Here is a 115,343-nt window from a genome sequence, read left to right as displayed (position 1 = left end):
CAAGCGAGGCGGTTGAACGTTTGTTTGAATTCAGTGCCGCAGAACTGTGCGCGGACGTCAATATTCTGTTCAGAAAAGTGCATCCGGCAGATTTATCTGCATTCATGCTCAGCGTCCGCACGGCGGCCGAACATCTGCACGTCTGGACGCATGAATTCCGCATCGTTCTCAAGAATGGCGAAGAGCGCTGGATGGCGGGCGAGGCCAGCCCGGAACTGCAGGCCGACGGCAGTCTGCTGTGGCATGGCTGCTTTATGGATCAGACCCGCAGCAAACAGACCGAGCGCAGCTTAATCACGGCGGAACAACAGCGGCGACTGGTCATGCAGGCCTCGAATCAGGGTTTGTACGACATCAACCTGAACACCGGCGCGGCCACCTTCAGTCCCGAATACAGCAACATGATCGAACACTCAATCGAAGAGTTTGCCGATCCATTTGCATTCTGGGATTACTTCTGGAAGCACAGCATCCATCCGGATGATGTGGCCGGAATAAAAGAAGCCTATCGCATCCATTTTGCCTCGAAAGGCAAAACCGATTATCACGCCGAGTTCCGACAGAAAAATCGTGCAGGCGAATGGCGCTGGATTATGTCACTCGGGGCCGCTGTCGAATGGGATGAAAATCAGCGTGCCGTGCGTATCGTCGGCACCCACATCGACATTACGGAACGCAAACGCACAGAAGAACAATTGCAGCTGAATCAGGAATTGCTGCGCTCAAATAATGTCCGTTATAAAGAATTGGCACGCGAGCTGGAAATTCTGATCGCCAACGCGCCGGTGGGCATTATGTTCGTCAGCAACGGCGTCATCATCCGCGCCAATGAGGCTCTCGCCGATTTGTGCCGCTTCCCTGATACGAAATCAATGATAGGGGTAAAAACCACTTTTCTGTACCACAACGATGAAGACTACCGCGCCTTCGGCCAGGCAGTGATACCGAATCTGGAAGCCGATGAACTGGTAGAGCTTGAATGGTATCTGCGGCGCGCCAATGGCGAGTCGTTCATGGCGCGCGTCGCTGGTCGCGCCCTGCCCGCAGAAACCTACGAAAAAGGGGCGGTCTGGATGATAGAAGATATCACCGGACAAAGAAAAACTCTGGATGCGCTGCGCGAAAGCGAAAGCCGCTTGCAGCGCATCATGAATTCCAGCCTGATCGGCATTTTGTATGGCAGTGACGGCTCCCGTCTGACGGACGTGAACCGCATGTTTTGTCAGTTGTCCGGATACTCGCGTGAAAGTCTGCTGGCAGAGCAGTTTCTGTGGCGAGTCGTGTTGTCAGAGCAGGATCAGTATCTGGTACATCAGGCATATACAGAAATGCTCAGCACCGGTACCACGGCGCCGTTCGAAGTCATGCTGCGACGTGCCGATGGTTCGGCAATACCGGTGCTGGTGGGTCTGGGTTATCTGGAAAATTCGCCGCGCGAGTGGGTCGTCTTTGTCATGGACATCAGCGAGCGCCTGCGTATCAATCAGCTCAAGACGGAATTCGTCTCGATGGTCAGCCACGAACTGCGCACGCCGCTGACCTCAATACGCGGCTCACTTGGTTTGCTGGAATCCGGCGTCGGCGGCACCTTACCTGACGCGGCCCGGCAATTGATACGGATCGCGCACAATAACAGCAAGCGCCTGGTGAATCTGGTCAACGATATTCTCGACATCGATAAACTGAACAACGGCAAAATGAATATCCGTTCAGAGCCTGTCGATCTGATCGAGATGCTGCACAATGCGATGGAAGCGAACGAAGCCTACACCAGCTCGTTACGCGTCGGGCTGATCATGGAACAACAAGTGATGCAGGCCTGGAGTCTGGGTGACCACGACAGGCTGATGCAGGTGATGGCGAATCTGATCTCCAACGCGGCCAAATTCTCACCCGAAGGTGAAAGCGTGACCGTCAGGATTTATCAGGAACAGAGCCATTATCATATCGCCGTCAGTGATCGCGGCCCCGGCATTCCACTCGATTTTCAGACGCAATTATTTGAACCGTTTACGCAGGCCGACGGCACCAATACCCGTCGCCAGGGAGGAACCGGTTTGGGGCTCGCCATCACCAAAGCCCTGGTCGAAAAAATGCATGGCGAAATCTTTTTCCTGAGTTGCCCCGGTGAAGGTTCGACATTCTGGTTCAGCTTACCGGCGTGCGTACCGCCAGCGTCTGCCATCACCTGAAATCTGGCATTCAACGCAGCTGCATCTGCGCCTGACTCTGACGAAATTCAGCCGGAGTCTGCATCGTCCAACGTCTGAACGCACGCCGGAAACTGCGACTGTCGGAATAGCCGAGTTCTTCTGCAATGCGTTCCAGACTCAGGCCGGTTTGCAGTAATTGCCGCGCCCGTCCGATGCGGATAGTTTCGGCAATCTGGAAATACGAGGTTCCTTCGCGCGCCAGCAAACGATGCAAAGAACGTTCGCTGGTACCCAGGACAGATGCCGTCTGTGCCACGCTGTGCAATTCACACTGAAGCGCGGTCAGGGTGCGCAGCAGGCTTTGCCGTCCAAGCACACCAACCGCCGCCAGTTCCGCCTGACAGGCATCGTGCGAAGTATGTGCCAGCAGCGCATCCGGTTGCGGCAACGCCATCTGCAACACCTGGTTGTCGATCACAATACGACTGACATCAGCACCTGCGATCACAGTACAAGCAAAGAATTTTTCGTACGCTGTCAGACTTGCGCCGGGCTGCAAACGCAGTTCCACCCTTACCAGCTGAAAGCGGCGGCCACACAGTTGGCGCGCCGCATTGATGGCGGTGACCAGATGATCGACTTCCAGAAAATCCTGTAATTCCACATCGTCGAATAAAGGCAAGGCAAGCAGTGCCGATTGTTGCGGCCCCGCTTCCAATTGCAGATGCACCATAGAGCCGGCGATCAGTTGATAGTCGAGACCGAATTGCATAGCCTGCGCCAGCGTTTCCTGCGCACGCATACCGGTGGCCATCTGACCTAGTTGCGGCAAGGCTTTGCGCGTACCGGATCGCAGCCCCAGATCAGCGCCACCACGGTGTCTCGCCTGTAACAGGCCTTCGCGTGCCTGGGCATAACTGATGCGGTTATCGTGATGATCGGCAAATGCGGGAAACATATCCTGCCAACGCCAATTCTGCTCACGCGCGATCGCCAGCACACCGCTGAACGGATGAGCAGGAAATACCGCATCTTGTACCGACAAGAGTGCTGATATGGTGGGCGCAGGCTGGTTCATCTGTGATGGTCTGACAACGTGGCAGTAAATGTCCTTACTTTAACCGAAACGGCATACTAATATCGTCGTACCGTACACCGGAAAATAAAACAACAGGCCTGACGCTGGCGATGCCATCGCGTACAGCCTCATCCAAAGAGAGAGACACATGAATAATATCAGCGACTATATTGTTGTCGGCGGTGGTTCCGGCGGTTGTGCCGTGGCCGGACGCCTGACTGAAGACCCGGATCTCAGCGTAACCGTGCTGGAAGCGGGCGGCGGAGGCGACAGTATGGTGGTGAATACGCCCGCTGGTGTGGTTGCCATGCTGCCAGGCAAACTGAATAACTGGGCGTTTGAAACCGTGCCACAACCCGGCCTGAATGGACGCCGTGGCTATCAGCCGCGCGGCAAAATGCTGGGTGGGTCTTCCGGTCTGAATGCAATGATTTACGTGCGTGGACACCGGCAGGATTACGATCACTGGGCAGCGCTGGGCAACACCGGCTGGTCGTATGACGAGGTTTTACCGTATTTCAAACGTTCAGAAAATAATGAAACCCATCATGACGCATACCACGGCAATGCCGGGCCGCTGCATGTCAGCGAGTTGCGCACAGATAACCCGTATCAGCAATTGCTGATCGAAGCGGGCAAACAAGCGGGCTTTCGCATCAATACCGATTTCAACGGTGCCGAGCAGGAAGGCATAGGCTTGTATCAGCTGACCCAGCACAATGGCGAACGCTGGAGTGCATCGCGCGCGTATCTGCGGCCGCACATGGGCAAGCGGCCAAACCTGCGCGTCGAAACCGGCTGCTATGTGACCAGAATTCTGTTTGAAGGCAAGCGTGCCGTCGGCATAGAAATGCTGCAAAACGGTCAGAAAAAAACTCTGCATGCACGACATGAAGTATTACTTGCAGGCGGTGCTTTGCAGACCCCGCAATTGCTGATGCTGTCCGGCGTCGGCAATGCGAATGCGCTGCAAAGCATGGGAATTCCTGTGGTACACGACCTGCCCGGCGTTGGTCAGAATTTGCAGGATCATCCGGATTTCGTGTTCAAATATCGCGCGAAAAGCCTTGATCTGCTTGGCGTTTCTGCTGCTGGCAGCCTGCGTCTGCTGCGCGAACTGATGCGCTATCGCTCGCAACGGCGCGGCATGCTGACCTCGAACGGCGCCGAAGGTGGTGGCTTTCTGAAAACGGATCCGTCTTTGTCTGCGCCAGATATTCAATTGCATTTCGTCATGGCGATGCTAGACGACCACGCGCGCAAATTGCATCTCGGTCATGGCTACTCGTGCCACGTCTGCCTGTTACGCCCGAAAAGCATAGGCGAAGTCACGTTAGCCAGCCCCGATCCTATGGCGACGCCGCTGATCAACCCGCGCTTTCTGGAACACCCCGACGACATGGAAGTCATGCTGAAAGGCTTTAAGCTGACCCGCAAACTGATGGATGCACCCGCAATGGCGAATGCCCGCAGCAGCGATTACCAGACCGCTAATGTGCATACCGATGATGACATCCGCGCCGTCATCCGTCAGACCGCCGACACCGTCTATCACCCTATCGGCACCTGCAAAATGGGCACCGACAACATGGCGGTGGTTGATCCGGAGTTAAAAGTCATCGGCCTGCACGGTCTGCGCATCGTCGACGCGTCGGTTATGCCCACTCTGCTGGGCGGCAATACCAATGCGCCAACCATGATGATCGGTGAGAAAGCAGCGGACATAATTAAGGACGGACTGCGCGCCTGACCATCACCAGAAACCACTTAACAACGCATAGCGGTAACCCAGCATGTTTGCGCTGCCCCGCTCACTTCCCTGTCGTGCTGGATGGAACCCGCTGGCACGACAGCGGCCAAATTGCGCAGCCCCGCTACGACAGGCATGCGGCACGATTGACCAGCCAGCGCAGTGCGATATTCAAATAAAGCTGAATCGCATGTTTATGAAAATCAATGCCAATGGTCACGATGGTATTCGTGGTGGGTTCTGGTGATGCATTAATGATATGCTTGTGCATGACTTCTCCCTATTGATTGGATCATGATGTTGACTGGAATTTCCATCTTTGCACTACTTTGCCAAACAGTAAAGGTGACGCCATTTTCTTGGGACGGGGAAGTCCCTTTCTTTCGTCAGGCTTATTTTCGGGAGATGCTGTGAATTATTGTCGATCAATTGCAATCCTTCTTGCCAGCGCATCGCTATGGGCACTCGCCAGTGACGCTGCTAGCGTCAACATGAATAGATGCAAGCTGTCTGACGGGCGGATTGAATTTACTGATCAGCCATGTCCATCAGATGCGTCCTCTGCATCTATCGAAAGCAATGCATCCCCTCACCCAACACAGCAGAAGCACTTGAAGGCAAAGAATGGAATAGCACTCAGCGGATTACCTCCCGAAGATCGAATGACGTCCTGTGAACCAAGCATCGCGATTGCCGCAGCAGAAGAAATTGTCAGCAATCCTTCTAACCTGAAAGAACCTTTGCAATTATTTCCCCCTGCTTTCGCCTTTTTCCAGAATGGAAAGAAAGACGATGGGGTGTTTTGGTTTTATGCGGCACAGCTGCGTGTTCGTCAGCAGATGATTTTAGAAAATGGCGATCGGGGTCAACTCTTAGCAATCACGCAAATGACCATGGGAGGCCCCATCAATAACTATGCCCTCCAGAACACTTCAAACCTCAATCAGATTTTGGACAGGGTATTGAAATGGGACAAAGACACCCCGAATCCATTTCGTGAAAAAGCTAGGACACAAAAGCTAGATAAACAAATGGACCAGGTTTATGCTGGACTGGACGAACTTAAATCCAAACTTATTAATGAAAAAAACTCTTTGGAAGCTGCGGCACGACAGGCTGCATCTGGAGTTGAGCAAATGAATGCCCAAATGATTAGCCAGCGTTGTCGCAAAGGACAACCTGATCCCGCCTACGATAATCAAACAAAGAAAACAGAAGAACAACTTGCTTTGGATTACATAACACATAATGAACAGGTGATTAAATTAGCAGGGGGAGCAGTGAAGACATATCCTGCTGCATCTACAACCTATAGCAATGACAGGAACAAGGGTAGATATGATTTTTCTATCTCAGGCTCAAAAAGCTTTTATGCCATTGTTGACGTTAATCGAAGTTCTGGGAAACCAGAGTTCAGACTTGCCTGTGTGACGACACTATCCATGGGGTATCGTGAGGCGGGTAAAGATGCTTGCTCACAATCCACAATAGCGTTGCCAAAATGACGCAGCCTAACACTGCAATCGAGAGGGACAGCCAACAAGCTGCGCTCCCACGTTAGGCGTCATAAGCATCACTCTTTTCGGACGCTTGGGCTAGGAAGTACCCGATCACCACCGCAGTGCAAGTGCGTGGTGCGCTCAGTGTCAGGTTCTCGTATTGGTAAGGTTTAGGTGTTCGTATTGTGGCTGGAGAAGTAGTGCTGAGCGTCAGCGGAGGTAGCGAGCTCGCCTCCTAAAAATCCGAAGCGCAATGGCCCCAAGAATGCCGGGATGATTATGTTGTCGAGAGCATCGCTGATGCCATGCACCAGCTCACAGGCGCGCCAGTAGCATTTGTGATGACGCTCAAGCGCGTCGGCTGGCACGAAGTTAATTCATGTGGCGGTGGTTTCTGCTTTGCCGCACGTGAAGCCATGTTCTCAACACGGCGAATTCTTCAGGTTCCGGGGGCTAAGCCTTGACCGCGCAACAATTCCGTCGAGAGGGACCGCCCACAAGTGATGCTTGTGGACGGCATAGCTGCATGCCAGGAGATGTCATCTAAATTTCCCAAAAATTCAGAGTTAAGTGAATTTCGACACACAGTCAGCCACAAAATAATTTTGCTTGCGGACATCATTCCGCCGATTATTATTGCTATTTATTGTTATTATTATCATTTAATCAGGATACTCCCCCTCTGATTAAATAAAATCGCCTTATTGTCAGCATATTTAAAGGACGTGTGAAACATACTCCACCCAGTATATTTCACACCTATTTTGTTGTTTCCGCTATCAGGATCACTATGTCATCTCGTTCTGCTGCATTTCCGTTTTCACTCACGCCGGTGTTGCGCGCGCTGGTTCTGGGCGGCGCCATTCTGTTCACCACGCCCGCCGTACTCGCCGATGCGCTGCCAAAAGGCGTGAGCCAGATCACCAGCGTTGAAGGTCTGACCGAATATCGTTTACCGAATGGCTTGCGGGTATTGCTGATGCCGGATGCGACCAAGCCCACCGTCACCGTTAACATGACTTATCTGGTTGGCTCGCGTCATGAAAATTATGGCGAAACCGGGATGGCGCATTTGCTCGAACATCTGTTATTCAAAGGCACACCGACGAATCCGAAAATCGATGACGAGTTCAACAAGCGCGGCATGCGCCCGAACGGCACGACCTCGCTCGACCGCACCAATTATTTTGAATTGTTCAAAGCCGACGATGACAATCTGAAATGGGCGCTGACGATGGAAGCCGACCGCATGGTCAATTCCTTTATCGCGAAAAAAGATCTCGATACCGAAATGAGCGTCGTGCGCAACGAATTTGAACGCGGCGAAAATTCACCCGGCAATGTCTTGCAAAAGCGGATGCAAAGCGTTGCCTATGACTGGCACAACTACGGCAATTCCACGATAGGCAATCGCAGCGATATCGAAAACGTCAAGATTGAAAACCTGCAGGCGTTTTATCGCATGTACTACCAGCCGGATAATGCCGTGCTGCTGGTGGCAGGTAAATTTGATACCGATAAAGTGTTGCAATGGATCAGCGCTGCGTTCGGCAAAATCGCTAAGCCAACGCGTACACTGCCGCAATTCTGGACTACCGAACCGACGCAGGATGGCGAACGCAGCTTCGTCGTGCGCCGCAGCGGTGATATTCAGATCGTCTTGCTCGGCTATAAAGTCCCAGCCAGTCTGCACAGCGACCGCAACGACATTAGTTTTGCGGGTAGTATTCTGACCAGCGCCCCGCATGGCCGTCTGCATAAACAACTGGTGGAAACCGGCAAAGTGGTGCAGGTATTTTCCGGCGGTTCCGGGGCGGTAGCGCCAGGCCTGATGACGATAGGTGCGATTGTCAAAAAAGGCGAATCCGTCGATGCCGCCAAAGAGGCTCTGCTGGCAGGAATCGAGGATTTTAAAAATAATCCGCCGACCAAAGAAGAAATCGACAGGATCAAACGCGATACGGCCAATGCGTTTGAAAAAATGCTGAACAACCACGAAGCCATCGGTATCAGTATGTCGGAATTCGTCGCCATAGGCGACTGGCGCTATCTGTTCAAAGTGCGTGATTCGGTTGATGCGATCACAGCCGAGCGCGTCGCTGCTGCCGCAAAACGTTATCTGGTGCGCGATAACCGCACCATAGGCATGTTCATTCCGGAAGACAAACCACAACGCGCCGAGATTCCGGTAGCGCCGGACATGGCCGAGGTCATGAAAGACTTCAAACCCAAACCGTCCACGCTGAGTGGAGAAGCGTTTGATTCTTCTCCGGCGAATATTGATCAGCGCACGCAAGTTGGCAAAGCCGGTAATCTGCAAATCGCTCTGCTGCCCAAGAAAACCCGTGGCGAAACCGTGAATGTCGCGCTGAACCTGCATTGGGGCGATGAAACCAGCCTGCGTGGCAAAGCCATCGTCAGCGGCATCACCGCTGGCTTGTTAGGCACTGGCACCAGCAAATACAGCCGCGCCCAGCTCTCTGATGAAATGTCCAAACTCAAAATGAGCGGCGGCATCTTTTCATTCCAGACCACCAAAGCCAATCTGCCTGGGGCACTGGCGCTGGTAGCGCATGTGCTGCGTGAAGCCAGTTTCCCGGAAAACGAATTTACTCAGGCCAAAGAACGTGGGCTGGTGGGTCTGGAAGCTTCGCGCAAAGAGCCTGGCAGCATACTCTCGCGTGAGATGTCGCAGTATTTCAATCCGTATCCGAAAGGCGATTATCGCGAAGCAAAAACACTCGATGAGGCCATCGCTGATTTCAAGGCAGTGAAACTCGATGATGTGAAAGCCTATTACAAAGAATTCTACGGCGCGTCCAAAGGCGAGTTGTCCGTGGTCGGTGATTTCGATGCCGACAGTACCAAAGCTGTGATCGCACAGATGTTTGATGGCTGGGTCAGCAAAGCACCGTACACCCGCATGGTCAGCAAACGTCTGGATCCACCGGCGATACGTAAAGTGTTCAACACACCGGACAAAGAAAATGCGGTTTACAGCAGCAAAATGACGCTGGCTTTGCGCGAGGATGATGCTGATTATCCAGCGCTGAGTATCGCCAACTATATCTTCGGCGGTGCCGGTCTGAATTCACGTCTGATGGAGCGCATACGCCAGAAAGATGGTCTGTCGTATGGCGGCGGTTCCAGCCTGAGTGCAGGTGATATTGATCCGGTCGGCAGTTTCGGCATCAGCGCGACAGCAGCGCCGCAAAATATGGAAAAACTGGAAAAGGCGATACAGGAAGAACTTAGCAAAGCACTGAAAGACGGTTTCACTGCGGAAGAACTCGCTAAAGCAAAATCCGGCATACTGCAAAAGCGTCAGCAAAGTCGCACCAGCGACGCTGGTATTGCCGGTGGCTGGAATCACTATCTGTATCGCCAGCGTAACTGGTCTTACTCGCAGGCGATGGATGACAAAATCCAGGCGCTGACGCTGGAACAAGTGAACGCGGCATTCCGTCGCTATATCGATCCGTCAAAAATCAGCACGTTTATTGCGCTGGACGAGGTCAAGGCAAAAGCACCTGCGAAGTAAGTTGCAACAATAAAAAATCCCGGTACAGACCACCATTGTCTGTACCGGGATTTTTTTTAAACTGTGACGATGGCATTCAGGCAGCCAGACGCTATCGTTGTCGCTATCTTTGTCGCTATCAGCCTTGTTTCAGCCTTTCCAGCTGCGCTGCAAACCGGTGTCGGTATGGATCCAGCCACCGTTTGCCGTTGCACGATAATAAAAGCCGACGCCGCCCTGACGGAAGCTGCTGATCAGACCGCCCAGTACTTCTTCATGCAACTGCGAAATGCGAATGTCGGCCGCCTTGCCATCCATGTGCAAGGATTTACGTGCAGCCGGCACACCCTGTTCTATCAGGCGCTTATTCGATTCCGGTGTGCGGTAGCCGGACAAAATTTCCAGCGGCCTGGTCATACCGAAACGCGCGATATAGGCTTGTGTCGCCCACAAGGTTTCAAGTAATTTCGGGTCCATCGGTGCTGATTTTTTGCCGTTCACATCGCGCAATAAGTGACACAATTCCTGATACGCGGAATCAATCATCTCGCCGTCTTTCCAGTACAGTAATTTGCTGCGTTCGCCGGATTGTGGCCGCACCAGATCGAGCGTACGCGGCTTGACCCAGAAGTCCAGATCGAGTGCCTGTGAATCGAATAAATCCGGCGGCGGTGCTAATTGCGTCGATTTTCCGGCGTTGCTGTCATTGCCATGAGCGAAGGCCGTTTCGCGAAATAAACCAAGTGTGGTCAGAACTAAACTACTTTTGAGTATGTGGCGGCGGGTTGTCATGAGCCTGATAAATCCGTTGGTGAAGTTCTTATACAGATAGTGTACTTCTCTGGCTGGCAGATGTGAATCTATCTGTAAAATTTACCGTTGATAATCCTGATTCTGCATTCTGTCGCAAACAGCTGATGCGCTCCGGAGTTTTCAGATTACACTTCATCCTGTTGCAAAATTGATCCGACTAAATAGGCGACGAAAGCAGCACCGGAAACGCCGGTGCGCAGCGTCAAGCCGTCACGCCAGCGGATAGTTTTGCGTATGTCCTGTGTACGACCTATTATTGATCACATTCATATCATGCTCAAATCTATCACCTGGACCAGCCTGTTCATCCTGATGCTCGCCGGATGCGACATCCAGATTGACGGCAAACATATCAGCAACGGCAAAACCATCAACGGCGGTAAAGCCGTCACCGAAAAACGAACGCTGACCGCCTTTACCAGTATAGAAAACCGCAGTTTTCTCGATCTCGTGATTACATCCGGACAACCGGAACTGGAAATCACCGCCGATGAAAAATTGCTGCCGGACATAGAAACCGTGGTCGAAAACCAGCGCCTGATCATCCGTAAAAAAAATGTGACTGTCACGATAGGCGGCAGCCCGCAAGGGAATATCCGCATCAGCGCCAATCAGCTGCAACAATTGCTGCAATCTGGCAGCGGCGATATCGAGCTGAACAATATCCAGGCAGAGAAATTTGAACTGACGCAAACTTCATCCGGCGACATCAAAGTCAGCGGGCAAATCAAACAACTCGATCTCAGCGTCAGCGGCAGCGGCGACATCGATCTGCGGCAATTACAGTTAGGCAGCGCCAACGTCAATATGCGCAGTTCCGGCGATGTCAGAATGCATCAGTTGACCGGCGCCCTCGTTGCCGAAGTGCATGGTAACGGCAGCCTGAAAGTCGATGCGATGCAAAATGCCTCCGCCAACATTCACCGCAACAGTTCCGGCGACATCAGTCTGCACGGTGATATGCAACAGTTGCAGGTCGATGCGTCCGGCTCCGGTGATCTCGATATCGACAGCTCGCAATTACCACTGGCAAATATCCAGCTCAATGGCTCCGGCGATCTGGCCTTGCATGGCCATATTGCAGTGCTCAATCTTAATCTGCGTGGTTCCGGCGAGGTCAAAGCCAACCAGCTCAATGCCGATGATGTACGCATCGAAAGCCATGGCAGCGGCGACCTGCGCATACACAGCATACGCCAAAGTCTGAAGGCAGACCTGTCAGGCTCCGGCAATCTGCATACCTCGCTAGAGAATGCGACGCTGGCTGAGCTGATTATGTCGCGCAGCGGTGATGTCACTATTGATGGCACGGCAAAAAAACTGACCGCCAGACTCAGCGGTACAGGTGATCTGCGCGCGCAGGACTTATTACTCGATACCGCCAGCGTCAAAGTCACCGGCAATTGTGAAGCTCAGGTGAATGTCAAAAAAGCGGGCGGCTCACGCGTAGTGAAGGTAGATCGCAACGGCGTTGTCAGCTGATTTTTATAACGAAGATACTGACGCAGAAATAAAAAAGCCTGATCGTGTCAGATCAGGCTTTTTTTACGCCATATTACAAGCTCAACGTACAAGCTCAACGCTTCACAATCCGGTATTCATGTTGCACCACCAGACGGCTGGTGGCAATCAGACTATTCAAGCCCAGTATCAATTGCATCAGCACCTGCCCCGGCACCAGCCAGATCTGCCCACGCGGGGGCGACACTTGTGTCACGGCAGTCAGTACCGGCGTCACCCACGCTGCATCCGGCGTGACATCGAGCAAAATATCGCCATCGCTATTGGTGTGCAGATACACTTCGCCACCATGCAATAAGGTAAAACACACGCCATAACCAGCCTGTGGATTTTTACCCGCGAGTTGCTGCAATTCGCGATCATACAAATCCAGCCATGCCTCAACATCATTGACCGATTCCAGTGAGACCCACGGCAGATCAGGATAATTTTTTTCTGTGGATAATGCCTTCAATGTCATGTCTTACTTTTTTTGTGCGGTTGCTGAAACTGCGGTGGACGCGGTGGCGGTTGTGGCTGTCGTTGCGGATGAAACGTTCAGCGCACCGGTTTCCGGCTTCATCTGACGTACCTGCAAACCACGCTGTCTGAGCAAATCCGTAATACTGTTTTTACCGGTAATGTGCCCGGCGCCGACCACGATCATCACTTTTTTTCCCGCGCTCATCAAGGCCACGATCTGATCTGCCATCGCTGGATTGCGGTCATCGAGCAACAGCTTCATGATCTTGCGCGACCCGGCATCTTTATTCGCCGTTTCTTCCAGTATCGTCGCCAACGCCTCGGCATCACCGGCTTTCCATGCCTGCACCATCAGCGCGGTATCACGCACGGCATCGCCATTGCTGAGGCTGAGTAAAGTCTGCGACAGCATCGCATCGCCATCTTCATCACTCAGACCACCCAGCATACGCGCCTGAAATTCCAGACTTTCTAATTCCACCAGTTGCTTGCCGTCTTTCTTTGCTCTTTTGATGAAGTGCAGGTCGATGCCCTGTGCCGGATCATAGCCTTGCTGCGCCACCACGCCTATCATCAGGCCAGTCGCCACCATCGCCGGTTTGAGGCTCTGAAACTGCGTGGCAGAAGCCCCCAACAACTTCTGCATACTTTCCCAGGTCGCTTTCTGCAGATGATTTTCCAGCTTGTCCGGCGCGGCATAAGACAGCAAAGGAATCAACTTACGACTGAATTGCGGGTCGCTGGCGTCCACTTCTACTGCCAGCGTATCGGCTTGTTGATACGCATTTTGTACTGCGGCAGGCAAAGGATAAAAGCTGGCTTTGGCGAGGTGAAATGAACCAAATAAATACGCGGTATTCGTCGCCGATTTCACTTCCCACATAATGCCATTAGCGGGCGTGTCATCTGCAGCCAGGGCGAGACCATGGGTGGCAATCAGCGCGGTAACGACCACCGATGCAACCCGCTTCAATCCCTGATTCAACAATAAAAAATTCATCATCATTTTTCCATTAAAAAATGTCGGTAAAGTGCACCTCAACTGACGCACCTGCTATCTCTTTTCCTGTCGCGGGCAGAATGTGCCACTAAGGAAACAACAACTCAGCACATAAACACGATGCATTGAACAATACATGGTACGCGATTGCGCTGCGCAAACCTTGTCGCAATCGCAGATAGCCAAGCAATGCACCACCAAATAGTTGTGAGCTCAAGGCAAAGACCAGCCAATAATCACGACCATTTGTAGAATATAAATTGGAAATGTGCGCCAGGCCAAAACTGATGGCGTACATCCAGAAAACACAGGGATAACGTCGGATAAATGCTCGGCTACGCGCAAAACGAATGCTGTCAGCAGATGCGGCGTACCGCAAACGTATCGCATCCGCTGCGGCAATGCTTAGCCATATGCCAGCCATGATCAGGACAAACATTTTGTCTGCGTGCAGCATTGCTATCAGCACAGGGGCAACAAATAAACTGTACTTTACCTGCCGTAAGCCAGCCCTGAAAACTAATTCTTCGAGCAAAGGTCCGATCAAGGCAACAGTTCCCCATTCAGAGATTTTTGTTGCGTCGCTCTTTACGGACTCATCAAGACCAGCCCAATGATAAAGCGCGGCATTGATTGGTAAAGTCACGATAACGATAAAGCAGAAATTCAGCGCCAGCATCAATGCGATGCGCCGCCATCCTTGTCTGAGTGTCAGTACCGTTGCATGTCCGCGCACGGGCTTACGCAAAAAAGCGACCAGTTCACGCAGTTCGCGACGCCAGTCAAAATCGGCAGAACTTATTGCCTGCTCATTGGTATGCGCTATTGTTTGCTTCACCGCCTGACCAGGTAGGCCAACGCTGCCATTACTGGCGACAATCATTTCTTGAGCCTGATGATCGCCAGAACCGGCGGGGCTTGTATTTTCAGTTAACACTTGCGACATAGCGCCCTTTAAAAAATGCTGCGCACATCATTGCGCTGAAGCATTCTCTTTTTTTGTTTTATTTTAGTCAACAAAATTCAAGGCATTTGTCCGGCATTTTTCTGCATCAGCAACGCACGATATCGCACCGAAATACCAACTACTCTGATTTAGGCTGACTCAATAAAGCTTTCAGGTTTGCCAGCCGTTCTTTCGGTGTCAGGGCTTCTGCTTCTGTGGGGACGGCGTCGCCTTCGTCGAGTTTCATTTCTTTAATAAAGCGTGATGGATCGCAATGTACGGGCACACCTGCGCGTTTGCGCTTCTTGCACCAGGTGATGTGCAGGCTGCGCTGCGCGCGCGTGATGCCGACATACATCAGGCGACGCTCTTCTTCTATGCGTGCCGCCAGAATTTCTATCGGCGTATCGGGGTCGCCTTTATGCGGCAAAATGCCTTCTTCGACGCCGACCAGAAACACGTGCGGATATTCCAGCCCTTTCGACGCGTGCAAGGTGGACATGCGCACCGCATCAGGCTCTTCGTCCTTGCCTTCCATCATCGACATCAACGCCACCATCTGCGTCAGATCGAGCAGGCTGCGGTGATCGTCAGTGCCGTCTTTACCGCCGCTGCCTTTGGTTTTCAGCCACTGCGTAAAATCGAGCACGTTCTGCCATTTGTTTTGCGCGGCGCGGTCATCGAAGCTGTCGTACAAATAGCCTTCGTAATTGATTTCCTTCATCAGATCATCCAGCAATTCGCTGGCATGACCTTCGCGGTGGGCATGCGCTTCAACCTGATTGATGAAGGTGCAGAATTCGCGCAGCGGGCGCAACTGGCGATCAGTCAGTTTCGCTTCGATGCCGCCTTTAAACACGGCGGCGAACAGCGAACATTGCCACTGCCCGGCGAATGCGCCCAGCACTTCCAGCGTCGCCTGACCGACGCCGCGTTTCGGCGTGGTGATCGCACGGATGAACGCCGGATCATCATCTTCATTCGCAATCAGGCGCAGATACGAAATGATGTCTTTGATTTCAGCACGATCAAAAAAACTCTGGCCGCCGGAAATGGTGTACGGAATCCGTTCGCGCCGCAGCGCCTGCTCAATCACACGCGATTGATGATTGCCGCGATACAGTATCGCGTAATCGGAATAGTTGGCACGCCGCTCAAAGCGATGTGCCGAGATCATGATCGCGACTTGCTCCGCTTCTTGCTCATCGTCCTGCATGCCCAGCACTTTAACCGGATCGCCGAGGCCATGTTCTGACCACAGCGATTTTTCAAACAGTTTGGGGTTATTGCCGATCACGGCATTCGCCGCTTGCAATATGCGGGTGCTGGAACGGTAATTTTGTTCGAGCTTGATAATTTCCAGATCCGGAAAATCGACTTGCAGCGTTTTCAGATTTTCTATGGTCGCACCGCGCCACGCGTAAATCGCCTGATCGTCGTCGCCCACGGCAGTAAACATCGGCTTTTTGCCGATGCCGGTGACCAGCAATTTCACCAGTTCATATTGACAGGTATTGGTGTCCTGATATTCATCGACCAGCAGATAACGCAGACGGCGCTGCCATTTGTCGCGCACCTGTTCATTGCTGCGGAACAGCTCAACCGGCAACCGGATCAGATCATCGAAATCCACCGCCTGATACGCCGACAGCGTGGCGACATAGCTTGCATAAATGCGCGCCGCCGTGGCTTCGTCATCATCTTTGGCCTGCTTCAAGGCCAGCTCAGGCGTGATCAGCGCGTTTTTCCACAGCGACATCGCGGTCTGAATCCGGCGGATTAATTGCTTGTCGGTGGTAATCGCCAGATCCTGCACCAGCGAAAAACAATCGTCGCTGTCCATAATCGAAAAGCGGTCTTTCAGCCCCAGCGCCTGCGCTTCCTGGCGCAAAATTTTCACGCCCAGCGAGTGAAACGTCGAGACCGTCAGTTGCTTGGCCTGACGCGGTTCGGCCAGCAGTTTGGCGATACGCTCCTGCATTTCATGCGCGGCTTTATTGGTAAAAGTCAGCGCCGCGATATGCTTGGGCTCGTAGCCATGCAACTCGATGAGATTGACGATTTTCTGCGTGATCACGCGCGTTTTGCCCGAGCCCGCCCCGGCCAGCACCAGACAAGGGCCGTCCATGTAGTTCACTGCATTGCGTTGGGGAGTATTCAGGCCGTGGGACATCGTAGTCATCGAAAAAACTGGGTTATATCCGGATTATCTCCATGAATTTTCATGGAGATATTATTGTGTACGCTCAGGCTCAGATACAAATCATGATATTTTCGAAAACCAGATGACATCAGTGCTGCGGAGCGATTGTCAGATAGTCCAGCTCGGCAACTTATTTGTTTGCTTCAGCCACGGATAATCAAAACAATAGCCACCGTTTTCTACTACTGCACCGCTTCCGTTTTTCGCAGATGGATGCTTGTGTTCCGGTGGATATGCGTCAAGCGAGGTAAAGTGCGTCACATAGGATCTGCGAGTTAATTCCTCATTCAGAATCTTGCTTCCTTCATGCGATAAATTACCGTGCCATATAAATACATCGCCCTTCTTAGGACAGAATACTTCTGGTTCGATACCGGCGTTCTTCATTCGCTCAGCCAGGTAAACTGATAATTCGTGGGGCTGACGCTTACTGTCTGATTCAAATAAAATACTACCGTCACCCCAATCAAAAAAGTCGCTTATCTCTGTTTTGTGTGAACCCGGGTAATAGACCAATGGGCCGGCTTCCGGTTGAATATCTTCCAGAGGAATCCAGCTCGCTGCCAATTTCGCTAATTGCGTCTGGCATCGTACGTACGGATAGTCTACATGTATCGACTGCTGGCTTCCCTTGTAGAAAGTAAGTGACTGCAAAGCGCAAGCGGGTGATTGAAATACATGTCCTAAAAAAGAAGACACTTCTTTTACCAGACTGAGCCGCGCAGCAGCCAAAGATACCGTCTGTATACTATTGAATTTCACCCCATCCAAACCCAGCTCTTCTTCGGAAAATTCCCCAATTGGTTTGATCACACCTCTGAGTTCTGCGTAAAGCTCGAAATCACGATAATGTTTACGCAAATACTCGATATCGCCAGCCAAGGCATCAATTAAATCGTGCGGAACGACTTGTTCAAACGCGACATATCCTTTTTCCCGCCAGAACGTTAATTTTTCATGTAAGTCAAAATCAACGCTATCGCCATGACGCTTAACGTATTCATCAATATTGGCGTTTTCCTGATCAATCCATGCAGCGGAATTGATCCAGTCTTTTGGTAAAAATTTTTTCATCATCAATCCTAAACATTCAACTCTTTATGGTGCGCGAAAATTTGAAGGCATTATACGGGAGACAATTTCGTCTTAATTAAATTTTTATGTCTCAGGTTTGAAAGCCCGGTAATTCAATAAGACTTACGAAACTGAGAAGAAGAGTAAACTAGCGCGCATTCCACATTGAGACATTGCCATGAAATTCGAACATTTAATCGAGATTAACGACATCCTGAATCCTTTAGCCGAAGTCATCACCCGCGAACAATTGTGGCGCGGGCTGGTGCTGCGTGCCGAGTCACCGAAGCTGTTTGTGTCTTACCTTGACGATGCGCTGATCGAAGACCGCACCGAAGCCAGCATGACGCGCACCCTGAAATATGGCGAACTGAGCGTCACCGACGCCGTGCGTTTTGTGCATCTGGAACATGTGCATTACGACATCGCCGCGCAAGGCGAGATACGCCAGTCATCGTTGCGTATGACGATAGAAGAGCCACAGCCAGACTCGCTGTTTGTGCGCTTTCAATACGACGATGGCGCGACCGAAGAGCAGGACAAAGAAAACGAGATGTACAACGACTATCGCCGTTCCGCCTATCAGGCTGCCGACATCGACACGATACGGCAGATACGCGAATTCGCCGAAGCCGGACGCCTGAACTCCTTGCCGAGTTAAGCGCCGCCCGCAATCTCGCCGACCTGCATTGGCCTGAACTAGCCTGCGCTGACCCGCACCAAACCCAAATACGCGGCTGGGAGGCCAAATAATACTGGGGGGAGTATATTTTAAAGCCCAATGTTTATAAGGACATGAATGGGTAAAATGGCAGATACTCCCCCTTTTTTTCATTTTTGCTGGGTATAAACAGGCAAAACAGGCCGCTATCAACAACGTCGCCAGCACCATCATCAGCAGCACCAGGCAGGGATAAAGCAACGCTAAAACCGCGTAACGCAGCGACTCCGCATTAACGTCGCAAGCGCGCAGCGGCGACCAAATTCGCATCCTCTTTGTTGCCCCACCTGCGCGCATCAGCGCGGGATTTCTTCGTCTGCCCGCCGGATTCTGGGATAATGGCGCCAATTTCTGTTTCCACCCTCACCTTCTAAGGTTCATCATGATTAAACGTGCCGCCAAATCTGCCGCCCAACCTGTTGCTGAGATTCCGGCAGCACCCGAACCATTTCAGGCCAAAACGCTCAAACGCAAGCAGTTTTCCAGCACCGGCGATGTGCATATTCTGGGTGACGTCACCATCACGACCCAGCTGATCGTCGGGGGTGATCTGCTGATTGACGGCGACCTGATTGCCGAAGAAGTGTTTTGCCTCGGCAAACTGACCGTCACCGGCGACATTCAGGTGCAATCGCTGTACATCGGCCAGACGCTCGATGCGGGCGGTAATATCGATGTCGAATTCCTCGTCAAAACCGGCTGCAATGCCGAATGGATGGCGCGCGTGCTCGAACTCGATCAGCGCAAACTCAAAGAAGGTGAGAACTTTATCGATCTGCTGGTGCATCCGGCGATACTCGACCGCCAGCAGCACAACGATGTGTTCGGCGGCTTTGGCGATATTCAGGGGCTGGGTTATTTGTCCTGCGCCGATCTCGATTGTCAGGGCAATCTGCAACTCGATGACGACCTCGAAGCCAGCGAAGTGCAATTCGTCGGCGGCCATCTGGCTGCCAGCGCGATCCACGTTGCCGGTGATTGCAATTGCCAGGGCGAAGTCTTCAGCGAAACCAATATCGAAGTCGAAGGCAGCTTGTTTGCCGGTGAAATCGTCTGTCAGGGCAATGTCGCTGCGGGTGCAATCGGCTGTCAGGGCGACATCAGCGCGTGGGGCAGCATCCGCGCCAAAGGCGAACTCAGCAGCCTGTTTGGTGAAATCCACGCCGGTCGCTGGATAGCAACCGCCGCCACTTTATACGCGGCGAAATACATCAAGGCCGGTGAATCGGTGATCGGTGAAAAAGGCATACACTGCGGCAAAGACTACGGCATCTTCGCTGGCTCCACCCTGCCACGCTCGGCATGGGCAACGCAAGGCCTGATCTCTGCCGACAGCAAACCACGCCTGATTTTGTCGGGTGAATTTGTCGAAGGCAAAAAACTGCGCCACATCGACGCGCTGGAAAAAAAGCGCGATAAAGAGCTCGACTGGGAAATCGCCCGCCGCGTGAAACGCGAAATGCTGGCGGAGTAAAACCAGAACTCACTTTGTCAACAGAGATGAATTCCGATAAAGCGTGGGCATTTGATGTCCACGCTTTTTATATTGTGGTCGCTCATTGGATGGTGCGCTCGGCGCACCCTACGCTTGCTGAAACAAACTTGTGTGCTCAACAACCAAGCGCCTGGTCAATATTGTGTACGCGCCAACATGGTGGATCACTAACGCAAAACAAAGAGTCAAATTTATATAATAAAATCGATTCACCAGGAACAAAAAAGCGCGTTGAGGACGGTGAGCTTCCGCCCCTGCCTCCAAAAAAGAAGGACGAAAAATGATTGAAATCATTAGAGGTGCAAAAGGTTATCAATTTATTGTTGTGTCTATAGATAATATTGACGAATGTCTCTCGTATATATCTGAAGATTCGTCTATGCGAAGTCTTTATTTAAGCCGTAAAAATTACAGTGAAGATTTGATTGAGGCTATAACCACACATCCTGATCGAATAAAGATTCGGTATTTGCATCTCATGTGCCATATTGAAAATATTCAACTATTTGAATCGTTTGAATGGTTGGAAAAAATTAATTTTGGCGTGGAGAACACGAAGTTTAATTTTTCCAAAATGAGAAATTTAAAGGAAATCGGCGGAGTGTGGTCGAAATTCTGGACTAATTTGGAAAATTGCTCGTTGCTAGATACATTTGGATGTTCAAAATTTTCCAAACCTATCCGATCATTACCTAACTTGGCAAAGCTAAAGAATATTATGCTTATTCAACCTGGTTTTAGTTCTTTGGATGGTCTTGAGATTGCGAGCTGTCTAGTCGACCTGAGATTAACGATGGCTCGGAAACTGGAGAAGATCGATGCCTTGATTCATTGCGCCCAAACTCTTGCTAAGCTAGAGATTGACGGTTGTAGAAAAATTGGATCATATGATGCGATAGAAAAGCTTGTGAACCTTTCATATTTAATCATTTCAAACAGTTCGGATTTGAAGTCGATTTCATTTATTACGAAAATGCCGAAGCTTGTCACACTCAGTATTTTTGAAACAAAGTTGTTAGACAATGATTTGAGTCATTGTGTTTCACATCCGAGTTTAATTGATTTTAGAAGTGGAAATAAGCGGACTTATATACCCCCCGTGCCGGAAGTGGAGGCGAAGTTGGCTTCTAAAGAAAGCAAGAGAAGCCAAGTAGGGCTGGTGAACCCCGCGCTATAGTTGGGCAGCGACGACAAGTGATCGAGTGGTTATGCCACTTAAATCTCCAGTCTTTCCAGATGTTCGCGGCTCTGACGATTATCACGACCTGAATGGAGAGTGGAAAAGTTGAACCAAAGGGGGCAGTGGAGTAGGGTGCGCCATGCGCACCAATGGTGAAAAACAAACAGCTAAACAAATCAACACAGGCATTCAAGCGCTGTGCGTCGCTCAACTACGCTTGCTGGCGGAGTAAAACCAGAACGCATCTCCTCCGTAGGAGGAGTTCTGAAAAAGCGGGCGCATCTGAGGCGCCCGCTTTTTTACATCCTGACCGCTATGCCATTACGCAGGCCGACCACCATCATCTTTGATCGCCACAGATGTGATCTTAGAAAAATCAATCGCCAAAAAAAGCTTGACGCCGTTTTGCCTCACTTCATACGACTTGAGCGCAGACGGTGGTTGCTTTCCAGTTGACAGGTAGGTCAGAAAATCATTCTGGAAATTCTTCAGCGCCGTCCTGATTTCAATCTCATAACTCGCAGCGGTGCCGTTATTGAATTGAAGGAAGAGATTTTCGTTGCTCATTTTTGTTACTCCTTTTTCTGATGTGGCACGAAGGCCACGGACATCAACGGGGGAAAACAAATGACAAAACAGCAGAGACAATAAACCGGCACAACTGACAAACACGACGCGTACCCGTACCAACAGCGCTACCAGACGGTATACAAAATGATAAAACCGGTGGCGACCATACCGGTTAATGCGACCAAAAATATGACGTCGCCGATTAACTCTAATTTTGTGGCCAGCGAGGGATTTCTGGTGCGCAAAGAAAAGAAAAATAAATAGGTCGCCAGCAAAAAACACAATGACACTGCAGCCAGGATATCGTCGGCAATCGTCACCGCGAATTTATCTGCGCCTTGTTTTTTGAAGATGGTTAACGCCGTGATGCTCAGACCCGCCAACGTGGCAGACAGCGTAAGTAATTGCAGAATTTCATGCCTGTCCCATTTCCTTTGCATTGCAATGCCTTTCATTCAGACTCAATACAGAAGAATGGACTATCAGGCAAAAATTTAGTTCGTGTATTTATATTGCGTTACAAAATACAGCGCAGATAGCAGATAACGCGCAGACGAGAAATACATGGCATTTACTGCGCATTTGAGATGGAAACGTCGTCACGGGTGGCTTATTTATCCTGACGAAAAGCGCGACTGGAAATACACACAGAATTGTTATCCGGGTCTTTCACATTCGAGAAAGAATAGCCGTTCGCAATATGCGTACTTCCAAACTGCAGACCCAATTCCAGCGATTTTTTCTTGAAGGCTTCGACGTGCTCAACGTCGAACATGAGCTTCACGCCCGCTTGTCCCAGCTTGATGCTTTTTGCCGCCTGATGGATCAAGATACTTGCGCCACCGTGCTGTGCGGTCAACTCTATCAGGCCATCGACGACCTTTCCTGTTGAAACGAAATCAAAATACTTCTGATAAAACTCAGCCGTTTTTTGCATCTCTTTCGCATAAATAATGATGACGCTAAGTGCTGGAGTCATGATAGGTCCGATGTGTATTCAGGCGACCCCATGTCGCCCAAGAACTGGTTTTGTCACATTGCATTATTCATAAAACTGTTCAAAAGGCGATAGTGTTGGCATAGCCTTTTCGCAACGTACCTTTACACTTGCACGTTGACGGAAATGAACGGATAGCCGCGTCGTAAGGCGTAGGCTGGAACGTATTGTTCAGCCTGTTCTATCGTTTCAAATAACTGCCCCTCTGAACCCGACCAATACAAAACCTGATGCTCCAGTGTCGAAAAGCGCTTGAACAAAGCGCCAAGCTGATTGATCTGAGCGGGTTCCGCCCGGATGCACATATCGACGATTTCGCGATCCGGCAAATCCTGATTATTGTTAAAGCGAATTTGCAATGCGCTATGACCCCAGGCATCGGTCGTGAACAATTGCATACGCAGGTAATAAGCAAACCTGTCTTCGGGGCGTTCAGAACCTGCCTCCCAAAGATAAACGCTTTGCGCGTGCCTTGGAAACTTCTCGTATGCAAAAGCCCAGGCGATCAGCGTATCCGCACCGATGTAAAACTCAAGCACGCCGGAAGCCGATCCATTCGACATCGACATCACCAGATTTAAGTGATACGGCTCTTCGTAAGGATATCTTATGATGCAAATGTAGGAAGTCATTGTTATGTCTATGTTGAAAAGGATCAGGTGAAATGGTGCGTGCAACGCACCCTGCGTTGGCATCAAATGATCTTGCAACGGATGATGGCATCCTCATCAAATCCATAGATCGCGCAAAGCCTGTGGTAGCCATCGGCGATAATCACTTTGCCGTTGCTTTCATCTCTGATCAGCAGCAGCGGCGACAGGGCAACGCCGTTCGCGATTTTCTTTCTGTCTTTCTCTACGTGGGAATTACTGATGCCGAGCAAGGATAATTGCGATGCTCTGAAAATATCTTTGGATTTAAACTCGACGATAGCCGCCTTTCTGAGGCTGGCGACCATGTCAGCAACTTTCTTATCGTTGTAGATAATTCTCAGATAAGAATCGGCTGCCGGATAGTCATGCTCCTCAACATCGGAGAGCCATAATATTTTTTCAGATGCCAGGTGCTTAGCCATTGTTCACCTCAGAAGAGAATGCAGAGTTTCGCAAGCGCACTATCTGGCGGTCTTGCGTTCGTGCCAGTACCGCTTGTGCGACAACTGCCCCGATAAGTGCGAACAGCATGTCGGATTGTGTATCCCAGGGATCACCCTGAGTACCAAGAAATTCGTCAGCGCCCTGCCCGAGCGAGATGGCAGCGGCCCACTCGATGAGTTCATACGATGCGCTGATGGCGAGCACAACACAGGTCACCAGAAAGCTCAGCATTTTTCCCGCACGGACATATCCACCGCGAAGCAGAATTTCCCGCGCCGCCAGCGCCGGAACAAATCCCTGGGCAAAGTGGCCGATCTTGTCGTATGGATTGCGATGCAGACCTAGCGCCTCGGCGATTTGGAAACCAAAAGGTACTCTGGCATAGGTATACGCGCCGCCGACCAGCAAAATAACGGCATGCACGAAAATACAAATGTAAAGCAAGTGCGTCAGCGGAAAACGCGTGTAGCTTGCGATCAACACAGGCACGACGATGAATATCGGCAGCACCTCCATCAGCCACGTCGCGCGGTCATAAGGATGCCAGCCAGACCAAGCCAACAGGCAGAGCAGAACGACGAGAGCGACGAGGAGGGTTTGGGTGCGGGACATGGTTGATTGTGTGGTTTAATGTTTGAGGTGGGAGGCTGCGGCTACTCAGAGCTGTCGCTCCTGCAGCGGATGCTTACAGTCAATCACCGCGCTGCCCACGAACATTGAACTGCGGTTGATAGTTCTTGTAGATCACCTCCTCAACCTCTTTTCGGCCAAGAACAATTGGAGTAACAACAACCGTCAACTCTGACTCCATGTATTTCGTAAGGTCATCTTCTAGCTCCGAGGGGAACTTCTTACTAGAGGATGCCTCCACGAAGTTAGACCTCTGCGCATACAAATACGTACCAAGGGATCTCCGGAATGAGTGGTTAACCGTCCGAAAAAGATCTTTCATACGCGCAGGAAGATCACCGCTCTCTCCGACATATATTGGAGTTCCATCACGAAATATGCAGTACACACCTGCCCCTTTCGGATATTCTTTGCTCTTCTTAAGCGGCATAGGCGCATTGCTCTCTGCAATGTCCTTCGCAATCGTTTCAACATACTGCCGCAGTGCGTCATTTTTGCTTGTATCTAGTAAGTCAGTCTGAATGTTCATAAGTAACTCTCACGCCAAAGTTCACCGACGCCGTAGCCGAAGTTGAGTAGGGTGCAATATTCGCTTGTTGGTTATAATTGATTAGCGAGGCGGAAGCCATTCAAGGTAGCGAAAAAATCGATCACTTATCGCAGACGAAGCAGGTCGTTTGATCTCTAGCCCCGTCAATTTTTCCTCCACAAGCGCAAATATTGACGCAATTGTAGATGGGTTTAACCGCCCCTCGCCCCAATGAATAGTCGCTCGACCAATTTCAGTACGCAATAACTCAACAGCGACATCCTTCATATCTTTCGAGAATTCCGAAGTCGAAAATGGAAGCCTCCCGAACATATTTTCAAACTCCTCCGCACCTCTGACTGTCCAATACATATCGTAGAACGGCAGACAGCTGGCACGAAGCCAGATCCACATTAAGCGAGAGTCTGAGACGTTAGGCGCCTCACGATGGCAGCGACCACAAAGCAAAACTAGATTTTCCACACTAGCAGGGCCGCCACGTGAGGCTGGAATTATGTGGCAACGCTGAAGCTTTGCTTTGTAGGCGCATCGCCAACAACGTACATGCGCCTCACTCCAGTCGATAGCGAGACCTGACTCATCTTCTTGGTGCGACCAGTAGGCGACGATCTCCTTAATCGCGATACTTTCAGTAATCACTATCTCTCCTGCCAATTTTTATTTAATTTACAAAAATTAAGCTTAACTCTGGGCATAAAAAAAGACAATTTTTTACATACATATCCATCACTGCAATCCATCTGCCTGACCAACACCACATCGCATAAATGTAAATAATTTTTCTTATTTTTCTTTACGGTCGTAAAGATATCTGTCAAATTTCATTCTTTACCGGAACTTTTCCTGCAGCGGCGGGTCTGGTTCTGGAGTCGCAATTCGATAATAATGAGCGGAGTACGGCGTAGTTCTGATGTGATGTGTGCTGCTGCATGTGTGCATCTGGGTGTTTTCCAGACACTGTTTTCGCATCGCAACTGACACTTTTTTGGCGCTAATCACCCGCCCCCACCTGCAACGCGCTGGCTGCACACTGTGCCGGCGCTTTTGACCATAGACGGAGAGTAAGTTGAAACAATCGTATGCATGGAGTCTGGCACTGGCCGGGCTGAGTCTGGCCAGCAGCCCGCTGAGCTATGCCGATGAAGGCCAATGGCAGCCGCATCAGTTGCCGCAATTAAAAGCAGAGCTGAAACGCATAGGCATCACGATTCCGGCAGAAAAGCTGGCGGATTTATCCAAGCACCCGATGAGTGCGATGGTGTCGCTGGGCGGTTGCTCGGCCTCGTTTGTGTCTGACAGCGGGCTGGTGGTGACGAATCATCACTGTGCTTACGGCGCGGTGCAACGGAATTCGACAGCAGAAAAAAATTACATCAGCAATGGCTTTCTGGCGAAAACCCGCGCTGAAGAATTACCTGCCGGGCCGGATTCGCGTATGTATATCACCGATAAAGTGGAAAACGTGACGGAGCAGGTGTTGAGCGGTATCACGCCAGCGATGTCGGGCAAGCAGCGCCATGAGCATGTGCAGAACCGCATCAAAGCGCTGATCGCGGATTGTGAGCAGGATAAAGCGTATCGTTGCTCGGTGCCGAGTTTTCATCGCGGGCTGGAATATTACCGGATACGCCAGATGATGATCCGCGATGTGCGACTGGTATATGCGCCATCGGACAAGATCGGTAATTATGGCGGCGATGTGGATAACTTTGAATGGCCGCGTCATACCGGCGATTTTTCTTTCCTGCGCGCGTATGTCGGTAAAGATGGCCGCCCGGCTGATCCTTCGGCGAATAACGTGCCGTATCACTCTAAAGATTTTCTGGTGGTGTCGGCACAGGGTTTGAAAAATGGCGACCCGATTTTGCTGGCGGGTTATCCAGGCACGACCAGCCGTTATAAATTACCGGAAGAAATCCGCTTTGCGCGGGATGCCAGCTATCCGGCGCGCGTGGCGGAATACAAATCCGATCTGTCGGTGATCGCAGCGGCAACGCAGGGTAATGCCAATGCCGAAGTGCGGTATGCGAGCGTGGCGAAAAGCATCAACAATCGTTTGAAAAAAACCGAAGGTTTGCTGGCCGGGTTTGCGCGTAAAGATATCGCCGCGATTAAAGACGCGCAGGATGCCGAATTCCGCAGCTGGTTCAGTCAGCACAGCGCTGACCAGAGTTTGCTGAAAGAGCTGGATGCGGTGATCGCCAGCGATATGGCATTGAATGAAGAAGAGTTTGCCTGGAGCGTCGCGACCAACAGCGATTTGCTGAAAAATGCGCGCACCTTGTATCGCCTCGCGCTGGAAAGCAGCAAGCCAGATGCCGAGCGCAAAGCGGGTTATCAGCAACGTGATGTGTCGTTTATCTCGGCGCGCCTCGCACGTCTGGAACAATCGTATGTGAGCAATGTGGATCAGGCACGTTATACGGCGGCGCTGCAACGGTATAACAAACTCGATAGCAAATTCCGTCCACAAGGTTTAGATATTTTGCTGCCGACACCGGAATCGGTCGCGGCGATGTACCGTCAGTCTGAACTCGGCAATACAGCGACGCGTCTGGCGTGGCTGAAAAAAGATGTGGCGGCATTCCAGCAATCAGACGACGCGTTTATCCGTCTGGCAGTGAAGCTGCACGATATCGGCCTGTCACTCGAAGAACGCCGCAAAGAAGTTGATGGCAATCTGGAACGCGTAATTCCGCAATATATGCAGGCAGTGATTGCATGGAAAAAATCGCAGGGCAAACCTGTGTATCCGGATGCTAACTCCACGCTGCGCGTGACTTACGGCACTGTTGCCCCTTACAGCCCTCGTGACGGCATCAGCAAAGGCCCATTCACAACGGTAGAAGGCATCGTTGAAAAACATACCGGTAAAGCGCCATTCGATGCGCCGGAAAGCTTGCTGGCCGCTGTCAAAGAAAAACGTTACGGTGTTTTCAAAGACACTGCGTTGGGCACAGTACCGGTGAATTTCTTATCCAGTGCGGATACCACTGGTGGTAATTCTGGCTCGGCTGTCATGAATAAAAACAGCGAGCTGGTCGGTCTGAATTTTGATTCGACTTACGAATCAATCACCAAAGACTGGTACTTCGACAGCGCCATCACGCGCGCGATTCATGTCGATATTCGTTACATGCTGTGGGTGATGAAAGAAGTCGATCATGCAGATAATCTGCTGAAAGAAATGACGATACGCTACCCGGCAAAATAAGCAGCGTAGGCAGCATAGATAGCTAACGCAATAAAAAACGGCGCACATCTGAAATGATGAGCGCCGTTTTTTTATGCCATCTGCATCAGCTTGTATGTAAATGGGTTCATTCGATTTGGTGGAATGCGTAGCGTCAGGCTTGTTGCAACCACTGCTCAGGCTGCACATAATTTTCTGCCCACTTCTCTACGCGCGACGCAGGCATGGGGCGGGAAACGCCGTAGCCCTGTGCAAAATTGCAGCCCAGCCGCATCAGCGCAACGCCATGTTCTATGGTTTCCACGCCTTCGGCAATCACTTCGCGCTTAAACGCATTTGCCAGACCGACGATCGCGCTGATCAGCGCCAGATCATCTGAGTCTTCCAGCATATCGCGCACGAAGCTCTGATCGATTTTGAGTATATTGGCTGGCAGACGTTTCAGATACGATAAAGAGGAATAGCCGGTGCCGAAATCATCGAGGGCAAAACGCACGCCAAGCTGCTGACAGGCGCTCATCACTTCGCGCACTTGCTGCACGTCTTGCAAGGCGGCTGATTCGAGAATTTCTATTTCCAGATATTCGGGCGGTACGTCGGGGAACTGGGCAAGATAACTGCGCAGATTTTCTAAAAAATCGGCATGTTGAAAATGGCGCGCAGCGATGTTCACACTGACCACCCAGGTATAGCCATTGGCGATCCAGTTACTCATCTGCTGCAGGGTCTGATGTATCACCCAGTTGCCGATGTCAATGATGATGTTGGTGTTTTCCACCAGCGGTAAGAATTCCATGGGACCGACGATGCCGCGCTGCGGATGATTCCAGCGTATCAGCGCTTCCATGCCGGTGATACGGCCATGCCGCATATCGACTTTGGGTTGGAAGTACAGCTCAAACTCGTCCTTCAGCAGCGCTTCGCGAATCCGTGCGCGCTGATTGTGGCGGGTGCGGACTTCTTCGTCTTTTTGCAGGTCAAACAAATGATACTGATTACGTCCGCTGAGTTTGGCCTGATACATCGCCTGATCGGCATAACGTAATAACACATCGGGGCTGAGCTCGTCATTCGGATACATCGCAACGCCGATGCTGGCGCGCATGGTCATTTTTTTATGCTCGAATTCATAAGGTTGTGCCAGTTGGCCCAACAGCAAAGCGATGTTTAACTCTACTTCGTTCAGATCGCTCTGATTCTGCAACAGCACCACAAATTCATCGCCGCCAAGACGGGCAACCGGATTATTTTTACCAACGCAACTTTCTAATCGGCGCGCCACTTGCTGTAATAACTTGTCGGCTACTTCATTACCGTGTTTGTCATTAACTTCCTGAAAATGATCGAGATCGAGCAGGCACACCGCCAGCAATTTGTGATGTTCACGCGCATAGGCTATGGCTTGTGAAAAATGGGCTGATAGAGACTGGCGATTCGCTAATCCTGTCAGTAAATCATGCCCGGCCTGCCATGCGATTTGCCGCATCAGATAATGCGTTTCACTGAGATCGCGGAACACCAATACGCTGCCGGTGACGGTGCCATCCGGCTGACGGATTGGCGCCGCACTGAGATCCACTTCCAGTTGCCTGCCGGCGCGGGACAACAGCGCCAGATTGTGTTCCTGAAACGTCGCACCGGTGCTGACAACATTCGTCAGATAGGTGTGCAATGCAGTTTGTTGTCTGCTGTCGCCTAAGGTAAAGACGGTGGCAAGCTCTTGCGACAAGGCTTCCTCTAGCCGCCAGCCGGTCAGCTTTTGTGCGGAGCGGTTCAGGGTCAGGATGCGGCCATCAATGTCAGCGCTGATGACGGCATCATCAATCGAATCCAGCGTCGTTTCCACACGTTCTTTTTGTTCTTCCAGCGCAGCCTGAATTTTTTTGCGCTCGCTGACATCGACCAGCGCGCCTATGATGCCGGAGGCTTTGCCATCAACACTGGTATACGTCGCCTGATAATACAGCGCAGAAATATGTTCGCCATTAACCTGGCGGGGTATATCAGGAATGGTTTTGTGAGAACAGATGGCTAAGCCGGCGGAAGAAATATGACGCGTATCGAGTGTCGCTAAGAAAGGCAGTAACTTATGCATGGGCTGACCGACAGCGTCTTTCTGATGTATGCCAAACATCTTGCACCAGGCTGGGTTCACCCCCCGACAGATGCCCTGACTATCCTGAAAGAATGTCGATACCGGCAGCGCATTGAGCAGTTGTAATGTGAAGTGCATCTGCTCGCTTTGTTCGCGCTGACTTTTCTGCAGCGTCAACAAAATGCTTTCGATTTCTTCGGCCATGCCATTGAAGGTAGTGGCCAACAAACGCTCTTCATGACTGCCGCGAACGTCCATTCTGACGCCATGGTCCCCGGTCTTGAATCGGTTCGTTGCCAGCGCCAGCCGCTTCCAGCTGCGCTCATTGACGCGCAATATCAGCCCCAGCAAAAAATAGATAAAAAAGATCGCCATGGCAGAAATCTGCAACTGCACCACCACTTTCTGCCAGATGCGGTTGACGGCACTGTTCGTACTGATTTCTACGGTGACTCTGGCGGCATTTTTATCTGCGGTCGTGATGGTCTTACTCAGCGTCGCCGGCATCTGCAAGATCGCCTGAAACCATTGCGGTGCAAGCATGGGCACGGTGAACGTACCTGTCATGTCAACGTTGCTTTGTGGGTAGCTCCAGGTCAGACGGGTCAGATCAGGATCATTTGCCAGTTGCCGTCGTAAGGTGTTGGTGATCTCTGTCTGATCCTGAGATTTGCTCAATTTCAGCAGAGTCGGCCCCAACAGGTGCTCCATATTTTCGGCATGCGTGAGAATCTGCTGTTTTGCCCCGGCGACTTCCGCATGAATCAACAGGTCGTAACGCAGCCCGCTGACCACGAATATCAACAATGTAATAGGGACAAATAATCGCGTGTAAGCTCCCAGAGCTAACCACGCTTGGATAAGAGATTCAAAAGGGCGCACAGATTCTCATAGCGAAGAGGAGAAGTTCAGGAGATGAATTCCTTGTGGCTGTGATCAATTCATCATGAAAAATGAAACAAATTTTAACCTATCGCAACATTTTTCAGTATTATTTTGTTGCTTTATGGAAATTTTGTGGAAACCACGTAGCACTGAAACCAGCCCCAATCCGGAGCCGCAACGCAACAGTGGCACAGACAAATGAGTGCGGCAACAACTGAGCATAACGCCATCGTCTATATTTGTGTCATCAGATCAAAAATTGTAAGCATGCGACAAACAGGCGGTCGCCCGGCTTATCGCCTACAATAGCGACATTCCTTCACGCGCCTGCGGTGTATGGGCCGGCAGATAGCTTGGCACACGGGTGATACTGCCAGTAGATGGCGATTACGCATCAACCCGATCAGGCCGTGAACCTGCACCCACGCTGGCATCGCGCCTGTTTTTTGTCATCGCTTCGCCCCTGTTTTTACCTGTTCCAAGAAAAAATTCCCATGTCCGACGCTACTGCTTTCAATTCGCTTCCTTTATCTGCCGCCATGCTCGCCAATCTGGAGAGCCTCGGTTACACCACCATGACGGCAATTCAGGCGGAGAGCCTGCCGGTGGTGTTGCAGCAACGTGACCTGATCGCGCAGGCAAAAACCGGCAGCGGCAAAACCGCCGCGTTCGGGCTGGGCATACTGGCAAAACTGAATCCCACGTATTTTGCAGTACAAGGCTTGGTGATATGCCCGACGCGTGAACTGGCGGATCAGGTTGCGAATGAATTACGCCGTCTGGCGCGCGCAATTGAGAACGTGAAAATCCTGACCTTATGCGGCGGCACCGCGATGCGCCCGCAGATTGCTTCACTCGAACACGGCGCGCATATCGTCGTCGGCACACCGGGGCGACTGATCGATCATATCAGCCGTGGCACCATCAATCTCAATACCGTGCAGACACTGGTGTTGGATGAAGCCGATCGCATGGTGGACATGGGCTTTTACGATGATATTTACACCATCGTTGCAGCCTGCTCACCGCGCCGTCAGACCTTGTTATTCTCCGCGACCTACCCTGACAATATCCGCAAAGCCAGCGAACAATTGCTGCGCGACCCGGTGGAAATCAAGGTCGAATCGCAACATGCGGCCAACCATATCGAACAATTGTTTTATCTGGTGACACCGGAAGAACGCAACGAAGCCGTGGCGCGTTTGCTACATCATTACCAGCCGGTATCAACGATCGCGTTTTGCAATACAAAAATTCACTGTCGTGAACTGACCGAAGAATTGCAGGCGCAGGGCATCAGCGCGCTGGCCTTGCACGGCGATCTGGAACAACGCGAGCGCGATGAAGTGCTGATCCGTTTTGCGAATCAAAGTTGCTCGGTGCTGGTCGCAACCGACGTTGCGGCGCGCGGGCTCGATATCCAGACGCTGGGCGCGGTGATTAATGTCGATGTCTCGAAAGATACGGAAGTGCATATCCACCGCATCGGTCGTACCGGTCGCGCTGGTGAAAAAGGTCTGGCGCTGAGTCTGGCGACGCCGAATGAGAAAAAATGGGTGAAGCTGATCGCGGAATATCAGGGTGAAGCTGTCACCTGGGCCGACATCAATGAACTCGAAGCAGCGCCGGAACAAACACTGGCCGCGCCGATGATGACGGTCTGCATCATGGGCGGCAAAAAAGACAAACTGCGTCCCGGTGATTTACTCGGTGCGCTGACAGCAGATATCGGCCTGAAAAAAGAACAGGTAGGCAAAATCAATGTGTCCGAGTTTGTGACCTACGTTGCGCTCGACCGCCACATCGCTGCCAAAACGGTAGAGAAACTCAGCTTCACGAATATCAAAGGCCGCCAGTTCAAAATGCGCCTGATCAACAGCGTGTGATGCGACGTGGTGTGGTGTGACGTGACGCGGTGTAATCCCTTAACCTGAGCTTGTCACTGAACGCCACCACCAGCTGCCATGAGATCACCATGCCGCCGCGATTGAACCCTGAAATTTGCTGTTATTTGCTGTTTTAGGGGGAGTATCTGGCGTTTTGGCCTTTATGTCCGCATAAACAAAGGGGCTGTAAATATACTCCGGGGAGTATATTTACAGCCAAAAATGCCTGAAAAACACCTGTAGTGATGATTTCCGTGCAGCGCAAGCAGCAAAACGCGTTGTGAATTCAGGCCGCAGGCACCGCACCGTTCAGCACTGCTTAGTCCGTTTCGGCGGGACGCCGCATCAGCAGATAAACGCCTTTATCTTCCACTTCCACAAAGCCCAGCCGCTGATACAGGCGTAACGCGGGATTAAATTTTTCCACATGAATCTGCACCGCTTTGTGCGCTGCCCGCGCCTGGGCGAATACCGCTTGCAACAGATCGGTGCCTATGCCCTGGCCGCGCGTGTCGGCTATCAGCGAAATATCGACGATTGATATCGCCTCAGGCTGGTGTTGCAGATACAGACGGCCAATGTCTTGCTGCCCGCGCTGAACAATAAAATACTCAGTATCGGAATAAGCCGCATACGCACGGTGTTGCGCCTGAAACTGCATCGCCAGAAAAGCGGCTTTCTGTTCTTCAGGCCAGCCCGTCGGGCGCAACTCTTCCTCGCGCACAGATGCATACAAGCGTTGCAAAAACGCCTGATCGGCGTCGCTGACAGCACGCAAGGCTAGTTGCGGATGCCGGAAAATCATCGCCGATGGCACTGCTTATTTCTCCACACTGAACGTCGCGGAATAAGAAACGCCACGTTCTGTTTTCGAAAACGGCACCAGAAAAATTTCCTGCGTCGCTAAGCTGGCATGCTGCAAGGCGTAGATTCCCTGTGGCAAAGCCGTGCTGGCATTGCTGGAAAAATTCAGAGAAAAAAAATGATACGGGGAAGATGCTGTCGTGCTGTCTTTGACATCATCCAGTGTCAGGGTCAGGCTCAGACCATCGCCAAACGGAATAGAAAACTGAGAACCAACATGCGGTAAAAATTGTGCAGCAGTAAAAGTCATATCGTGAAATGTTCAGACAAAAAAATGCCAGAGCAAGCTCTGGCCAAAATTTAAGGACGCTGCGGAAACACGCCGTACAAAGAAATACAGAAATTCAGCACGCTGAAAGGCTGACGATTTTCATGCGCAGTACCCTGACCGACAACACTGATGCCCTGTGGTGACAGCATTGTCAGCGTCGGTGCAGACGTATCGGTCGTGGCAGCATACAAATTGCCGCTTGCCAGCTTGGAAACTAAATGACCGCCCGGGCCTGCCGATGCGGATTGGCTTGCATTGACAACCATATCATGCGTATGCGCCGTCATTTCGCTCAAGGTCAAACTCACTGCATTCTCGCCTTGCTGCTCACCTACCAGATTATTTTGCGCGCCAATCACGGCCTGCCCCATTAAATTTGGCAAGCCAAAAGTTGTTGTGCCATTCCCGCCATAATTGACGCCAAGAATCGAGAACAAGGTTGAATTTTGCTGGATAGGTACCAGCGCGCCGTCACAGAATGCCCATTGATAAGGGGCAAAGTTGAAACCAAACGCGCGGATTTCTCCGATAAATGGATCTGCCATTCTGTTCTCCTTAAGCTTGCTGCGGGTAAACGCCGACCGTTGCGATGATGTAATTCAGTGCCGTTGTGGGCATCAGATTGCTATGCGGGAGACTACCGCCAACAACAGGGATCGATTGTGGACTGAGCTTGCGTTCCAGCGTGGGATTTGGCACGCCTGAGTCATACAAAGTACCGCTGGCCAGCGTTGCCAACACCGTCGTCGGTCCGGGAACACCAATAGTGGCATTATCCGCACTGCCTTGTATCGTGTGGCTATGCGCAGGGAGTTGCGCCTGTGTCAGTGACACACTTGCCACCCCAAATGTCTGCCCCATGGTGCGTGGCGACAGAGCCGGACCGGTACCCTGCCCGACGGGCAGGCGATTGCGCAGATCGGGCAAAGCAAATGTGCGGACGCCGTCGCCGCCGTAGGTGGTGCCCAATAATGTAAACAGGATCTCGTTCTCTGAAATCTGAATCTGACTACCATCACACGCTAGCCAGCCCTGTGGCGCGTAGGTGCCTGCAAACAAACGAATTTCGCCAACAAAAGGATCTGCCATTCTGTTCTCCTTAATTTCTGGATGGGAAAATGCCGGAAGTGGCAATGATGTAATTGATGACGAGTGATGGCTGCATGTTTTCATGCGCAGCGCCGGAACCTATTGTCGAGGTCATGCCAGCTTCCATTGCGACCAGATTAGTGGGGGTACCGTAGATGTTGGTCGCCGTTGCCGCCAATACATTCAGCGCTGCACTACCGACACGCGGGGTAGTCGCAGGCGAACTGGCCACCACCACATTATGATTGTGCGGCGGTAAATTCGCGGCCTGCAGAGCAACCGTTTCCTGACCACCGGTTTGACCTTGAATAAAGGTATTGCCATCTCTGTGGACGGCGACGCGCCCGCGTAAATCCGGTAGTCCAAAAGTATTTTTTCCATCGCCACCGTATTGCACGCCCAGCAATGCAAACAAGGCATTGTTCTGTTGCACGCTCATTAAGGCACCATTACAGAGTGCCCAGCCTTTCGGCGCAAATGGAAAAGCGCAAATCTTAATCTCACCTAAAAACGGCTCCACAGTTTTCTCCTTAAAGAGGTGCTGACGGTTAAAAAAGTGCTGACACTGACCACTATTGGCAATTTTTATTTTTTTGCAACAACCATAATTCGCTCAAAATAAATTTTCGTCAATCATCTATTCAGACTAAGGAGGCGAAAAGAACACACTTATAGGCAATTCATTTTTTAATTTGCCTTTTTTTTGTGCAATGTGGCTAAAATATTACCGTCGCTGATAATTGCCTAATGAATCACTTTTTGTCAAGGAAAAGTTTATTTTGGGCAACTATCAGCAATCCGATTCTCTGCTTCAGCATATTTCAATCCCAATCGGCATCACCTATTACCAGTCAATCAACACGGAACATCCCCGAGGAAAAAATGACGATATATCCCAGCCATGATCTCGCCAGCCAGGCAGAAAGAATGCGCTATCCCGCATGGTGCAGCCTGCTTTTATTCACCTTACAAAAACAGATGCTGCGCAGCTTAGTCCAACTGATGCTGCTGATTTTTTCCTTGCTGGCCTATGGGCAAGCGTCTGCCGCTTGTAATATCAGTTTTACCGCTGCGGCTGGGGGACAGGTCACTTTTGAGGCTGCAAACAGTCAATACGCCGGACAGCCTGCAAGGTACAAGTACTCATTTTCGGCAGCAGATAGCACCAATTGCGGCAATGCCGACGTATTTGGTCTGTCGAACGCCGACGGCTCCAGTAATAGTAATAACACCGGCGTCACAACCAGCGCGGGGATCATGCTTCAATCCAGCGCCAAAGGGTCGAACAATATGTTTGTTCACTCGACAAACAATGGTGGCCCCAACGATTTCAGCGCTTTTTATTATTCCATTCCCGCTGGCTTATCGAATACCACTGATACCTTCCAGTTTTATGATGGCAATGTGGTTTTGCAAACTGCAACTGTCACCATTCCGGCTGCAACTCCCGGCGCACCAACAGGTGTTACCGCTACAGCAGGAAATGCGCAGGCGTCGGTTGCCTTTACGGCCCCCGCCTCCGATGGTGGTAGTGCCATTCTTGACTATACCGTCACATCAAGTCCCGGCGGCTTTACTGCTACCGGCGCGGCCAGTCCGCTGAACGTCACTGGTCTGACCAATGGGCAGGCTTACACTTTCACGGTCACGGCAAGAAATGCCAATGGCTCTGGTACTGCGTCTTCCGCATCCACGGCGGTCACGCCTAAGGCAACGCAAACCATTACCTTTAACCCTCCCGGCGCACAGACTTTTGGCACGACACCGACCTTGACGGCTACGGCTTCTTCTGGTCTGACGCCGACATTCACATCAACGACAACCGGCGTCTGTACGATCACTTCCGGTGGTGCGTTGACGTTTGTCACGGCAGGCTCTTGCACGATTAACGCCGATCAGGCTGGTAATGCTGCCTTTTCAGCAGCAGCAACGGTTCCGCAAACCTTTACTGTCAACGCCATTGCTCCGGGAGCACCAACGGCAGCGGCCGGCACCGCCGGGGACACTCAGGTCTCCGTCGCCTTCACCGCACCAGCTTCCAATGGCGGCAGTGCTATTCTTGACTATACGGTCACGGCCAGCCCCGGCGGAGCCACGGCTACCGGTGCAGCCAGTCCGCTGAACGTCACTGGTCTGTTAAACGGAACTGCTTATACTTTTACTGTGACCGCCAGAAACTCGGCTGGCTCCGGTTCGGCATCCACGGCGTCCTCTGCAGTCACGCCTAAGGCACCGCAAACCATTACCTTTAACCCTCCCGGGGCACAGACTTTTGGCACGACACCGACCTTGACGGCTACGGCTTCTTCTGGTCTGACACCGACATTCACATCAACGACAACCGGCGTCTGTACGATCACTTCCGGTGGCGCGTTGACGTTTGTTACAGCAGGCTCTTGTACGATTAATGCCGATCAGGCTGGTAATGCTGCCTTTTCAGCAGCAGCAACGGTTCCACAAACTTTTACTGTCAACGCCATTGTTCCGGGAGCACCAACGGCTGCGGTGGGTACACCAGGAGACACTCAGGTCTCCGTCGCCTTCACCGCACCAGCTTCCAATGGCGGCAGCGCTATTCTTGACTATACAGTCACTGCCAGCCCCGGCGGAGCCACGGCTACCGGTGCAGCCAGTCCGCTGAACGTCACTGGTCTGTTAAACGGAACTGCTTATACTTTTACTGTGACCGCCAGAAACTCGGCTGGCTCCGGTTCGGCATCCACGGCGTCCACTGCAGTCACACCCAAGGCTGCACAAACCATTACCTTTAACCCTCCCGGTGCACAGACTTTTGGCACGACACCGACCTTGACGGCAACCGCCAGTTCCACCTTAGCTGTGACTTTCACCTCTACAACAACCGGGGTCTGTACGGTCACTTCCGGTGGTGCGTTGACGTTTGTTACGGCAGGCTCTTGTACGATTAACGCCGATCAGGCGGGTAACGGCACATACCTGGCAGCGACTACCGTCGGCAGAACATTTGCGGTTAATGCGACTGTTCCAGGTGCCCCAACCGGTGCCGTTGGTACAGCCGGAGGTGGACAAGTATCCGTGGCCTTTACGGCACCAGCTTACAACGGCGGCAGCGCCGTCACGGGCTACACGGTCACTGCGAGCCCCGGTGGTGCGAATGTCAGCGGCGCGACCAGCCCATTGGTCGTCACCGGCCTGACAAACGGAACGCCATACACTTTCACAGTGACGGCAACCAATCTGGCAGGTACTGGCGCGGCGTCTACCGCATCCACGGCAGTGACGCCGAAGGCAGCGCAAACCATTACCTTTAACCCTCCCGGTGGTCAGGCTTTTGGTACAACACCAACCTTGTCCGCTACGGCTTCTTCCGGTCTGATACCAACATTCACCTCCTCAACAACTGGTGTCTGTACTATTACTTCCGGTGGTGCGTTGACGTTCGTCACGACTGGCACTTGTACGATTAATGCGGATCAGGCCGGAGACGGCACTTATGGGGTAGCAACGACGATCAGCAGAACATTTGCGGTAAATCCTGTTGTACCTGGTGCGCCTACCGGTGCCGTAGGCACTGCCGGAGCCGCCCAAGTGTCTGTCGCCTTTACTGCACCGGTATTTAATGGTGGTAGCGCGATCACAGGTTACACGGTCACTGCGAGCCCCGGTGGTGCGTCTGTCAGCGGTGCGACCAGCCCATTGGTCGTCACTGGCCTGACAAACGGAACGCCATACACTTTCACAGTCACGGCAACCAATCTGGCAGGTACTGGCGCGGCATCGACGGCATCTACCGCAGTCACGCCAAAAGCACCTCAGACCATCACGTTTGGCAATCCCGGTACACAGACTCTCGGTACGGCATTGACGTTGACAGCAAGCGCTTCTTCCGGCTTAACAGTCACATTCACTTCATCAACACCTGGTGTTTGCTCAGTAACCCCGGGAGGTGTCGTGTCCTCTATCTCTGCGGGGGTCTGTACCATCAATGTTAATCAAGCTGGTAACACGAACTTCGCAGCAGCGGCAACGGCGACTCAATCGTTCACCATCAGTCCTTTGCCAGTTGGTGTGCTGACGTTTGCCAAACCGGGCTCAGCGCTGGTCACGATGGGTTCGAGCTTCACAAACGTTGCAACGTCAACTTTGAGCGGTGGCGGCTTTGGTACCATCAGTTACAGCAGTTCGAATAATGCAGTGGCAACGGTGAATGCGGCCGGTGTCGTGACACCGGTCAGCCCCGGCTCAAGCACCATTACGGCAACGCAAGCTGCTGTGCCTGGTGTGAATGACCAAGCGACACAAACCTATACACTGACAGTTGCACCTCTGCCGGTTGGTATCCTGAGTTTCACCACACCAAATGCAGCAACGGTCGTGATGGGAGGTACGCTGACTAATCCTGCAACATCAACCCTGACGGGTGGTAGTTATGGAGCGATCAGCTACAGCAGTTCAAACACTGCCGTGGCTACCGTGAGTGCAAATGGCGCAATCACTACTGTCAGCGCCGGTACGAGTACGATCACGGCGACGCAAGCAGCAGTCGCCGGGGTGAATGCTCAGGCAACGCAGACTTACGTGCTGACAGTTGGTAAAAATGCGCAAGCGACACTCAGAGTCGTCAGCGATAAATCAAGCATCTTTAAGGTTACAGGTACAGCAACACTGACCACAACTGGCGGCTCTGGTACCGGCGCCATCAGTACTGCAGTCACAACGGGTACTTGCTCAGTCGCTGGCAATGTGGTTACTGCAGGCAATGTTGCAGAAACCTGCGTCATCACAGTGACTAAGGCAGCGGATGCTAACTACAGTGCGGCAACGGCAACGATCAGTATCCAGATATTGAGTATGGCGACATCCAGTGTCACGCTGGCCAGTTCCTCGCTGAATCCTATGTTAGGACAAAGCGTTAATCTGACCGCGACGGTTAATCCAGGCGCGGCAACGGGAACCGCCAGTTTTATGGATGGCACGACTCTGATCGCGAAAGTGAATCTCAGTGCGGGCGCTGCAAGTCTGACGACCAGTACTCTCGCCGTCGGCAGCCACAATCTGACCGTGGTGTATTCTGGTGACGCCAATCTGGCCAGCTCCACCAGTGGTGCCATTGTTGTGAACGTCAATGCCCGACCTGATCCGGTAAGCAATCCGCTGGTAAAACAAAATATCGTTTCGCAAGCAACGACAACACAACGCTTTACTGTGGCTCAGATGAGCAACATCTATAACCACGTACAGATTCTGCATAGTGACTTTAATATCCGTAACCGTTTCGGGGCTGGTCTGAATGTGCCGTATCTGGATACTTTGCGCCTGGTCGGTGGAAAAATTCTGGATAATTTCAGTGGCACTCAAGAGAAAGATGTTCTTGCCGGAGAATTCGGAACAGTGAAAACTGCGGAAAATCAACGCCGCGCAAGAGCGCCATTTGCTCAGGACGGTACGGCCCATCAGAAAGAAAAACGCATTGCGAAAGACGATGAAGCTGATCAGGAACCGGTCATCAGCGATGATGTACCACGTATTGCCGGTATGCCGGCAGGTTTCTGGACGGCGGGTAATATCGACGTCGGCTCTCTGGATGCACAGGATGGTTCCCGTACTAAATTCTCCAGTGCAGGTCTGACGCTGGGTATGGACGTAATGGTTAATTCTAAGTTGATTGCCGGTGGCTCGTTAGGCTACGCTAAAGACAACGCTACTTTTGATAATCTTGGTAGTGAAAGTAAAGCAAAACAATGGTCAGGCTCGCTGTATGCAACTTACAAACCAGAAAAACATTGGTTTATTGATGGCGTACTTGGTGCCGGTCATGTGACCTACGACAATCGCCGTTGGGACAGTAACAATAACGTCCTGTTGTCTGGTGATCGTAAAGGTAAGATCATTTACGGTTCACTGAGCCTGACACGCGAATTGATTCTGCAACAGTTCCGTGTACATCCGTTTGGTCGCGTCGACGTAATCAACGTCAAACTGGATAGCTACTCAGAACAAGGCAGTCCGATGGCATTAACCTTTAAAGATAGCAGCTTTACCAATTCGACCGTCACTGGTGGTGTGGATATCTTTAAAGACTATTTCTTTGCCAGCGGTCAGGTAACGCCTTCACTGAAGCTGCAACTGTCACACCGTACCAGCGGCGATATCAATCAATCCGTGTATTACTCTGACATGGGTGTGAATGGTCCGACGTATAACGCGATCGTGACAGGTATTCCGGAAGATGTTCAGTCTTTAGGTTTAGGGCTGAATTTCAAAAACCGTCGTGGTTTCCAGGCAAACTTCGCGTGGCTGGGATCGATGGGCGCCAATGCTTATCGTGCCAATAGCTTCCGACTGGATTTACGCTTCGGCTTCTGATGTATTGAGTTAAGCGTATTTCAAATAAAAGCCCCCGTTAGCAATAACGGGGGCTTTTTCTTTATGGCGGCTGAACATGAACGCCTGCTCAGCAGCTATCTGATAAAAAACTGGCGATAGATTTTCAACGCATCATCATCGTGGAAAGCGCGCCTCAGATATCCACAGGATCAATTTCTACCGACCACTTCACACGGCTTTTCATCGCCCGCAAAGTCACTATCCATTCTTTGACGAACGCCTGTAATGCTGGACGAGAAACAGATTCGACCAATAATTGGGCGCGGTCGACATTCGCAACTCTGGTCATGGTCATGGGAATCGGATCGTTGATCGTGATACCGGTATGTAAGGTGCAGCTTGCTGCCTGCTGCAAAAATTCTATCGCCGTCGCTAACTCGCGCGCCTCGGCACGCAACAAAGCCTGATACATAAATGGCGGTAGTTGTGCCTCTTGGCGTTCCTGCAATAAATCGGTCGCGAAGCTCTGATAGTTGTGCGCCATCAACGCGTGATACAAAGGATGATCAGGGTAACGCGTCTGGACCAGCACTTCAGAGATGCTGCCACCCTCTTTCTGCGCGGTTCTGCCGGCACGCCCCGATACCTGCATCAGTTGTGCAAACAAGCGCTCGCTGGCGCGATAATCCTGGGAAAACAAAGCGGCATCCGGATTCAAAGCCGCAACCAGAGTCAGGCGCTTGAAGTCGTGTCCCTTGGCAACCATCTGCGTGCCAATCAGAATATCGACCTCGCCATCGTGCACGCGCTCAAAGGCGGCGGCTGCACTACCTTTCAGACGAGTTGAATCAGCATCGATGCGAAATACCCTCGCCTCCGGGAAAATGTTCGCCAGCGTTTCTTCCAGCCTTTGCGTGCCGCGACCCAGCGGTTGTAAATCAATATTGCCGCACGTCGGGCAAGAACGGGGGATACGTTGCTCCAGCCCGCAGTGATGGCAACGCAGACGATGGTCGCCTTTGTGCAACACCAGATTGGCAGTACAACGAGTGCAATTGCTGATCCAGCCGCAGGCATCACAGGCTAGTACAGGTGCGTAGCCACGCCGATTCAGAAACAGTAGTGACTGCTCACCTTTCTCTAAACGCTGACGTATCGCGGAAATTAATCGCGGGGTTAAACCTTCACTGGGTTTTTCGCGCTCCAGATTGATGATTTTAACAACGGGCAACACGGCGTCTTTGACCGCGCGTTCGTGCAATTCAAGCAGGCGATAGCGTCCGCTTTGCGCCCCATGCCAACTTTCAAGGGATGGTGTCGCCGATCCCAGCACAACAGGAATCCGCAATTGATGTGCGCGCCAGATCGCCAGATCGCGCGCGGAATAACGCAAACCTTCCTGTTGCTTATATGAAGGATCGTGCTCTTCATCAACGATGATCAGCCTTAAGTCCGGCATCGACGCCAGCATCGCCAAACGCGTCCCCAGGACAATGCGAGCCTGCCCCTGATGCGCAGCCAGCCAGTGCAACAAGCGTTCGCCCTCGGCCATACCACTATGTAAGGTTGACAAGTGTAAGCCGGGAAAACGATCGCGTATGCGCGCCTCAAATTGCGGTGTCAGATTAATTTCCGGTACCAGAATCAATATCTGCCCACTTGCCGACTCAGCGAGAATTCTGGCGGCAGACTGCAAGTACACTTCTGTTTTTCCGCTCCCTGTGACGCCGAACAAGAGATAAGGGCTGAATTCGCGGATATGTGTTATTGCGTTGACCGCCGCTTGCTGCTCAGCATTGAGCGCAGGTTCGGCTTGCGGAGTAGCGTCGTGCAGGAAAGACAATTTGCCTAATTTCTTCAGCGCCCTGTCCAGAGAAACGGTTTTGGCTACTTTTAAATTTTTAGGCAAGGCGGGTAATGCGACTTCCCCCAGAGGGCGCTGATAATAGTCAGCCGCAAACTTGATTAACGCCAGCCATTCAGCGTTCAAAGCAGGAAGCACATGGCGCACAGCGATCACATCGCGCAACTTATCTGTGGGTACCGTTGTTATTTCTACTATATCAACAATAAGGCCTGTGATTTCCTGGCGACCAAACGGTACCAGCACCAATTGCCCTATGCATGGCCGATTGGATGCAATCGCCTCTTCTGTCGCGGAAACCCAGCGGTAATCAAAGAAAGTGTCAAGCGGTGTATCTAACGCGACACGCAAGAAAATGGCGTTCACGTGTCTAGTTTTTGTCGTAAAAAATAACGTTAAGCATTGATTTTATGAGTAGTTTGCCAGTTATCCACAATTTCTGTGAATAACTTTGTGGGTAAAGGTCTATTGACATCGCTTTTTGCTAAGGTTTACGCGGGTTTCAACAAAATGCTTATTCTGAAGGCAAATTAATTTATCATTTAAAATCAATGAGTTAGGAAAATCATTTGCTTACTTAAAAATATTTTTTAAAGTTTTTTTCAATTGCCCTGAATTTGTGCATAAGTAAGATAAATCAAGCTTGTTTTTACACAATAACTCTCGTTATACAGCTTGGTTTTCCATCGTTTTTGGGCTTGAAAAGGGCGTGTATACAACGTTTTGCAAAGCAACATGCTGAGCTGATCAGCAAAAGCAGGCATCGTCAATTGATTGACGTTTTAAATGCCTGCTTTTCTATTCATTTTGTTATGCGTACTCAAAGTGCAAAGTCAAAATTTGAGCGTCAAGATACGGCACTTATGCTACTTTTTGGCGCTGGCTGCGACTGTATTCGTGCACAGTCTCGACCAGGACGCTCACGGAATCCGGTGAGGTAAATTGTGAAATTCCATGGCCAAGATTGAATACATGCCCATGACCCGCTGCAGGAGTGCCGTAACTATCCAGTGTTTGTATAACCTGCTGACGAATTTGCTCTGGTTCTGCAAATAAAATCGCGGGGTCAAGATTGCCCTGCAGCGCTACCTTATCACCGACCCGGGCACGCGCTTGTCCAAGATTGACGGTCCAATCCAGACCCACTGCATCGGCACCGATCGCTGCAATTTTTTCCAGCCACAAACCACCCCCCTTGGTAAAGACAATCGCCGGGATACGTTTTCCGTCTTTTTCTTTTTGTAATTTATTGACGATGTCCTGCATGTAGCTCAGTGAGAACTCCTGATAAGCTGCATCCGCCAACGCGCCACCCCAGCTGTCGAAAATCATCACCGCCTGCGCCCCGGCATCGATTTGCGCATTTAAATAGCTGGCAACAGCGTCCGCGTTGACCCTCAAAATATGGTGCATCAGGTCTGGGCGCTTATACAGCATGGTTTTTACTGTGTGGAACTCACGTGAACCCTGCCCTTCCACCATGTAGCAAGCCAGTGTCCACGGGCTGCCCGAGAAGCCGATCAGCGGTACTCTGCCATCGAGCGCAGTACGGATCTGCGTCACGGCATCAAATACGTATTGCAGGCTACCTTCTTCAGGGACTTTTAATGCCAGAACGTCTTTTTCTTCTTTTAACGGCCGTTCAAATTTCGGTCCCTCGCCCTCTTCAAAGTAAAGACCCAGCCCCATCGCGTCCGGTACGGTCAGAATATCGGAAAAAAGGATAGCCGCATCCAACGCAAAGCGGTCTATCGGCTGCAAAGTGACTTCTGTCGCGAACTGTGGATTCTTTGCCAGACTCATAAACGAACCTGCGCCTTTGCGCGTAGCGCGGTATTCCGGTAAATAACGGCCAGCCTGGCGCATCAGCCACAATGGCGTATATTCAGTCTCTTCGCGCAACAGAGCTTTGATGAAGGTATCGTTTTTGAGTGGAGCAAAATTGTGGGACATGTTGACTTTCAGAACACTGTTTTAATTTTGTGAAGATGCGGAAAACATTGCAAATCTCGGAATAGCTGACATTATCGCCTAAGCTGCATCGAACATCATCTGATCTTACGCAAGTGGCGCAATAGTTACGCAATACCAGTGAGATAAATTGTGGATAACTTTGTGGATAGCTTTATCTATTTTGGTATTTAGCTTTGATTGTTAAATATAGTTAACAAAATATACCTTCAACTCATTGATTTCATTGAATTTATTTTTCACCGCTTGCTATAAAGAAAAATTTCTTCGAAAACATGTTTGTAATAGCTTGTGCATAAGTCCGCTTGTCAATGAGATTTTAAAATAATTACTTCCCCGGACACCGCATGCATTCCACCTCGCCGGTACGCTGATTTTCTCTACGTTCAGAGCAAACGCAAGTTATTACCTGGGCTTGGGTTATTCGACCTTAATTTTTGCGTAATCCGGATTAGCCGGTGGAAATTTGAGTTTCATACTTTCCAGTTTTTCCAGAACAATACTGGCGATAGCCAGATTACGCTGCGTCTTGGAATCAGAAGGAATGACATACCAGGGTGCAGTTTCGCTATCGGTGGCACAGATTGCTGCCTCGTAAGCGCGTTGATAGCCATCCCAATACTTGCGTTCAGCCAGATCCTGCATATCAAACTTCCAGTGCTTGTCAGGATCGGCTAAACGCTCTTCCAATCTGCGCTTTTGTTCCGCTTTGGATATGTGCAAAAAAAACTTCAGAATGATCGTTCCCGTCTCTGCAAGCATGCGTTCAAAGTCACGGATATGCGCATAGCGTCTGACGCATTCTGCGTCATCAATCCAGTCGTGCACCTTGCTGATCAACACGTCTTCGTAATGACTGCGGTTAAAAATGACAATTTCACCTTTCGCCGGAACCTCCTGGTGAATGCGCCACAAATAGTCGTGGTCTTTTTCGGCCTGACTCGGTGCCTTAAATGCCACCGTTCTCGCACCCAGCGGATTAATCTGTCCGAATACGCCTTTGACTGTGCCATCTTTGCCCGAGGTATCCATTCCTTGCAAAATGATCAGTAATTTCGGCGCTTTTGAAGCGACAAAAACATTTTGCAAGTCTGCAATCTTTTCAGCAAGATTAAAGGTCTGGAGTTTATCGATAGATTTCGCATCAGGTTGCGCGGTCACCGCCGCACCCAGCACCTTACGATTAGCGTCGGTCTCTTTCAAAACAAAATCTGATTTCACCCGGAATTGATCTGCAACCGCCATAAATTACCTGTTTGATGTGTCAGAGAAAAGGTTGGGACGAATTTGGTGTTCAATTTTCAAACACCGGTCCATCACCACAAATACGCCAGCCGATTGCAATGCTGCCGCTGCGGCGACGTTGACTATACCTGATTGCATCCAAAGGCATGGTGCAGATATTGCAATCGCTTGTTCGGCGATCGGCGGAATATCATCGGCATTCCTGAAACAATCAACGATATCGATAGCATGTTCACGACTCGCCTCAATCAGACCCGGATAGCAACATTCACCAAGGATCAAGTCCCCCGCATAACCAGGATTAACCGGAATAATCCGGTAGCCATGCGCTTGCATATAAGCAGCGACCATATAGCTGGCACGATGTTGTTTTGGAGACAGACCAACAACAGCAATATTTTTGCTTGATTTAAGTAATGCCGAAATTGCGTCGGGGTCGTTGATCATGACTGAATTCATCCGTGTTTCTGTAAAACAAAAAGGCAGCCAGAGCTGCCTTTTTGTTGTATTGCCTTCGTCGCGATAGTTAATAACGCAAACGAATTAACGCTTTTGACGCAATTTCTGTATCGCTGCCAACTGAGCGATCGCTGATGCCAACTCTGCCTGTGCTTGCGCATAGTCAATTTTGGAATCACGATTAACCAATGCTTCTTCTGCCAGTTTTTTGGCTTCTACGGCTTTGGCTTCGTCCAGATCATGACCGCGAATCGCAGTATCTGCCAGAACAGTCACTGTATCTGGTTGCACTTCAAGCAGGCCGCCGGCAACGAATACAAATTCGTCTTCGGTCTTGCCCGGAACCTTGATGCGCACTGCGCCCGGTTTGATACGGGTAATCAGTGGCGTATGTTTTGGGTAAATACCCAATTCACCAGCCTCACCCGGCAACGCGACGAATTCAGCCTCACCGGAAAAGATCAACTCTTCCGCAGAAACAACGTCAACGTGAATAGTGTGTGCCATGTTCGACCCTTTTTATTCGCTAAAAGCTGGGGTGCGACTCAGTTGATTCAACTCTGCCGCACCACTATGCTGACAATTAAGCAGCAGCCAGTTTTTTCGCTTTTTCGATTGCTTCGTCGATAGTACCTACCATGTAGAACGCTTGTTCTGGCAAGTGATCGAGTTCACCGGAAGCGATCATTTTGAAGCCCTTGATCGTATCTTTCAGTGAAACATATTTACCTGGAGCACCGGTAAATACTTCAGCAACGTGGAAAGGCTGAGACAGGAAACGTTGCATTTTACGTGCACGGGCAACGATCAATTTGTCTTCAGGTGCCAATTCATCCATACCCAGAATCGCGATAATGTCGCGCAATTCTTTGTAGCGTTGCAAAGTACCCTGAACAGCACGCGCTGTTTCGTAGTGTTCTGCACCAACTACTTGTGGGTCCAGCTGACGGGATGTTGAATCCAGTGGATCAACCGCTGGGTAAATACCCAGAGAAGCGATGTCACGGGACAGAACAACGGTGGAATCCAAGTGAGCAAACGTTGTCGCTGGGGATGGATCGGTCAAGTCATCGGCTGGAACATAAACAGCTTGGATCGATGTGATCGAACCAGTTTTAGTCGATGTAATACGCTCTTGCAGACGGCCCATTTCTTCAGCCAGTGTAGGTTGATAACCCACAGCAGAAGGCATACGACCCAGCAACGCGGATACTTCTGTACCGGCCAGTGTATAACGGTAGATGTTATCCACGAAGAACAGAACATCTTTGCCTTCGTCACGGAAACCTTCAGCGATAGTCAGACCTGTCAGAGCAACGCGCAAACGGTTACCTGGTGGTTCATTCATCTGACCGTACACCATCGCTACTTTGGAATTTTCTGGATTTTCCAGATCAACCACTTTAGCGTCAGCCATTTCGTGATAGAAGTCATTACCTTCACGAGTACGTTCACCAACACCGGCAAACACGGACAAGCCGCTGTGTGCTTTAGCGATGTTGTTGATCAGTTCCATCATGTTCACGGTTTTACCCACACCCGCACCACCGAACAGACCGACCTTACCACCTTTAGCGAATGGGCAAACCAGATCAATAACTTTGATACCGGTTTCCAGCAATTCTTGCGATGGGGACAGTTCGTCGTAAGCAGGTGCTTTACGGTGAATGGAAGCTGTCTGCTCATGGCTGACAGGACCACATTCATCAATTGGGTTACCCAATACGTCCATGATACGACCCAGCGTTGCTTTGCCAGTTGGTACCATGATAGGGTTGCCAGTGTTGGAGATAATCATGCCACGACGCAGACCATCGGAAGTACCCAGCGCAATCGTACGGACTATGCCGTCACCCAATTGCTGCTGAACTTCCAGAGTCAGTTCGGAGCCTTCCATTTTCAAGGCATCGTAAATCTTAGGCATCGCGTCGCGTGGAAACTCAACGTCCACAACAGCGCCGATACACTGAACGATTTTGCCATTAGCCATGTTCGTTCCTTCAATAATTAGTATTCAGTTTAGACCGCTGCCGCGCCGGCGACGATCTCGGAGAGCTCTTTGGTAATGGCAGCTTGACGGGTTTTGTTGTAAACCAGTTTCAACTCACCAATCACGTTACCAGCATTATCACTTGCTGATTTCATCGCCACCATACGGGCCGACTGTTCAGATGCCATGTTTTCTGCGACTGCCTGGAAAATCAGCGCTTCGACATAACGTATCAGCAATTCATCAATGACCGTCGCCGCATCTGGTTCGTACAGATAATCCCAGGAATGGGCATTTTTATCTGTCGCCAGTTTGTCCGATGTCAGCGGCAATAATTGCTCAATGACCGGCTCTTGCTTCATGGTGTTGATGAACTTGGTATAACTCAGATAAACCGCGTCCAGTTTGCCTTCCTGATAAGCATCCAGTAATACTTTTACCGGGCCGATCAGTTTGTCGAGATGAGGCGTATCACCCAGTTGTACCGCATGCGATACGACTGGTGCCCCAATACGATTCAGGAAACCAAGACCTTTATTACCAATTGCGACCGCTTCTATCTTTGAACCCTTAGCTTCTAGTTCACGCAGTTTGTTGGTGACCAAACGCAATACGTTCGTATTCAGGCCACCGCACAAACCCTTATCTGTCGTCACAACGATCAGTCCAACCTTCTTGGACTGATCTTGCTGAACCATGAAAGGATGCGTGTACTCAGGATTCGCTTGTGACAAGTTCGCAGTGATATTACGAATTTTCTCACTGTACGGGCGTGCTGCGCGCATCCGATCCTGCGCTTTGCGCATTTTGGATGCAGCGACCATTTCCATCGCCTTGGTGATCTTTTTCGTGTTTTCTACACTTTTGATCTTGCCACGTATCTCTTTGCCTGAGGCCATGTTTAGCTCCAGTTAAGATCAGTACGCGCCAGATTTTTTGAAATCAGCAACAGCTGCTGACAAAGTGGCTTCGCCGTCTTTATCGAGTTGCTTGGTTTCTTCAATCTTAGCGAGCAATGCTGCCTGGCTAGTCTTCAGGTAATTATGCAGACCAGCTTCGAAAGACAATACTTTCTTCACTTCGACATCATCCAGGAAGCCTTTGTTCACTGCGAACAGGGAAGCGGCCATCAGAGAGATCGGCAATGGAGCGTACTGCGCTTGCTTGAGCAATTCTGTCACGCGGGCACCACGATCCAACTGCTTACGTGTGGATTCATCGAGGTCAGATGCGAACTGCGCAAACGCTGCCAATTCACGATACTGCGCCAAGTCAGTACGAATACCACCGGACAGGTTTTTGATAACCTTAGTCTGAGCAGCACCACCAACGCGTGATACAGAAATACCAGCGTTAATCGCAGGACGGATACCGGCGTTAAACAAAGATGTTTCCAAGAAGATCTGACCGTCAGTAATCGAAATCACGTTGGTAGGAACGAAAGCAGAAACGTCACCAGCCTGAGTTTCAATGATAGGCAATGCTGTCAGAGAACCTGTTTTTCCTTTAACCGCGCCTTCAGTGAATTTTTCAACGTAGTCTGGATTCACGCGGGCTGCACGTTCGAGCAAACGGGAGTGCAGGTAGAACACGTCACCTGGGTAAGCTTCACGGCCTGGTGGGCGGCGCAGCAACAGGGAAACCTGACGGTAAGCAACCGCTTGTTTAGACAAGTCATCATAGATGATCAATGCATCTTCACCGCGGTCACGGAAGTATTCGCCCATGGCGCAACCGGAGTAAGCGGAGACGTATTGCATCGCTGCAGATTCAGCCGCAGTAGCTGCAACAACAATGGTGTATTCCATCGCGCCGTGCGCTTCGAGAGCACGCACAACGTTTTTAACGGAAGACGCTTTTTGACCGATCGCTACATAGATACAGGTAACGTTCTGACCTTTTTGGTTGATCACAGCATCAATCGCAACAGCTGTCTTACCAGTCTGACGATCGCCAATGATCAATTCACGCTGACCACGACCAACAGGAACCATCGCATCAATTGACTTGATACCAGTTTGCATTGGCTCAGAAACGGATTGACGTGCGATAACGCCAGGTGCGATTTTTTCGATAGGCGCAGACAATTTCGCATTGATCGGACCTTTGCCATCGATAGGCTGACCCAGCGCATTAACAACACGACCACGCAGTTCAGGACCAATAGGTACTTCCAGAATACGACCAGTACATTTCACTGTGTCGCCTTCGGAGATATGTTCGTAGTCACCAAGAATAACGGCGCCAACGGAATCACGTTCCAGATTCAATGCCAGACCAAATGTGTTGCCTGGGAATTCCAGCATCTCACCTTGCATCGCGTCAGACAGACCGTGAATGCGGCAGATACCGTCGGTAACGGAAATAACCGTACCTTGATTACGAACCTCAGCAGTTTCACCAAGGCCTTGAATCCGGCTCTTGATCAGCTCGCTGATTTCAGATGGGTTGAGTTGCATACTAACTCCTAATATTTATACGTTCTTACGCGGTCAGGGCTGAGTGCATTTTTTGCAGCTTAGCGCGAACCGACGTGTCAAGCACCTGATCACCAACCACGATGCGTACACCACCGATCAAAGCAGAATCTACTTTGACGGTAGGATGCAATTTGCGGCCAAATTTCTTTTCCAATGTAATCGCCAGGTCGCTCAACTGAGCTGCCGACAATTCAAATGCGCTGGTCACTTCAGCATCTGCCGCACCTTCGTGGGCGTTTTTCAATGCATGAAATTGGAAAGCGATTTCGGGCAGCAAAGTCAGGCGATCATAGTCAGCGAGTGTATTGATGAAGTTTTTCGCTTCAGCAGTCACTGGAGATTTGAGCACAGACAGGAAAATCTCAGCTTTTTGCGAAGCCGAGACTTTTGGGTTATGTGCAAGAGCTTGTACATCGGGATGCGCACCAGCCTGTGCCATTTCGGCAACCAGATCCGACCAGGCGGACAGGTTACCGGATTGGGCAACACGAAACAGCGCTTCTGCGTAAGGACGAGCGATCGTTGCGAGTTCGGCCATGATTACAGCTCGGTTTTCAGTTGATTCAACAGATCTGCGTGAGCGGATGCATTGACTTCACGTTTCAGAATTTGCTCTGCGCCTTTGACTGCCAATGTAGCAACCTGATCACGCAGTTCTTCGCGTGCTTTAGTTACCTGATTTTCAGCATCAGCTTTTGCAGCAGCAATAATGCGGGCAGCTTCAGCAGCGGCAGTATTTTTGGCTTCATCCACGATCAGGGCAGCGCGTTTTTCAGCGTTGATGATCTGTTTCTGGCCTTCTTCACGGGCGCTATTCAATGCAGCTTGCGCTTCTTTTGCGCCATCTTGCAAAGTCTGACGCGCTTTGTCGGCTGCAGCCAGTCCGTCTGCGATTTTCTTCGCACGCTCGTCGAGCGCGTTCATCAGTGGCGGCCACACAAACTTCATTGTGAACATTGCCAAGATGAAGAAAACCCCAAACTGAACGAACAATGTTGCGTTTAAGTTCACGGTAATTCCTTATCTAAATGGATCAAGCCGAAAGCACAGTGCTTCCGGCAGTAGAAGGAAAAACTGATTATTTGAATGGGTTAGCAAATGCGAACAACATTGCGATACCAACACCGATCAGGAACGCAGCATCGATCAGACCAGCCAACAGGAACATCTTAGTTTGCAATGTGTTCATCAATTCTGGTTGACGAGCAGACGCTTCGAGGTACTTACCACCCATGATAGCGATACCGATACAAGCACCGATCGCGCCCAAGCCGATGATCAAACCGCAAGCCAAAGCAACAAAAGATAAATCAGTCATGACATTTCCTTAAAAGTTAAAAATAATAAAAGACTAAAACTAACAAAACCAAATCGAAACAATTACTGCAAAAATCAATTAATGATGTTCATGCGCTTGACCGATGTAGACCAGAGTCAGCATCATGAAGATAAACGCTTGTAAGAACACAATCAGAATATGGAAGATCGCCCAGATAGAACCTGCCACCAGATGACCAAACACACCAAATACTGTTGCCATCGAACCCAACAAAGCGATCAACAAGAACAACAATTCACCAGCAAACATGTTACCGAACAGTCGCATACCCAGAGAAACGGTTTTAGCAGCAAATTCGATCAGTTGCAAAATCAGATTAAATGGTGCCATTTTGATACCAAATGGAGCTGACACCAATTCATGCAGGAAACCACCAAGACCTTTGATCTTGACACTGTAATACAGCATTAAAGCCAACACGCCGAGCGAAATACCCAGAGTGCCGTTTAAGTCAGCAGTCGGAACAACACGGTGATGAGTAAAAATGTGTTCTACGCCCAGCAAGGAAAACAAGCCAGAGAACAAATCGACAGGCAAGAAATCCAGTGAGTTCATCAGAGCAACCCAGACAAACACAGTCAGCGCGAGAGGAGCGATGAAACTACGGTCACCGTGGACGATGCCTTTCGATTGTTCTTCTACCATCTCGACCAGAATCTCGACGGCAGCCTGAAAACGGCCAGGCACACCGGAAGTCGCCTTACGCGCAGCAAGCCACAAAATCAGGCTACCAACGATACCGGAAAATATGGACCAGAAAATGGTGTCCATATTGAAAATAGAAAAATCAACGATTTTATCTTGATGATGGGTCGAGAAATGTCCTAAGTGATGGACAATATATTCTGACGCTGTTGGTGCGTGCTCAGTTGCGCTCATGGTCGTTGTCTAAATAGTAAAATAAAATAACTTTTCAGTACTACGATGAAGGCGATCAAAAATGCCGGCCAATTTACATCGCGGTACCAGTAGACAACCGTCGCCATCAGCGCAATTGTCAGTGCAATCTTGATAAATTCACCGATGAAAAATGTCATCGGGTTCGCACCACCAGGTTTTTTTGTGCCCATGAACAGGCGTAACGCAAAAAACGCATTTGGTAGTGAGCAACACATCCCACCAATAAAGGCAGAAAAAGCCAGGGAAGTGTTACCAAAAATTCCGGCCAACAGAGCCACAACCAACGCTGTTGCCATCTGCAACAGTACGATACGGGCCATGCTTTCCTCACTTATTTACAAATGACTGTTGATATTCAAGCAGTTGCCACAAAATATTATCAGGCAGCGCGAATCCTCGCCAATCAAAACCACGGAATTATACGTGGTAGTGCGTAACATCGTCAAACGTTTGATGCAATGCATCAGAATGAGACATTTTTAATTTTTCCGCTCTGCCCTTATTTCACTCAACGTGCTGGAAAGATAGTCCTGGCCTTGCTTCCAGACTCCCAGCCCTGAGTCGCCATTGATGTGACCGTAAGCACCAATATTGTGAAATGTTGCCCCCCAGAGTCGAGCCCAGTTCTCAGCAACCTCTATTTCACACCAGGGATCATCTGCAGAAGCAACAACTTTGACTGGAAATGGAAAGCTCGTCGTCGGCATCGGCGCGAAACTTGGAGCAGGAAAGTTTTCCCGGTTCACGCCTGGCGGAGCAACCAATAAAGCAGCCTTGACTTTACTTTTGTCCCGAACACCGGGGAAATCCTGCGCAACCCACCATGCAGTCAATGCACAACCCAGGCTATGGGCTACCAGAACAATATCGTCGTCACAGGCATTGATTGCTGCGGATAAAGTCTGCACCCATAAATCACGGTCCGGCTGCTCCCAATTCGTTTGCTGAACACGTTCGACATCCGGCAAAGATGTTTCCCATAAACTTTGCCAATGTCCGGGCCCAGAATTGTACAAGCCCGGCAGAAGAAAAATTTTCATTTTGAATTTATTGACCTCGGATTTTCAAAATAATGCCGTCCAGAGAATCCAGATCGGCGAAATCAATCACCATCTGACCACGTCCTTTGCTTCCCATCTTCAGAGTTACCTGTGTCGCTAACGCATCCGACAGCTCTTCCTCCAGGCGCGTGATATCGCGTGATTTTTCAGCTTTATCGCGAGGCTTTGCACCAGAGCTCATTTCAAGTGTCGTTTTTGCAACTAATTTTTCTGCTTCCCGCACAGACATGCGCTTTGCGACAATCTGATTCGCCAGTTGTATCTGAGTCGCCGCGTCAGTCGCCAGCAGCGAACGTGCATGACCCATATCGATATCACCAGCCATCAACATGGTTTGTACCGGCTTTGCCAGGTTCAACAAGCGCAATAAATTCGATACTGCACTACGTGATCGACCGACTGCGGTTGCCGCCTGTTCATGCGTAAACGAAAAGTCAGTAATCAAACGGTGGATACCTTGCGCTTCTTCGAGAGGATTCAGATCTTCACGTTGAATGTTTTCAATCAATGCCATCGCAGCCGCGGCCTGATCGTCGACGTCTTTGACCAGTACCGGCACTTCGTCCAGCCCGGCCATTTGTGAGGCGCGGAAACGGCGTTCACCGGCAATAATTTCGTAGCGAATCACACCATTGCTTTGCCCCACCGGACGCACCAGTATCGGTTGCATCAGCCCTTGCGCCTTGATTGAGGCTGCCAGCTCTGTGAGTGCACCTTCGTCCATGCGTGTACGAGGCTGATATTTACCCGCTTGCATTTGCGTTACCGGCAAGCTCGTCGGCGCACCGCTGACCGTTGGTACTGCTTCTGCAAAATCCCCTGCACCACCTAATAATGCGTCCAAGCCACGGCCTAAGCCTTTTTGTTTTTTTGTGACCATGCTTATTTGTCCAATTGTTTAATTCTTTCAACCATTTCTGCACCGAACGCGATATACGCCTGTGCGCCTTTCGACGAGGGGTCAAATACCACACCAGGAATGCCATACGAAGGGGCTTCTGCCAGGCGCACGTTACGCGGAATCAGTGTTTTGAAAACCTTGTCGCCAAAATGTTGCTCCAATTGATCTGATACCTGCTGCGACAAGGTCATGCGTGGATCAAACATGACACGCAGTAAACCAACGATTTTCAGATCAGGATTCAGATTGGCGGAGACCTTCTTAATGGTATTTGCCAGATCGGATAAGCCTTCGAGCGCATAGTATTCGCATTGCATAGGAATGATCACGCCATGTGCGGCACACAAGCCATTCAACGTCAGCATAGATAATGCCGGAGGGCAATCGATCAGTATGAAATCGTACTCATCAGCAACCGCTGAAAGCGCGTCACGCAGACGTTTATCACGGTTGTCGAGCTCGACCATCTCAACTTCGGCACCAGCCAGCTCACGGTTCGCTGGCAGCACGTCAAACTTACCCGATTCAGAACGCTGGCGAGCCGTCACTACATCGGACATGCCAAGTAACACTTCATAAACAGACGCTGTCAGCTTTGCCTTATTGATCCCCGCACCCATGGTGGCATTGCCTTGCGGATCGAGATCGACCAGCAACACACGCTGCTCAAGCTTTGCCAGACCGGCGGCAAGATTAACGGTGGTCGTCGTTTTGCCGACACCACCTTTTTGATTTGCGATACAAAATATTTTTGCCATAGAGGTTCCGCGTAAATTTCAGACTGCAATTTTCTTGACAAAGACCAGGTGACGCTCTGCCTGCAGACCAGGTACTGCCAGCGCTTGCACACCCGTCACAACCCACCCCTCTGGCAGACGCTCAATCTCCTGTGCAGGAGCGATGCCTTTCATCGCAATAAACTGGCCGCCATCGGCCAATAAATGCCAAGACCAGTTAATGAAGTTACACAGCTCGGAAAATGCACGTGAAGTAATGACGTCGAACTTTTCCTTCACTTGCAAAGACTCGACCCGTCCCGTGTAGACGGTCACATTACTAAGGCCAAGCTCAGTTTTCGCTTGCGTCAGAAAAGCCGTTTTTTTACTGACGGTATCGATCATGGAAATGCGGGTATCAGGGTATGCAATCGCCAGCATCATTCCCGGTAAGCCACCGCCAGCGCCGACATCCAAAATGTTTTTTGCGTCTTTAAATGCTGGTGCCGCAGACAGGGAGTCCAACAAATGCTGTTTCACCATTTCTTTAGGATCACGGATGGCGGTCAGATTATAAACAGAATTCCATTTAGACAACAATGCTAAATAAGCAATCATTTTGTCGATTTGTTCATCACTCAGGTCGAGACCTAACTCCTGAATACCATTTGCAAGCATATTCCGTAATGCTGAAATATCTCCACTCATTATGCATCTTCCCCTGTTGCGATCTCAGCGACAATTTCCGGCGTTGCAGCGAACTCTTTGAAGCCACGCTTTTTTAAGTGGACGAGTAAAAGCGAAATAGCTGCCGGGGTCACACCAGATATACGCCCGCATTGACCCAAGGTTTCCGGCTGATGCTTATTGAGTTTCTGACGAACCTCGATCGATAAGCCATTCACTTCCATGTAATCAAAACCGACTGGCATTTTCAGATTTTCGAAATGGGCGTGGCGCTCCACTTCTTTTGCCTGCCGGTCAATATAGCCTGCGTACTTAATCTGAATCTCAACCTGCTCCCGCACGGTCTCATCACCAACGCCCGGCCCAGCTAGTGCCTGCCCTTCCACACCTTGCAGACTCATCAGACTTTCATACGTCACTTGTGGACGGCGCAGCAAATCTGCCAATGAATATTCGCGCTCTAAAGCCTTACCGACGACACGTTCAGCTTCAACATCAGCCAAAATGCGTGGATTCACCCAGGTCGAACGCAAGCGTTCTAATTCACGTGAAACACTTTCACGTTTTTGCTCGAACATCTGCCATTGCGTATCACTGACGCAACCAAGCTGGCGCCCTATTTCCGTCAGTCGCATATCGGCATTATCTTCACGCAGACTTAATCTGAATTCCGCCCGACTGGTGAACATCCGGTACGGCTCCTGAACACCTTTGGTAATCAGGTCATCGACCAACACACCGAGGTAGGCTTCATCACGACGTGGCACCCACGCCTCCTTGCCCTGCGTTTGCAATGCGGCATTCAAGCCCGCCAACATTCCTTGTGCAGCCGCCTCTTCGTATCCTGTTGTACCGTTAATTTGGCCAGCAAAGAACAGACCCTGAATTTGCCGGGTTTCCAGCGAAGACTTCAATCCGCGCGGATCGAAATAATCATATTCAATTGCATACCCTGGACGCAGGATGTAGGCATTTTCCATACCGCGCATTGATCGCACCAGATCAAGCTGCACATCAAACGGTAAACTGGTAGAAATGCCATTTGGATAAAATTCGTTCGTTGTCAAACCCTCAGGTTCAAGGAAAATTTGATGTGACTCTTTGCTGGCGAAGCGATGGATTTTATCTTCGATCGACGGGCAATAACGCGGACCAACACCCTCAATAACACCTGTGTACATCGGGCTACGGTCTAAGCCAGCGCGGATAATATCGTGCGTTTTTTCATTGGTATGTGTAATCCAGCAAGGCATCTGCTTGGGATGCATGCTCGCATTACCCATATACGAAAACACCGGCACCGGATCCAAATCGCCCGGTTGCTCCTGCATCACTGAAAAATCGATACTACGACCATCGATGCGCGGTGGCGTTCCTGTTTTCAGGCGACCTTGCGGCAAGGCTAGCTCTTTCAACCTCGCTGACAAAGAAATCGCTGGCGGGTCACCCGCTCTGCCTGCGGAGTAATTATTCAGGCCAACGTGAATTTTGCCGTCTAAGAAAGTACCTGCGGTCAACACCACTGCACGGGCACGAAATTGAATACCCACTTGGGTTACAGCGCCGACAACCCGATTGCCTTCCACCAGCAGATCATCTACTGCCTGCTGAAACAGCCAAAGATTAGGCTGATTTTCCAGCCGACTGCGTATCGCTTGCTTGTACAAAATTCTGTCGGCTTGCGCCCTTGTCGCACGTACCGCCGGCCCCTTAGATGAATTCAATATACGAAACTGTATGCCCGCCTCGTCTGTCGCAATCGCCATTGCGCCACCCATTGCATCAACCTCTTTAACCAGATGCCCCTTACCAATGCCACCAATAGATGGATTGCAGGACATCTGACCAAGTGTCTCAATATTGTGACTTAATAATAGCGTGGACTGCCCCATACGAGCCGCGGCAAGCGCAGCTTCAGTGCCGGCGTGACCACCGCCAACAACAATTACATCGAATTCTTTAGGATAAAACATAGCTAGCTTCTGACAAACAAGGATTGCACGAGGCTCGATTATAGTTTGTTTTACGCCCCACTCACTTTTAACAAAGCAAAACAGCCAAAAAATTAGCCCGATTGTTTCACGTGAAACACCGGGCTAAATAACTAAACATCCGTTTTACCTCTAAGATTGTGTTTCACGTGAAACAATCATCTCAAAAATCCATCGTAACTTGTTTTGCAAATCAGGCAGATAACAACGAACAAAAACATTTTTCTGACAAACCCAGTACCATGTTTAATAGCGAGATGCGTTCCAAGCAACGACCCGCCTATACCGCAAACCGCCATTAAACCACCAAGTATCCAAAGGACATGACCACTGAAGCCAAACCACGACAAAGCGGCGGCATTACATGCAACGTTTAACACTTTCGCTACCGCTGACGCTCTTAAAAAATCGTAACCAAAAAATCTGACAAACAGAAACATGAAAAAGCTACCCGTTCCCGGGCCAAAAAATCCATCATAAAAACCTATGCCGGCACCAACCAGCATCGCCAGCCAGATTTCTTTATTTCCGGAAAATAGCGGCCTATCTGCCGAACCAAAATCCTTTTTCTTAAACGTATAAATAGCAACTGCAACCAATACAAACGGCAACGCTTTACGCAAATGGGTAGGCGGAATATGTGTGACCAGATACGCACCACAAAAAGAAAAAAGAAAAGCCATGGCAGCTGCGGGTACCAACATCGCCCATCGCACCTTCACCTGACGTAAATAATTGCGTGCAGCTACTGTCGTTCCCCATACTCCGGCAAACTTGTTCGTGCCCAATAAGGTCGCAGGTGGCGTACCTGGGAAAAAAGAAAACAATGCCGGCACTTGCACTAATCCACCGCCGCCCACAATAGAATCAACAAAACCTGCGAAAAATGCAGCTAGCCCCAACAAAAGCATATCCATCATGAAATTTATTAACCTTAATCAAAATACAGACAACATCTGGCAAGCTAGGGAGAATAACAATTCTTCGTAGTCTTAGGTAACACCGACACAATTATCTTTTGCCCGTCAAGAAAGGCATGTGCCATGAATAATTTCGAATTCCAGACCGTCCCTCACCTCATCAGTGAATCCGGTGCGGCCAGTCGTTGCGGCGACATCATACGTAAATACTATCCAGAAGCCCGCCATGTATTGATCGTCACTGATGCCGGATTTCTAAAAACGGGATTAGTGCAACCGGCTATCGATAACATAAAAAACCAGCAAATCCGGGTCAGCGTGTTTTCTGATGTGATTGCCGATCCACCGGAAGCTGTCGTCATCCAAGCGGTTACAAACGCGCGCGAACTCGGCATCGATCTGGTTGTGGGCTTGGGTGGCGGCAGTTCTATGGACGTTGCCAAACTGATCGCCGTTCTCGCCGGAAGCGAGCAGCCATTATCGACAATGTATGGAATAGGTAATGTAAAAGGTGAACGATTACCCTTAATACAGATTCCGACAACGGCAGGTACGGGTTCAGAAGTGACACCGATCTCTATCGTCACCACCGGCACCACTACCAAAATGGGGGTCGTGGCACCACAGCTATACGCCGACATCGCCATCCTCGATGCAACGTTAACGACAGGATTGCCAGCAAAAGTAACCGCAGCAACCGGAATTGACGCCATGGTGCATGCGATTGAAGCCTATACAACGCGTCATAAAAAAAATCCGATTTCTGACATGCTGGCGCGTCAGGCACTGAAATTATTGTGGAATAACATTGATCAGGCCTGCAGCAATGGCAGTAATTTAGCGGCGCGCCAGGCCATGCTGGTAGGTGCGATGATGGCCGGTCAGTCATTCGCCAATGCGCCGTGTGCAGCTGTGCATGCGCTCGCCTATCCGATAGGCGGCATCTTCCATGTTCCACACGGTTTATCAAACTCACTGGTTTTACCGCACGTCTTGCGTTTCAACGCGCCTGCGGCAGCAGAACTGTATGCCGAGCTCGCTGAAATTATCGCGCCCGAGGCCATGGGTAGCGCGGAAGCGCGCAGCAATGCCCTTATTACCGCGATGGAAGACCTCGCTGAGCGTACCGGTATCGAAACCCGTCTTACTCAGGTTGGCGTTACTGAGAGTGATCTCGACCGCCTGGCGGCGGACGCAATGCTGCAAACACGTTTGCTGGGAAATAACCCTAGAGAAGTCAGCCTCGCCGACGCAAGGGCAATTTATGCTGCAGCACTATGAACTGCAGCTATTTGAAAAACCAGCAAAGACAAGACTGAATAGCTGCGTGGGTTTCACTACATAATCCTGCTGCGGGGATGATGGATATTGGACATCCGTTTTTTTTCAAAGAGCTGTGTTTATCCGGCAGTGGATAACATCCGTGTTTCACGTGAAATAAGCAAGAGAAGGCTCGTCTTAAGATGAAAATTAATTGCTATTTTTATATTATATTAAAATTGATATCATAAATGAAATACCCCGCTTTTGCGGGGTATTTTTTACGGCAGGACAAAATCTGAACTAGCTCAACTCAGTTTCGCTTTACGTACGCGCTGTAGCCGGTCACTCAACTCACCGACAATTCCTTTACGGAACGCCAGTACGCAGACAATAAAAATCAGCCCTGTCACGATCGTGACGGAATCACCAAGATTACGGAACCAGTCAAGCGTCGTCCAGTCCGCCAGCAGATTACCGAGGTCACCGAGTTTATTCTCCAGCGCGATGATAATGATGGCGCCGACAATCGGGCCCACCAAGGTACCTAAACCGCCCACCAGGGTCATTAACACCACGAGGCCTGACATTGTCCAGTGCACGTCCGTCAGCGTCTCAAAACCGAGTACCAGCGTTTTAGTCGCGCCGGCTAATCCGGCAAGTGCTGCAGACAAGACGAAGGCCACCAGTTTGTACTTATCCACATCGTAACCAAGCGAAACGGCACGTGGTTCGTTTTCTTTCACCGCTTTCAATACATGACCGAAAGGAGAATGAATCGCCCGCACCACCACGGCGAAACCGGCAATCGCAATTGCCAGCACCACGTAATACAAACTCAGATCCGATGTCAGATCCAGGCTCCCCAGTAATTTCCCGCGTGGAACGCCTTGCAAGCCATCCTCGCCACCAGTGAACTTCGCTTGCAGAAACACGAAGTACAACATTTGCGCCAGCGCCAGTGTGATCATGGTGAAGTAAATCCCCTGCCGCCGTATCGCCAGAGCGCCCATCACCAAACCTATCAGGGCTGCTGCAAGTACACCAAGCACAATACCCAGTTCCATCGGCAAGCCAGCATCACGGATCGCCCAGCCAGCGATGTAACCGGCGCCGCCGAAGAAAGCCGCATGACCAAACGACAGCAAGCCGGTAAAACCGATCAGTAAATTAAAAGCGCAGGCAAACAAAGCAAAGCACAACAACTTCATCAGAAACACGGGATAGACATAAAACGGTGCTGCCAGCAATACGGCAAGTGCAATGCCATAGCCAATTTTTTTATTCATAGAAGCTCCGATTATTTTTCTTTACCGAACAGACCAGCGGGACGAATCATCAGCACGATCGCCATCACGATGAAGACAACGGTGGCGGACAATTCCGGGTAAAACACGCGTGTCAGACCTTCGATAATTCCGAGCGCGAGACCCGTCAGTATGGAACCGAGAATCGAGCCCATGCCACCAATCACCACGACCGCAAAAACGGTAATGATCAGATTCGAACCCATCAGCGGCGACACCTGAATCACTGGTGCTGCCAGCACGCCGGCAAACGCGGCGAGCGCGACACCGAAGCCGTAAGTCAGCGTCACCATCAACGGCACATTCACACCGAAAGCTTCGACCAGTTTCGGGTTTTCCGTACCAGCACGCAGATAAGCACCAAGCTTGGTTTTCTCAATCACAAACCAGGTTGCAAAACACACGGTCAGCGAAGCGATCACCACCCATGCACGATAGTTAGGCAGGATCATGAAGCCAAGATTCGTCGCCCCCATCAATGCATCCGGTACTGAGTAGGGTTGCCCGGAAACGCCATAGACCGAACGGAAGACTCCTTCCAGCATCAGCGTGATACCAAAGGTCAGCAACAATCCGTACAGATGATCGAGCTTATACAGCCAGCGCAGCATCGTCTTTTCTATGATGATGCCAAATAAGCCGACCAACACCGGAGCCAGAATCAGCATCACCCAATAATTGATGCCAAAATAATTCATGCCCATCCAGGCCAGGAATGCGCCCATCATGTACAGCGCACCATGCGCAAAATTAATCACATTCAGCAAGCCAAAAATGACTGCCAGTCCGAGAGACAGCATCGCGTAAAACGAGCCATTGACCAAGCCCAGCAACAGCTGGCTCAGCATCGCCTGAAGCGGAATACCAAATATTTCCATGGCACTCTTTAGAAAATAACCCGCAAAACCGGCGGGCAGATGTCAGGAAAAGGATGTATTTCAACGTCGCTAAATCATTGCCAGGCAGCGCCAACGTACATCCAGCTTACGTATCAATTTATGTATCAATTTAGAGTCAATACAAACAGCGTGAACTTCCCTGCGCCAAGGACAGGAGCAGGGAAATCAGTGCATTATTTCCACAGAGCGCACTTGGATTCGGCTTTCGTCGTGAAGGCCTGTTCACCTGGAATAGTCTGCGCCACTTTGTAGTAATCCCAAGGCTCTTTTGATTCGGCTGGCGACTTCACCTGCATCAGATACATATCGTGAATCATGCTGCCGTCAGCGCGGATGTAGCCATTTTTCGCATAGATATCGTTGATCTTGGCGGCCTTCAGTTTCGCCATCACTTTATCGGTGTCGTCGGAACCAGCGGCCTTGACTGCGTTCAGATATTGCAAGGTTGCGGAATAATCAGCCGCTTGCAAACTCGATGGCATCTTTTTCATTTTTTCAAAATAACGACGCGACCATTTACGTGCTTCATCATTCTGATTCCAGTACCAGCTGTCCGTCAGATACATGCCACTCGTCAGGTTCAGTCCCAGAGAGTGAATATCGTTAATAAACATCAGCAGACCAGCGAGCTTCATGGTTTTGGTGACACCGAATTCATTCGCTGCTTTAATCGCATTGATCGTATCGCCACCGGCGTTAGCCAGTCCCAGAATCTGGGCTTTCGACGCCTGTGCCTGCAACAGGAATGAAGAAAAATCAGACGCGGATAATGGATGTTTGACCGATCCGGAAACACTGCCACCAGCGGCTTTCACAACGCTGGACGTATCACTTTCCAGCGATGCACCAAATGCATAATCGGCAGTCAGGAAATACCAGCTTTTGCCGCCCTGTTTAACTACCGCTGAACCGGTTCCCTTGGCCAGCGCGACGGTATCGTAAGCGTAGTGAATTGTGTTTGGTGTGCATTCTTCGTTGGTCAGACGTGCAGTACCGGCGCCGATAGAGATGAACACTTTTTTCTTTTCTGCAGCCACTTTCGACATCGATAAAGAAGTGCCGGAATTAGTACCACCGATCAGCATATCCACACCATCACGGTCAAACCACTCGCGTGCACGGCTTGCCGCAATATCCGCTTTATTCTGATGATCCGCCGTTACAAGCACGATCTTTTTACCGAGCACAGTGCCGCCGAAATCAGCGATGGCCATTCTGATCGCTTCCGCACCGCCGTTACCGTCGATATCAGAATACAAGCCGGAAATATCTGTGACGAAACCAATCTTGACGACGTCGCCCGATACCTGAGCGCTGGCCGTCCCTGCGAAAGCCACGAGTGCAGCACTGACAGCCAGACTGGCAATTTTAAATTTTGTATTCATTTGTCTTCTCCTATCGTTTTTATAAACGCCCACGCCATTGCTATGGCTGCAGGAACCACCACCATCAATTTACACGCCCAACAACTCATTCAACACAGGCATTTTTTCCTGCAATTGCGAGGCTGCAAAAGTCTCGACAATCTGTCCATGTTCCATCACATAAAACCGATCCGCCAATGGGGCTGCGAAACGGAAATTCTGCTCCACCATCACGATGGTGTAACCCTTCGCCTTCAGGGTGGTAATCATGCGTGCCAAAGCCTGCACAATCACCGGTGCCAGACCTTCGGAAATTTCGTCCAGCAATAACAAACGCGCCCCGGTACGCAGAATGCGGGCGACTGCCAGCATCTGTTGTTCACCACCGGACAGACGCGTACCCTGACTGTTTTTACGTTCAACCAGATTAGGAAACATGTCGTAAATTTCTTCCACCGACATGCCTTGCGCATCACGCGAAACCAGCGGTGGCAACATCAGATTTTCTTCTGTGGATAAGGAAGAAAATATCCCGCGTTCTTCAGGGCAATAGCCAACACCAAGATGCGCGACTTTATGCGTCGGTAAATGGATGGCTTCGACACCGTTGATTTTGATCGAGCCTTTGCGGGCGCCTGTCAGCCCCATGATCGCGCGCATCGTTGTCGTGCGGCCTGCGCCATTCCGACCAAGCAAGGTCACGACCTCGCCCTGATTCACTACCAGGTTCACATCATGCAAAATATGCGACTCACCATACCAGGCTTGCAGATGCGAAATCTCCAGCGCTGGGTTTGTTCCGGCTTGATTCGTTGAAACACTCATGCGTGCGCTCCTTCCAATTCGCCGCTGGTGCTTCCCATGTAGGCTTCCATGACTTTAGGATTTTTCGATACTTCAGCATAAGTGCCTTCGGCCAGCATCGCACCGCGTTGCAACACAGAAATTTTGTCGCAGATACCGGACACCACACTCATATTGTGTTCGACCATCAGAATGGTGCGCCCTGCCGATACTTTTTTGATCAGCTCGGTAACACGATGTACGTCTTCATGCCCCATTCCTTGCGTTGGTTCATCGAGCAACATCATCTCTGGCTCCATCGCCAGCGTCGTCGCAATTTCCAAAGCGCGTTTGCGGCCATACGGCAGATCCACGGTCATGGTATCGGCAAATTCAGTCAGATCGACTTCAGCCAGCAACTGCATCGCACGATCATTCAGGTTACTGAGGCTATTCGCGCTTTTCCAGAAATGAAACGACGTGCCGAGGCTGCGTTGCAAACCTATACGCACATTTTCCAACACGGTCATGTGCGGGAAAACAGCAGAAATCTGAAATGAGCGGATGATGCCCTGGCGTGAAATCTGTGCTGGCTTCGCAGACGTGATATCACGCCCGTTAAACAGAATTTCACCGGATGTCGGTACCAGGAATTTGGTCAATAAATTAAAACAGGTGGTTTTACCGGCACCATTCGGCCCGATCAGCGCGTGGATATGCCCACGCTGCACCTGCAAATTCACTTCGCTTACGGCAGTGAAGCCCTTGAACTCTTTGGTCAAGCGCTTAGTCTCGAGGATGACATTGGTCATCGCGTCTCCTTATTGTCTTGCTTCAGGCCCTCTTTGGGGATCCAGTTTTTTTAACATGACAAACTTACTGTTCGTGCAGTAAGTATTTATTATTTTTTATTCAAAAAGCACCTGTCACCATCTCTGATGTTGCCGCAGTTCAACGCATTGAAGCGTTATGCCATGCGACTTCCGACAAATACAGTACTGGCGTTTCTTTGAATTTTTGATAGTACCTATCAAACGGATTTTTCAACAATACGGTATAACTACTGTACGTAGTTTCACGCAAGCTGACATAAAAATAAAGTTCGTTTATCGTTCTCCGGACAAAATAGACCGCGCCGCTTTTTCAGCGATCATGACAGTCGGTGAATTGGTATTACCTGAAGTGATTGTCGGCATCACAGAAGCATCTGCCACCCGCAGCCCGGCGATCCCTATGACGCGTAAATCGCTGTCGACAACTGCACTGGTATCATCACGCCGTCCCATCTTGCAAGTACCGACCGGATGAAAAATTGTCGTGCCGATATCACCAGCCGCTTTCGCCAATTCTTCTTCCGTGCGGAATTGCGCACCGGGTTTCATTTCTTCCGGCTGATATTTTTTCAACGCAGGCGCCGCAACGATCTTGCGTGTCAGCGTCAGCGAGTCCGCCGCAATCTTACGGTCTTCATTCGTACTCAGATAATTCGGTACGATTTTTGGTGCTGCTAAAGGGTCAGCACCGGTAATTCTGACGTAGCCGCGCGACGTTGGGCGCAGGTTACAGACACTCGCGGTAAACGCCGGAAAATCATGCAAAGGATCACCGAATTTTTCCAGCGATAAAGGTTGTACGTGGTATTGCAGATTCGGTGTTGTCTGCGACGCATCAGAGCGGGTAAAAGCGCCCAGTTGTGACGGTGCCATCGACATCGGGCCACTCTGGAATAACGCATATTCGAGACCAATACGTGCCTTGCCCAGCAAACTGTTGGCCATCTTGTTCAGTGTTTTCGCACCCGTAATTTTGAAGGCAGAACGGATCTGCAAATGATCCTGCAAATTACCACCAACTCCTGCCAAATCGTGGACAACAGACACACCGGCTTGCTGCAATTGGCTGCCGTCGCCGATCCCGGAATACTGCAAAATCGCGGGTGATCCTATCGCGCCTGCGGCCAGCACGGTTTCCTGAACCGAATCAGCAAACCACTCACGACCGCCGCCAATAAATTCGACGCCGGTACAACGTTTACCGTGTTCATCGTCAACAATGCGCAGACGCCGGACCTGGCAGCCGGTCATGATCGTCAGGTTGCCGCGTGTTGCGGCAGGCTTCAGAAAAGCTTTCGATGCATTCCAGCGTATGCCGCGTTTCTGGTTCACATCAAAATAGCCACAGCCTTCGTTATTGCCGCGATTAAAGTCGTCGGTTTTTGGGATGCCGACTTCTGCTGCCGCATCGCGAAATGCATCCAGAATTTCCCACGACAAGCGCTGCTTTTCTACGCGCCATTCACCACCCTGACCATGAAATTCCGCATCGCCGCTGTAATGATCTTCGCTCTTTTTAAACAGTGGCAACACCTGATCCCAGCGCCAGCTATCGTCCCCGGTCAGCGCCGCCCATTCATCGTAATCACGCTGCTGACCGCGCATATAAATCATGCCGTTAATCGATGAACAACCACCCAGCACTTTGCCACGCGGATAGATCAGGCTGCGCCCATTCAGACCCGGTTCGGCTTCGGTGCGCAGCATCCAGTCCGTGCGTGGATTATTAATGCAATACAGATAGCCAACCGGAATATGTATCCAGACATAATCGTCTTTACCACCAGCTTCGAGCAACAACACGCGCTTTTCCGGGTTCTTCGACAAACGATTCGCCAATACACAGCCGGCAGTACCGGCACCGATCACGATGTAATCAAACTGTCCTGCGGATTGTGCTGATGAATTTGCTGATGATTGTAATGTTGATCCCATGTATTTTTTTCCTTAGCTTTTGCGGGAAGCTGTCTGCATTTCCTGCACCAGCGTGGCGACCAGATCTGCGGCATTGACATCACGGGCGCGGGCAACGCCCTGCCCACACCACAGCGACATGAATTCGGTTTTGCTTTCTTTCGCCGCTGCCGAGCGTATCGCTCCGGTCAGGGCGTTTTGCACAGGGTACGCTGGCACCTGATCTGCCACGGATTCCATCAGTTGCATGAAACGGTTATCCAGACCACGCGCAAAACGGCCGGAAAACGCGCGGGTCTGACGGGTGGTAGCACTGGTGTCGCTGGTCGCTGCCAGTAAACGCTGTTTGTAAGCGGGATGAATCCCAGACTCTTTCGTGGTCAGGAATGCCGTTCCCATCTGTACCCATTGCGCGCCGGCAGCAAGAGCAGCAGCGATATCCGCACCGTCCATGATGCCGCCCGCAACGATCAGCGGAATCTGTATCTGCGGGCGGCAAACGGCAAGCAATTCTGCGGTGCTCAGCGTTGCGTCCTGCTGCGCCCCGATGAAAGTGCCGCGATGTCCGCCAGCCTCCGTGCCCTGCAGGCAAATCGCATCGGCACCGATCGCTTGCCAAACGATGGCTTCCGCCAGATTGGTGGCGGTACCGATCACCAGTATCCCGGCCTCATGCAGACGTTGTACCTGGCTGCCATGCAAAACATCGAAAGTAAAACTGGCGACGGCTGGTCGTGCGGTGATCAAAGCATCTAATTGCGCTTCAAAATCCTCGCACCACCGGGTCGGTGTCGGCAAGGTGGTCCAGCCTAATTCGGCGCACACCGGTTGCAGCAATAATTTGGCCGCCTCTATCTGAGCAAAATCGACTTGCGGGCGCGTCTGTACAAACAGATTGATGGCAAATGGTTTATCCGTCAGGCGACGAATATGTTCGGCTTGCTCAATGATCGCCAGCGGCGTCAGCAAAGGCGCTGCGAGAGAGCCCAGCGCACCGGCTTCCGATACTGCTGCCACCAGTTCCGGCGTCGTCGCGCCGCCTGCCATCGGCGCCTGGATAATCGGGTACTGGCATAAGGTGTTGATCGTCAACATAATGTGGTTCTTTCACATACTGGGGAGGAGTATGAGTTACTGCACCCGTTATCCCCTTTATTTATAAGGACATCAGATGCAAACTGAAAGATACTCCCCCATCCCGCAGAGGCCATCTGGGTGCGGAGGGTTATTCGGGCTGCTCCCGGCAAGTCTTTACAACATCAACGCACCGGGAGCAGAGGAAATTACTTCGCTACCGGCATCGTGAATTCAGCACCTTTGCCTATGCTGTCTGGCCAGCGCTGCATCACAGATTTGTAGCGGGTGTAGAAGCGTATGCCTTCTTCGCCATACGCATGCTGATCACCAAATAAAGAACGTTTCCAGCCGCCGAATGAATGCCATGCCATAGGCACAGGAATAGGCACGTTAATGCCGACCATCCCGACCTGAATACGGCGTGAAAATTCGCGTGCCGTGTTGCCATCGGAAGTGAACAAGGACACGCCATTACCGAATTCATGGCGGTTGATCAGCTCAACGGCCGACGCAAAATCCGGCACGCGGATGATGCACAACACCGGCCCGAAAATTTCTTCGCGATGAATTTTCATGCCTTCTTTGACGTGGTCAAACAGTGTGCCGCCGAGGAAGAAACCGCCTTCATGACCAGGTACAGAAAAGCCGCGTCCATCGACCAGCAATTGCGCACCTTCAGCCACACCATCGGCAATATAGCCTTCGATTTTTGCCTTGTGCACCGCTGTTACGACCGGCCCCATTTCGGCGTCGGCTTCCATACCGTTTTTAATAATCAGCGTTTTAACGCGGGGCACCAGTGCGGCCACCAGTTTATCGGCCACATCACCGACCGCCACCGCCACTGAAATCGCCATGCAACGTTCACCGGCGGAACCATACGCCGCGCCCATCAGGGCATCGACGGCCTGATCCAGATTCGCATCCGGCATCACAACCAGATGATTTTTAGCACCGCCGAGCGCCTGTACGCGTTTGCCCAGACGCGTGCCTTCGCTGTAAATATATTCAGCAATCGGCGTCGAACCAACGAATGAAACAGCGGACACATCAGGATGCTGCAGCAAGCCATCCACCGCGACTTTATCGCCTTGCAATACGCCGAACACGCCGTCTGGTAAGCCCGCTTTTTTCAACAGATCAGCAATCAGCAATGCGCAGGAAGGATCGCGCTCAGAAGGTTTCAGAATAAACGTGTTGCCAGTCGCAATCGCCAGCGGCGCCATCCACATCGGTACCATGAAAGGGAAATTAAACGGCGTAATACCGGCAGTCACACCGAGCGGCTGACGCAGGTTGTAATTATCGATGCCACCGCCGATGTTGTCGGAAAACTGGGTTTTCAACAGTTGCGGCATACCGCAGGCGAATTCAACGATTTCAATACCACGGGTGACTTCGCCCATCGCATCCGACAAGACCTTGCCATGTTCACGCGTGATCAGCGCGGCGATTTCTTTATGATGCTGATCCAGCAGTTCTTTGAATTTGAACATAATGCGTGCACGCTTGAGTGGCGCAGTCTCCGCCCACGCTGGCGCTGCCGCTTTCGCCGCAGCCACCACCGCATTCACCTCGTCCAGATTCGCCAGCACCACTTGCGCCACAACCGCGCCGGTCGCCGGATTAAACACGTCCTGCTGACGGCCACTGGCCGAGCTTACTACCTGGCCATTCATAAAATGCTGTATCAACGATGTCATAAGAAACCCTTAGTCAGAAATGGAAGTTCGATAGCAGATTAATGGACTACTCATAGCAAATCCAATTAATTATTTTCAATAGCAATATAAGACATGCTTATAATATTCAAAAAAATTCTGCGTGCCAGTGTTATCAACACCAGTTTATATCCCACGCTGATGGAGACAACATGGATTTCACTCAATTACGCGCTTTTGTGACCGTCGCCAGAGAAGGTAATCTGACCCGTGCCGCCGAGCGTCTGCATGTCACACAACCCGCCGTCAGCCTGCAAATCAAAGCATTGCAGGAAAGCCTGAATTTGCAACTGTTCAGCCGCAGTGCCAGCGGCATGACGCTGACAAATGATGGTGCAAAATTGCTTCCGTATGCAGAACGGGTCTTAAGTTGCCTCGTTGAATTTCGTCAGGCATCAAATTCCTTGCACTCCACGCTGAGCGGTGAACTGGCGATAGGAACGATACTCGACCCTGAGTTCACCCGCCTCGGTGCGTTTCTGAAACGGCTGGTAGAAACTTATCCACAGTTATCCACACGACTGCAACAGGGAATGTCCGGCTCGGTGTTACAGCAAATCCGCGCTGGCAGTCTGGATGTCGGCTTTTATATCGGCGAAGCCCCCGATGACGGTAAAACGCCGGTTTACAGTGTGGGGCTGACTAATTTTACTTATCGCGTGGTCGCACCCAGCGGCTGGAATAAGCGTGTACTCGGTCAGAGCTGGCAAAGCCTCGCGCAATTACCATGGATATGGACACCGGCAGAATCGGCTCACAATCGTCTGTTGACGAAAATCTTTGCTGAACTCAATCTGACGCCCAATAAAGTCGCGCTTGTCGATCAGGAACCTTCGATGCTGGATCTGGTGAAATCGGGTGTCGGCCTGAGCCTGATCCGCGATGCGATTGCGATACGGGAAGCGCACGCACATGGTTTAGTCATCGCCGACGCCGTCAGCGTTGAAACGCAACTTTGTATTATTTGTCAGGAAAAACGGAAAAACGAAGCGATGATCGCCGCCAGTTTTGAATTGATCAAACAGTGCTGGCAATTATTAATTTAGCTTTTTCAACAGAACCGACGACAACAGAAACAAGCAAAAAAATTTGCTGTCGCCCTCGCTTTTTCCCAGATCAAATTCACGTTGTATTTGCAGCTTTTATTGTCATTCTCAACATCAATTTTTTGTCGCAGACGTATACAATCCGGACTACCGCAAATAAAAATAAATCTCGATGCCGGTAGTTCCTGTAAGCCGCACTGAAAGTACATGCTTTGAAAGCCCAGACTCTTATTATTCTCTCCGCCGGTCTTACCTCTATGCCCTCGATTGCACTGGCTGAGAATCTGCATTTGCTGATACAGGAATACGCACCGTTCTCGTATACCGAAGCGAAAACGGGAGAAATCCGCGGTTTCGTCACCGACAAAATTATAGAAATCATGAAGCGGGCAGGTGAAACCGCAGACATCAGCAGCACCTCACTCGCACGCGGGCTGAACGCGACTCTGAATGACGATAACACTTGCCTGTTCGCCTTTCGTCGTACGCCTGAACGAGAAAATTTATTCAAATGGGTAGGCCCGCTCACCAATGATAACTGGGTTCTGTACGGGCGGAAAAACGATAGCCGCGTATTAAAGAAATTTGAAGATGCCAAACCTTACTCTATCGGTTCCTACAAAAATGCAGCGACCGGCCTACAGCTGACAGAGCAGGGTTATCGCATCGCTTTCGCCAGCGAAGACGATGACAATCCGCGTTTACTCGTCAACAAACGCATCGATTACTGGGTGGTTTCCGAATTACATGGCATGTCATTGGCACAACAACTGGGTTTTGCCAATGACATCGTGCGCGCTGCCCGCTACAAAAACATCGAACTCAATATGTTGTGTAATATCCGCATGGATAAACAACGCATTGATCTCTTTAACAAAATCAATCGCGAATTAGATAACGACGGCACGATGGAAAAACTGATGCGTAAATATGGAATCCGCTGATGGCACGCTCGACGAAAGCAAGTAATGCAGTGCAAAGACTGAAAGACCGTAGCAACGGCACCGCCTATTCTATGGTCAGCATGGCCGATGGTCGTTTTTTTCTGACGCGCTCCAACGGCACCAACACGCCAGACGTATTACATGAGCCGCTGGAAATCGATGCCTTCGTCGCCTACGTCAATTCTCTCGAAAAACAGGCGCCGAAAAAAGTCAGCAAGCTCGATCTGGCGTTTGAGCAGAAATTACAAAATTCAAAAAAATAATTAATCGCCGTGGCGCGCATATCGAGAGCCGGTTGATTTTCTCGATTGCAGTCATGGCTTACTCAAAAAGGATGTTTTAGTGATGAAATCTCGTCTGCTTGTTGCTGCATTCGGTTTGTCTGTTCTTTTAACTGGCAATATTGCCACTGCACAAATGCAAAGTGATACCACAACAGTCGGTAACAGGTTGCAAAAAATCGACGTTAAAACCGGGACCGGACAAGAAATTGCAGCAGGAAATAATGTCCTGGTACATTACACCGGCTGGCTGCATGATCCTCTCGCTGCGAAAGAACATGGAACACAGTTTGACAGTTCTTCCGGCAGACCACTGTTCAGTTTTACAGTCGGTGCCGGCAAGGTTATTAAAGGCTGGGATCAGGGAGTTGTCGGCATGAAAGTCGGCGGTAAACGTACCCTGATTATTCCGCCGGAACTGGCGTATGGCGCGCGCGGTGCGGGTGGCGTCATTCCCCCGAATGCGACCCTGATTTTTGACGTGGAATTAGTCGGAATAAGGTAAAAAAAGCCAGCTATGCTGGCGCTTATCCTGGCTGAACGATTTTATTCCCGATCGCTGGTTTGTCGGGGTTCCGACTGCGGTGGATCGAATGTATACACCGCATAAAAAAAACAAGAAACCACCAGCACGGTGGCCAGCGTACCGATAAAAAACAAGGGTTCTAAACCCTGGGGGAAAACAAACTGGTACCAGTTAACCAGGCCAGACAATACCATCGCGGCGAAAGACAAATTCATTAACAAACGCGACCGACGCAAAGTCGCCACCGCAAATAACAGCATCACCAATAAAGATAATGAAAAGCTGATCATTCCCGCCACAATCTGACCTTTTGTTTTTTATATTATTAGCAAAATAACATAATGGTTTTGTCTCAGCCAAAGTTTTACATCTTTTTTCAATTTCCACACAGCAGGATCATCGATGGCTTATTTGCTCGCACTTGACCAGGGAACGTCCAGTTCACGCAGTATTATTTTCGATGAACAGGGTCAGATCGTTGCCTCGGCACAGCAAGAATTCCGTCAGATATTTCCGCAGCCGGGTTGGGTCGAACATGATGCCAATGAAATCTGGCAAAGTCAGTTTGTCACCTGCCAGCAAGCCATGCGTAACGCCAGTTTACAGGCAAATGACATCGCCGCCATCGGCATCACGAATCAGCGCGAAACCACGGTGTTATGGGATAAAAAAACTGGCCAGCCTTTATACAATGCAATTGTCTGGCAAGACCGCCGCACTGCCGCGTATTGCGAAGAGCTGCGCTCACAGGGTTATGCTGAAAAAATTCAGGCAAAAACCGGGCTGATACTCGATCCGTATTTTTCGGCCAGCAAACTCAAATGGCTGCTCGATCACATTCCCGGCGCACGGCAGCGGGCGGCACGCGGCGAACTGGCATTCGGCACCATAGATACCTGGCTGGCGTGGCAACTCAGCGAAGGCAAGCTGCATGTGACCGATATCACGAATGCCTCGCGCACCATGCTGCTGAATATTCATCAGGGACAATGGGATCAGGAATTACTTGATCTGTTTGATATTCCGGCTGCGGTGTTACCCGAAGTGTCGCCATCCAGCCATGTGTTTGGGACATGTGGCTTGCTCGGCAGCGCCATTCCCATCGCTGGTATTGCCGGTGATCAGCAAGCCGCGCTGTTCGGGCAGGCGTGTTTTACACCCGGCATGGCAAAGAATACCTATGGCACCGGTTGTTTCATGCTGATGCACACCGGCGCCCAAGTTGCGACATCGCACAATGGTTTAATCAGCACGAGTGCTTGTCAGACGGGCGTCACCAGCCAATATGCGCTTGAAGGCAGCGTCTTTATTGGGGGAGCCGTTGTGCAATGGCTACGCGATGGGCTGCAGGCGATACAGCATTCCACCGACGTCGAACAACTCGCCAGCAGCGTGCCGGATTCTGGCGGCGTGGTCTTTGTGCCCTCATTTACCGGACTTGGCGCACCGTACTGGGTGGCCGATGCCAAAGCCGCGATTGTCGGTCTGAGCCGTGGCAGCACGGTTGCCCATATTGCCCGGGCAGCACTTGAATCCATTGCGTTTCAAAGCACCGCCGTGTTGCTGGCGATGGTGAAGGATGCGGTATCCCCGATCACAGAATTGCGCGTCGATGGCGGCGCAGCAGCCAATAATCTGTTACTGCAATTTCAGGCAAATTTACTCGGCATTCCCGTCATCCGGCCAAAAGTAACGGAAACCACGGCTCTGGGCGCGGCTTATCTGGCCGGGCTCGGGGTCGGTATTTTTGCGAATCAGGATGAATGCGCGGCAACCTGGAGAATGGACAGACAATTTATCCCGACCATGAGCCGCGCGCAGGCACAAGCGCTGATGGCTGAATGGGAAGTCGCCGTCGGTCGGGTACGCTGAGCATCACAGTCTTCACCCGCAACGCCGATAGCATCACCATTAACACGGTTTATGGATAAAATGCAGGCTGGTTCGTGATCGGCAATGACGATGAACGAACCAGAACTGCCTTCGTTTTGCGAAACACAGCGAAGCTTCACCTGCGATTGACGCGGCATTTGATGCTCAGCGTTTTATATTTTTCTGTACTTTTTACTGCTCTCCACTCATGAAACTCAAGTGCGCTCTGGTTCTGGCAATGCAATTATTCAGCGTCTCAGTCTTTGCTGCTGATACCACGCCATCAGCGCCACCGGCACCAACGTCACCATCAGTAGCACCATCCGTCTCGCAATCGGTGTTCGTCGTCGCGCCGGAAGATTTACCAAAACAAACGACCGGTGTCGTCATCGACACACCGAAAATGCCTGAACCGGAAAAGAAAAAAGAATCTGCCCCTATCACTGCTGCACAAGTCTGGTCTGGCCCGGTACCACTGTCGGGTGGTTTGTTTTTTCTGGTCGCATCGATGCCTGTCTTAGCCTCACTCTATTTCGCGTATCAGTTGTATCTGTTCATCGTTGCCCGTCGCCGTCGCTTATCTATCCGGCATAGCAAAGAAAACTGAGCCCGCCGTTGGCGAAACACTGCTACCGCTGTTCGTTTTTCACCAAAACTTCATCTGTTTGTCACCAGCCTGTCACCTGCCCGGCCTACAGTCTCCATTATCAATAACGATAATCGGAGAACAATATGTCCAGCAAAGCACTGATCGCCAGCGCGGTGTTTAACTCGACGACCCAGGGTCGTAAAGGCGTCGCTGACAAACTGTTCGCGCACTGGTTCAGCCGCCTTGTCCATGCGCAGATCTGGGAAGACCCGCAAGCCGATCTGCATGCGCTGCAATTACGTCCCGGTGCCAACATCGTCACGATTTCTTCCGGCGGTTGTAACGCGCTGGCGTATTTATCTGCCGAACCGGCAGCTGTGCACGCGGTTGATCTGAACGCCGCGCATCTGGCGATGCTCAACATCAAACAGACCGCGATCAAACATCTGCCCGATTATGATGCCGTGCTGGCGTATCTCGGTGACGCGAATCATGCCGATAATCTGAAACGGTATAAACGTCATATCCGCCAGCATTTATCCGAAGATGCGAGTAGCTTCTGGGAAAGCCGCACCATCACAGGCAAGCCTCGCTATCACTACTTTACCGATCAGGCATATCAACACGGTTTGCTTGGCCGCTTCATCAGCTTCGCCCACGGCTTTGTCAGATTGATGGGCGGCGACATGAGCAAAATGCTCGAAGCTCGCAGCGTGCAGGAACAACGCGATATATTCGACCATTACATTGCCCCGGTATTTGATACAGGCTTGTTCAAACTGCTGGCCCAACAGCCGCTGGCGCTGTATAGCCTGGGTGTACCACTCTCGCAGTTCGCGGCGTTGAAAAAAGATGCTGGAGAAGGATTACATGTCTTATTCAAAGAAAGAATGCGGCATTTATCCTGCGATTTTCCACTGGATCAGAATTGTTTCGCGCAACAGGCATTTGGCCGACGCTATGACATACGGCGTCAGGCCGCTTTGCCCATGTATCTGCAACAAGCGCATTTTTTCAGCCTGCGCCGCAATATCGACCGCCTGCATGCGCATCATCTGACGATGACCGATTTCCTGCGTACCCAGCCACGTGCTTCAATGGATGCCTATGTTTTCCTCGATGCACAAGATTGGATGGATCAATCACAACTCATCAGTCTGTGGGAAGAAGTCAACCGCACTGCTGCCCCCGGTGCCAGAGTCGTGTTCCGTACCGCGGGTCAGTCATCGCCATTGGAACCGGCATTACCAAGCACATTGTTATCCACATGGCATACCGATACCGGACATAACCGTGCTTTGCACGCGATTGACCGTTCGGCCATTTACGGCGGCATGCATCTCTATCAAAAAACCTGAGTCTTTTCCTGATTTGAATAATTCCATCCCACCGCGTCTGGTGGCTGATGCCCTCTGGTTGCTGACCGCACGTTCGCGCGGTGGCAATCACTGGGTCAGTAATACCCATTGCCAGATCCAGACCATAGAATTTGGTGGCCACAGCCATCCCGTCAGCTTGCTTGAACACAGCAATTGGCAAGAATGCGCCGCGTCCAGCCCGCGTTCGGCTTGGCTGCGTGCCAACCGCTACCGTCTGACACAGTCGGCTTCCGCCACCGCCCGCATAGCTGATGCCCTGTCATGTCTGGTCTATGGGCCGTTATCGGCACTCATGCACACCGGCAAGCTGGATCAGGCTGCCCTGGTTGCCAATTACCTGCTGCCGACCAGCCTTTATCCGGCCTGGGGGGCAGACGATATCCGGCTGATGACAGAACGATTGCAGACAGCACATCCGCAACGTCCGCTGATGATGCAACATCTCAGCTCTGAAGTCTGTCCGCAACTGATGCAACATCTGCGTAATCTGGGTTGGAAAATGATACCGACACGTCGCATCTTTCTGTCGGATCCGCAGCAAACCCATCCAACCAGTTTCTGGCCTGACGCTGATGTCGAGATTGTCGGTCAGGATCAGCTCAGCAATAGCGATCTGCATGCATTGCATGCGCTGTATCAACTGCATAAGCGATCTAACGTCGGGCAAACAAACCATCTGCAGACAAATTTCAGTCTGGCATTTTTTGAATTATGTCTGGAAACCGGCTTTGTTGAACTGACTGGCCTGCGCTGGCAAGGACACTGGGTCGGCATCCTGGGAACTTATACACAAACAGACAGCGACTGGCTCACCGCCCCATTGATGGCGTGGGATTACAACTTACCTGTGTCAGTAAAACCGGAACACCTGCTACATGACTTATTCATCCGGGAAGCACAGCAAAAACAATTGCGCCTGCACTGCGGTACTGAGCAGAAAATCGCTCCCGACCACAGTCATAGTGCGATTGAATATACCGCCATTTACGATCAACACTTGCCAACTACTCAGAAAATCGCCAACCGGTGGTTCTCTGCGCTGTTTCAGCAATGTGTTTATCGTCCTTCATAATCAATCTGTATCAATCAACAGCACGACATCGCCGTTTTACTGAATACCGGAATAAAAATAAAGACAACACTTGCAAGCATTCAAGCTCAACGCCGAGCCTATAAAACCATAACAAGCGCAAAAATTAACGCCGAATCAGAGTTAAAACCCTGTGGATAAGGCTTTGCATATCCACAGTATCGTTTGGGGAAAACCGTCAGACTTTTCCCCAGGTTTTTATTTATCCCAAAACTGTCATCAAACGATACAAGGCTTATCAGAACAGATATACAGTCACTAAGTCTTTGTTTATGTGAATAAATAAGGACTTATCCACAAAATATCGCGCCGTTAACTATCACTACTATGTATATATAAACTAAGTTATATAAGTAAACCGGTTTTGAATATCTTTCAAAATTTCAGATCATCGCAAACCACAAACAGATTTAAATTTAAAAATTTTTAAATCTGATCCTGTTTCAACTCAATTTAAAAAAGATCAGCAATCCATCTAGAAAGAACGCCTGATTTTTTTTAAACGTCGAAAAAAATGAATAACAGCATGTTGAAAAGCCGGTTCTTTTACCCACAAAAGCTGTATGCCAGTGGAAAACAAGATTATTGCAGACCATTTTTTTATCAAAACAGCCGCAAAAAGACAGAAAAGCCACGTTTTTTGAAAATATTTTTGTGGATAAGCGCACTGATATCCACTGCATACATTGTGCGTAAACAAGTAAATGCTGATCAGATACTTTTCTATCCCAATTTTGTCCTGTGGATATACAGACTTTTTGCACCGCCTTATCAATTGCTTAAATAATTGATTCTGTGGACGTTTACTGACTTATCCACAGCAAATGAATGGCGTTAACAACTACTACTATTTATATACAAAGTTATTATCTTTAAAGGTATCCACAGGCAAAAAAAGCGAAATCCCCACAAGCAAAAATTTCCTTTAGAATCCGTTACTTAGAAATCCAGCACCGCATTACGGCGGGTTCTTCGTCTTTTTCTTCTGGGGATATTCATGAAACTTTGGCATACCTTGTCGCTTAGCCTGACACTCAGTCTTTTTGTGGCAACCGCTCACGCTGCTGCACCGACCGATGCGTCCATCAAAGAGTTATTGCAGGCAACGCAGAGCAAAGAATTGCTGCAATCGGTTCAATCGCAAATTGACAATATGACCGCCGGCATCATGCGTGACGCTGCCAGCAGTACGAAAATCGATGAAGAAAAGCAAAAAGCGCTGGATAAATTCCGCGAAAAGATGATTGCGATTCAAAAAGAAGAACTTTCCTGGGAAAAAATGGAACCAATGCTGATCAGCATCTATGCCAGCTCGCTGACGCAGGAAGACGTTGATGGCATTACAGCATTTTATAAATCACCTGCTGGCAAAGCCTACGTGCAAAAAATTCCGGCCATCATGCAGCAAACCATGGCGCAAATGCAGGCAAAATTAAAGCCGATGGCTGAAAAAGTGAAACAGGCTCAAAAAGAATTAAACGAAGAATTTGCGAATATCGATAAAAAGAAAAAAGCATTAAAATGATTTATCTTTATTTAAAATTATTTTAATTTTCATTAAATGTCGTTAATTTTTTTTTAATTCATTTTTCTGCTGATGCCAAAAAAATCTTCATCAGAAAAAAATCCCCGATTTGTTCCAGTTTTTAATGCATTTCGGGGGAGTATCATTAATTTCGGCTCTAATCTCAGCGTCAACATTGGGCTTTAAAATATACTCCCCCCAGTATTTTTTATCGCTAAAAGCTGATTTTGGCCGTTGAAATACGCTTATTTCGCTGACAATTTATGTATTTACGATCTCTCGATGCTGCCGACGCGACACACATTGCAGGCCTCTGGCTGACGGGAGCAGCAGAAAGTGGAAAAACAGAAGCCGCTTATTTACCGCAAGTATCTCAGCCAGCCTATGCGGCGACGCTCGCGGGCGATCTGGCCTCTGAGGCTTGTATAGGCTGGGGGATCTTTGACGCCGCCACAGCAAGCTTACTGGCCTATCTGACGGCAAAAATAACCACCCCCGAAGCTGAATTTAAGCAAGTTCCGTATTTATACCTGTTGGATCTGGATGTGCATCCACAACAGCGGCGGCGCGGACTTGGCGCAAAACTGATTGCCGCTGCCAGAGCGTATGCAGAGACGCAGAAACTTGGCAGTATCGAAGTCAATTGGCTCAGCGAAGACGCGCAGGCATCTGCATTCTGGCTTAGCCAGGGATTTGGACAATTTCTGGTACGTGGACGCTATCGCATATCCTGAGACTGCCTGCGCCGCTCAAAACGTCACCGGCCGCGTATTTGCAAAGCAAAAAGCAAAGTAGAAAGCAAAGCACTGCACAAAATCCTAAGCAAATGCAGCGCAAAAAAAAAGCCCGCACATCAGCGGGCTTTTTGCAAATGATGATCAGGCCGCAATCAGCTCGCCATCGCCATCAGGCTGGCATTACCGCCAGCTGCTGTCGTGTTGATGCATAAAGCCCGCTCTGCGACCAAACGCCAGAGTGGAATCTCAGCGGCATGTGTTGTCTCGATCACGGATGCAATCGCCCCGTCAAGCGCCGCAAAGACGGGTTTGTAAATATTCAGCAAGCTGCTTTCGACCAATGCAATCTGCGCGCCGCAGTCCTGCACTTCAGCGCTGATGATCTGCTGCCGCAGTTCTGCCGGAAAACTGGCTGGCAACAGCATCAATGCCTGTTGTGGCAGGACCGCTGTGTTACCGGTCGCGAGTGTCGCTGCAAGCTGATTCAACAGGCACGGCAGGCTGCTGGCCGCACAATAGATACGACCACGCGGTACAAACGATAAAGTATTGCGTTCGCCTGTTGGACCAGGCAGCACTTGCGTGATCTTATATGGCGTCTGATGGCTGTATTGATCGCCGAGATTGCCCAGTTCCTGCATGTGCTGGGTTTTCGCCCATACGAGTAAGGTGCTCAGCGCAGCAGGTTCTTGTCGCTCATAGACGGTGTGGCCGCCAAGGCTGATATCCGGTGTGCGTTGCAGACGTTTCAGATACAGCGGACCACCGGCTTTCGGGCCTGTGCCGGATTTACCTTCGCCGCCAAACGGTTGCACGCCGACGACTGCACCGACGATATTACGATTCACATAAATATTGCCGACGTGAGCGCGGCTGGTGATGAAATTAATTGTTTCATCAATCCGTGAATGCACACCCAGCGTCAGGCCAAAGCCTGTGCCATTGATCTGATCAATCAGTTCGGACAATTGATCGCGGCGGAAGCGCAAAATATGCAGTACCGGACCGAATACTTCTTTTTGCAGTTCGGCCAGATTGCTGATTTCTATAACCGTTGGTGGGATAAAGGTGCCTTGCTGGCAGCTTTCCGGCAGTGTCAGGCTGAATACCGATTTGCCCAGGCCACGCATTGCATCGATGTGCCGTTGTAAATTGTTTTGCGCTTCTGCATCAATGACGGGGCCGATATCGGTCGCGAGGCGATCAGTCTGACCGATACGCAACTCCAGCATCGCACCATGCAGCATTTCTATCGTTTTGTCAGCGATATCTTCTTGCAGACACAAAATACGCAGTGCTGAACAACGCTGACCTGCACTGTCAAAGGCAGAGGTCAAGACATCGTTGACGACTTGTTCAGGCAGAGCGCTGCTATCGACGATCATCGCATTTTGGCCGCCGGTCTCTGCGATCAGCGGTATATCGATGCCTTCAGCGACAGCGCGTTTGCTGAGGGTGCGGTTGATGATCTGTGCGACTTCGGTTGAACCTGTAAAAATAACACCTTTGACGCGGGCATCTGCAACCAGTTGCGCACCGACGACTTCGCCAGTCCCAGGCAAAAATTGTAATGCTGCACGCGGGATGCCTGCTTCGTGCAACAGCTGTATTGCGCGATACGCAATCAAAGGCGTTTGCTCAGCTGGCTTCGCCAACACCACATTACCCGCCGCCAGAGCTGCGCTGACTTCACCGATAAAAATCGCCAACGGGAAATTCCACGGGCTGATACAAACTACCGGCCCGAGCGCTTTGGTATCGGCGTGTGATTCGACCTGCGCTGCGTAATAGCGTAAAAAGTCGACCGCTTCACGCACTTCTGCAATCGCATTCGGCAGCGATTTTCCCGCTTCGCGTATGGCGAGTGCCATGAATTCAGGAGTATTTGCTTCCAGTAAATCAGCTGCTTTTTTCAGGCTGGCCGCACGGATCGATGGGGCAGTCGTTTGCCATTCCAGTGCGTAGTGTTCTGCTGTGTACAAGGCTTGTTGCACGTCTTGCGTATTGGCTTCAATCACCGCACCGACGGTATCAGACAGACAGGCCGGGTTGCGTACATCGCGCTGTTCGATGGCGCTGCTGTCACTGGCTAATAATGGCGTGGCAACGATGAACTGGCTGGCGGCGCTGTTGAATTCTTTCGATATTTCCTGCAGCGTAATTTCATTAGAAAAATCCAGACCGGCAGAATTCTGACGTTCATGACCAAACAATTCGCGCGGTAAGGCGATGCCTGCATGTGGCTTGCCACCGAGTCCGCGCGCAATCGCAATCGGATCCGCGATCAGTGACTTAATCGACACGCTTTCATCGACGATCTGATTCACAAACGACGAGTTGGCGCCGTTTTCCAGCAAGCGACGCACCAGGTAGGCGAGTAAAGTCTGATGCGAACCCACCGGTGCATAGATACGACAAGGCTTATTCAGCTTATCTTTACCGACAACCTGATCGTATAAAGTTTCACCCATACCGTGCAGACACTGAAATTCATAATCCGTCACACCCGCTTCTTTTGCCCAGGTATAAATTGTCGCCAGCGTCAGTGCGTTGTGCGTGGCGAACTGAGGATAAATCACATCGGTCGCCGCCAGCAAACGTTGCGCACAGGTCAGATAGGATAAGTCGGTATACACTTTACGTGTGTAGACCGGAAAATCACTCATGCCATCGACTTGCGCACGTTTGATTTCGGCATCCCAGTAAGCGCCTTTCACCAGACGCACCATAAATTTACTGCCGCTGCGGCGCGCCAGATCAATCAGATAATCAATCGCATACGGGCAGCGTTTCTGATAACCCTGCACCACGTAGCCTATACCTTCAAAGCCTTTCAGGTCGGGATCGAACGCCAGTGCTTCCATCAGATCGAGCGATAATTCCAGCCTGTCGGTTTCTTCCGCATCGATGTTCAGGCCGATGTTGTAGTGCTTTGCCAGCAGCAATAAATTTTTCAGCAGCGGCAATAATTCCGTCATCGTGCGCTCGCGTTGTGCACGTGAGTAACGCGGATGCAAGGCTGACAATTTCACCGAAATACCCGGGCCATCTTTGATGCCGCGACCATTTGAGGCTTTACCGATCGCGTGGATCGCGGTTTCGTAAGACTGATAATAATAGGCTGCATCTTTGGCGGTCAGTGCTGCTTCACCCAGCATGTCATACGAATAGCGGTAACCGCGTTTTTCATTTTCCTGACTGTTTTTCAGCGCTTCTTCTATGGTTTGACCAGTGACAAACTGATTGCCGAGCATACGCATGGCGAGATCCACACCTTTACGGATCAAGGGCTCGCCGCCTTTGGCGATCAGACGCGTCAACGCAGCCCCCAGGCCTTGTTCGCTATTGGTGGCCACTAGTTTTCCTGTCACCAGCAAACCCCAGGTCGCAGCATTGACGAACATCGACGGTGATTCGCCCAGATGTTTTGCCCAGTCGCCTTTACTGATTTTGTCCGCGATCAGGCGATCTGCGGTCTGATGGTCAGGGATGCGCAACAGCGCTTCGGCCAGACACATCAGTGCGACACCTTCTTCGGATGACAAAGAAAATTCATGCATCAGCGCATCGACACCGGAAGCGCGCGTGCGTTGCTGACGTACTGAGCTGACTAATTTTTGCGCAAGTTCTGCAACATTATTTTGTAACGAGGGGTAAGAATTAACTTGTGACAGCAGATACTGCACAGCCTCGGTTTCATTGCGACGGTAAGCGTTGGTAATTGCATTTCTGAGTGGGCTGATATTTACTAACAGCTCGGCATGCAGTGCCGCAAACGGGGATGTAGATGTAGTCACAGAGGTCACAGTCATATAGAAATAATAAAAACAAATATGATTTCATTGTATCGACGCTGCTCAATGATTAATTCTGGAAAATAGAACTCATATCGAAATTTTCTTTTTTGTGAGAAAATAATCCCGAATATTATTAATCACCACTCTGATCAATTTTTGACTTCTTATGCTAGACAAAATCAGTAAAAGAATTCTGGCCGAATTACAAAACGATGGCCGTATCAGTAATGTAGAACTGGCGACACGGGTTAACCTATCCCCGGCAGCCTGTCTGGAACGCGTGCGTAAATTGCAGGAGTCCGGCTACATTCTTGGTTACACAGCACAACTCAACCCGCATCTTCTGGATGTGGCTTTGCTGGTGTTCATCGAAGTTGTGCTCGACAGAACCACACCCGATGTTTTTGATGCGTTCCGCCGTGGCGTGCAGGCGATTCCCGAAGTACTGGAATGCCATATGGTTGCCGGTGGTTTTGATTACCTGGTCAAAGCCCGTGTGAAAGACATGAACGCCTACCGCGACTTCCTCGGTAAATCATTGCTGCAATTAAATGGTGTACGCGAAACGCATACCTATGCAGTGATGGAAGAAGTTAAAAATACCAGCTGTCTGCCGATTAAATAAGTGGCTTGCTATTGCCGGTATCATGCCGGTAATGGGTTCACTACGACAAGTGGATAACCCGCCACATACAAACGCTGTAAAAAATATTGGCCACCTGACGCAGGTGGCCAATTTTCATGCTGCGTTGTTATTGCTGGTTAAGTTCCTCAAGCACTGCAAGCAATTCCGTCAGACGCGCGTTCAGCGCTGCCTGACTGCTCGCTTTCAGCGGTGCCAGTATCCGTCTTTCATTTTCCACATGCGCTGCGACAGCACGATCGATCAGCTTCAGGCCACTGGCAGATAATTGCACCAGCATACTGCGGGCATCAGCCGGGTTTGGCAGACGCTTGATCAGTGCGCGGTTTTCCAGACTTTGCAGGCGGTGCGTCATCGTACCGGAGGTAATCATCATGCTAGAAAATAAGGCTGTTGGCGTCAGGCGAAATGGCTTACCTGAACGACGTAGTGTCGCCAGCACATCAAACTCCCAGGCGCTGAGGTTAAACTCTGCAAATGTAGCGTCCAGCTGCGGTCGTAACAGTGCTGTGCAACGCCCGAGTCGGCCGATAATTGCCATAGGGCTGACATCCAGATCAGGTCTTTCCTGGTGCCATTGCTCTAATAAGATGTCGACAGCATCTGACTGATTTCCGGTCATTGATATTCTCCATTTATCTTGATATCAAGATTATATATCTTCTCTTTGTCTTCTTTATGCTAATATTATTTATCTTCAAATCAAGATAAATTATGAGCAAATTTTCCGCGAATTCTGTCGCATGGGGCGACATTTTAATTACGGCACTCGCACCAGTTATTTGGGGAAGTACGTACATCGTCACTACGCAATTTTTACCACCGGATCGCCCATTTACTGCAGCGCTGATACGGGTGCTACCTGCGGGCATTTTGCTGTTGTTAATGACGCGTCGTCTTCCGCAATTTTCTGCCTGGCCACGATTACTGTTACTGGCCGCACTGAATATAGGATTTTTCCAGGCTTTATTATTTGTCGCTGCATACCGCTTACCCGGCGGTTTAGCAGCCGTGGTCGGCGCTTTGCAACCTTTACTGATGATCGTGCTGGTATGGGTGTTTGATCAGCGTAAGCCGGGTATGCCAGTGATTTTCGCCGCGATCACCGGCGTTCTCGGCATGGCTGCATTATTAATGGGGCCAGGCTCTGTTTGGGATCCGGTTGGCATTGCAGCGGCACTCTCAGGAACGGCCTGTATGGCAGTGGGAACTTATTTATCGCGGCGCTGGAACATTGCCTTACCAGTGCTGGCATTCACTGGATGGCAATTGCTTCTGGGTGGCTTAATATTGCTGCCACTTGCCTGTTTGTTTGATCCGCCATTACGGGTACTGACGCCGGTGAATATCGCCGGCTATGCCTATCTGTGTGTGATCGGTGCCTTGTTCGCGTATGTGTTGTGGTTCCGCGGTGTTGCACGGCTACCGGCAGTGGCCATATCGTCGCTGGGACTGTTTAGTCCTTTGACTGCAGTATTGTTGGGGTGGATTTTTCTCGGGCAAACAATACGCGGGTTATCGTTGGCCGGATTATTGATGGTGCTGTTAAGCATCCTTGCAGTGCAATGGCTGAGTAAGCCTGCAGCGCCGAAAAAATAGTGACAAGCGTCTTCTGTTCGACTTAACCTGCAAATGGTGTGATGACTGAATCTATGCAAGATGAATTCGTCATCAACCGAAAGAACGCATTTCACCGCGACAGATGAAATGCGTTCTGCCTGTCACTTTTCTGCTTTGATAGTGTTCAACAATTGTGCGCTGCTGACGCCTTGTTGTTGCAGGACTGATTCGAGTGCAGGTAACAGTGGACCCAGCGTTTCACTCAGTATATTGCGCACCGTATCGACGATTATCTGAGTGCTGCGCTCGATTTCTATATTCAGAGCAGCACCTACCTTTTTCTCTGCAAATACCGTCATGCGCAATGTTTCCGGGATCAGCCAAACTTCAAACCAGGCTTCTTCGCGGTTGACCTCAGCAATCGTCAGGCTGGCACCGTTGATGGCGATGTAGCCTTTAGCGAAGATGTAACGCAACCAGACTGGTGGAACCGCGATACGGATCACGTAGTTATTTTCCAGTTCACGAATCTGGGCGACGTGCGCTGTGAAATCGACATGCCCGGATAAAGGATGTCCACCGATTTCAGCGCCGTCTCTGGCAGCACGTTCAACGTTGACACGGCTGTTTTCGGCATAACTGCCAAGGGTGGTGATCGTGAGACTTTGTTGCATCACATCGAAGTCTGCTGCACGCTCACCATGCAATTGCGTGACGGTCAGGCAAACACCATCAACGGCAACGCTGGCACCGATTTCCAGTGCGTTCGCAAAGCCATCGGGAAACTCAATCTGAAACGTGCGCAAGCCCGGTTTATCGTTGATGCTTGCGATGCGGGCGATGCCTTGTACTATGCCTGTGAACATGATGATAACAATGGAAAGTAAATGGAAAGTTGGTGAGCAGCCGTGATTGTAAGGCGAATTGCAAATACAGATGCAGCTACACGGATAGTCGGCTATTTGATCCGCTAGTTAATCCGTTGGTTCAAGTGCCGGTCAGAACCTGCACCTGTGACGGAGATACCGCCGCCAGCGGTAATTCGACCATGAAACTGGTACCGGCACCCAGCGTACTGACGCAACGGACGCAGCCATCTTGTGCTTCGCTTAGTTTTTTAACGATGGATAAACCCAGCCCGCTGGAATGTTCGCCAGCCGTTGGTGTCGGCGATAATTTTGAAAACTTCGTGAACAAATGTTGTTGATCTTCACCGGACAAACCTGGCCCTTCATCGCGCACTTCGAACCGGCCCATACCATTGTGCTGACTGATTGTCAGCCAGATTGTTTTTTCTGCCGGAGAAAATTTGATCGCGTTTGAAAGCAGGTTATCGAAAATACGTATGCAGGCATTCAGATCAGCGGTAACAAAAACACTGCTGTCGATATCCACAACTGTATGCAGATTTTTCGCTTTCAGTGCCGATTCATATTGCTGAATGATGTCTCTTAATAACTGACCGAAATCGACGGTTTGTGCCGACAAATGAAAGTGTCCTGATTCCAGCGCATTCACATCCAGCAGATTGGTGACGATATGCATCATCCGCTGACCGCTGTTACTGATACGTTCCAGATACTGATGCTGCTGTTCTTCGGAAATCTGATGGCGCATCTTACGCAGCAGATCACTCATGCCAATAATGCTGGTCAATGGGTTTTTGAGATCATGTGCCGCAATCCCGAGTATGTCGTCTTTCTCTTTATCCAGCAGTTTCATGCGTTGAACCGCATCATCCAGTTCAGCGGTTCGCAATTGCACTTTGGCTTCCAGCTCATATTCAGCCTGCTGCGAAATTTTCAGTAACTGCCGCTGTATATCGACGCTTTCTTTTTTAATCAGACTGATTCTGTAAGCCTGCGCTAATGCCAGCAAGATCGCTTCCATTGCAGAACCGATCTGGAAACCGTAATCCGTGATCCAGCTGGATTCCAGAATACCGAGATTGCGTAAAGGCAGGAGAAAGATACTGACGACCCAGGAAACAGACGCAACACAAACGATATACCCCGGCAGGTACCCACGCAGACCTGCCAAAAAACAGATCGGTAAAAAAAAGATGACCTGAACCAATCCGACCAATTGCACAAACTCAGCAATGGTCGTGTTGTATCCAGCCAGAATAAGGGCAATAAAAATCAGCACCATGACCTGCATGATTTTGAATGCCTTGTAGAAAAATGGCATCGTTTCTTTAAGCCGCAGAAAACTGCTGATAAATAACGATGAGACGAGAATAATTAATTGCGGTAACAGTGCCGGCATGATGTCGACCAGCCAAGGCCAGTCGGGGGCGATAAACATGCCTATGTGGCCGTTGATACTCATACCGGCAGCCAAGGTCCCGAATGACAGCAGCAGGTAATAGAACATAGAAATATCGCGATAAGTGATCAGCAATATCGCGTTGTAGATAATCATGGCCAGCATCACACCGTAATAAATACCCATCAGGCTGGCGATGTAGTCAGAGGTCTCTGTGAATTTATTCGGTGTCCACAATACTGCGCGGAAAAAGACGGAGCTGGTGCTTTGTATCCGTAAATACACCGTCGTCGTTTCTGTATCCTGCAGATAAAGTTTGAAAATGGGATAGTGGTGCCGGATTTCCTGCTGCGAGAAAGCAATGTGATCGCCCGCCCGTTGAATTTCCATGCTGCCGTCTTTGCCGCGGCGATACATGCGGATATCGTCAAGCATAATGGGCATCATTTCCAGCAACCACATCTTATTGCTGTCAGCGCTGCTTCTTTGTAAATCCAGACGTAGCCAGAATGCCGATTCGGAATAACCTGCGCTCAGATTTTTTGACAGCGGTTTGAATTGGCGCGCGATCTCCGGTGACAGAATATCCTGAATATCAAGCTTGCCAGTGGAGTCTTCAAATAATTGAAAATTATTATGCAGAGGTATCTTTTGTTCGCCTTTTTCGAGCAAAGTCACTGCCGCCTGCGCTGTTAATCCTTTGAGTAAAAAAGATAACAGCAACAAGGCGAAAATAAAAAATCGGCGATAGCGGGCTGTATGCATCTTTCTGGGCGGGTAAGTCGCTATACGGAAACGAAGCGAAAAATCAACGCGGAATGTAAAAAACTGTTAAACAGATGAAGCAGCCTAACAAGTTTCAATCCGCTTAGCAATCAGAAAGAACAATAAGATACTTTTCAGTTATTCCGGTTTGTCCTGCTGCAATTCCGGGATCAGATTGGAATGCGTCATCGTGATCAGATTGTTTCTCAGCCATTGATGTGCGGGATTGCGGGCATCGCGTTCATGCCACAGCATATCGATATGTACCGCCGGGGTTTCAAACGGCAATTCTGTCCAGATCAGCGCGTCGGTCATGCCGGTGGCTGAAATCAGGTGTCTTGGCAAGACCGTCAGCAAGTCAGAATTCGCAACCACGCGGCCTGCTGTAAAAAACTGGTTGATGGTCAGCAATATGCGTCGTTCACGCCCCATTTTGCTCAAAGTTTCATCAATCAACCCATGGGCTCGTCCTGAGAAACTCACCAGCAAGTGATTGGCACCGCAATAATCATCGACTGTCAGGGTTTTCCCTGCCAGTGGATGATTCTGCCGCATCACGCAGACATAGTGACCAGAATACAGCCGTTCATGGCGGATGGCGCTGTTGCCAGCGGTCTGGCTTCCGGAAAGCTGAGCGACGACACCCGGAAAAAAACCAACCGCAATATCGATATCGCCATGTAGCAGCATAGGGCGAGGTTCGCGCGTTGTCAGCGGCATCATACGGACATTAATGCCGGGAGCGTCATTCTGAATGGAGCGCACCAGCGTTGGCATCCACAGTGCTGCAGTGGCATCTGCCATCGCCATGCGAAACGTCAGCTGCGCCTGTGAGACATCAAAGGCACCGGGCGCAATGGCTGATTCCAGGCTGGACAAGGCCTGCCGTATGGTTGGCCACAATGCCTCGGCGCGCGGAGTCGGCTTCACGCCGTACGCGGTGCGTATCAATAATTCATCGTTCAGTGAATGGCGCAGGCGTTTCAATGCATTTGACACGGCGGGCTGGGTCATCGCGAGTTTATCTGCTGCGCGGGTCAGGTTTTGCTCAATCATTACCGCATCAAACACCCGCAATAAATTCAGATCCAGTGTCAAAAAGTTCATGTTGTTTGCCTCCGTTAATATCGTTATCTGCAATTATTCACAAACAATATATTGATTATAGGAAATCGAAATTAGAATTATATGTTGCAATGCAATATGATCTGATTATTCCCAAATGTAAATAAAAGTAGAGATCATCATGACTTTCCTCAATATCGCTTTCCCTGCCACCAGTGCACTCCCTGTTGCCGAAGTTGCTATCAGCTCTTTGGTTGCCGCTGCCCGTCCTTTGATTGGCCTGAGCATCCTGACCACAATGTTATTGGTCTTTAAGCCATTGATTACAGGCATGTTGCGCGCATTGAAGCTGGCTGTATTCCCAAACAAAACACGCGAAGAAAAATCTGCCATGCGCAATTTGCGCAGCATGCTGGCCGTTCGCAATATCGCCAACGAACTCGACAGCACTTCGCCTAACATGGCCGCTGAGCTGCGCGCACTTGCGGCTCGCGGTTAATCAACAATTTTGCAATGCAACATAGCCCAGTGTACAGCGAGTTAACCATGTCTGCCTATACCCCAGCTTACCAGCGTACAACACCGCGTGAAGTCGCTGGTTCCAGAAGTCTGGCATCAATGTTGCCAAGTCTGCTGATGACAGGTTTGCTGACCTTAATCGTCACTGCCATCTTGCGTTTGTTGTGGGTTGGTCTGACTAACGACTTCTTCGCATCGTGGATGGAAGCATGGCTGACGACCTGGCCTATCGCATTTCCACTGGCTTACATGGCGTTGCCTGTGATTCAGAAAATTTCACGCAGCCTGAGCAAACCTGCTGTGTTGAAGCGTCGTACACAGGGCATCAGTATTGCAGCGATACAGCAAGTGTCTGATGACGTCACCGTGCAGAATGGCTTAACAGTCAAAGCACCACAACTGCCGAAAATTGTACGTTAATTGCACGTTGACCGACCCGATTTGTCTCAAAAAAGCCGCTGATTCGTAGCGGCTTTTTTTACGTGCTCTGCTGCTGTCGGCGTGATTATTAGCGTCAGTATTTTTGCTGTGCTGGTCAGGTCAAAACGGATAAACACTTATCACAGCTTGATTTGCATCGATATAAAAAAAGCGCGACATCGTCGCGCTTTTTTACCGGGCTGAATTTATTGCGCTGAGAAACTTACATGCTCAGGCGGTTTTTCAACGCCACACGGGTTGCTTCCAGTTCTGCCGGCAGGCGATACGCCAGTTTTTCAAACAACTCGGTATGCAATACCAGCTCTTCTTCCCAGGCGGTGACGTCAATCGATGTGATCGTGTGGAATTGTTCCTGAGTGAATTCCAGACCATCCCAGTTCAGATCATCAAAGCTCGGTGTCACACCAAATACGTGTTCAACGCCGTTGGCTTTGCCTTCGATACGTTCCAGCATCCATTTCAGCACGCGCATATTGTCGCCGAAACCCGGCCAGACAAATTTGCCGTTTTCATCAGTACGGAACCAGTTCACGCAGTAGATCGATGGCAAAGTCGCGCCGATCGCATCGATTTTCTTACCCATATCCAGCCAGTGCTGGAAATAGTCGCTCATGTTGTAACCCATGAATGGCAACATCGCGAATGGATCACGGCGTACCACGCCTTGCTGACCAGCCGCCGCCGCAGTAGTTTCAGAGCCCATGGTCGCCGCCATGTAAACGCCTTCGATCCAGTTACGTGCTTCTGTTACCAATGGCACTGTCGTAGAACGACGGCCACCAAAGATGAATGCAGAAATCGGCACACCAGCAGGATCATCCCATGCAGCATCGATCACAGGGTTTTGTGTTGCAGCGACAGTGAAGCGCGCATTTGGATGCGCTGCTTTACGGCCGGTTTCTTTGCCGATGGCTGGCGTCCAGTCTTTACCTTGCCAGTCGATCAGATGCGCTGGCGCTTCTTTCGTCATGCCTTCCCACCAGACATCACCGTCGTCAGTCAGCGCGACGTTAGTGAAAATCGTGTTGGCTGTCAGCGATGCCATGCAATTTGAATTCGTTGCCGTGTTGGTGCCCGGTGCCACGCCGAAATAACCTGCTTCCGGGTTGATCGCATACAAGCGGCCATCTTTACCTGGTTTGATCCACGCAATATCGTCACCGATGGTTGTGACTTTCCAGCCTTTGATTGCCGGAATCAGCATCGCAAAATTCGTTTTACCGCAAGCCGATGGGAACGCCGCTGCCACGTAATGTTTTTTACCTTCCGGTGATTCCACACCCAGAATCAGCATGTGTTCTGCCAGCCAGCCCTGATCGCGGCCCATGGTCGAAGCGATACGCAGCGCAAAGCATTTTTTACCCAGCAGCGCATTGCCGCCGTAACCAGAACCAAACGACCAGATTTCGCGGCTTTCAGGATAATGCACGATGTATTTCGTCGCATTGCATGGCCACGCCACGTCTTGCTGACCAGCTGCCAGCGGTGCGCCGACGGTGTGCACGCAAGGAACGAAATCGCCATCTGTACCCAGCACGTCATACACCGCTTTGCCCATACGCGTCATGATGCGCATGTTCACTGCCACATACGGCGAATCAGACAATTCAACGCCGATATGCGCGATTGGTGAACCCAGCGGGCCCATAGAGAAAGGCACCACGTACATCGTGCGGCCTTTCATGCAGCCATCGAACAGCGGGTTCAGCGTCGCACGCATTTCTGCCGGTGCCATCCAGTTGTTGGTCGGGCCCGCATCTTCTTTTTTCTCAGAACAGATGAAAGTGCGGTCTTCCACACGCGCCACATCGGTAGGATCAGAACACGCCAGATAGCTGTTTGGGCGTTTTGCATCATTCAGTTTTTTCATGGTGCCGCTGGCAACCATTTGCGCGCACAGGCGATCATATTCTTCCTGTGTGCCGTCGCACCACACGATATTGTCTGGCTTCGTCAGCGCAGCAATATCAGCGATCCAGCTGATCAGCTTCTGATGTTTGACATACGCGGGCGCATTAATTGTTGCGCCGATGGCCGCGCTGTCATTAGTGGTTGTTTGACTCATACTGACTCCAATAAGATTGCAATAAAAAAACCGGGGTAGCAGCGCGGCAGGGTCGTCATTAGAAAGTCAGGCGATGCGAGCACGAATGGGGAAATTCCCAGCTCCAGCAAGGCGAACACGATGGCGGCGGTTCTGTCGGATAATAGGCCACCGGGACGATGATCCCGATGCCAGCTTGCGTCGGCGCGGTAGGCGGACGGAAGAATCAAAAAGCTACGTAACCGGATATTCTACACGGACGCGCCCATTTGGGTGCAGTTCACATCAGATTTATTATCACAGTAGTACTGTTTTTGAAAGTGAAACTGTTTCAACAGTGGCGCTCTATAAGGAAAAAAAATCATGAAGATTGCCATCCTCGATGATTACCAGGATGTCGTGCGGCATTGTCAGTGCTTTGCCATGCTCAAAGACCATGAAGTCAAAGTATTCAGCAGCAGCGCCGTCGGCATAGGCCAACTGGCGATACGCCTCGCCCCGTTTGATGCACTCGTGCTGATCCGCGAACGCACCCGCTTTCCGCGCGCCCTGCTGCAACGCCTGCCGAATTTAAAACTCATCTCGCAAACCGGCAAAGTCGCAGGACACATCGACCTCACCGCCGCCAGAGAAAAAAACATCGCCATTGCCGAAGGCGTGGGCGACGCCACTGCCCCTGCCGAGCTGACCTGGGCGCTGATCATGGCCGCCTCGCGCCGCCTCACCAATTACGCGTCTTTACTGCAACAGGGAACCTGGCAGGCATCCTCCGTCCAGCCCGCACAGAATCGCCTCGGCAGAGTCTTAAATCAACGCCGCCTCGGCATCTGGGGTTATGGCAAAATCGGCAAACGCATCGCCAGTTACGCCACCGCGTTTGGCATGCACGTCATCATCTGGGGCAGCGCAGCCAGCCGCGCACAAGCAGTGCAAGACGGTTATCAGGCCGCCGCTTCGCGCGAGGCGTTTTTTGCCGACAGCGACATTGTCACCCTGCACCTGCGCCTGAATGACGCTACACGCGGCATCGTGCAGCCAGACGACCTGGCCCGCATGAAACCGGATGCCCTGTTCGTCAACACCAGCCGTGCCGAACTGCTGGCACCAGACGCCCTCGTCCACGCACTCGATGCTGGCCGCCCCGGTTTCGCCGCCATCGACGTCTTTGAAACCGAACCCGTACCGCAAAACCACCCGCTGCTGCACCGTGAAAACGTCCTCGTCACACCGCACATCGGCTACGTCGAACAAGACAGCTACGAACTCTATTTCGCCGCCGCATTTCAAAACATCCTGAATTTCGCCGCCGGAACACCGACTAATTTATTGCAGGGGTGAAGGTGGGGTGTGGATAAGATTGGATATATCCACAATCAGCGGCGGTACGCGATGTGGCGGCAGAACGTGTGAGTTTTCACCAGCGAAGGAAGAAACGTATCTGGTACACATACACGTTTTCAGCCGATAAGCGGTCATGCTGATAAGGCAAACGTTCGTGCTCCTGATCCAGCAAGCGCGGTTTTTGAGGGATGATGCTTTTGTTCATTTGTTTATACTGTATTAATTATCAGTATAAACAAATGAAGTCAATGTTCATGCGGTTTTCAAGGGGATTGCAATATGTTGATATTTCGATCACTAACGGTTAATGTTGCAAAATGAAAATTAAAACACGTTAGGCCTCATGGACACGACCATTCGCGAGATTGTCGATTATTGGACACAAAGAGAGTCCGAGTGCGGATTGTCGGTCGACTGGGCTGAAGCGCACCTCCTTTGCTGGCGATGTGCAGGCAAGCGGAGACTTCAGCGGTGTCACATTATTCCTCGAGCCTTGGGCGGATCGGATGCACCTAGCAATCTTGTATTGTTGTGTGGACAGTGCCACGCTGAAGCACCAAACGTAGCCGATAGCGAATTCATGTGGACCTGGTTGCGCGCCCACGCCACTCCCTTCTATGGAACTTACTGGCAGGTGCGCGGCCTTCGCGAGTTTGAGCTTATCTACAAGAGAAAACCGTTTGAAAGACTAATAGTGAGCGACGATTTCGACTCTCGCTTAAAGGCCACTGCGGCGCGTTTTACCGGTACCACTAGCACCCACTGGGGACAGGGCAAGATGAATCCGGCCACAGTTGCTTGGCTGATTCGGCAAGTTGAGAAAGAGCTCAATGAGGCCTAACCCGTCGTTGCAGCGGATCGCCTACGGCGCCCGCTGAACTCACACGTTGAATCCCAATTCCCAACCTTCTTCCTTCAACAATCATCGCATCAGCCTGAGTCTGGCATTGTCCATCTGCCCTCGATGATCGAATCCACCACCTCCCACAGCCTCAAAACGCCAAAAATATACTCCCCGGGGTATGTCTACAAGCCTAATGTTCATGCAGGGATTTAGGGTGTTTTCTTAAAAAAATGGAGGAGTATGCAGAATTCGGGTTGTTTTCCTGTATTTTAGAGGCAGATGTACTCGCGCTTGCCGGGTGTACCTGTGCGTAAATCCGGCGTTATGCACAGGCGTATTTTCTAAGTTAAAACACACTGGCTTACTCTACTCACACGATAGACTCACACGAAGGTTTTTGCGATGAAACGATACTGGCTCTTTTTGTTGATGCTCTTCGTTGTCGTCGCCAGCGGCGCGAATGCTGGTTTGCCCGATCCGCGTCAGGCACTGGGCTCGGCGGCGAGCGTGTGGGAGCCGCCTCCTGGTTTGCAGCAAATCGCGATCTGGCCAAATGGTGCGCCGGATAGGTCAAAGCGGCCTCACGTGCCTGAGACGGTTCAAATCAAACAGCCCCCCGAGGTGGCACCGGGGCGTGAATACACGGAGATTCTGGATGTGAGCACCCCAACGATGACGATTTTCCCGCCCAAAGGTGTGAATACCGGCGCGGCGATGGTAGTGTTTCCGGGTGGCGGATTTCGCATCCTCGCAATCGATCTGGAAGGCACCGAGATCTGCGACTGGATCACGGCCAAGGGCGTGACATGTGTTTTGTTGAAATACCGCGTGCCTAAGGGTAACCACTACTGGGATAAAGACTGCAATTGCCACATCACACCCAAGGTTCCTTTGGCGCTGCAGGATGCGCAAAGAACCATCAGGCTGGTGCGCGCCAATGCAAAGGAATTAGAGATCGAGCCTCACAAGATCGGCGTCATCGGTTTCTCTGCCGGTGGTTATCTCGTCGCGCAAACCAGCAACATCGTCAAGCCTAGCTACACGCCTGTGGATGCTGCCGATCAACTCAGCGCCCGGCCTGATTATGCGATCGCACTTTATCCGGGTCACCTCTGCCGCGCTGGTGCCACGTTCGACCCTTCAATCAAAGTCACCGCGCAAACGCCGACTACTTTTTTACTGCAAGCGTGGGACGACCCGGTGGACAAGATTTGCAACAGCACGCTGTATGCGAAAGCACTGAACGAAGCGGGCGTTCCAACAGAAGTTCACCTGTTCGCCAAAGGCGGCCATGCTTTCGGCCTGCGACGCAATCCCCATCCCATTTCGTCATGGCCGATGCTGGTTGAACAATGGCTCAGAAACATCGAGATACTCCCGCCATTGGCACCTGACCTGAAGAGTGAGCAATAGCGAAGCAATTGAGCTACATTCGATGGTTTCAAGGCATTTGAAGAAAATTGTCTTTTTTAACATTCCTGGTTAAGCTTCACTTTCGTTAGATTAAATAGAAGTTGGGCATCAAGGTAACGTATCCGTGCGAATTCTGACCTACAAGCGAACACACACAGGCGACCCAGATAGTAGTGGGCACTTTGGCATCCATGGATGCATGGGTCAAGTTAGAGGCTACCATTTTGACGCGGTAATCGGAGTTGGTGGCATTGGTACAGACCCACGCGCAGATGGAATTGACCGAAAAATTAATTGGGTTGGCATCAATCCAAAACCGACAAAGAATCAAGTAAATGGTGCACCAGTTATTTCCTTTGAGTATTTCATTTTGCTTGAGCAAGATGGGCCGTTATTGCACATCATCGCACCCAAATTAGCGCGCAGGATGTATGAAAATGGCGTCCGTATCTTAATAACTGGATATTCAGAGGAAGAAAAGGCCGAAGCCGTTTCCATAATAAACTGGGCTCGAAAAGCCAATCATAAACAAGCTGGCATCACGGCTGTTCAGCCCTCGCCAAATGTGGGTGATTGTTCGACGGGATGCGGAACCAAAAAATCAAAGGGAGGGTGTAAATGATGCCCAACCTAACGTTCGAGCGGGACTGCCGCAAAGCAGCCCGCGTTAGTCCGTCAACTTAACGTTATGCCGCATGATCTTCGCTGTAGAAACTGAGGAACGAACTCTGATCGCATTCCCGAGTGAGCTGGACGCAGTGGGATACTGTGAGGGCCTTGATGTGGCGGCTGCAGTGTGGCTTTTTTGGAGCGACCGTGGCGAACCGCTCGAACCGCAATTCACAGTTCCAAACAAGCGAGGATTCTTCGTTGTGCGAAACGGTACTTACAATCTGGTACCTGCAGAAGCAGATCACCATGCAATACTGACGGAAGCGCTGGAGGAGGTGCTCACGTTTGAATCACCAGCGCCGTTTAACTCCGCGCAGGGTGTTCGTAGCTACTTGGAAAGTCGCAATACTGCATAACCCGTCTCGGTCCAGTCGAGACAGCCAATGGCTGCCGCTGGGGATTCAACCACCACGGGTAACGTTCTTTTTCTGTTACTCAAAGGAAATCCAAGTGAATAGACTCGCCTATCGCGTGTATTACGAATATAACGGCCGGTCGCATGACGATCCTTTTCGTTCGTTGAAAAATCCCCACCAAATTTCCGAGGCGCTGAGAAACTTTCCAAACGACTTACCGCGCTACCTTTCTGATCATGACGCTACCGTTTTTCATGAGCCCACCGAGAAAGATGCCAATTCGATTATTGTCGTCGTCATAACATCACTTGACGAAACCAAGGCAGACGAGGCCATGAAACGATGTCTCAATAGCCTTGATCTGTTTGGCGAAAAAGCTTGAGTTCGTGTGAGCTAACCCGCCGATCAACCCCGTTCGCTTCGCTCTCTGGACGCTACGCGAAAAGGCCGCACAGCGCCTGTTAGCTCTACATTATGGTGAATATGACCCCTGTACGCTTCTACCGACTCTCGTTGCTTGCTCCAATACTGCTTCCGTTGCCCTTCCTACCGTTTGGAATCGGCACACTCTTGCTTTTTACATTGGGTTTCGGCGGTGTTCAATACGCCATCTTTGCAGCCATTCTTTATATTGCTATTGGTCGCCTCAAATCCGCCGAGAGTATTCAGAGGTTAGCGCGATGGGTGCCGGTTCTTTTTATTCCTTTCCAAGCAGCTGGGTGGTTAATCAATTGCTATTTCGAACGTCTGTCAAACCCAGCCTTAATCGGCAATTGGGACCCCTTACTTCCTTTTGCCGCTTATATACTTGTCGTGGGCTATGGGTATGTCGGTCTTGTGGCTTTAACTTACCACTTCGCAAAATCAGCAGGGTACATTGAGAACAATGAGCCCTAACCCATTATTCCTGCGGATCGCCTTAGGTGCCCGCTGAATTCAAACGTCAGGCGTTCCCAATTACTCATAGGTGTCAAATGTCGCTTTCTAGAATATTCCCAGATATATTGCGTGAGCTTCATAAGCTTGAATTTGACTATGCCGATGGAGATGGCATCGACTTCGAGCCATACCAAGAGTTCACTTCCCGCATGGACGTTCAAGACTGGTTCAAAGCTTGGACCGGAAACCAGAACTCCGACTGTGATGACTATTTGATCTTCGGACAGGATGGTACTGGTGGTTACGCCGCCATATGGCCTGCTCGGGAGAACAAGAGTCTGATCGAACAGCCCATTGTATTTTTTGGTTCTGAAGGAGAGTTGGGGATAGTTGCCTCAAATTTTTCCGATTATCTATGGCTTCTGGGTAACAACCATGGTCCATATGAGGCGGTTGCGTACCCGGACGACGAACGCTCATCAAACGAAGACTTCCTAGCGTTTGCCAATAAGTACGCGACAACACCTAGAAGGCAAGTTTCGGAAATAATTAAAGATGCTCAATCCGAATTCCCAAAGTTCGAGCAAAAAATCCGTGCCCTATGTGGCTAGAGATTCCTAACTGGACAATCAATTACACTGGCCCGCCATGCAAAACATCCTTGTCTACTCTGATTCTTTGTCCTGGGGCATAGTCCCAACGACGCGAAAGCGCCTGCTGTTTGAGCAGCGCTGGCCAGGCGTCATGGAAATGTCCCTCTGTTCCGCAGGTCAGAAGGTTCGTGTCATCGAAGATTGCCTGAACGGTCGGCGTACTGCATGGGACGATCCCTACAAACCAGGGCGGAACGGGCTTGTAGGGCTGGCTCAACGAATCGAAATGCATTCGCCGCTTGCGCTTGTTGTTCTGATGCTCGGCACAAATGACTTCCAGTCTATGCACGAGCACAACGCCTGGCATTCATCTCAGGGTATCAGTGCGCTTGTCTCCGCCATCCGCACAGCGCCCATCGAGCCAGGCATGCCCGTGCCAGAAATTCTTGTCGTTGCACCGCCGCCTATCAGAATACCGAAAGGGCCGATTGCACCAAAATTCGCGGGTGGCGACGTTAAGTGCGTTGGTTTGTCCGCCGCCTACTGGACTGTGTGCGAAGAAGCGGGTTGCCATTTCTTCGATGCTGGCAGCGTCGTCACATCAAGCAAGGTCGATGGCGTGCATCTTGATCTTGAACAGCATTTGATCCTTGGCAGCGCGGTGGCTGAAGTTGTTAAACCGCTGCTCTCGAAAAATGTAGCCTAACCCTGAGGTTCACCGGACGCTGCGCTATAAAGCCGCATCTGTGTCGGGAACCTCCATACCTTAAAACGCTATGACCATTAAAGACATCGTTGGAATGATTTTCTGCGGCGCAGGTGCTACGTTGGGGACAATAGGCTATCGGTTGCTGGGGCTGGAATGGTTCTTTGGTGCCTGTATTTTATTGATCATTGGCACATGTCTCATTTGGGATGCATCACGTGATCGAAAATTACGCGATGCATTGGATGATGTGCCTGGCGATTCGGGCGATCGGCACTACATCTCGGGCACAAGTTCTACGGATGGTTTTGATGTCGGAGGAGATGATGGCGATGCGTCTTAATTTAATGTTCAACAAGGAATCAACGATGAAGCCGTTGATGTGGATAACTCAACCTTAGGCGTCATGGAAATCGACATCGTTCCCTTGCAGCTCCTCGAACAACTCCTTCCGGCTTCGCTCATCTGCGTTGTGACATTGGCGTTCTTTCTATTTGAGCGAATTCGCCCGGGTCGCGCTTTGCCTCACGTTCGCGGCTGGTACAAGCGAGCAGCGCTGATGAATGTCATGCAGTTGACGTTGGTCGGTGTCGGCGGTCTCGTATGGAACAAATATTTCAGGGATCATGCTCTTCTCAACCTCGGGCATTGGGATAGCCCGATTCTGGAGGAAGCGTTCTACTGGTTCGTCGGAACGTTCATCTTTTATTGGTGGCATCGCCTGCGACATGCTAACGGCTTTTGGTTGGCGTTCCACCAGATTCACCATAGCCCCGCGCGCATTGAAGTTCTCACTTCCTTTTACAAGCACCCTGTCGAGATCGCAGCCGATTCTATCCTGACGGGTTTCCTCATCTACTGCGTCTTCGGGGGATCAGCGCTAGCCGGGGCGTGGACCTCTTTTTTCGGAGCCGCTGGCGAGTATTTTTACCACTCGAATATCCGCACGCCAAGGTGGCTCGGCTGGTTCTTGCAGCGGCCTGAGCATCACTCGATTCACCATCAACTAGATGTTCACAACTTCAACTTCGGCGACCTGACGATCTGGGATCGACTCTTCGGTACCTTCAAGGACACTGACAATTTCGCCAAACGGTGTGGTTTTCCTGGCAGGAACGAGGAAAGACTGCACGAAATGCTCGCCTTCAAAGACGTCTATGAGCCGGACCCAAGCGATTCCTGATCCCTCATTCAAGCGGGCCCGCCTGCGTAGCATTTAGGGTGATATACCGTATTAATAATGTTATTGAAGGTTTCAAAATTGCTTGGGATAAAAACGTTATTGATCAATGTGGAAAATTATTCGAGAGCGCCCAATTTGAGAAGCTGGTTGAATACCGCGACAAAAAGCGAATTCAATATCCTGAAGTGCTAGCGCAATCTGGTGGCCAGCGAAAGCCAAATTAGATTGGGTAAATAATCGAGAGCGCAGCGCCTTTTTTTGATAGAGTTTTGGAAATTGAACTCAGCTGGTAAGAAACTCACATTAATCCATACTTCAAAAAAAACTTCTAATGAGTAACGCTGCCTGAACATACAAATCAGTGGGCTGCCAGCAAGCAAGGCACCGCTTCTCATCTCAAACCTTAAGCATCATTCATTTAGTTTTCGTACACACTTTAAAAGGGGAAAAAAATGAAATGGATAGTTGGTTTGGTTGTCGGTCTTCTGGCGCTTGTCGCTTTGCTTGTCGTTGTTGGCCTGCTGCTACCAGAAAAGCACCGTGTCAGTGAATCAGCCCGCTTTCGTGTCAGTACCGAACAACTGTGGGAAATCATCACAAACTATAGTGCTTACCCCACATGGCGCAGTGGTGTCCGTGCGGTTGAGCGTCTACCCGATACGAACGGGCAGACCGTATGGAAAGAAACCGATTCTCATGGTGAAGGTATTCCCTATGAGACGGTGGAGTCTATTCCCAACAAACGCCTTGTAAGGCGGATCGCTGATCCAAAACTTCCTTTTGGCGGCACGTGGACACTTGAACTAGAAGCTGGCCCTGAGGGAGTTACCCTCACTATTACCGAGGACGGTGAGGTTTATAACCCCGTTTACCGTTTTGTCTCCCGGTTTATTTTTGGTCACACCACGAACATTCATGGTTATCTAAACGATTTGCAAATAAAGGTCGTGAGCAAGCCGTAATAATGCCCGGATGACGTTCGAGATGGCGGCGCATGTTGCAGAGGCAGTGAATAAATGCGGCGGGACTTAGAGAACCGGAGTTCTTCGCAAATCTGCTGTCTGGTCGTGGGAACACGCGCACCGGTCGATCACATCACCTACCCGGAACACGACCGGGTCTGTCTGCGGGATCGATCACTGCCGACGACCTATGGACAGACGCTGCTGGTCAGCCAGCCTCCCGTACTAGCGGGCGGCGTGCAAACAGGCGTGCGCCCGTCAGCCGAATGAATGTGCCCCGCAAGCTGGGTCACGCTTGTCATCTCACACCTTGAATCAAAAATTCGCCTGTTCCCTTCAACAATAATCGCACCAAGCTGACCACACATCGCCTGCACACCCTCGGTGATCCAATCCAACGCCTCCCACACCCTCAAAACGCCAAAAATATACTCCCAGGGGTATGTTTGCAAGCTCAATGTTCATGCAGGGATATTGGGTATTTTCTTAAAAACAGGGGGGAGTATGCAGAATGTGAGCAGCTTTTCGCGGGTTTGACGGCATGATGTGCTGCCTTTTGCTGGATGCGCCTCTTAAGACGATTGAAACTTAATTGCTATATATACATCATTGTGTTAATGTTGATTTAAAACAAGTCAGGCATGTATCTGTGCGTCAGTTGACCTGTTGCACATTAAGTGAACGAGTGGCCTGAGTTTCTATTATCAAAAAAGGAAGTTTAATGTCTGATTCTGTTGTGCAATTTGCTATTGGCACGATTCCAATTTTGGTCATCGGACCATTAATGCTTGCTTTGCTCGTCTGGACTTTCAAGATTTGTTGGAATCGTGTTTTGCCCTCGGTCTTTGGACTGAAAGAAATTGACTTTCTGGACTCAGCCGCCTTCCTGATCCTGTTGGCGATTGTCTTTTCAATGCTGCATGGCGCTGTTCGTTAAACCTTGCCGTAACTCGGCAAGTTAACTTTGCACGGTGTCGCTCTGTCGCCTCTGCCGTTGAACTCAAACGTTCTTTTCCAAAGTCTCAAGTTTCCTTCAACAATTATCGCATCAGCCTGACCCCGGCATTATCCATCTGCCCTTGGTGATCCAATTCACCGCACCCCACACCCCCAAAACGCCAAAAATATACTTCCCCGGGTATGTCTAAAAGCCCAATGTCTATGCTGAGATTAAGGGCGTTTTCTTAAAAATTAGGGGGAGTATGCAGAATTCGGGCTGTTCGCCTGTGGTGTGATGATGATTTTTGTTCATACAATTGCGCTGTATATAAATACAGTATAATTGTTTGCGGCAAGCTTCCATGTCGCTTACAAGGCAATGGGGAAAAATGTCTTTTTTACACCCAGAGTTAAGCTTTATTTTTGTTAAATTCAATCAAGGTTCGAGCTGACTAATGTCGATATTGCTATGAATACTCTTTCTGAATACAAACAAATCGTCGCACGCTTCAATCGTGAAGTCATTGAGCAAGGCAATATGCAGGCCTTCAATGAGCTGGTGGCTGCCGACTTCGTCAACCATACTGCGCCACCCGGCACGCCCAATGGGCGCGATGGTTTCGCGGCCTTTTTTACTAACGTCCTGCGGCCAGCCCTGCCCGATCTGACGGTCGAGTTACACGATCAGATCGCCGAAGGCGACAAAGTCGTCACCCGCAAGACGATTTCCGGCACGCACCAAGGCATGTTTCTCGGCGTCCCGCCCACCGGGCGTCGCATTCGCATCAACGTGACCGACATCGTCCGCATCAGTAACGGCCAGTATGCCGAGCACTGGGGCAACGCTGATCTGCATGGCGCATTGGCGCAAATGAAGTAATGGCAGCACCGTGCGCGCGCCCGGTTACCCACTGAGCGTGCGCCACACACCGGGGCGCAGCGATGCGCCCGACACCCTCTGAAATTTACCCACCGGAGCAACCATGACGCAATCCATCGTCCGCCTGAACCCACCGACCTTGCCAAACGCCGGCGATATGGGCTATTCACAAATATCCATCGTTACGCCGGGACGCATGGCGTATATCTCCGGCCAAGTCGCGTGGCGGGCAGATGGTCAGCCGGTGCCAGCTGGGCTGGCCGAGCAAATGCAGCTCGTCGCGCTGAATGCCAAAGCCGCACTGGACGCCGTCGGCGCCACGCCGCACGATGTGGTGCTGGCGCGTGTTTATCTGGTCAACCTGACGCCTGAACGCATGGAAGAACTGATGCCACCGTTTCTGACCACCTTTGAAGGCGCGCAACCCTGTGTGACCGGCATCGGCGTGGCGGCGCTGGCGGCACCGGATCTGCAGGTGGAAATGGAACTGGTTGTCCGGCTGCCTGATTAACTGCCGCATCCCGTTCTGAAACAAACCTGAGTGATCATTTCAGCGGATCACCAGATAGCGGCGGTTTGCCATCCGCTGAATTTGCAGCTCAGGCTTCATGCCAAATGCGACGCGGTAAAAACATCACGATCACAAATGCCTTTTGAGCGAAGGAGCGAAAGATGAATCCAGTCATCCACTTTGAAATGCCGTATCAAGACGCTGCCCGCGTGGCGGAATTTTACAGCGCCGCCTTTGGCTGGCAGACACAGGCGCTCGGCCCCGCGATGAGCAATTACGTCGTTGCCAACACCTGCGAAACCGCCGATGGACGACCCACGCAGCCCGGTACCATCAACGGCGGCTTTTTCGAGAAAACACCGGACAGCCCGGCGCAGCAGCCATCGGTCGTCATCGCGGTCGATAACCTGCAAGCCGCCATCGCCAAAGTGATCAGCGCAGGCGGCAGCATACTCGGCGAGCCCATGAATATCCCGGGCGTCGGCACCTACGTCTCCTTCCTCGACACCGAAGGCAACCGCGTCGCCATGCTGCAGGCACTGCCACGGTCGTAGCGCGGCACAGCAAGGCGAGCCCGGCATGGTCTATCCGCCCCCGGCGATCTAACCTGCTGCGTCCGAAGCCTTCAAAACGCTAAAAATATACTCCCCGGGGTATGTATACAAGCCCAATGTTGATACAGGGATTTGGGGGTTTTTCTTAAAAGCAGGGGGGAGTATGTAGAATGAGAGCATTTTCCCCACGGATTTGGGCGCATGCGTCTGTGCGCCAAACTGATGTGATAACCCGAAATATTTGAGCCTGCGACAAACGTAGGCAGGTTCCTGTTGTTATGCTGTATTTTTAATCAGTATAACGAAAAAAAACTAGACCAGATAAGGACTTGCGACACATTAAAACTTGTTGCTTGTTTTTCATCGAACTGATATTTTGCCATTTTGCACTTTAAAACAAGTTAGAGCCAATCAACCAAGGGAGCAGCAGTGAACGATTACAAAAAGCATGCCTTCGGTGAGGCAGTAAAAGGAATAACCGCCGCTTTAGTTGGGGCTTTGTTACTTTGGGGTGGACAAAAATGGTTCGTCAGTGATTTGGAGTACCAAAGGGCATATAAGAATGGCTACCTATCGGCACCGCTCGGACAACAAGGGCTAGCCATGGCTTACAACAATAAACCACTAAAAAATATCAGCGTTGTCGAATTTGGAATATACAACCGCACTCAAAAACAGCATAACGATGTCGATCTCATGTTCTCTGTTGATGATGCAAAATCATCACCAAATTTAGTTTCCGGTGGGGTCATTGCTCCAGCAGGAATTCCTCAGTCCCAAGCGGTTGAAGAAATTCCAACTAACGACCCTCTTGTCAAGAAATTCAGAATAAAGGTTCTTCCAAAGCAAAACCAATCAGAGTATTACCATGCCGTTTTTGTTTTTGATGGCGAAAAAGCACCTGAAATGTCAGTAGTCAGCCTCAGCAAAGAAGACACACTAATAAGTTATCAGCAGTGGCGTGATGTTTTTGTAGCCTTAAGCATTCTTGTTGGTATTGGGCTATTAATTGGAGCGGTTATGATAGCGCTTCAAAGTTTCATTGATTATTTTGCCGAGCCTGGGCGGCACAAGAAAAACGTTGAAAAATTTACATCACATGCCGTTGAATTGAAGAAAAAAGGGGAATTGAAGTCCACTGATCCTGAGGCTCTTGCTGATGCAGGGGCCATATATGCTTCCTTTACTCGTCCAAAACCTAGCAGGTTTTGGTCTAAGGTATTCGGTGCCCAACGGTATGAATACTAGCTCTAACAATTCGGTCAACTGGGACTGGCTTACAGCGGGCTTCGCCCGCCTCCAGCCAGCCCGTTACCTAGAACGTTGAATCCCAATTCCCAGCCTTCTTCCTTCAACAATCATCGCATCAGCCTGAGTCTGGCATTGTCCATCTGCCCTCGGTAATCTAGTCCATCACGTCCCATTGCCTCAAAACGCCAAAAATATACTCCCCAGGGTATTTCTACAAGCCCAATGTTCGTGCCGGGATTTAGGGTGTATTCTTAAAAACAGGGGGGAGTATGCAGAATTCGGGTTGTTCGCCTATATTTTTGAGGCTGATGTACTCGCGCTTGCCAGATGCACCTGTGCGTAAATCCGGCCTTATGCACAGGCGCATTTTGGCGAGATAAGTCAAGCAGGCGTGGAAAGTTTCAGCCCGATGATGCCGCAGACGATCAGGGCGAGGCTGAGCAGGCGGGCCGGGTTGGCGGATTCGCCGAACAGGATGATGCCCAGAATCGCGGTGCCGACGGCGCCGACGCCGACCCAGATTGCGTAGGCGGTGCCGACTGGCAGGCCTTTCATGGCGATGCCGAGTAAGCCCACGCTCACTGCCATCGCCGCCAGCGTCAAGGCACTAGGCCAGAAGCGGGAAAAACCTTCGGTGTATTTGAGGCCGATGGCCCAGACGATTTCAAACAAGCCTGCGGCGATGAGGATGAGCCAGTTCATGTTGTGTTCCTTGTGCGGTGGCAGGGTCGTCCTCTGGCGGGGATGCTGCTGAATTCGGCGTTATCGGCAGTGGTGGTGGCTGCGGTTTTACCGCGCTTGCGTCGAGGCCTGCATTGTCGTGCTCATTGTTGTGTAAACGGTGGCGCACATTGTGCTGCCATCAGGCCGCTACAGGCGTTGAAAATACTCTTCCCAGTATATTTTACAGCCCAATGTTGATGCTGAGATTTGGGGTGTTTTGTTAAAAACAGGGGGGAGTATATCTGCCGACACTGTTTAAAAATCGATGGGCAGGCTCCAGCCGGACGGAATCACATCGTGGCGCACGACGGCGCGTTGCTGGTGGCGGCGGGCGAGGCTGTCGGGGCTCCAGGTGCGTTCCCAGCCGGGTGGATACGGTAATTGCCGTTCCAGCGCGGGCTGGCGCTGGCGCACGCCAATGACGGGCAGATACAGCGGCAGCGGGTTGTCGGCGGTGTCGGCACCGAGGCTGTAGGCGTAATCGGGCAGCAGCGCATCGCAGACGTCGGCAAACCAGGCGCTGTGATCTTCGTCGCGGCCCAATGCCTGCGCCAATCCGGCGGGGTCGAACTGGGCCAGCGCCTGACTCAGTTCGGCGCTGCTGGCACCGGGCGCATCGCCCCAGCCCATCACCGGATTAAAAATATAGTCAGCGCCGGAACCATACCAGCCTTCGCGGCAGGGGCGTTGCATCCAGTTGCGCGTGCCTGTGAATAACTGCCAGCGCCAATGCAGGCCGGAGGCTTTCGGCCAGATATACAGATACAGTTTTTGATAACCGGCGGCGTGCAATTCGCGCACCATCGCCATCAGGCGCGCTTGCGGCATGCGTTCCGGCGGGTCGCGCCGAAACAGTATCGCGCTGCCGTCGGCATGTTGAATGTCGTCTGTGGATAAGTTCAGATCAAGGGTGCGCTTTTCATCGCCAAAACGGGCGGCGACCCAGCCGGTCAGCAGATTCACCGTCGTCAGCACGCCGTAGCCGCGATGACGGTGAAAGATAACAGTGCCGGGGGCGATCGTTTTCATGATGGTGCGTGGGACAGAAAAAACAGGTCAGCGATGATGAGGCGCAAGTGTAGCAGCTTTCAGCACACCGCCTGGCGCGTTACAATGACAGCCTCTGACACTTCATTTTTCCGGCACACCATGAGCTTGCGTATCCTCGCCACCGGCGGCACTTTTGATAAACATTATGATGAAATCGCGGGCAAGCTAAGTTTTGCCGAAAGCCATTTGCCGGAAGTGATACGCCGTGCGCGGCTGACGGTGCCGGTAGCGCTGGACATCTGCATGTTGATGGATTCGCTCGATATGGATGACAGCCACCGTCAGACCATCTTAGCGGCATGCCAGACAGCGCCGGAAAAAGCGATCGTGATTATTCACGGCACCGACACCATGCGTGAAACCGCTGAGGTGCTGGGCGCGGCGAATCTGGGCAAAACCATCGTGTTTACCGGTGCGATGATTCCGTATGAAATTGCGAATTCCGATGCCTTGTTCAATCTGGGTTTCGCCTGCGCCGCTGCGCAGTTGCTGCCACCTGGTGTGCATGTGGCGATGAATGGCAAAGTGTTCCCGTGGAACGATGTGCAAAAAAACCGCACGGCAGGCGTGTTTGTGAATAAATGAGGATGACATCATGAGATGGCTGCTGGCAGCGGTATTGCTGAGTTTGTCGACGCTGGCGTCGGCCGCAGATGTGCGTTTTGATGCGTTTTATTTCTTTCAGTCAGAAAGCGTGCTGCAACAAAAAGGCATCAATGTGGACAGCCTCGGTCGTTACACACGGGCGCTGCAATCGCAGATTTACAAAGCGTTCAAAAAATCGAAAGTCGCGCCCAGCACCGGTTATGTCGTGATCGCGATTCGCTCGGATGGGGCGACCTATTCCTGGCTGGATATGACGCCAACGGTGCACGAATATTTTGATAATCAGATTTACGATATCGTGCAGAAACTGCCGCCACCAGATGTAAAAACCGGCATCTTTGTGTTTGCGATGAAGATGGCGATTGATACGCCGGTGTTCACCAGAAAACCTGTACCCGAGCCAGCTGATTGGCCTGCTGCGAAAAAGAAAATCAGCAACCCGGATAATATTGAAGAACTGGTGATGTCGCTCTGGCCGGATTAAAAATCGCAGCAGCGGCGAACAGCGTATTTGTCAGCGCAAAAAAAGCGGCGTGAATTTCTTACTTAGAAATCACGCCGCTTTTGTTTGAATTGTCTGTTGCTGGCTCGTTGCGATAGAAAATGATTACGCCAGCAATTCTTCCAGCGCTTCGATCAGCAATTGCGATTCGGCATCGGTGCCGATGGAAATCCGCAGGAATTGTTCTATCCGCGGCAACCGGAAATGGCGCACGATAATATGCCGCTCGCGTAGGCGCTGCGCCAGCGTTGCCGCATCTTGTTCAGGGTGACGCGCAAACACAAAATTCGCCGCCGAAGGCAGGACTTCAAACCCGAGCTCCTGCAAACGTACCGTAAGTTTTTGTCGCGTGTTGATGACGGCATCACAGGTCAGTTTGAAATAGTCCTGATCTTCAAACGCCGCAATCGCACCGGCGACGGCGAGTCTGTCTAACGGGTAAGAATTGAAACTGTTTTTGACGCGGTTCAGCGCTTCGATCAGATCAGGATGACCGACCGCCAGCCCTACCCGCAAGCCCGCGAGTGAACGCGATTTGGATAAGGTTTGCACCACCAGCAGATTTGGAAACTGCGCTACCAGGCTGATGGCCGAGGTGCCGCCAAAATCAATATAGGCTTCATCCACCACCACAACAGAGCGCGGATTATTCTTCAGCAACTCAGTGATTTTTGCCAGACCAAGCGCGCAGCCGGTTGGCGCATTCGGATTCGGGAAAATAATCGCGCCGCCATCTGCCTGTGCATAATCCTCAACGTCAATCTGGAATTGTGCATTCAGCGGAATGGTTTTGTACGCGATGTCGTACAGGCCGCAATAGACCGGATAAAAACTGTAAGTAATATCGGGAAACAGTAAGTCGCTATCGTGTTTCAGCAGCGCCTGAAACGTGTGCGCCAGCACTTCATCTGAGCTGTTACCGACAAACACATGTTGCGGTGTGACCCCGTAATAATCAGCAATCACTTCGCGCAGACGGTCTGAGCCCGGATCAGGATATAGACGCAGATCGCCGGAGGTGGCTTGCGTTATTGCCGCCAGCACTTTCGGCGAAGGCGGATACGGGTTTTCGTTGGTATTGAGTTTGATCAGATTTTGCAGCTTGGGTTGTTCGCCCGGCACATACGGTGTCAGGGTGTGTACAAGCTTGCTCCAGTATAGACTCATGATGATGTTTTCATGTGGGACCGCGCACAACAGATGCCTGGCGCTGATCTGGTGAAGATAAAAATATCGCTGGTGTTCGTGATGTTGCTGGTATTACTTATCGCTGATTGCCGGAAAAAAGTAAGGGCAATCTGCCCTTACTTTTTTATCAGTCACAGATCAGCCATAGTTTAGCCGATCAGACCGTCTTCTTTAAACATGTGCTTCAGACCACGCAAAGCCTGACGGATGCGCGATTCGTTTTCGATCAGCGCAAAGCGCACATAGTCGTCACCGTATTCACCGAAACCGATGCCCGGTGAAACGCAGAGTTTGGCTTTTTCCAGCACTTGTCTGGCGAATTCGAGTGAGCCAAGATGACGGTAATGTTCAGGGATATGTGCCCAGATATACATCGATGCTTTCGGCTTATCGACCATCCAGCCTATGTCGTGCAAACCTTTGACCAGCACATCGCGGCGATTCTGATACTGATCGCGAATCTCGTGCACACAGGTCTGATCGCCTTCCAGCGCGGCAATCGCGGCGACCTGCACCGGCGTAAAACTGCCGTAGTCGTGATAGCTCTTGATCCGTGCCAGTGCCGCGACTAATTCTTTGTTGCCGACCATGAAGCCGATGCGCCAGCCCGCCATGTTATAGCTTTTCGACAGCGTGAAAAATTCCACCGCCACGTCACGCGCTCCCGGCACCTGCATGATGGAGGGCGCTTTCCAGCCGTCATACACGATGTCGGCATACGCCAGATCATGCACCACCAGAATATTGTGTTCTTTGGCGAGTTTCACCACGCGCTCGAAAAATTCCAGCTCGACACATTGCGCGGTCGGATTCGACGGGAAACCGAAAATCATCATTTTCGGTTTTGGATAAGTTTCGCGTATCGCGCGTTCCAGTTCGCTGAAAAAATCCACATCCGGGCTCATGCGTATCGAGCGGATATCGGCACCGGCAATCACCGCGCCGTAGATGTGAATCGGGTAGCTCGGATTCGGCACCAGCACGGTGTCGCCTTTGTCCAGCGTCGCCAGCATCAGATGCGCCAGACCTTCTTTTGAGCCTATGGTGACGATGGCTTCGGAATCAGGATTCAGATCGACGGCGTAGCGGTCTTTATACCAGCGCGCAATCGCACGGCGCAGGCGCGGTATGCCTTTGGAGGCCGAATAACCATGCGTATCGGGGCGTTGCGCGACTTCGACGAGTTTATCGACGATGTGTTTTGGCGTCGCGCCATCAGGATTGCCCATCGACATATCGATGATGTCTTCGCCACGGCGACGGGCGGCCATCTTGAGTTCGGCCGTGATGTTGAACACGTAAGGCGGCAGACGATTGATGCGAGAGAACGAAAATTTTGGCGAGGAAGCAGGCGTGGATGCAGGTGTATTTTCACCCGTTGAACCCCGGCCCGGCGGAGTAAGTGTGTTTGTCATGATCAGTTTGTGTGTGGTTAACGTAGCGCCCGGAACCGTCCGAGCGACGTGGAAGCGCGAACTTCCTTTTTTATTGTACCCACCAAATCAATATGTTCACAAGGCTTTTGTAAAGCGATGACTGTCAAAAAAAGAGGCATACGTTATGCTGTGGACATTGATCAATTTTGACAGAAAGACGGAGAAAATTATGTCGCAGCATCAGGCAGCAATCGTGCAGGATTTACCTTTGCACGCGGTGTATCTGAGTTTTGCTTTACAGGAAAGTGCGAGCCAGAGCGCGGTACGAGGGGCTTTGCAGCGATTACAAACGCTCGCTGACGGTGAACATCTGGTGATCGGCATCGGTGCTTCGCTGGCCGGATTTTTACAGGTCGGCATACCTGGCTTGCGCGAATTCACCGGCATCGCAGGCAGTAAAGTGCGTTTGCCAGCAACGCCAGCGGCGTTGTGGTGCTGGTTGCGTGAAGATGAACGCGGCGAGTTGTTGCATCAGCAAATCCGCTTGCAACAGGCATTGGCAGGCGCGTTTGTTTTGCAGCAAAAAACGGATGCGTTCAAATATGCCGGAGGCCGCGATCTCAGCGGTTATGAAGACGGCACAGAAAATCCGCAAGGCGATGAGGCGCTGGCGGTAGCGATTGCAGCCGATGGCAGCAGCTACGTCGCGATACAGCAATGGGAACACCGTTTTGAACGTTTGCAGGCCATGCCGCAAGCGGAACAGGACGATATGATAGGGCGGCGTAAAGACGACAATGAAGAATTGGAAGAGGCGCCGGAATCGGCGCATGTGAAACGCACCGCGCAGGAAAATTTCGAGCCGGAAGCCTTCGTGATGCGCCGTTCTATGCCGTGGGCAGATGGCGCGCGCGGCGGTTTGTATTTCGTCGCATTTGCAACTTCTTATGCGGCGTTTGAAGCGCAGTTGCGTCGCATGTCCGGTGCTGAAGATGGTATAACCGATGCGTTGTTTCAATTCACGCAGCCGCAAACCGGCAGTTATTTCTGGTGCCCGCCGCTGTTATCCGGTAAAGCCGATCTGCGCTTGCTCGGTGTGGGCTGAATGTTCTTGTTCTAACAAGCACATAAATTCTTCCATCGGCAAAGGTTTGGAAAACAGATAGCCCTGAAATGCCGTGCAGCTGTGTTTAATCAGAAATGCACGCTGGGCGCTGGTTTCCACACCTTCTGCAATAACGTTCAGACCGAGATTGATGCCCAGTGCGATGATGGCGCGAACGATGGTCGCATCATTTTCATCGTGGCTCAGATCCCGTACAAATGACTGATCGATTTTCAGCTGATTCAGCGGCAGTCGCTGCAGATAGGCTAATGAAGAATACCCGGTACCGAAATCATCCATAGAAAAAGCGATACCGAGTTTTTTCAGCTCGCGCATTTTTTCTGTAGTGGCATCGATGTTGTCGAGAATGGCACTTTCGGTCAGCTCAATTTTAAGCAGTGCAGGATTAATCTGATGCCGTGCGACGATCTCACTCAGTGTTTCGACAAACGACGTGAGTTGAAATTGTTTGGCACTGACATTCACTGCCAGGCTCAGGTTTGCGGTGGCGGCTGATTTTTCCCATTGCTTCAATTGCGCACAAGCGGTTTCTAACACCCACTGACCGATAGGAATGATCAACCCGGTTTCTTCTGCCAGAGGAATAAATTCAGCCGGCGAGATGAAGCCGCGATCCGGATGCCACCAGCGTATCAGTGCTTCAGCTCCCAGAAATTTACCGTCAGCATTCACCTGCACCTGATAGTAAAGCTGGAACTGGTTCTGTGATAATGCCAGTCGCAGATTCGATTCCAGCAGCATGCGCACCAGTAATATCGCCTGCATTGCCGGATCGAAAAAGCGAACGGTATTTCGCCCGGCTGTCTTGGCTTCATACATGGCGGTATCGGCTCGCTTGAACAAGTCTTTGACCGTGATTTCGTCACCCTGAAATAAGCACACGCCTATGCTGCTGGAACCATGATGTTCAAAATCGGCAATCTGGTATGGTTCACTCAGAATCTGGCGGACTTTTTCTGAAATTTTATCTGCCTGAATAATCGCTTCTTTTCTGTCTGCACTGAGTTCTTCAAGTATGACAACAAACTCATCGCCACCTAATCGGCCAACGGTGTCGCTTTCGCGTA

110 protein-coding genes and 1 pseudogene (2 of these 111 cut by a window edge) are annotated in these 115,343 nt (G+C 50.8%); 49 read left to right on the top strand and 62 right to left on the bottom strand.

What is annotated here, in order from left to right:
- Nucleotides 1–2,192 carry the 3' portion of a PAS domain-containing sensor histidine kinase gene (locus H8K29_RS00775; RefSeq protein ID WP_186896014.1) on the top strand. 169 nt of this gene lie to the left of the window's left edge, so 2,192 of the gene's 2,361 nt are visible here — the last part of the coding sequence; the start codon falls outside the window, past its left edge; it ends in the stop codon at nt 2,190–2,192.
- A gap of 10 nt (nt 2,193–2,202) precedes the next feature.
- Here H8K29_RS00775 and H8K29_RS00770 read toward each other — a convergent pair whose 3' ends face one another.
- Entirely contained in the window at nt 2,203–3,231 is a 1,029-nt protein-coding gene (locus H8K29_RS00770; protein WP_186896013.1) for an AraC family transcriptional regulator ligand-binding domain-containing protein, read from the bottom strand.
- A gap of 148 nt (nt 3,232–3,379) precedes the next feature.
- Here H8K29_RS00770 and H8K29_RS00765 point away from each other — a divergent pair, with 148 nt between their 5' ends.
- The gene (locus H8K29_RS00765) at nt 3,380–4,981 is read left to right on the top strand and encodes a GMC family oxidoreductase (RefSeq protein WP_186896012.1); all 1,602 of its coding nucleotides are present in this window, start codon (nt 3,380–3,382) and stop codon (nt 4,979–4,981) included.
- A 124-nt stretch (nt 4,982–5,105) separates the two neighbouring features.
- On the opposite strand, the gene H8K29_RS00760 is transcribed toward H8K29_RS00765, so the two are convergent.
- The gene (locus H8K29_RS00760) at nt 5,106–5,252 is read right to left on the bottom strand and encodes a hypothetical protein (protein ID WP_186896011.1); all 147 of its coding nucleotides are present in this window, start codon (nt 5,250–5,252) and stop codon (nt 5,106–5,108) included.
- Nucleotides 5,253–5,391: 139 nt separating this feature from the next.
- Here H8K29_RS00760 and H8K29_RS00755 point away from each other — a divergent pair, with 139 nt between their 5' ends.
- From H8K29_RS00755 to H8K29_RS00745, 3 genes are all read left to right on the top strand, one after another.
- Complete coding sequence (locus H8K29_RS00755) at nt 5,392–6,486, top strand: DUF4124 domain-containing protein (RefSeq protein ID WP_186896010.1); 1,095 nt, start codon at nt 5,392–5,394, stop codon at nt 6,484–6,486.
- Nucleotides 6,487–6,785: 299 nt separating this feature from the next.
- Nucleotides 6,786–6,944, top strand: a complete 159-nt coding sequence (locus tag H8K29_RS00750; RefSeq protein ID WP_186896009.1) for a hypothetical protein — start codon at nt 6,786–6,788, stop codon at nt 6,942–6,944.
- A gap of 326 nt (nt 6,945–7,270) precedes the next feature.
- Entirely contained in the window at nt 7,271–10,021 is a 2,751-nt protein-coding gene (locus tag H8K29_RS00745) for a pitrilysin family protein (protein ID WP_186896008.1), read from the top strand.
- A gap of 129 nt (nt 10,022–10,150) precedes the next feature.
- Here the strand turns inward: H8K29_RS00745 and H8K29_RS00740 are convergent, their stop codons facing one another.
- Entirely contained in the window at nt 10,151–10,792 is a 642-nt protein-coding gene (locus tag H8K29_RS00740) for a DUF882 domain-containing protein (RefSeq protein WP_186896007.1), read from the bottom strand.
- Nucleotides 10,793–11,086: 294 nt separating this feature from the next.
- Between H8K29_RS00740 and H8K29_RS00735 the strand changes: the two genes are divergently transcribed.
- Nucleotides 11,087–12,295, top strand: coding sequence for a GIN domain-containing protein (locus H8K29_RS00735; RefSeq protein ID WP_186896006.1), 1,209 nt, complete (start codon nt 11,087–11,089; stop codon nt 12,293–12,295).
- 94 nt (nt 12,296–12,389) lie between these two features.
- On the opposite strand, the gene H8K29_RS00730 is transcribed toward H8K29_RS00735, so the two are convergent.
- The 5 genes from H8K29_RS00730 to H8K29_RS00710 all read right to left on the bottom strand — a co-directional run bounded on the left by H8K29_RS00730 (nt 12,390) and on the right by H8K29_RS00710 (nt 18,019).
- Nucleotides 12,390–12,794 carry a hypothetical protein gene (locus H8K29_RS00730; protein ID WP_186884058.1) on the bottom strand — a complete coding sequence of 135 codons (405 nt, stop codon included), beginning with the start codon at nt 12,792–12,794 and terminating at the stop codon, nt 12,390–12,392.
- 3 nt (nt 12,795–12,797) lie between these two features.
- On the bottom strand, nt 12,798–13,799 hold the full coding sequence (locus tag H8K29_RS00725) for a TraB/GumN family protein (protein ID WP_186896005.1): 1,002 nt from the start codon (nt 13,797–13,799) through the stop codon (nt 12,798–12,800).
- Nucleotides 13,800–13,884: 85 nt separating this feature from the next.
- Nucleotides 13,885–14,742, bottom strand: coding sequence for a type II CAAX prenyl endopeptidase Rce1 family protein (locus tag H8K29_RS00720; RefSeq protein ID WP_186896004.1), 858 nt, complete (start codon nt 14,740–14,742; stop codon nt 13,885–13,887).
- A gap of 139 nt (nt 14,743–14,881) precedes the next feature.
- Nucleotides 14,882–16,924 carry a UvrD-helicase domain-containing protein gene (locus tag H8K29_RS00715; protein WP_186896003.1) on the bottom strand — a complete coding sequence of 681 codons (2,043 nt, stop codon included), beginning with the start codon at nt 16,922–16,924 and terminating at the stop codon, nt 14,882–14,884.
- A 129-nt stretch (nt 16,925–17,053) separates the two neighbouring features.
- A complete protein-coding gene (locus tag H8K29_RS00710) occupies nt 17,054–18,019 on the bottom strand; it encodes a phytanoyl-CoA dioxygenase family protein (protein WP_186896002.1) in 966 nt (321 codons plus the stop codon).
- A 178-nt stretch (nt 18,020–18,197) separates the two neighbouring features.
- Between H8K29_RS00710 and H8K29_RS00705 the strand changes: the two genes are divergently transcribed.
- The 4 genes from H8K29_RS00705 (at nt 18,198) to H8K29_RS00690 (ending at nt 21,412) form a co-directional block, all read left to right on the top strand.
- Nucleotides 18,198–18,680: an SRPBCC family protein gene (locus H8K29_RS00705; protein ID WP_186896001.1), complete on the top strand. Its 483-nt coding sequence runs from the start codon at nt 18,198–18,200 to the stop codon at nt 18,678–18,680.
- A gap of 442 nt (nt 18,681–19,122) precedes the next feature.
- A complete protein-coding gene (locus H8K29_RS00700) occupies nt 19,123–20,214 on the top strand; it encodes a polymer-forming cytoskeletal protein (RefSeq protein ID WP_186896000.1) in 1,092 nt (363 codons plus the stop codon).
- 26 nt (nt 20,215–20,240) lie between these two features.
- A complete protein-coding gene (locus H8K29_RS00695; RefSeq protein WP_186895999.1) occupies nt 20,241–20,519 on the top strand; it encodes a hypothetical protein in 279 nt (92 codons plus the stop codon).
- Nucleotides 20,516–21,412 carry a hypothetical protein gene (locus H8K29_RS00690; protein WP_186895998.1) on the top strand — a complete coding sequence of 299 codons (897 nt, stop codon included), beginning with the start codon at nt 20,516–20,518 and terminating at the stop codon, nt 21,410–21,412. The genes H8K29_RS00695 and H8K29_RS00690 overlap by 4 nt, the downstream gene beginning before the upstream one ends.
- A gap of 324 nt (nt 21,413–21,736) precedes the next feature.
- Here the strand turns inward: H8K29_RS00690 and H8K29_RS00685 are convergent, their stop codons facing one another.
- The 8 genes from H8K29_RS00685 to H8K29_RS00650 form a co-directional block, all read right to left on the bottom strand.
- Nucleotides 21,737–22,063 (bottom strand): hypothetical protein, encoded by a 327-nt coding sequence (locus H8K29_RS00685; protein ID WP_186895997.1) that lies wholly within the window; start codon nt 22,061–22,063, stop codon nt 21,737–21,739.
- 47 nt (nt 22,064–22,110) lie between these two features.
- On the bottom strand, nt 22,111–22,440 hold the full coding sequence (locus H8K29_RS00680; RefSeq protein ID WP_186895996.1) for a hypothetical protein: 330 nt from the start codon (nt 22,438–22,440) through the stop codon (nt 22,111–22,113).
- A 155-nt stretch (nt 22,441–22,595) separates the two neighbouring features.
- Complete coding sequence (locus H8K29_RS00675) at nt 22,596–22,964, bottom strand: VOC family protein (RefSeq protein WP_186895995.1); 369 nt, start codon at nt 22,962–22,964, stop codon at nt 22,596–22,598.
- Nucleotides 22,965–23,086: 122 nt separating this feature from the next.
- Nucleotides 23,087–23,614 carry a hypothetical protein gene (locus H8K29_RS00670; RefSeq protein WP_186895994.1) on the bottom strand — a complete coding sequence of 176 codons (528 nt, stop codon included), beginning with the start codon at nt 23,612–23,614 and terminating at the stop codon, nt 23,087–23,089.
- A gap of 62 nt (nt 23,615–23,676) precedes the next feature.
- A complete protein-coding gene (locus H8K29_RS00665) occupies nt 23,677–24,057 on the bottom strand; it encodes a hypothetical protein (RefSeq protein WP_186895993.1) in 381 nt (126 codons plus the stop codon).
- Entirely contained in the window at nt 24,050–24,691 is a 642-nt protein-coding gene (locus H8K29_RS00660; RefSeq protein ID WP_186895992.1) for a DUF2238 domain-containing protein, read from the bottom strand. The genes H8K29_RS00665 and H8K29_RS00660 overlap by 8 nt, the downstream gene beginning before the upstream one ends.
- A gap of 79 nt (nt 24,692–24,770) precedes the next feature.
- A complete protein-coding gene (locus H8K29_RS00655; RefSeq protein WP_186895991.1) occupies nt 24,771–25,238 on the bottom strand; it encodes a GIY-YIG nuclease family protein in 468 nt (155 codons plus the stop codon).
- Between the two features lie 81 nt (nt 25,239–25,319).
- Nucleotides 25,320–25,898 (bottom strand): HNH endonuclease signature motif containing protein, encoded by a 579-nt coding sequence (locus H8K29_RS00650; RefSeq protein ID WP_186895990.1) that lies wholly within the window; start codon nt 25,896–25,898, stop codon nt 25,320–25,322.
- A 451-nt stretch (nt 25,899–26,349) separates the two neighbouring features.
- Here H8K29_RS00650 and H8K29_RS00645 point away from each other — a divergent pair, with 451 nt between their 5' ends.
- Nucleotides 26,350–28,473 carry a S46 family peptidase gene (locus tag H8K29_RS00645; RefSeq protein ID WP_370527131.1) on the top strand — a complete coding sequence of 708 codons (2,124 nt, stop codon included), beginning with the start codon at nt 26,350–26,352 and terminating at the stop codon, nt 28,471–28,473.
- A gap of 133 nt (nt 28,474–28,606) precedes the next feature.
- Here the strand turns inward: H8K29_RS00645 and H8K29_RS00640 are convergent, their stop codons facing one another.
- On the bottom strand, nt 28,607–31,429 hold the full coding sequence (locus H8K29_RS00640; RefSeq protein ID WP_186895989.1) for an EAL domain-containing protein: 2,823 nt from the start codon (nt 31,427–31,429) through the stop codon (nt 28,607–28,609).
- Between the two features lie 497 nt (nt 31,430–31,926).
- Between H8K29_RS00640 and dbpA the strand changes: the two genes are divergently transcribed.
- Entirely contained in the window at nt 31,927–33,318 is a 1,392-nt protein-coding gene (gene dbpA, locus H8K29_RS00635; RefSeq protein WP_186884074.1) for an ATP-dependent RNA helicase DbpA, read from the top strand.
- Nucleotides 33,319–33,637: 319 nt separating this feature from the next.
- On the opposite strand, the gene H8K29_RS00630 is transcribed toward dbpA, so the two are convergent.
- The 5 genes from H8K29_RS00630 to H8K29_RS00610 are packed head-to-tail and all read right to left on the bottom strand — an operon-like array spanning nt 33,638 to nt 36,062.
- Entirely contained in the window at nt 33,638–34,135 is a 498-nt protein-coding gene (locus H8K29_RS00630) for a GNAT family N-acetyltransferase (protein WP_370527109.1), read from the bottom strand.
- A 3-nt stretch (nt 34,136–34,138) separates the two neighbouring features.
- Nucleotides 34,139–34,432, bottom strand: coding sequence for a hypothetical protein (locus H8K29_RS00625; protein WP_186884076.1), 294 nt, complete (start codon nt 34,430–34,432; stop codon nt 34,139–34,141).
- 50 nt (nt 34,433–34,482) lie between these two features.
- Nucleotides 34,483–34,998, bottom strand: coding sequence for a phage tail protein (locus H8K29_RS00620; protein ID WP_186895988.1), 516 nt, complete (start codon nt 34,996–34,998; stop codon nt 34,483–34,485).
- 10 nt (nt 34,999–35,008) lie between these two features.
- On the bottom strand, nt 35,009–35,542 hold the full coding sequence (locus tag H8K29_RS00615) for a phage tail protein (protein ID WP_186895987.1): 534 nt from the start codon (nt 35,540–35,542) through the stop codon (nt 35,009–35,011).
- Nucleotides 35,543–35,552: 10 nt separating this feature from the next.
- Nucleotides 35,553–36,062 (bottom strand): tail fiber protein, encoded by a 510-nt coding sequence (locus H8K29_RS00610; RefSeq protein ID WP_186895986.1) that lies wholly within the window; start codon nt 36,060–36,062, stop codon nt 35,553–35,555.
- A 362-nt stretch (nt 36,063–36,424) separates the two neighbouring features.
- Here H8K29_RS00610 and H8K29_RS00605 point away from each other — a divergent pair, with 362 nt between their 5' ends.
- Nucleotides 36,425–41,887, top strand: a complete 5,463-nt coding sequence (locus H8K29_RS00605) for a fibronectin type III domain-containing protein (RefSeq protein WP_186895985.1) — start codon at nt 36,425–36,427, stop codon at nt 41,885–41,887.
- Nucleotides 41,888–42,041: 154 nt separating this feature from the next.
- On the opposite strand, the gene H8K29_RS00600 is transcribed toward H8K29_RS00605, so the two are convergent.
- The 19 genes from H8K29_RS00600 to H8K29_RS00510 form a co-directional block, all read right to left on the bottom strand.
- Nucleotides 42,042–44,078 (bottom strand): primosomal protein N', encoded by a 2,037-nt coding sequence (locus tag H8K29_RS00600; protein ID WP_186895984.1) that lies wholly within the window; start codon nt 44,076–44,078, stop codon nt 42,042–42,044.
- 495 nt (nt 44,079–44,573) lie between these two features.
- Nucleotides 44,574–45,665, bottom strand: coding sequence for a uroporphyrinogen decarboxylase (gene hemE, locus H8K29_RS00595; protein WP_186884082.1), 1,092 nt, complete (start codon nt 45,663–45,665; stop codon nt 44,574–44,576).
- A gap of 438 nt (nt 45,666–46,103) precedes the next feature.
- Nucleotides 46,104–46,928 carry a PPK2 family polyphosphate kinase gene (locus H8K29_RS00590; RefSeq protein WP_186895983.1) on the bottom strand — a complete coding sequence of 275 codons (825 nt, stop codon included), beginning with the start codon at nt 46,926–46,928 and terminating at the stop codon, nt 46,104–46,106.
- A gap of 3 nt (nt 46,929–46,931) precedes the next feature.
- Nucleotides 46,932–47,375: a CoA-binding protein gene (locus H8K29_RS00585; protein WP_186895982.1), complete on the bottom strand. Its 444-nt coding sequence runs from the start codon at nt 47,373–47,375 to the stop codon at nt 46,932–46,934.
- A gap of 96 nt (nt 47,376–47,471) precedes the next feature.
- Entirely contained in the window at nt 47,472–47,894 is a 423-nt protein-coding gene (locus H8K29_RS00580; RefSeq protein WP_186884084.1) for a F0F1 ATP synthase subunit epsilon, read from the bottom strand.
- Between the two features lie 76 nt (nt 47,895–47,970).
- Nucleotides 47,971–49,377, bottom strand: a complete 1,407-nt coding sequence (gene atpD, locus H8K29_RS00575; protein ID WP_186884085.1) for a F0F1 ATP synthase subunit beta — start codon at nt 49,375–49,377, stop codon at nt 47,971–47,973.
- A 29-nt stretch (nt 49,378–49,406) separates the two neighbouring features.
- A complete protein-coding gene (atpG, locus tag H8K29_RS00570) occupies nt 49,407–50,276 on the bottom strand; it encodes a F0F1 ATP synthase subunit gamma (RefSeq protein WP_186884086.1) in 870 nt (289 codons plus the stop codon).
- A gap of 18 nt (nt 50,277–50,294) precedes the next feature.
- A complete protein-coding gene (atpA, locus tag H8K29_RS00565) occupies nt 50,295–51,836 on the bottom strand; it encodes a F0F1 ATP synthase subunit alpha (RefSeq protein WP_186895981.1) in 1,542 nt (513 codons plus the stop codon).
- A gap of 25 nt (nt 51,837–51,861) precedes the next feature.
- Nucleotides 51,862–52,395 carry a F0F1 ATP synthase subunit delta gene (locus H8K29_RS00560; RefSeq protein ID WP_186895980.1) on the bottom strand — a complete coding sequence of 178 codons (534 nt, stop codon included), beginning with the start codon at nt 52,393–52,395 and terminating at the stop codon, nt 51,862–51,864.
- A gap of 2 nt (nt 52,396–52,397) precedes the next feature.
- Nucleotides 52,398–52,868 (bottom strand): F0F1 ATP synthase subunit B, encoded by a 471-nt coding sequence (locus H8K29_RS00555; RefSeq protein WP_186884089.1) that lies wholly within the window; start codon nt 52,866–52,868, stop codon nt 52,398–52,400.
- Nucleotides 52,869–52,935: 67 nt separating this feature from the next.
- The gene (gene atpE / locus H8K29_RS00550; protein ID WP_162019491.1) at nt 52,936–53,175 is read right to left on the bottom strand and encodes a F0F1 ATP synthase subunit C; all 240 of its coding nucleotides are present in this window, start codon (nt 53,173–53,175) and stop codon (nt 52,936–52,938) included.
- Between the two features lie 78 nt (nt 53,176–53,253).
- Nucleotides 53,254–54,075: a F0F1 ATP synthase subunit A gene (atpB, locus tag H8K29_RS00545; RefSeq protein ID WP_186884090.1), complete on the bottom strand. Its 822-nt coding sequence runs from the start codon at nt 54,073–54,075 to the stop codon at nt 53,254–53,256.
- The gene (locus tag H8K29_RS00540) at nt 54,072–54,416 is read right to left on the bottom strand and encodes an ATP synthase subunit I (protein WP_186895979.1); all 345 of its coding nucleotides are present in this window, start codon (nt 54,414–54,416) and stop codon (nt 54,072–54,074) included. The genes atpB and H8K29_RS00540 overlap by 4 nt, the downstream gene beginning before the upstream one ends.
- Nucleotides 54,417–54,575: 159 nt before the next feature.
- Nucleotides 54,576–55,136 (bottom strand): alpha/beta hydrolase, encoded by a 561-nt coding sequence (locus H8K29_RS00535; RefSeq protein ID WP_186895978.1) that lies wholly within the window; start codon nt 55,134–55,136, stop codon nt 54,576–54,578.
- Nucleotides 55,137–55,143: 7 nt separating this feature from the next.
- A complete protein-coding gene (locus tag H8K29_RS00530; RefSeq protein WP_186895977.1) occupies nt 55,144–56,037 on the bottom strand; it encodes a ParB/RepB/Spo0J family partition protein in 894 nt (297 codons plus the stop codon).
- 2 nt (nt 56,038–56,039) lie between these two features.
- On the bottom strand, nt 56,040–56,816 hold the full coding sequence (locus H8K29_RS00525; protein ID WP_186895976.1) for a ParA family protein: 777 nt from the start codon (nt 56,814–56,816) through the stop codon (nt 56,040–56,042).
- Nucleotides 56,817–56,834: 18 nt separating this feature from the next.
- A complete protein-coding gene (rsmG, locus tag H8K29_RS00520; protein ID WP_186895975.1) occupies nt 56,835–57,482 on the bottom strand; it encodes a 16S rRNA (guanine(527)-N(7))-methyltransferase RsmG in 648 nt (215 codons plus the stop codon).
- The gene (gene mnmG / locus H8K29_RS00515; protein ID WP_186895974.1) at nt 57,482–59,434 is read right to left on the bottom strand and encodes a tRNA uridine-5-carboxymethylaminomethyl(34) synthesis enzyme MnmG; all 1,953 of its coding nucleotides are present in this window, start codon (nt 59,432–59,434) and stop codon (nt 57,482–57,484) included. Before mnmG ends, rsmG begins: the two co-directional genes overlap by 1 nt.
- 176 nt (nt 59,435–59,610) lie before the next feature.
- Nucleotides 59,611–60,372 carry a TSUP family transporter gene (locus H8K29_RS00510; protein WP_186895973.1) on the bottom strand — a complete coding sequence of 254 codons (762 nt, stop codon included), beginning with the start codon at nt 60,370–60,372 and terminating at the stop codon, nt 59,611–59,613.
- Between the two features lie 123 nt (nt 60,373–60,495).
- On the opposite strand from H8K29_RS00510, the gene H8K29_RS00505 reads away from it, so the two are divergent.
- The gene (locus H8K29_RS00505) at nt 60,496–61,653 is read left to right on the top strand and encodes an iron-containing alcohol dehydrogenase (RefSeq protein ID WP_186895972.1); all 1,158 of its coding nucleotides are present in this window, start codon (nt 60,496–60,498) and stop codon (nt 61,651–61,653) included.
- A 287-nt stretch (nt 61,654–61,940) separates the two neighbouring features.
- Here H8K29_RS00505 and H8K29_RS00500 read toward each other — a convergent pair whose 3' ends face one another.
- From H8K29_RS00500 to H8K29_RS00465, 8 genes are all read right to left on the bottom strand, one after another.
- A complete protein-coding gene (locus tag H8K29_RS00500; protein WP_186895971.1) occupies nt 61,941–62,921 on the bottom strand; it encodes a branched-chain amino acid ABC transporter permease in 981 nt (326 codons plus the stop codon).
- Nucleotides 62,922–62,932: 11 nt separating this feature from the next.
- Nucleotides 62,933–63,817 (bottom strand): branched-chain amino acid ABC transporter permease, encoded by an 885-nt coding sequence (locus H8K29_RS00495; RefSeq protein WP_186884100.1) that lies wholly within the window; start codon nt 63,815–63,817, stop codon nt 62,933–62,935.
- A gap of 194 nt (nt 63,818–64,011) precedes the next feature.
- A complete protein-coding gene (locus H8K29_RS00490) occupies nt 64,012–65,223 on the bottom strand; it encodes an ABC transporter substrate-binding protein (protein WP_186895970.1) in 1,212 nt (403 codons plus the stop codon).
- A 69-nt stretch (nt 65,224–65,292) separates the two neighbouring features.
- Nucleotides 65,293–66,027 carry an ABC transporter ATP-binding protein gene (locus tag H8K29_RS00485; RefSeq protein ID WP_186895969.1) on the bottom strand — a complete coding sequence of 245 codons (735 nt, stop codon included), beginning with the start codon at nt 66,025–66,027 and terminating at the stop codon, nt 65,293–65,295.
- On the bottom strand, nt 66,024–66,797 hold the full coding sequence (locus H8K29_RS00480) for an ABC transporter ATP-binding protein (RefSeq protein WP_186895968.1): 774 nt from the start codon (nt 66,795–66,797) through the stop codon (nt 66,024–66,026). The genes H8K29_RS00485 and H8K29_RS00480 overlap by 4 nt, the downstream gene beginning before the upstream one ends.
- A 294-nt stretch (nt 66,798–67,091) precedes the next feature.
- The gene (locus tag H8K29_RS00475) at nt 67,092–68,753 is read right to left on the bottom strand and encodes a GMC family oxidoreductase (RefSeq protein ID WP_186895967.1); all 1,662 of its coding nucleotides are present in this window, start codon (nt 68,751–68,753) and stop codon (nt 67,092–67,094) included.
- Between the two features lie 12 nt (nt 68,754–68,765).
- Nucleotides 68,766–69,827: a nitronate monooxygenase family protein gene (locus tag H8K29_RS00470; RefSeq protein WP_186895966.1), complete on the bottom strand. Its 1,062-nt coding sequence runs from the start codon at nt 69,825–69,827 to the stop codon at nt 68,766–68,768.
- Nucleotides 69,828–70,015: 188 nt separating this feature from the next.
- Nucleotides 70,016–71,512, bottom strand: coding sequence for a CoA-acylating methylmalonate-semialdehyde dehydrogenase (locus H8K29_RS00465; protein ID WP_186884106.1), 1,497 nt, complete (start codon nt 71,510–71,512; stop codon nt 70,016–70,018).
- Between the two features lie 170 nt (nt 71,513–71,682).
- Between H8K29_RS00465 and H8K29_RS00460 the strand changes: the two genes are divergently transcribed.
- The 4 genes from H8K29_RS00460 to H8K29_RS00445 all read left to right on the top strand — a co-directional run bounded on the left by H8K29_RS00460 (nt 71,683) and on the right by H8K29_RS00445 (nt 74,306).
- Nucleotides 71,683–72,576, top strand: coding sequence for a LysR family transcriptional regulator (locus tag H8K29_RS00460; protein WP_186895965.1), 894 nt, complete (start codon nt 71,683–71,685; stop codon nt 72,574–72,576).
- 257 nt (nt 72,577–72,833) lie between these two features.
- Nucleotides 72,834–73,520 carry an ABC transporter substrate-binding protein gene (locus tag H8K29_RS00455; RefSeq protein ID WP_186895964.1) on the top strand — a complete coding sequence of 229 codons (687 nt, stop codon included), beginning with the start codon at nt 72,834–72,836 and terminating at the stop codon, nt 73,518–73,520.
- Entirely contained in the window at nt 73,520–73,783 is a 264-nt protein-coding gene (locus tag H8K29_RS00450) for a hypothetical protein (RefSeq protein WP_186884109.1), read from the top strand. Before H8K29_RS00455 ends, H8K29_RS00450 begins: the two co-directional genes overlap by 1 nt.
- A gap of 82 nt (nt 73,784–73,865) precedes the next feature.
- On the top strand, nt 73,866–74,306 hold the full coding sequence (locus tag H8K29_RS00445) for an FKBP-type peptidyl-prolyl cis-trans isomerase (protein ID WP_186895963.1): 441 nt from the start codon (nt 73,866–73,868) through the stop codon (nt 74,304–74,306).
- 41 nt (nt 74,307–74,347) lie between these two features.
- Here H8K29_RS00445 and H8K29_RS00440 read toward each other — a convergent pair whose 3' ends face one another.
- A complete protein-coding gene (locus H8K29_RS00440; protein ID WP_186884111.1) occupies nt 74,348–74,617 on the bottom strand; it encodes a hypothetical protein in 270 nt (89 codons plus the stop codon).
- 112 nt (nt 74,618–74,729) lie between these two features.
- Between H8K29_RS00440 and glpK the strand changes: the two genes are divergently transcribed.
- From glpK to H8K29_RS00410, 6 genes are all read left to right on the top strand, one after another.
- Nucleotides 74,730–76,199, top strand: a complete 1,470-nt coding sequence (glpK, locus tag H8K29_RS00435; RefSeq protein ID WP_186895962.1) for a glycerol kinase GlpK — start codon at nt 74,730–74,732, stop codon at nt 76,197–76,199.
- Nucleotides 76,200–76,407: 208 nt separating this feature from the next.
- Nucleotides 76,408–76,806: a hypothetical protein gene (locus H8K29_RS00430; protein ID WP_186895961.1), complete on the top strand. Its 399-nt coding sequence runs from the start codon at nt 76,408–76,410 to the stop codon at nt 76,804–76,806.
- Between the two features lie 125 nt (nt 76,807–76,931).
- Nucleotides 76,932–78,146 carry a DUF3419 family protein gene (locus tag H8K29_RS00425; protein WP_186895960.1) on the top strand — a complete coding sequence of 405 codons (1,215 nt, stop codon included), beginning with the start codon at nt 76,932–76,934 and terminating at the stop codon, nt 78,144–78,146.
- 13 nt (nt 78,147–78,159) lie between these two features.
- A complete protein-coding gene (locus H8K29_RS00420; RefSeq protein ID WP_186895959.1) occupies nt 78,160–79,239 on the top strand; it encodes a hypothetical protein in 1,080 nt (359 codons plus the stop codon).
- A 1,015-nt stretch (nt 79,240–80,254) separates the two neighbouring features.
- Nucleotides 80,255–80,782, top strand: coding sequence for a DUF2059 domain-containing protein (locus tag H8K29_RS00415; RefSeq protein ID WP_186895958.1), 528 nt, complete (start codon nt 80,255–80,257; stop codon nt 80,780–80,782).
- 263 nt (nt 80,783–81,045) lie between these two features.
- Nucleotides 81,046–81,516, top strand: coding sequence for a GNAT family N-acetyltransferase (locus tag H8K29_RS00410; protein ID WP_186895957.1), 471 nt, complete (start codon nt 81,046–81,048; stop codon nt 81,514–81,516).
- A gap of 155 nt (nt 81,517–81,671) precedes the next feature.
- Here the strand turns inward: H8K29_RS00410 and putA are convergent, their stop codons facing one another.
- Nucleotides 81,672–85,331 (bottom strand): trifunctional transcriptional regulator/proline dehydrogenase/L-glutamate gamma-semialdehyde dehydrogenase, encoded by a 3,660-nt coding sequence (gene putA / locus H8K29_RS00405; protein WP_186895956.1) that lies wholly within the window; start codon nt 85,329–85,331, stop codon nt 81,672–81,674.
- Between the two features lie 151 nt (nt 85,332–85,482).
- Between putA and H8K29_RS00400 the strand changes: the two genes are divergently transcribed.
- Complete coding sequence (locus tag H8K29_RS00400) at nt 85,483–85,941, top strand: Lrp/AsnC ligand binding domain-containing protein (protein WP_110254407.1); 459 nt, start codon at nt 85,483–85,485, stop codon at nt 85,939–85,941.
- Between the two features lie 127 nt (nt 85,942–86,068).
- On the opposite strand, the gene H8K29_RS00395 is transcribed toward H8K29_RS00400, so the two are convergent.
- Nucleotides 86,069–86,581 (bottom strand): MarR family winged helix-turn-helix transcriptional regulator, encoded by a 513-nt coding sequence (locus tag H8K29_RS00395; RefSeq protein ID WP_186895955.1) that lies wholly within the window; start codon nt 86,579–86,581, stop codon nt 86,069–86,071.
- Between the two features lie 92 nt (nt 86,582–86,673).
- On the opposite strand from H8K29_RS00395, the gene H8K29_RS00390 reads away from it, so the two are divergent.
- On the top strand, nt 86,674–87,558 hold the full coding sequence (locus tag H8K29_RS00390; protein ID WP_186895954.1) for an EamA family transporter: 885 nt from the start codon (nt 86,674–86,676) through the stop codon (nt 87,556–87,558).
- Between the two features lie 122 nt (nt 87,559–87,680).
- On the opposite strand, the gene H8K29_RS00385 is transcribed toward H8K29_RS00390, so the two are convergent.
- From H8K29_RS00385 to H8K29_RS00375, 3 genes are all read right to left on the bottom strand, one after another.
- The gene (locus H8K29_RS00385) at nt 87,681–88,385 is read right to left on the bottom strand and encodes a riboflavin synthase subunit alpha (RefSeq protein ID WP_186895953.1); all 705 of its coding nucleotides are present in this window, start codon (nt 88,383–88,385) and stop codon (nt 87,681–87,683) included.
- Nucleotides 88,386–88,506: 121 nt separating this feature from the next.
- Complete coding sequence (locus tag H8K29_RS00380; RefSeq protein WP_186895952.1) at nt 88,507–90,552, bottom strand: sensor histidine kinase; 2,046 nt, start codon at nt 90,550–90,552, stop codon at nt 88,507–88,509.
- A gap of 138 nt (nt 90,553–90,690) precedes the next feature.
- Nucleotides 90,691–91,659 (bottom strand): LysR family transcriptional regulator, encoded by a 969-nt coding sequence (locus tag H8K29_RS00375; protein ID WP_186895951.1) that lies wholly within the window; start codon nt 91,657–91,659, stop codon nt 90,691–90,693.
- Between the two features lie 139 nt (nt 91,660–91,798).
- Between H8K29_RS00375 and H8K29_RS00370 the strand changes: the two genes are divergently transcribed.
- A complete protein-coding gene (locus H8K29_RS00370; RefSeq protein ID WP_186895950.1) occupies nt 91,799–92,116 on the top strand; it encodes a hypothetical protein in 318 nt (105 codons plus the stop codon).
- Between the two features lie 47 nt (nt 92,117–92,163).
- Nucleotides 92,164–92,556 (top strand): DUF2798 domain-containing protein, encoded by a 393-nt coding sequence (locus tag H8K29_RS00365; protein WP_186895949.1) that lies wholly within the window; start codon nt 92,164–92,166, stop codon nt 92,554–92,556.
- 223 nt (nt 92,557–92,779) lie between these two features.
- Here H8K29_RS00365 and H8K29_RS00360 read toward each other — a convergent pair whose 3' ends face one another.
- The gene (locus H8K29_RS00360; RefSeq protein ID WP_186895948.1) at nt 92,780–94,642 is read right to left on the bottom strand and encodes a phosphoenolpyruvate carboxykinase (GTP); all 1,863 of its coding nucleotides are present in this window, start codon (nt 94,640–94,642) and stop codon (nt 92,780–92,782) included.
- Between the two features lie 342 nt (nt 94,643–94,984).
- Between H8K29_RS00360 and H8K29_RS00355 the strand changes: the two genes are divergently transcribed.
- Nucleotides 94,985–95,959: a D-2-hydroxyacid dehydrogenase family protein gene (locus H8K29_RS00355; RefSeq protein WP_186895947.1), complete on the top strand. Its 975-nt coding sequence runs from the start codon at nt 94,985–94,987 to the stop codon at nt 95,957–95,959.
- A 76-nt stretch (nt 95,960–96,035) separates the two neighbouring features.
- On the opposite strand, the gene H8K29_RS17820 is transcribed toward H8K29_RS00355, so the two are convergent.
- Nucleotides 96,036–96,167, bottom strand: coding sequence for a hypothetical protein (locus tag H8K29_RS17820; RefSeq protein WP_255423207.1), 132 nt, complete (start codon nt 96,165–96,167; stop codon nt 96,036–96,038).
- 138 nt (nt 96,168–96,305) lie between these two features.
- Between H8K29_RS17820 and H8K29_RS18150 the strand changes: the two are divergent.
- The 17 genes and pseudogenes from H8K29_RS18150 to H8K29_RS00275 all read left to right on the top strand — a co-directional run.
- Nucleotides 96,306–96,530: pseudogene (locus H8K29_RS18150) on the top strand (HNH endonuclease); the annotation flags it as partial.
- 12 nt (nt 96,531–96,542) lie between these two features.
- On the top strand, nt 96,543–96,803 hold the full coding sequence (locus H8K29_RS17815) for a hypothetical protein (protein WP_255423206.1): 261 nt from the start codon (nt 96,543–96,545) through the stop codon (nt 96,801–96,803).
- 405 nt (nt 96,804–97,208) lie between these two features.
- Nucleotides 97,209–98,219: an alpha/beta hydrolase gene (locus H8K29_RS00345; RefSeq protein WP_186895945.1), complete on the top strand. Its 1,011-nt coding sequence runs from the start codon at nt 97,209–97,211 to the stop codon at nt 98,217–98,219.
- Nucleotides 98,220–98,418: 199 nt separating this feature from the next.
- Complete coding sequence (locus tag H8K29_RS00340; protein WP_186895944.1) at nt 98,419–98,841, top strand: hypothetical protein; 423 nt, start codon at nt 98,419–98,421, stop codon at nt 98,839–98,841.
- A 172-nt stretch (nt 98,842–99,013) separates the two neighbouring features.
- Entirely contained in the window at nt 99,014–99,247 is a 234-nt protein-coding gene (locus H8K29_RS00335) for a hypothetical protein (RefSeq protein ID WP_186895943.1), read from the top strand.
- Nucleotides 99,248–99,341: 94 nt separating this feature from the next.
- On the top strand, nt 99,342–99,629 hold the full coding sequence (locus H8K29_RS00330) for a hypothetical protein (RefSeq protein WP_186895942.1): 288 nt from the start codon (nt 99,342–99,344) through the stop codon (nt 99,627–99,629).
- 92 nt (nt 99,630–99,721) lie between these two features.
- Complete coding sequence (locus H8K29_RS00325) at nt 99,722–100,144, top strand: hypothetical protein (RefSeq protein WP_186895941.1); 423 nt, start codon at nt 99,722–99,724, stop codon at nt 100,142–100,144.
- A gap of 77 nt (nt 100,145–100,221) precedes the next feature.
- Complete coding sequence (locus H8K29_RS00320; protein WP_186895940.1) at nt 100,222–100,737, top strand: SMI1/KNR4 family protein; 516 nt, start codon at nt 100,222–100,224, stop codon at nt 100,735–100,737.
- 37 nt (nt 100,738–100,774) lie between these two features.
- The gene (locus H8K29_RS00315; RefSeq protein ID WP_186895939.1) at nt 100,775–101,425 is read left to right on the top strand and encodes an SGNH/GDSL hydrolase family protein; all 651 of its coding nucleotides are present in this window, start codon (nt 100,775–100,777) and stop codon (nt 101,423–101,425) included.
- Between the two features lie 70 nt (nt 101,426–101,495).
- Complete coding sequence (locus H8K29_RS00310; RefSeq protein ID WP_186895938.1) at nt 101,496–101,768, top strand: hypothetical protein; 273 nt, start codon at nt 101,496–101,498, stop codon at nt 101,766–101,768.
- A gap of 63 nt (nt 101,769–101,831) precedes the next feature.
- Nucleotides 101,832–102,608 carry a sterol desaturase family protein gene (locus H8K29_RS00305; RefSeq protein ID WP_186895937.1) on the top strand — a complete coding sequence of 259 codons (777 nt, stop codon included), beginning with the start codon at nt 101,832–101,834 and terminating at the stop codon, nt 102,606–102,608.
- A gap of 452 nt (nt 102,609–103,060) precedes the next feature.
- On the top strand, nt 103,061–103,570 hold the full coding sequence (locus H8K29_RS00300) for an SRPBCC family protein (RefSeq protein ID WP_186895936.1): 510 nt from the start codon (nt 103,061–103,063) through the stop codon (nt 103,568–103,570).
- Nucleotides 103,571–104,291: 721 nt separating this feature from the next.
- The gene (locus tag H8K29_RS00295; protein WP_186895935.1) at nt 104,292–104,507 is read left to right on the top strand and encodes a hypothetical protein; all 216 of its coding nucleotides are present in this window, start codon (nt 104,292–104,294) and stop codon (nt 104,505–104,507) included.
- 471 nt (nt 104,508–104,978) lie between these two features.
- The gene (locus H8K29_RS00290) at nt 104,979–105,389 is read left to right on the top strand and encodes an ester cyclase (RefSeq protein WP_186895934.1); all 411 of its coding nucleotides are present in this window, start codon (nt 104,979–104,981) and stop codon (nt 105,387–105,389) included.
- A gap of 103 nt (nt 105,390–105,492) precedes the next feature.
- Entirely contained in the window at nt 105,493–105,900 is a 408-nt protein-coding gene (locus tag H8K29_RS00285; RefSeq protein WP_186895933.1) for a RidA family protein, read from the top strand.
- Nucleotides 105,901–106,061: 161 nt separating this feature from the next.
- Complete coding sequence (locus H8K29_RS00280; protein ID WP_186895932.1) at nt 106,062–106,454, top strand: VOC family protein; 393 nt, start codon at nt 106,062–106,064, stop codon at nt 106,452–106,454.
- Between the two features lie 429 nt (nt 106,455–106,883).
- Nucleotides 106,884–107,702 carry a hypothetical protein gene (locus H8K29_RS00275; RefSeq protein ID WP_186895931.1) on the top strand — a complete coding sequence of 273 codons (819 nt, stop codon included), beginning with the start codon at nt 106,884–106,886 and terminating at the stop codon, nt 107,700–107,702.
- A 384-nt stretch (nt 107,703–108,086) separates the two neighbouring features.
- On the opposite strand, the gene sugE is transcribed toward H8K29_RS00275, so the two are convergent.
- Together sugE and H8K29_RS00265 are read right to left on the bottom strand one after the other, a co-directional pair.
- Complete coding sequence (gene sugE, locus H8K29_RS00270; RefSeq protein WP_186895930.1) at nt 108,087–108,407, bottom strand: quaternary ammonium compound efflux SMR transporter SugE; 321 nt, start codon at nt 108,405–108,407, stop codon at nt 108,087–108,089.
- Between the two features lie 276 nt (nt 108,408–108,683).
- Nucleotides 108,684–109,457: an L-asparaginase gene (locus H8K29_RS00265; protein WP_255423205.1), complete on the bottom strand. Its 774-nt coding sequence runs from the start codon at nt 109,455–109,457 to the stop codon at nt 108,684–108,686.
- A 120-nt stretch (nt 109,458–109,577) separates the two neighbouring features.
- Here H8K29_RS00265 and H8K29_RS00260 point away from each other — a divergent pair, with 120 nt between their 5' ends.
- Both H8K29_RS00260 and H8K29_RS00255 read left to right on the top strand, forming a co-directional pair.
- Nucleotides 109,578–110,063: an asparaginase domain-containing protein gene (locus H8K29_RS00260; protein ID WP_186896557.1), complete on the top strand. Its 486-nt coding sequence runs from the start codon at nt 109,578–109,580 to the stop codon at nt 110,061–110,063.
- Between the two features lie 10 nt (nt 110,064–110,073).
- The gene (locus H8K29_RS00255; protein ID WP_186884135.1) at nt 110,074–110,568 is read left to right on the top strand and encodes a hypothetical protein; all 495 of its coding nucleotides are present in this window, start codon (nt 110,074–110,076) and stop codon (nt 110,566–110,568) included.
- 123 nt (nt 110,569–110,691) lie between these two features.
- On the opposite strand, the gene hisC is transcribed toward H8K29_RS00255, so the two are convergent.
- Nucleotides 110,692–111,753 carry a histidinol-phosphate transaminase gene (gene hisC, locus H8K29_RS00250; RefSeq protein ID WP_186895929.1) on the bottom strand — a complete coding sequence of 354 codons (1,062 nt, stop codon included), beginning with the start codon at nt 111,751–111,753 and terminating at the stop codon, nt 110,692–110,694.
- Between the two features lie 170 nt (nt 111,754–111,923).
- A complete protein-coding gene (gene alaC / locus H8K29_RS00245; protein ID WP_186895928.1) occupies nt 111,924–113,189 on the bottom strand; it encodes an alanine transaminase in 1,266 nt (421 codons plus the stop codon).
- 190 nt (nt 113,190–113,379) lie between these two features.
- On the opposite strand from alaC, the gene H8K29_RS00240 reads away from it, so the two are divergent.
- Entirely contained in the window at nt 113,380–114,255 is an 876-nt protein-coding gene (locus H8K29_RS00240) for a Dyp-type peroxidase (protein ID WP_186895927.1), read from the top strand.
- Here the strand turns inward: H8K29_RS00240 and H8K29_RS00235 are convergent.
- A protein-coding gene (locus H8K29_RS00235; RefSeq protein ID WP_186895926.1) for an EAL domain-containing protein crosses the window boundary here: on the bottom strand, nt 114,214–115,343 show its 3' portion. 1,789 nt of this gene lie beyond the right edge of the window; 1,130 of the gene's 2,919 nt are visible here — the last part of the coding sequence; its start codon lies beyond the right edge, outside the window; the stop codon is at nt 114,214–114,216. The genes H8K29_RS00240 and H8K29_RS00235 overlap by 42 nt on opposite strands.

This window comes from Undibacterium sp. CY21W (assembly GCF_014284265.1).
Classification (GTDB): Bacteria; Pseudomonadota; Gammaproteobacteria; order Burkholderiales; family Burkholderiaceae_D; genus Undibacterium; species Undibacterium aquatile.
This window is presented reverse-complemented; position numbering and strand designations above follow the sequence as displayed.

Coding starts and splice junctions, on each gene's coding strand:
- H8K29_RS00745 (WP_186896008.1), top strand. CDS start 7,271: ATGTCATCTCGTTCTGCTGCATTTCCGTTTTCACTCACGCCGGTGTTG.
- H8K29_RS00265 (WP_255423205.1), bottom strand. CDS start 109,457: ATGAAAACGATCGCCCCCGGCACTGTTATCTTTCACCGTCATCGCGGC.
- H8K29_RS00750 (WP_186896009.1), top strand. CDS start 6,786: ATGCACCAGCTCACAGGCGCGCCAGTAGCATTTGTGATGACGCTCAAG.
- H8K29_RS00485 (WP_186895969.1), bottom strand. CDS start 66,027: ATGAGTGTTTCAACGAATCAAGCCGGAACAAACCCAGCGCTGGAGATT.
- H8K29_RS00300 (WP_186895936.1), top strand. CDS start 103,061: ATGAAATGGATAGTTGGTTTGGTTGTCGGTCTTCTGGCGCTTGTCGCT.
- rsmG (WP_186895975.1), bottom strand. CDS start 57,482: ATGAGTGGAGATATTTCAGCATTACGGAATATGCTTGCAAATGGTATT.
- H8K29_RS00690 (WP_186895998.1), top strand. CDS start 20,516: ATGATTGAAATCATTAGAGGTGCAAAAGGTTATCAATTTATTGTTGTG.
- H8K29_RS00315 (WP_186895939.1), top strand. CDS start 100,775: ATGCAAAACATCCTTGTCTACTCTGATTCTTTGTCCTGGGGCATAGTC.
- H8K29_RS00735 (WP_186896006.1), top strand. CDS start 11,087: ATGCTCAAATCTATCACCTGGACCAGCCTGTTCATCCTGATGCTCGCC.
- H8K29_RS00470 (WP_186895966.1), bottom strand. CDS start 69,827: ATGTTGACGATCAACACCTTATGCCAGTACCCGATTATCCAGGCGCCG.
- H8K29_RS00440 (WP_186884111.1), bottom strand. CDS start 74,617: ATGATCAGCTTTTCATTATCTTTATTGGTGATGCTGTTATTTGCGGTG.
- H8K29_RS00525 (WP_186895976.1), bottom strand. CDS start 56,816: ATGGCAAAAATATTTTGTATCGCAAATCAAAAAGGTGGTGTCGGCAAA.
- H8K29_RS00720 (WP_186896004.1), bottom strand. CDS start 14,742: ATGTCGCAAGTGTTAACTGAAAATACAAGCCCCGCCGGTTCTGGCGAT.
- H8K29_RS00475 (WP_186895967.1), bottom strand. CDS start 68,753: ATGGGATCAACATTACAATCATCAGCAAATTCATCAGCACAATCCGCA.
- H8K29_RS00290 (WP_186895934.1), top strand. CDS start 104,979: ATGAATACTCTTTCTGAATACAAACAAATCGTCGCACGCTTCAATCGT.
- H8K29_RS00730 (WP_186884058.1), bottom strand. CDS start 12,794: ATGACATTGAAGGCATTATCCACAGAAAAAAATTATCCTGATCTGCCG.
- H8K29_RS00770 (WP_186896013.1), bottom strand. CDS start 3,231: ATGAACCAGCCTGCGCCCACCATATCAGCACTCTTGTCGGTACAAGAT.
- H8K29_RS00285 (WP_186895933.1), top strand. CDS start 105,493: ATGACGCAATCCATCGTCCGCCTGAACCCACCGACCTTGCCAAACGCC.
- H8K29_RS00360 (WP_186895948.1), bottom strand. CDS start 94,642: ATGAGTCAAACAACCACTAATGACAGCGCGGCCATCGGCGCAACAATT.
- H8K29_RS00365 (WP_186895949.1), top strand. CDS start 92,164: ATGTCTGCCTATACCCCAGCTTACCAGCGTACAACACCGCGTGAAGTC.
- H8K29_RS00510 (WP_186895973.1), bottom strand. CDS start 60,372: ATGATGGATATGCTTTTGTTGGGGCTAGCTGCATTTTTCGCAGGTTTT.
- H8K29_RS00395 (WP_186895955.1), bottom strand. CDS start 86,581: ATGACCGGAAATCAGTCAGATGCTGTCGACATCTTATTAGAGCAATGG.
- H8K29_RS00505 (WP_186895972.1), top strand. CDS start 60,496: ATGAATAATTTCGAATTCCAGACCGTCCCTCACCTCATCAGTGAATCC.
- H8K29_RS00760 (WP_186896011.1), bottom strand. CDS start 5,252: ATGCACAAGCATATCATTAATGCATCACCAGAACCCACCACGAATACC.
- H8K29_RS00725 (WP_186896005.1), bottom strand. CDS start 13,799: ATGATGAATTTTTTATTGTTGAATCAGGGATTGAAGCGGGTTGCATCG.
- hisC (WP_186895929.1), bottom strand. CDS start 111,753: ATGAGTCTATACTGGAGCAAGCTTGTACACACCCTGACACCGTATGTG.
- atpB (WP_186884090.1), bottom strand. CDS start 54,075: ATGAGCGCAACTGAGCACGCACCAACAGCGTCAGAATATATTGTCCAT.
- glpK (WP_186895962.1), top strand. CDS start 74,730: ATGGCTTATTTGCTCGCACTTGACCAGGGAACGTCCAGTTCACGCAGT.
- H8K29_RS00500 (WP_186895971.1), bottom strand. CDS start 62,921: ATGAATAAAAAAATTGGCTATGGCATTGCACTTGCCGTATTGCTGGCA.
- atpG (WP_186884086.1), bottom strand. CDS start 50,276: ATGGCCTCAGGCAAAGAGATACGTGGCAAGATCAAAAGTGTAGAAAAC.
- sugE (WP_186895930.1), bottom strand. CDS start 108,407: ATGAACTGGCTCATCCTCATCGCCGCAGGCTTGTTTGAAATCGTCTGG.
- H8K29_RS00580 (WP_186884084.1), bottom strand. CDS start 47,894: ATGGCACACACTATTCACGTTGACGTTGTTTCTGCGGAAGAGTTGATC.
- H8K29_RS00615 (WP_186895987.1), bottom strand. CDS start 35,542: ATGGCAGATCCTTTTGTTGGCGAAATTCGTTTGTTTGCAGGCACCTAC.
- H8K29_RS00425 (WP_186895960.1), top strand. CDS start 76,932: ATGTCCAGCAAAGCACTGATCGCCAGCGCGGTGTTTAACTCGACGACC.
- H8K29_RS00710 (WP_186896002.1), bottom strand. CDS start 18,019: ATGAAAAAATTTTTACCAAAAGACTGGATCAATTCCGCTGCATGGATT.
- H8K29_RS00625 (WP_186884076.1), bottom strand. CDS start 34,432: ATGACTTTTACTGCTGCACAATTTTTACCGCATGTTGGTTCTCAGTTT.
- H8K29_RS00460 (WP_186895965.1), top strand. CDS start 71,683: ATGGATTTCACTCAATTACGCGCTTTTGTGACCGTCGCCAGAGAAGGT.
- H8K29_RS00240 (WP_186895927.1), top strand. CDS start 113,380: ATGTCGCAGCATCAGGCAGCAATCGTGCAGGATTTACCTTTGCACGCG.
- H8K29_RS00695 (WP_186895999.1), top strand. CDS start 20,241: ATGAATTCCGATAAAGCGTGGGCATTTGATGTCCACGCTTTTTATATT.
- H8K29_RS00680 (WP_186895996.1), bottom strand. CDS start 22,440: ATGAAAGGCATTGCAATGCAAAGGAAATGGGACAGGCATGAAATTCTG.
- H8K29_RS00705 (WP_186896001.1), top strand. CDS start 18,198: ATGAAATTCGAACATTTAATCGAGATTAACGACATCCTGAATCCTTTA.
- alaC (WP_186895928.1), bottom strand. CDS start 113,189: ATGACAAACACACTTACTCCGCCGGGCCGGGGTTCAACGGGTGAAAAT.
- H8K29_RS00590 (WP_186895983.1), bottom strand. CDS start 46,928: ATGGCGGTTGCAGATCAATTCCGGGTGAAATCAGATTTTGTTTTGAAA.
- H8K29_RS00320 (WP_186895940.1), top strand. CDS start 100,222: ATGTCGCTTTCTAGAATATTCCCAGATATATTGCGTGAGCTTCATAAG.
- H8K29_RS00305 (WP_186895937.1), top strand. CDS start 101,832: ATGGAAATCGACATCGTTCCCTTGCAGCTCCTCGAACAACTCCTTCCG.
- H8K29_RS00740 (WP_186896007.1), bottom strand. CDS start 10,792: ATGACAACCCGCCGCCACATACTCAAAAGTAGTTTAGTTCTGACCACA.
- H8K29_RS17815 (WP_255423206.1), top strand. CDS start 96,543: ATGTGGACCTGGTTGCGCGCCCACGCCACTCCCTTCTATGGAACTTAC.
- H8K29_RS00355 (WP_186895947.1), top strand. CDS start 94,985: ATGAAGATTGCCATCCTCGATGATTACCAGGATGTCGTGCGGCATTGT.
- H8K29_RS00340 (WP_186895944.1), top strand. CDS start 98,419: ATGGGTCAAGTTAGAGGCTACCATTTTGACGCGGTAATCGGAGTTGGT.
- H8K29_RS00410 (WP_186895957.1), top strand. CDS start 81,046: ATGTATTTACGATCTCTCGATGCTGCCGACGCGACACACATTGCAGGC.
- H8K29_RS00455 (WP_186895964.1), top strand. CDS start 72,834: ATGCCCTCGATTGCACTGGCTGAGAATCTGCATTTGCTGATACAGGAA.
- H8K29_RS00415 (WP_186895958.1), top strand. CDS start 80,255: ATGAAACTTTGGCATACCTTGTCGCTTAGCCTGACACTCAGTCTTTTT.
- H8K29_RS00295 (WP_186895935.1), top strand. CDS start 104,292: ATGTCTGATTCTGTTGTGCAATTTGCTATTGGCACGATTCCAATTTTG.
- H8K29_RS00605 (WP_186895985.1), top strand. CDS start 36,425: ATGACGATATATCCCAGCCATGATCTCGCCAGCCAGGCAGAAAGAATG.
- H8K29_RS00345 (WP_186895945.1), top strand. CDS start 97,209: ATGAAACGATACTGGCTCTTTTTGTTGATGCTCTTCGTTGTCGTCGCC.
- H8K29_RS00665 (WP_186895993.1), bottom strand. CDS start 24,057: ATGGCTAAGCACCTGGCATCTGAAAAAATATTATGGCTCTCCGATGTT.
- H8K29_RS00620 (WP_186895988.1), bottom strand. CDS start 34,998: ATGGCAGATCCATTTATCGGAGAAATCCGCGCGTTTGGTTTCAACTTT.
- H8K29_RS00700 (WP_186896000.1), top strand. CDS start 19,123: ATGATTAAACGTGCCGCCAAATCTGCCGCCCAACCTGTTGCTGAGATT.
- H8K29_RS00585 (WP_186895982.1), bottom strand. CDS start 47,375: ATGATCAACGACCCCGACGCAATTTCGGCATTACTTAAATCAAGCAAA.
- hemE (WP_186884082.1), bottom strand. CDS start 45,665: ATGTCCCACAATTTTGCTCCACTCAAAAACGATACCTTCATCAAAGCT.
- H8K29_RS00260 (WP_186896557.1), top strand. CDS start 109,578: ATGAGCTTGCGTATCCTCGCCACCGGCGGCACTTTTGATAAACATTAT.
- H8K29_RS00385 (WP_186895953.1), bottom strand. CDS start 88,385: ATGTTCACAGGCATAGTACAAGGCATCGCCCGCATCGCAAGCATCAAC.
- atpE (WP_162019491.1), bottom strand. CDS start 53,175: ATGACTGATTTATCTTTTGTTGCTTTGGCTTGCGGTTTGATCATCGGC.
- atpA (WP_186895981.1), bottom strand. CDS start 51,836: ATGCAACTCAACCCATCTGAAATCAGCGAGCTGATCAAGAGCCGGATT.
- H8K29_RS00370 (WP_186895950.1), top strand. CDS start 91,799: ATGACTTTCCTCAATATCGCTTTCCCTGCCACCAGTGCACTCCCTGTT.
- H8K29_RS00465 (WP_186884106.1), bottom strand. CDS start 71,512: ATGACATCGTTGATACAGCATTTTATGAATGGCCAGGTAGTAAGCTCG.
- H8K29_RS17820 (WP_255423207.1), bottom strand. CDS start 96,167: ATGAACAAAAGCATCATCCCTCAAAAACCGCGCTTGCTGGATCAGGAG.
- H8K29_RS00530 (WP_186895977.1), bottom strand. CDS start 56,037: ATGGTCACAAAAAAACAAAAAGGCTTAGGCCGTGGCTTGGACGCATTA.
- H8K29_RS00450 (WP_186884109.1), top strand. CDS start 73,520: ATGGCACGCTCGACGAAAGCAAGTAATGCAGTGCAAAGACTGAAAGAC.
- H8K29_RS00540 (WP_186895979.1), bottom strand. CDS start 54,416: ATGGCCCGTATCGTACTGTTGCAGATGGCAACAGCGTTGGTTGTGGCT.
- H8K29_RS00430 (WP_186895961.1), top strand. CDS start 76,408: ATGAAACTCAAGTGCGCTCTGGTTCTGGCAATGCAATTATTCAGCGTC.
- H8K29_RS00325 (WP_186895941.1), top strand. CDS start 99,722: ATGGTGAATATGACCCCTGTACGCTTCTACCGACTCTCGTTGCTTGCT.
- H8K29_RS00255 (WP_186884135.1), top strand. CDS start 110,074: ATGAGATGGCTGCTGGCAGCGGTATTGCTGAGTTTGTCGACGCTGGCG.
- H8K29_RS00765 (WP_186896012.1), top strand. CDS start 3,380: ATGAATAATATCAGCGACTATATTGTTGTCGGCGGTGGTTCCGGCGGT.
- H8K29_RS00375 (WP_186895951.1), bottom strand. CDS start 91,659: ATGAACTTTTTGACACTGGATCTGAATTTATTGCGGGTGTTTGATGCG.
- H8K29_RS00715 (WP_186896003.1), bottom strand. CDS start 16,924: ATGACTACGATGTCCCACGGCCTGAATACTCCCCAACGCAATGCAGTG.
- H8K29_RS00560 (WP_186895980.1), bottom strand. CDS start 52,395: ATGGCCGAACTCGCAACGATCGCTCGTCCTTACGCAGAAGCGCTGTTT.
- H8K29_RS00675 (WP_186895995.1), bottom strand. CDS start 22,964: ATGACTCCAGCACTTAGCGTCATCATTATTTATGCGAAAGAGATGCAA.
- H8K29_RS00655 (WP_186895991.1), bottom strand. CDS start 25,238: ATGAACATTCAGACTGACTTACTAGATACAAGCAAAAATGACGCACTG.
- putA (WP_186895956.1), bottom strand. CDS start 85,331: ATGACTGTGACCTCTGTGACTACATCTACATCCCCGTTTGCGGCACTG.
- H8K29_RS00445 (WP_186895963.1), top strand. CDS start 73,866: ATGAAATCTCGTCTGCTTGTTGCTGCATTCGGTTTGTCTGTTCTTTTA.
- H8K29_RS00490 (WP_186895970.1), bottom strand. CDS start 65,223: ATGAATACAAAATTTAAAATTGCCAGTCTGGCTGTCAGTGCTGCACTC.
- dbpA (WP_186884074.1), top strand. CDS start 31,927: ATGTCCGACGCTACTGCTTTCAATTCGCTTCCTTTATCTGCCGCCATG.
- H8K29_RS00390 (WP_186895954.1), top strand. CDS start 86,674: ATGAGCAAATTTTCCGCGAATTCTGTCGCATGGGGCGACATTTTAATT.
- H8K29_RS00670 (WP_186895994.1), bottom strand. CDS start 23,614: ATGACTTCCTACATTTGCATCATAAGATATCCTTACGAAGAGCCGTAT.
- H8K29_RS00480 (WP_186895968.1), bottom strand. CDS start 66,797: ATGACCAATGTCATCCTCGAGACTAAGCGCTTGACCAAAGAGTTCAAG.
- H8K29_RS00495 (WP_186884100.1), bottom strand. CDS start 63,817: ATGGAAATATTTGGTATTCCGCTTCAGGCGATGCTGAGCCAGCTGTTG.
- atpD (WP_186884085.1), bottom strand. CDS start 49,377: ATGGCTAATGGCAAAATCGTTCAGTGTATCGGCGCTGTTGTGGACGTT.
- H8K29_RS00535 (WP_186895978.1), bottom strand. CDS start 55,136: ATGAAAATTTTTCTTCTGCCGGGCTTGTACAATTCTGGGCCCGGACAT.
- H8K29_RS00380 (WP_186895952.1), bottom strand. CDS start 90,552: ATGCATACAGCCCGCTATCGCCGATTTTTTATTTTCGCCTTGTTGCTG.
- H8K29_RS00660 (WP_186895992.1), bottom strand. CDS start 24,691: ATGTCCCGCACCCAAACCCTCCTCGTCGCTCTCGTCGTTCTGCTCTGC.
- H8K29_RS00400 (WP_110254407.1), top strand. CDS start 85,483: ATGCTAGACAAAATCAGTAAAAGAATTCTGGCCGAATTACAAAACGAT.
- mnmG (WP_186895974.1), bottom strand. CDS start 59,434: ATGTTTTATCCTAAAGAATTCGATGTAATTGTTGTTGGCGGTGGTCAC.
- H8K29_RS00280 (WP_186895932.1), top strand. CDS start 106,062: ATGAATCCAGTCATCCACTTTGAAATGCCGTATCAAGACGCTGCCCGC.
- H8K29_RS00310 (WP_186895938.1), top strand. CDS start 101,496: ATGACCATTAAAGACATCGTTGGAATGATTTTCTGCGGCGCAGGTGCT.